This window comes from Arthrobacter sp. NicSoilB4 (genome assembly GCF_019977335.1).
GTDB lineage: Bacteria > Actinomycetota > Actinomycetes > Actinomycetales > Micrococcaceae > Arthrobacter.
This window is the reverse complement of the sequence record NZ_AP024653.1, coordinates 3,040,334-3,152,058: the sequence shown is the minus strand read 5'-3', so window position 1 is coordinate 3,152,058 and position 111,725 is coordinate 3,040,334. Positions and strand designations below refer to the sequence as shown.

Genomic DNA, 111,725 nt, shown 5'->3' with positions numbered 1-111,725 from the left:
GCCATGCCGCCGGGGAAACATGCGCGGCCGGCGGGGCTGCGGTCCGTCGTCGAGGGCTTCCGCTTTCTCGGCACGCGCCCCAACCTACGGATGACCTTCACCATCGACCTCGTCGCGATGATCTTCGCCCAGCCCAGGGCGCTGCTGCCCGCGATCGGCGCCGTCATGATCGGCGGCGGCGAAACGACGGTGGGGATCCTGCTCGCGTCCACTGCCGTCGGCGCGTTCCTGGCCGGCCTCTTCTCCGGGCCACTGGGGGCCGTCCGGCGGCAAGGGGCCGCCGTCGTCTGGTCCGTGATGGGCTGGGGTGCCTCGATCGCCGGGTTCGGCCTCGTCGTCGTCCTGGCGGGCAATTCCGGTGCCGACGGCGTGACGTGGTGGCTGCTGCCCGCCGCCGTGTGCTGCGGGCTGGCCGGAATCGCCGACTCGGTCAGCGCCGTTTTCCGCACCACGATCCTGCAGGCCTCCACGCCCGACCACCTGCGCGGCCGGCTGCAGGGCGTCTTCATCGTGGTGGTGGCCGGCGGCCCACGGGTAGGGGACATGCTGGCCGGCGGTGGGACTAAAATTCTGAGTGAAGGCTGGGTCCTGCTTCTGGGCGGCCTGTTGTGCATCGCGGTCGCCTGGGCCGCGGCGCACTGGCAGTCGGGCTTCCTGAAGTACGACGCGCGGAACCCGGTGCCGTAGCGGAACGTTTTCCGGGTGTGGGTCCACAGCGGGACGACTTGGAGGAACAGTGCATCAGCATCACAACGGACTGAAAACCGCGGCCCTGTTTGGAGTGCTGTGGGCAGTGCTCCTGGGCCTCGGCGCGCTCATGGCCTCCAGCATGGGCAGTTCCGCGCCGATCTGGATCATGGCCCTGGTCGGCGTCGCCACCACCGCCTACGGCTACTGGAACAGTGACAAGATCGCAATCCGGTCCATGCAGGCCTATCCCGTGACGGAGGCCGAGGCGCCCCAGCTCCACCAGATTGTCCGGGAGCTCTCCGCCACGGCGCAGCAGCCGATGCCGCGGATCTACCTGTCGCCCACGATGGCCCCGAATGCCTTCGCCACCGGCCGGAACCCGCAGAACGCCGCCGTCTGCTGCACCGAGGGCATCCTCCGGCTGCTGGACGCGCGGGAACTCCGCGGCGTGCTGGGCCACGAGCTGATGCACGTCTACAACCGGGACATCCTGACCTCCTCCGTCGCTGCCGCCGTCGCCGGCGTCATTACCTCGGTGGCGCAGATGTTCCTGATTTTCGGCGGCGGCGGGGACCGGCGCAACGCCAACCCGATCGCCGCGATCGCCATGGCGCTGCTGGCACCGTTTGCGGCCTCGCTGATCCAGATGGCCATCTCCCGGACCAGGGAGTTCGACGCCGACGAGGACGGTTCGAAACTGACGGGGGACCCGCTTGCGCTCGCCTCCGCCCTGCGGAAGATCGAGCAGGGCGTCCAGCTCGCGCCGCTGCCCCAGGACCAGCGGCTGGTCAACGCCTCGCACCTGATGATCGCGAACCCGTTCCGCGCCGGCGGCGTCGCGAAGATGTTCTCGACGCACCCGCCGATGAGCGAGCGTATCGGCCGGCTGGAACGGATGGCGGGCCGGCCGCTCAGTTAGTCCGCCTGCTGTGGCGCCGCGGAAGCGGGCCAGAGACGCGCAAAAGGGCTGTCGACCCGGGTAAACCCGGTGCGACAGCCCTTTTGTGCAGTGTCGTTCTGCAGCGTCAGGAATTCTGCGCCGCGGACACGTGGCTAGCTGCGGAAATTCACGAACTGCAGGTCGGCCTCGTCGAAGCCCTTCAGCAGGTTCATGGTCTCCTGGAGATCGTCACGGGACTTGGAGGTCACGCGGAGCTCGTCGCCCTGGATCTGCGACTTGACGGACTTCGGGGCCTCGTCGCGGATGAGCTTGTTGATCTTCTTGGCGAGGTCCTGCGCGATGCCCTCCTTGATGGTGGCTTCGAGCCGGAACTCCTTGCCGGAAGCGTAGGGTTCGCCGGTGTCGAGGGACTTCAAGGAGATGCCGCGGCGGATGAGCTTAGACTGCAGTACGTCCAGGACGGCGAGCACGCGCTCCTCGGAGTTTGCCTTCATAAGGATCTTCTCGCCGCTGAAATCGACCTCGGCGCCGACGCCCTTGAAGTCGTAGCGCTGGACCAGTTCCTTCTGCGCCTGGTTCAGCGCGTTGGCGACTTCCTGCTTGTCGACCTTGCTGACGACGTCGAATGTGGATTCGCCTGCCATGACTGTCCTCCTGATGGTTGGGGGTGTGCCCGGTGAAGGGCCATAGTGTCTGCAATCCAGCCTAGTACGGATGCCCCGGTTGTGAAGGTCGGCCGGCGTTGTCCCGTTCACAGTCCGCTCATAGCTGAGTCAGGGCGGAAACGAAGTTTCGCCGGGCAGAGTTGCAGGAGTTGGAAGAGTCGCTTGAAAGGTACCAGCCCATGCAGCACAAAGCCGTCCGCTATGTCATCCGTTCCACCGCAGCCGCCGCAGGCGGGTTCGCGACGGCCGCGACGTCCGTGGCAGCGGCGACGCTGGCGGCTTCGATCATCTTCAGCCCCGCCGCGGACGCCTCCTCCAGGCTGGACGGGGTCCACGCCGATCTGGCGCGCGCCGTGCAGCTGAACCAGATCACCGAGGAGCAAGCCGCGAAGTTCGAGTCCAAACTCGCGGGCCGCATCCTCGGGGAAGCCTGAATTTCCGGGCTTTTTGGCCCATTCTTGAACCGCTAGAGCGCCGATTCGATTCTTCGGCGGAAGTTCTGTAAAGTTGTCTTGCCCGCGGTTACTGGAAGCGAAACGAACTGGAAACAGGCGTTCCGAAGACGGCAGCCGCGAGTGATCTTCTTTTGAAGTTCGGCAGATTACCCGAGCGGCCAAAGGGGGCTGACTGTAAATCAGCTGGCAACGCCTACGGGGGTTCGAATCCCTCATCTGCCACCCTTGGAGAAGCCTCCGGAACCAACAGGTTCCGGAGGCTTTTTCTTTGCCCTCTGGAGGTTTGCGCGTGCAGTTCTTCCGGGCATGTGCCGGGGCGGCCGCGGTCCGGGGGCACTTTGGCACGGACACGCCGCGGACGCAGGACCCAACGGCCGGAATTTTGTCCAAAGGCGCCCCGGACGGCGAGCGGCCGTGTCCGGAGCTTCCTTCGATGCCGGGCGTTAGCCTTCCGTCAGTAGCCGCGCGTAGTTCGCCATCGAACGCTGATACCGGGGCAGATGGGGGATAAGGGCTTCGAGCGCGACGCGGAGGGCCTCGTCGTGCCGGCCGGCGTCCCGGAGGGCCAGGGCCTTCACGGCGCTGGGTGCGCCGCCCAGCGCATGCGGATCGGCGCGGGAGAGAATTTCCAGGGCCTCGCCGGTGTGGCCAAGCGCCCGCTGCGAACTGGCCATCTGCACCTGGGCGCGGGTTCGCCGGATGGGGTCCAGCCCGGCGGCAAGCCCCGCCTCGTAAAACGCGACGGCGTCGGCGGTCCGTCCGGTGGAATCGCGGATGCAGGCGCGTTCGAAATGTGCCCGCCCGTCGGACGCGGGGGAGGCGGCGGCGAGCGCGTCGAGCTCGTCAACAATGTCCGCTCCATCCCGCGGTGATACTTCGAAGGACGTCCAGAAGTCGGCTACCCGGCGTTCCCACTCGTCAATCGTCATGTGCAGATCCTACGCGCGCCGCCACCAGCACCGGGCTAGCGACCCGGCCCGGTCCACGATCACGCGCGGCCCGCCGGGGGACAGTCCTGCAGGACCTTAGGCTGAGGGCATGATGCAGAACCTGGAGGTCGTCCTGGTGCACGGGTTGTGGCACCAGCCGGCGCACTTCGACCGGTTGGCGGACGATCTGCGAGGGCAGGGGGTCCTGGTCCACGTTCCTCGCCTGCACCGCGGCTCCCTGTCGGCAGACACCGCGGCAGTGCAGGCGACGGTGGACGGATGCGGGACAGAGCCCGTTGTCGTGGGACATTCCTACGGGGGGTCCGTCATCACCGGCCTTGAGCGGGTCCGCCACCTCTTCTACATTGCGGCATTTGTGCCGGCAGCCGCTGAAAGCTGCGCGCAACTGGGCGGCCCCGGGGCGCTGGTTAACGACGTCGTGCAGCACCATGAAGACGGGACGAGCAGCATCCGTCAGGATCGGGCCCGGGAGGTCCTGTATGCCGACTGCACCCAGGCGCAGAGCAACTGGGCCACGGCGTTGTTGGTGCCGCAGCAGCCCGGTCACGGGCGTGGAACGCCCGCCCGGATCGCGTGGCAGACCGTCGAGAGTACGTATCTCCTGAGCGAGCAGGACAGGGCGCTCAGTCCGGCCCTCCAGGAACGCATGTCCCGCCGGTGCACCAACACGATCAGCCTTGCTTCGAGCCATTCTCCCTTCGTCAGCCGGTCCCGCCAGCTCGCCGGTCTGATCGTCGGAACCTAGCAGTTGCCAGCCTGCCGGCAGAGTCACGGCCGCCCGCGTGGGCTCACCCGAAAGGGATGATGCGGCGGGCGCTCGTTGGCGGTGTAGTGGTCCCACGGACACCTTGAACTGAGAATCACATGTGCCCGCCATCGGGCAGGGCGCAGGGCGTGCCCGCCGTGGGAATCACCCGACGGGGGTGGTTACCGCCCAGCAGCGCACGTCCAGACTTAGTACGAGCGCGCCGGACAGTGCGCTCGAAACAGAACGGAGGAATGCCAGTGACAACCACACCGGAGACCGAGGCCCACGGGCCGGTCGACTTCGTGCTCCTCGAGTTCCCCATGGCGGGCCTGACGGGCCGGGCGAGTGAGGAACTTATACGGCTCGTCGAGGAGGGTGTGATCAGGCTCTTCGATCTGCTCGTCGTCATGAAGAACGAGGAAGGCGCCGTCGAGGTGCTTGAGCTCACTGATCCAGGCGGTCCTGCGGAGGCGTTCTCGTATTTCGACGGCGCGCATTCAGGGATCCTCGGCGACGAGGAAATCGCGGAAGCGGCAGATGCGATTCTCCCCGGGAGCCTCGCCGCGCTCATCGTTTACGAGAACATCTGGGCGGCGCCTTTTGTGGCGGCCGTTCGCGAGAGCGGGGGCGAGCTCGTCGCGAGCACGCGGATCCCTGCCCCAGACGTGATGGCAGCGCTGGAGGCCCTCGACGCCGAGTCGCCCGTTGCTTGACCCACAAGACGCCACGCGAGAGGAGAAAAGTTATGGGACTGCTTAGAGGTATGGCCCGGACAGCAGTGGTTGCCGGCACGGCATCGGCCGTCAGCGGCCGTGTCCAGCGCCGGCAGGCTTCCAAGTTCGCCGAGAAGGATGCCGCGACCGCGGCCAAGCAGCAGGAGGCCTACGACGCCCAGATGGCCCAGCAGCAACCTGTTTACGAGCAACCGGCCCCGCCCCCGCCCGCCGCCGGCGGAATCTCAAATGACGCCATCCAGCAGCTCAAAGAGCTCGCGGCGCTGAAGGAGCAAGGCATTCTCACGGAACAGGAGTTCGGGGCGCAAAAGGCGAAGATCCTCGCCGGCTAGCCCGCCGGGCCAGCAGTGACCCGGGAAACACCCCCGCACCGGCCCGGGAAGGCAGCTGCGGGGGTGTTTCCTTGCGGGTTCGACATCCGCAACGGGCCAGCGGTGGTCAGCGGACGTTGGACCCGGCGAGGATGGCGTCGATCTGGCCCAGGGCCTGCTTGATCCCTTCTTCCATGCCCATGGCGAGAACCTTCTCCAGCGCGTCTGCGGAGTCAAAGGTCGACACCATGGTCATCCGAGTGCGGTTGCCCACCGCCTCCAGCCTCATCACGGCATGGCTCGTGCCCATCGCGGGGATCGGATCGCCGTTCTCGTCGGCGAAACCGTCGTCGAACTCCAGGCGGTGTGGGGCCTCGATGGCGGTGAACCGCCACCAGCCCCGGCTCCTCTCGCCGTCGGGTCCGGTCATGTAGTAGCTGGCCCTTCCTCCGGACACGAAGTCGTGGCCGTCGAAGGTTGCGGGCCAGGTGGGCGGCCCCCACCAGCGCTCGAGCTGGCGCGGGTCTTCCCAGACCTGCCAGACACGCTCGACGCCGGCGTCGAACTCGGCGACGACGGTGAAGCTCAGGGTCTCGGCGTTCTTCTGCGAACTGATAACGGTCATAACGGAACTTTCCTATCCCTCTGCGAGAATTTCGGCGATCCGGTCAGCCCGCTGGCGCCAGATCGTTTCGTACTCATCGAGCAGCCGCCGAGCTCGTTGTAGGCCATCGTGGTGGGCCCGCACGATCTGCTCCCGTCCGCGCTTCTCCTTCGTGATGAGGGAGGCGCGCTCCAATACCGCCACATGCTTTTGTACGGCGGCGAAACTCATGGCGTAGTGCTCCGCCAGACCTGACACCGAATACTCGGCGGCCGTCACCCGCGTGACGATGTCCCGGCGGGTGGCATCGGCGAACGCCTGGAACAGGCGGTCAATGTCGGCATCCCTCAGCTGATCTACAACCATTTGGTTGTAGAATAATCCGCGAGTTTCGTCGTGTCAACGGGTCTCCGGAAGGGCTATTTGCCCATGCCCGGGTGCACCGCGACGAACTCGATCTTGTTCGCGGGCTGGACCGTCCTTTTCGGCGCCCGGGAGAATCCTTTGGCGTCCAGATGATTCTCTGCCCGGTACACGGCCGTGGCCTCGTCATAGATCGCGTTGAGCTGCCGGCCGGAGAACTCCTCCGAGGAACCGTCGTTAAAGGTGACGGAAATGGTGGTGCTGTCGGGGAAGTGCCTCTTCATGCGGATGAAGCCTTCGGCGTCCTGCTGGAGACTGATCAAGGTGGTCCTGCCTTCGTGGTCGGGGACTTCCAGTCTCCCGCACGTTCGTCGGTTCGCCCGCAGGCAGGAGAGCTGGTCGCGCGGAAGGCCCCTCGGGGAGGGGCCTTCCGTTGGTTTCCGGGCTAAACCCTCTCGCGGGTCCGGCCGGTCTGTGCCGGCTCCTCGACCGTAAATTCCCTGCTGCGGCGGGGGAAGGCCCAGAACTTGAAGCCGGGCGCTTCAACCCGGGGCTCCGGGCGCGCAGTTGTTTCTTTTGGTTCCTTTGCTTCATCCTTCTTGATGTCCCGCCGGAATTCCCTGTTGTACTGATAGCACATCACAGACCTCCTTATCGTGACTGCCATTTAATCCTCCTCCGCATCCCGTCCTGCGTCGAGACCTTGCCTGGTCTTCCGCTTTGGCCGGGCAACCGGTTTACTGAACCCTGGCAGACACCAAAGGAGGGGGAACCATGAAGTCCAAGGGAACGTGGCAGATCGCGGTGGGAAGCGCGGCCCTGGCCGCTACGCTCTTTGTCCTGCCGACGCCGCTGTTTCAGGTGGCGTCCGGCAGGGCGGATGCCGGGGCGACAGGCCTTTTCATCCTCGGGCTGGCGCTGCTCGCCAGCGGACTCGGGTTTCTCGGCTACGGGCTGTTCCGGCGTTCCCGCGAGCTGAACAGGGCGCGGAGCTACGCCACCAGGGAGCCCTCCTCCCTGGACGAGGACCGTCCGGTCAACCCGCACGCACTCCCCAAGTCATTCTGAGCGGTTCCTGCGCTGACGTGACCTGGTCCCGCGCGATCCTTCGGTAGAGTGCGCGTCATGGATGACAAAGCGATTCTGCACAGCTACCTGCGCACGCGGCGCGCCGACCTGCTCGGAAAGCTCGACGGGCTCAGCGAATACGATGTCCGCCGGCCGATGACGCCGACCGGGACCAACCTGCTGGGTCTGGTCAAGCACGTGGCAAGCGTTGAAATCGGCTACTTCGGCGATGTCTTTGGCCGGCCCAGCGGAGTGGAGCTGCCGTGGTTCGCCGACGACGCGGCACCGGATGCCGATCTGTGGGTGGCCGCTGACGAAACGCGGGAACAGATCATCGAACTCCATCGGCTCTCGGCCGCCCACAGCGATGCGACGATCGAGGCACTCCCGCTCGACGCTCCCGGAGAGGTCCCGTGGTGGGCGGGGGAGCGGCGGCACGTGACCCTGCAGCAGATCCTGGTGCACATGTGCGTCGAAACGGCCCACCACCTCGGCCATGCCGATATCCTGCGCGAACTCATTGATCGGACGGCCGGCCAGCGCCCCGGCGACCCCAACCTCTCCCAACGGACCCCGGAAGAGTGGGCCGGGCACTGCGCCACCATCGAAGCGGCGGCCCGGGAGGCTGCGACGGCGGGGGACCGGCCCTAGGTTGGCGTCCTAGTCTCTGGCTGTGTCCACCACGCAGAAGCGGTTGCCCTCGGGGTCGGCCAGGATGACATAGTCCGCATCCGCGGGACGCTTGCTCCATTCGACACGGCTCGCGCCCAGGCGCAGAAGCCGGTCCACTTCCCGGGTCTGCTGGTCCGAATAGAGATCGAGGTGGATCCGGGGCGGGACCTGGACTTTCGCCGGGACACGGTCCAGGGAGACGTTGGGGCCGGGCCCATCCCTTGGCTCGAGGACAACGAAGTCTTCTTCGGGAGGCCGCCGCGGCACGTAGTCCAAAGCAGCCGTCCAGAAGTCCAGTTGGCGCTGGAGGTCATCCACACGGATGACGATGGAGCCAATCCTGATCATGGGGCCAAACTACACTGCGAAAGCCGCCCGAAACACCCGGTTGCAGGCGGCTGATGTCGCCGGATTCCAGCGGGCGGCGCAGTAGGGTGGTGCAGTTCGCCCGTCTAAATATAAGGAACCTTAGTGAAATCGTTTGCCTGTGGTGATGTGGTGCCCGGTTGTGAAGCCAAATGGGTTTGCAGCACGGAAGATGAAATCCTGGTCAATGTTGCTGCCCATGCCGCGTCTGTGCACGGCCTGGTGGAACTGCCGTCCGAAGTGGTCCAGTCGGTCCACAAAGCAATCGTTCCGGTTAGTTGAGCAGTACCGCGGCAGGCGGCTCCGCTCCCGGCGCCGGGGCGCTTCCGGGCCCGGGCTGGGAAGAGCTATTGGCGGCCGCCTGCCGCGGTGACGGCCTGGCTGCGGCCTATCAGCCGATCGTCGACACGGCTCGCGGCACAGTGGTCGGCTACGAGGCGCTGGCCCGCTTCCCCGGCTACGCCGAGAGGAACCCCGAAGTGTGGTTCTCGGCTGCGCGGGCCCATGGGAAATCCGCGGAATTGGAATCGGCAGCCCTGCGGACTGCGCTCGCGGCCCGCTCCACCCTGCCGCCCAACTGCTTCCTGACCCTCAACGTCTCGCCCGAACTGCTGGCCACCGAGGAGATCCGGAGCGTCTGGCGGAACGAAGGGAACCTGGGCGGGATTGTCGTCGAACTCACCGAGCAGACCCCCATCGATTCGTACGTCGGGCTGGAACCGGACCTGAACCAGTTGCGTGCCGCCGGGGCGCTGATCGCCGTCGACGACGCCGGGGCGGGCTATGCGGGATTGCGGCACCTGCTGGCGCTGCGGCCCTCGCTGATCAAGATCGACCGTGAACTGATCCAGGATGTCGACCGCGACGAGGCCAAGCGCGCCCTGATCGAGATGCTCGGCACCTTTGCCGGGCGGGTCGATGCGTGGATCCTCGCCGAGGGTGTGGAGCGCGTGGAGGAGCTCGATGCGCTGGTTTCGCTGGGCGTTCCGCTGGTGCAGGGCTACTACCTGGCCAGGCCCGCGCCATCGTGGGCCGGCATCGACCTTGATCTGGCCCACCGGCTCGCCTCGAGACCGCCGGTGACCCATAAGGCGGTCATCCGAGACGTCCTCGAATCCGCGACGACGGCCACCACCGCGTCGCTCGCCGCGGAAGCATTCGCCGGGAACCCTGCGCTCCAGTCGGTAGTGCTGATCGGCGACCACCTTCGGCCGGTGGCTGTGCTTGATCCGGTGGCCGCGGGCCTGGGCATGGTGAGCCCCGGGATGCGCGTGAACCTGGACACCCCGCTGGTTGAGGCGCTTGCCCGGTCCATGACCCGGGCGGCGTCCGGCCGGTTTGAGCCCCTTTTGGTAACAGACAATGCCGGCCGCTACGCCGGCGTCGCCCGCATGGAACGGATGATTACGGCGCTTGCGGCGCCGACCGGGTAGCCCGGTCAGCCCCGCCCGGCAAGAATCCGGTCCGTGGCAGCATCGGGCAATCCCGCGAAATACTTCTCGAGGACCGCCTGGAACACGCTCTGCCGGGGGTCCGCCCGGAGGAAGAGGGTCATCGAGGAGTGCAACTTCCGTTCGTCGATGCCACCAAAGATCTCGGCCGCGGTCCGGTCCTCGAGCCCTGCCACAACCCCGGCGGATTCGACCAGCCTGGGACCCAGCACCGGGTGCCGCAGGTAGGCGCGCGCTTCATCCATTCCGGTGACGGCATACTTCCGGGCGGTGGGGCTTTGCCCGAGACCGGCGATCTGCGGGAAAACAAACCACATCCAGTGGCTGCGCTTGGTACCGCCCCGGAGTTCGTCCAGGGCGCGGCGGTAGGTTCCGCCCGCGTCCTGGGCCAGGACGAACCGTTCCAGATCGAAGGGATCCTCCACCGGGTCCATCCCGGCACCGGGTGACATCATTCTTCGAACCGGGCCGTCATGTCGGTATCGCCGGCGATGGAGGCCACGACGGCCGCCGCGACGTCGCGGATCTTCAGGTTCCTGTTGTTCGAAGTATTCCGAAGGATCTTGAAGGCGGCTTCCCGCCCGCAACGGTTCTGGGCCATGATCGCCCCGATTGCGATGTCAATGATGGTCCTCGATTGCATGGCGGCGGCGAGGTCGGCCCGGGACTGGCTCAGCTGCGAAATCTCCAGGGCGAGGAGGAGGGCGGCAGAGGCGTCGGCGGCAAATTGATGCGCCCTCTCCGAATCGTCGGAGGAGAAAGGCTGCGTCCGCGGCGCATAGAAGTTGACGACGGCGGAGCCGTCGCCGCCGAGAGCGAGCGGGATCCGAAGCATGCCGCCGGCGCCCTCGCCGGTGCTGCCCGTTTGAATCGGAGCCTGCCTCCGCCGCTCGAAGGTAATCCCGCAGGACACCTCCCGCCCCGGGCGCGACAGTTGCGCCGCGGCGAGACCGGCCAGTTCGGACAGGAAGTCCTCGACGTCGGATCCTTCCCGGGTGCTCTCCAGCAATACATCCAGCAGCGTGCCCGTACTGCTTCTTTGCAGATTGTGCGCCGTGGACGATAAAGCATTGTTGTGTCGCATGACTGCCCCCAATTCCCAGCCGCACGTTGACTAGGCGGCGGCCTTCTCCCATCCTATTGCGCGGGATTCGCCTTAGGTAGGGCGGCGCCCTGCAGGATATCCGCGGCGATGGCGTGGAGTTTCGTGTCGGATGCCCTGGACGCGAGATGGAGTAGTTCCATGGATTGTTCCCTGCTGCACCGGTTCTGAACCATGATGAGGGCTACCGCGGCGTCAATGACGGCGCGGGATTTCAAGGCGGACCGAAGATGCTCAGGGTAGGTTTCCGGAGGGTGCACCCTGAGAGCCAACCGCAGGATCCGCGAGATGGAGGCGGCATGCCGCTCCACCTCCGCAACCGTGGGGCTGTCAAATACGCCGCCAGTGCGGGCGTAGCAGTTCAAGGCCGCGGCTGAACCCGGATCCGTGGCGATCGGCACGGCCAAGACCGACCGGACGCCCTCGCCGGAGACCGCGGAGGCATAATGCTCCCAGCGGTCATCAGCCGTGACATCCTCAACGAGGACCGTCGTGCCGTGCCGCAAAGCAGTCAGGCACGGGCCGTCGTCGAACGCGTATTGCTTCTCGTCCAGCCGTTTCGCGTCCTCGCTGCTACTGGCGACAGTGGCCGGGGAGCCGTCGCGTTCCACCGTGATGGCACACAGCATGGGCTCGGAACCGCCGAGGCGGGTCGCCGAGATGGTGGTCAGGCCCAGGAGAAACTCAGTGAATCCCGGACTTTCCAGCAATAGGTCCTGCAATTGCTCGGGTGTTGGAGATGCGCCACTACCGGAATCCATGCCGGCCTCAATCCTACGAACGCCTGTACGTATGTGACGCGCCGGCTCAGCGGTTGTGGACTCTTGATCGCCCACGACCAAAATAGCGGAAGCCTGGATCCGCCCAAGCCTGATTGCAACTACCGAAGATGTGACTACTTACGACACTACGCCGTGCGGACGACGGTGAATATAGGCGCGTCCGGGCCGCCCGCCGTATGCTTGATCCTGCGGCGAAACGCGCCGGCTGGCGCCCGCCGGTATGGACTTCTGAGGTGACGATGAGCGTGGAACTGCCGCTGGCTGAGGAGATCACCGCTGTTTTCGCCCGGGCCACCAGGCTGCTGCTGACGGAGGAGACCGTGGCCCGCGCCCTCCGGCTGATCACCGACGCCGCGACAGAGGCTATTCCCGGTGCGATTGGCGCCGGAGTGTCGCTGATCAACAGCTCGGGCCTGCGGCAGACGACTGCGGCGTCCGACGCCGTCGTGGCTGCGGCAGACGCACTCCAGTACGATCTGGGGGAAGGCCCGTGCATCACCGCCTGGGCGAGCGGGGAATCAGTTGTGGTCGAGGATTTGGCACTGGACCGGCGCTGGCAGCGCTGGTCTCCTGCCGCGGCGACTCTGGGAATTTCGTCCTCCGTGAGCAGTCCGCTGCTGTCCGGCGGTCTGGCCCTGGGGGCAGTCAAGGTCTACTCGGACGGCGGAGCGTTCGCCGGTAAGGGCACGGTCCGCCTGGTCGAGCTTTTCGCCGAGCAGGCGACGCTTTTTATCATCCACTCGCAGGCCCGCGAGGCTGCCAGGACACTGAGTGACCGCCTGCAGGAATCCCTCGCGCAGAGAGACACCATCAGTATGGCCAAAGGCCTGCTCATGGCCCGGAACGGCACCGACGATGACGCGGCGCTCCGGGATTTGATGGTGCTGTCGCGGCAGGCCGGGAAGCCCCTGGCCCTCGTCGCGGCAGAACTGCTGGCTGCGGCCAGGTCCTTCGAAAACTGAGCGCAGGACGACGGCATGGCCTTGGGTGACGAGGAGAGCGAGCAACGTCGGCGGTTCGCCGAATCGCTTCGCCATGCCGACGTCGGCATTGAAGAGCTCTGGCTGAGGTACTTCACGCTCGGCGGGCAGGCGGGGCAGTTCGAGATCGAGGCCTACATCCACGGCGCCATGGCACTGCCGTCCCTTCAGCGCGACGTTCTCGCCCATGCGCTGAACGAACGGCTGGATGAGCTGTATTCGCAGGCTCCGCGGGCGCCCTACAGCATGCCTGACGCCGACGGCCCGGACGACGACAGCCCGGACACCGGACCGGGAGAAAAGTCCGACGACGACTGACCCCTGCCTTGCTAGAGTCAGCTATAGGGCGGGTTATCCCGGGCCGGTCCGGCACTTGACGGGCCAAGGAAGGCGGGCGGCATGTTCACGTTCTTCACCGACACGAGTCTGGTGGAAGCCGGCCTGCTGCTCGCGACGTTCGTCCTTTGTTCGCTCATCGGCATTGAGCGGCAGGTGCGGCAAAAGAGCGCGGGCTACCGGACCCATGTGCTGGTGGGACTCGGCTCTTGCGCCTTCACGCTCGTGTCCGCCTACGGCTTCGCCTTCGTGATGGAGCCCGGCGCCGTCCTGGACCCTTCCCGCATCGCGGCCCAGATCGTCAGCGGAATCGGGTTCCTGGGCGCCGGCGTCATCTTCAAGGGCCGGGACGTGGTCCGCGGGCTCACCACTGCCGCCACCATCTGGGTCTCCGCGGCTGTTGGTATGGCCTGCGGGGCAGGAATGGTCTCCTTGGGTGTTGTGCTGACGATTTTCCACCTCATCACGCTGTTCGTGATTGCCCCGGCGGTCCGCAGAATCCCCTCCGTGGACAGGAACCGCGTGATGCACATCGACTACGCCGACGGCCAAGGGGTGTTGCGGCAGATCCTTGAAATTGCCACCACCATGGGGTTCAGTTCCTCGATCCTGAATACCCGCCGGACCGGGGATGAGCAGAAGCCGATGGTCTCGATGGAGGTGAGGTTTTTCGGACGCCATCCGCTGCGCAACCTGGTCCTCCCCCTGATGGACCTGAATGGCGTCGCAAGCGTCACTGTCCGCGGTACCGATTCGAGCGAGGACGACGACGATGACGACGATGATGAGTCCTGAGGCGGGGACAGGAGCCGCCGGGGCGGCGTTGACGACGGTGCAAGGATGAGGGCATGTCTTTCTTTGACGACCTTCCAGCGCCGCCGGAGCGGCCGCGGCAGCCCAAATTCGTGGTTCCCCCCTGGGCTGCACCGCCGTCGGACGAACTTCCCGCAGTGGTGCCCCTCGGCCTGTTCCTGCAGCGCAGTCAGCGGATGGTGATGGCTGTGAAGGGCGCGGAGGTCTACTCCACAGGCTGCGTGCTGGACCTTCTCTGGACGATCCGGCGTGGGACCGAGTCCGACGCCGAATGGGGCTCGCTGACCGAACGGTGCTTCAACGGGCCGTCCTTCCGGTATGGCACGCCGGGCGGTGGCAGTGGTGGATTCCGGCTCGGGGTGGCGTACCCCGACGGGCGAAAAGCTGCGGCAGACGAGTGGTCCTACCGGGGGATCGAAGGTGCCGACCCGGGGGAGGGACCGGTGCTGACGACGGCTGGCGGTGGCGGCGGATCGGGCAGCGACGATGAGGTCACGTCGTCCGTGAAGTTCTGGTTGTGGCCCTTGCCAACAGCCGGTGAACTCCGGATCGTGGCGCAGTGGGCCGACGTCGGCATGGATCAGGAGTCCGTCGTGGTCAGCGGGGACGTGTTCGCCTCGGCCGCGGAGCGCGTCCAGCCATACTGGCGCACGCCGGGTTGAGCCGGATCGGAGCTTTCAGATGACCGGTAAGAGCGAGCCGCTGGCCGGAACCGTCCGGATTCGGATATTGCGGGCCTCCGATGCGGAGCTGATGTGCGCCGCCTACGTGCGGAACCGCGAACACCTGGCGCCTTGGGAGCCGCTGCGGGCCGAGGAGTTCTTTACCGTGGACGGCCAAATGGTGAGCGTCCAGTCCAAGCTGGCGCTGTTCATCGCCGGATCAGATGTGCCCTGGGTCCTGACGGACGGTGAGGCCATTGTGGGGCTGATGACCCTCAGCGGCATCGTCCGCGGGCCGTTCCTCAGCGCCCACCTCGGCTACTGGGTGGACAAAGACTACAACGGGCGCGGGATCGGCTCCGCGGCAGTCGCTTTCGCAATCGACACGGCCCGGGAGGAACTGGGCCTGCACCGGCTGCAGGCGGCGACCCTGCCGCACAATGCAGCCTCCCAGAAGATCCTGAGACGCTCGGGGTTCACGGAGATCGGCGTGGCACCGGCCTACCTCAACATTGCCGGCGGCTGGCGGGACCACGTCCTCTTCCAACGCATCCTGTATTGAGGCGCCAAATCCCGGGCTAAGCCAGCGCCCCGCGCCGTGCGAGACTCTCTGGATGACTGATGAATCCCTCGGGGCCTTGCACCACGTTGAACTGTGGGTGCCAAACCTGGGCCGTGCCAAGGACGAATGGGGCTGGCTCCTGGCCCGGCTGGGCTACCAGGAGTACCAGGACTGGCCGGACGGGTGCAGCTGGCGGCGGGGTCCGACGTACATCGTCGTTGAAGAATCCCCGGCACTGAGTGGCCGGACGCACGACCGCACCGCGCCCGGGCTCAATCACCTGGCCTTCAGCGCAGGGACCCGTGCCGGGGTGGACGCCCTGGCGGCCGACGCCGTCGGGCACGGCTGGCGTGAACTGTTCCCGGAAAAGTACCCGCATGCCGGCGGCCCGGACCATTTCGCCGCCTACCTGGTGAATTCGGACGGCTTCGAAGCCGAGCTGATCGCCACGGACTGACACTGCGCCCGCTCCACGGTCCTGCGCACGGTCCAGCGGACGGCTCAGCGCACCATCCGAAGGATCCGGACCGGCGTCCCGGCCAGCTCATGCGACCCTGTGGCGCCGTCGGGGATGAACCGGTTCCGGGTGTAAAAGGCGAAGGCGCGGGGATTGTCTTCCGCAATCCAGAGGTAGGCGCCGCTGCCGCCCACGGCGGCGTCCAGCAGCAGTTGCCCGGCCCCCGAGCCGTAGTGGCTGGCCAGCACGTAGATCCCCTGCAGCTCCCGTGGCCTGGGTCCGTCGTCGTCGCGGCCGGTCCCGGCGCTCGCCCAGCCGACGATGTCCGTCCCGTGGCAGGCCACCCAGATATCCGACGTGGCGGCAGCAATGATCTTGCGCCATCTTGCTTCCCGCGGGCCCTGTTCCAACCCGGCAAGGGACGCCGCCGGCAGCAGGTGGGCGTAGCACTCGCGCCACGCCTGGATGTGCACGCGGGCGATGCCGGGGGCATCGTCCAGCACGGCGGTCCGAACGGTCAGGTCTGTTGTCATCCGGACAGCCTAATATGCCGGTGCCGCAGGAGGCCGCGGCCCGGGTACCTTGGGGCCATGAGCATTTTTCTGGTCGGCGGCGGCCCGGACACCACAACCTCCCCCGTGATCTTCGACCAGTTCGTGGCGGATGTGGTGCGCCGCACCGGGGGCACGAGGCCTCCGCGGATCGCTGTGGTCCTGGTTGACCACGAAGGCAGCGCCGCGTACTTCCTGCCTGCCTATCTTGATCCGCTGCACCGCCGGACACCATGTGAGGTGGTGACCGTCCTGCTCCGACGGCGGGAGCACGTGGACCCCAGCGTGTTCGAGGGCGTCGACGCGATCGTCGTCGGGGGAGGGCCCACCCCTGTCTACGCCGAGGGCCTGCGGCCGGCCGCCGCCGTAATCCGCCACGCAGTGCAGGCGGGCGCCCCGTATCTGGGATTCTCCGCAGGTGCCATGATCGCGCCGGAGCGGGCGATAGCCGGCGGCTACCTGGTCCACGGCGTCGAGGTGTGCCCCGAGGACGCCTCCGAGGGGCTGGGGGAGGTGGAGCTCCGTGAGGGGCTGGGCCTCATGTCCTTTGCCGTCGATGTCCATGCCGCCCAAGCCGGCACGCTGGGCCGTGCCGTTGCCGCCGTCGTGCACGGCTTGGCAGGGAAGGCCGTGGCCGTCGATGAGAACACCGCGTTGGTGCTGCCCCACTCGGATCCGGGGGAGCAGCGCGGGATCGGGGCCGGCCACTGCTGGCTGATCCGTGGTCCGGGACCCAAAACCACGGTTTCAATCCTTGGCAGCGTTGTTACCCGCGGGTAACATAGACACCATGCATCTGCTCCTGCGCACGCTTCTCCTGCTGTTCACGTCCTCGCGCCGCTCTCCGCTGAGCATCTGGGACACGTCCTCGCTGCCGCTGAAGGTCCTGCCGACCGACATCGACATCGCGATGCATGTGAACAACGGCATGTATTTCTCGCTGATGGACCTGGGCCGGTTCGACCTGATGGCGCGCAGCGGAACGTGGAAGGCCATGCGCCGCCGGGGCTGGAGCCCGGTGGCCGCAGGGGAGACCATCGCCTTCCGCCGGTCGCTGCAATTGTGGCAGCGGTACACGATCGAAACGAAGATTATCGGCCTCGACGAGAAGGCCATCTACTTCGAGCAGCGCATGGTGGTGGACGGGGAAATCTACGCCCGCGCCTTCATCGCGACCCGTCTGGTCAGCAAGGGCAAACCGGTCAGCCAGGAAGAAATCCTTCGTGAATTCGGGGCGCCCCCGGCGGACCTTGAACTGCCCGAATGGATTCACGAATGGCGCGAAACCAATGCCCTGCCCGGCGCGCGGCGTCCCGCACCCCACGTCTGGGCCTAAGCCGCGCCTGCGTCCAAGACGGCGCGTGGGGACGTCACATGGGTGTGCCAACAGCGAAATGCAGGGGACATGGCGGGACGGCTCGCGTACCGTTGACACATGGCTACCGTAGACATTACAGGTGAACAGTTCGCATCTACCGTCGAGGATAATGACATTGTCCTCGTCGATTTCTGGGCAGAATGGTGCGGCCCGTGCAAGCAGTTCGGACCCACATATGCCGCAGTCTCCGAGAAGCACCAGGACGTTGTCTTCTCCAAGGTGGACACCGAGGCCGAGCAGCAGCTCGCAGCCGAGGCCGGCATTACATCCATCCCGACGCTGATGGCGTTCCGCGAAAAGGTGCTCGTGTTCTCCCAGCCCGGCGCCCTGAACGCACAGCAGCTGGAGCAGGTGGTTGACGCCGTCAAGGCCCTCGACATGGAGGAGGTTCACGCGCACGTGGCCCGGTCCCAGGCCGAGGCGGCCGCAGCGGCCGGCAAGCAGGACGGCAGCCAGATCCCCGAGGCCTAAGCGCCCGCGCCCGAAAGACAGCAACGCGGGGTCACTCCGCGCCCATGATCCTGTGATCCATGGACGCGGAGTGACCCCGCGTTGTTTCTGTTCCGGGCTTGGTCGGTGCCGTTACTAGAGCTTCACGAGCTGGACCGGCTCGGCCAGCAGGGCGCTGAGGGACTCGTTGAGGTCCTGGACCGCGGTTCCCTTCGAGTGCTTGTCCAGATCCTCCTGCGAAGCCCACTGTTCGGTCAGTACCAGCTTGTCCTCGCTGGCCTCGGTGAGCTCATACCGGATGCAGCCGGGCTCGTTGACCACCTCGTCAATCGCGATCTCCAGCGCGAGCTTCACACGGAAGAACTCGCCGTCGTTGGGGATGAAGATGGCCTGCAGGTCGATGGGTGCGCTCATGGTTTTCACAATACCGGGCTGCGGCTTTTTGTCCCGAAGATTTCGTAGGACATCCAAGCTTTAGTCTTCTTTTGCCGGCCGAGTGTTGGTAGCGTCACACCATGCTTGCATACACAGCCGGGGACACTGACGTCCCGCTGCTCGAGGAAACCATTGGTGACAACTTCGAACGGATCGTGGCCAGGTTCCCCTATCAGGACGCCCTGATCGAGGCAGCGGCGGTGCCGGGTGAGGAAGCCCGCCGCTGGAGCTACACCAAGCTGAACGACGACGTCGACCGGGTGGCGCGCGCGCTGCTGGCCCTCGGCGTGGCCAAGGGCGAACGGATCGGCATCTGGAGCCCCAACTGCGCCGAATGGACCATCCTGCAGTACGCGACCGCCAAGGTCGGCGCGGTCCTGGTCAACGTTAATCCCGCCTACCGCAGCCATGAGCTGGAGTTCGTGGTCAAGCAGAACGGCATGCGCATGCTGGTCGCGGCGCCGTCGGACCGCAACAGCGACTACACGGCCATGGCCCGGCGGGCGCTGGCCGAATGCCCCGAGCTGGGCGGACTCGTGTTCCTGCCCGACGCGGGGCTGCCCGGCCTCACCGCCGGCGACCCCGAAACGGACGCGGAGCGGACCTGGGCGGAACTGCTCAAGCGGGCCGACGACGTCGCCCATTCCGCGCTGAAGGCGCGCATGGCCGAGCTGGACCCCCATGACGCGATCAACCTGCAGTACACCTCCGGCACGACGGGCTTCCCCAAGGGCGCCACACTCTCGCACTACAACATCCTGAACAACGGATACTCGATCGGCGAGCTGCTGGAATACACAGAGCACGACCGGGTGGTGCTGCCAGTGCCGTTCTACCACTGCTTCGGCATGGTGATCGGAAACCTGGCCGCCCTCAGCCACGGCTGCGCCACCATCATTCCGGGCCGGGGCTTCACGCCGGCCGCGGCGCTGGAAGCCGTGCAGGATTTTGGCGGGACGTCACTCTACGGCGTGCCCACGATGTTCATCGCCGAGCTCGCCCTGCCGGATTTCGCTTCCTATGACCTGTCCACGCTGCGCACCGGCGTTATGGCGGGCTCGTTGTGTCCCATCGAGGTGATGAACCGGGTGATCTGGGAGATGAACATGAGGGATGTGGCCATCTGCTACGGCATGACCGAGACCTCTCCGGTGTCCACCATGACCCGCAGCGTGGACACGATGGCCCAGCGCACCGAGAGTGTCGGACGGACGATGCCGCACCTGGAAAGCCAAGTGGTCGACCCGATGACCGGGGAGGTGCTGCAGCGCGGCGAGATCGGCGAACTATGCACCCGCGGGTACGCCGTCATGAAGGGCTACTGGGACCAGCCGGACAAGACCGCCGAGGCGATCGATGCCGACGGCTGGATGCACACCGGGGACCTGGCCCGGATGGACGGGGACGGCTACATCGTGATCGAGGGCCGGATCAAGGACATGGTGATCCGCGGCGGCGAGAACGTCTACCCGCGCGAGATCGAGGAGTTCCTGTACACCCACCCCGACATCCAGGACGTGCAGGTCATCGGGGTGCCGGACGCCAAGTACGGGGAGGAGCTGATGGCCTGCGTCATCCTCAAGCCCGGCGCCGCCCCGCTGGATGCCGGCAGCCTGGCCGAGTTCTGCCGCGGGAAGCTGGCGCACTACAAAATCCCGCGGTACGTGGACGTGCGCGAGAGCTTCCCGATGACGGTTTCCGGCAAGATCCGCAAGGTGGACATGCGGCAGGAAGCCGTGGCCAAGCTGGGGCTTTAACAGCAACGCGCGCCCTAGTGGCTGCGGTGGTCCTGGATGGTCATCCGGGGGCCGAAGGTCGGTTTGCGGAAGCCGCTGAGGCCGATCATCCGGACCACGCGCTGCCGGTGCCCGGCCCACGGTGCCAGCAGCCGGAGCATCCCGGCGTCGTCAGTCCTGCGGCCGGTCAGCGCCGCGCCGACGTACGCCGCCAGGTGGTAGTCGCCCACCGCGATGGAGTCCGGGCAGCCGTGCGTGCGCTGGAGGACCTCGGCAGCGGTCCAGGCGCCGATGCCGGGGATGGTCTGCAGCTTCGCGGAGGCCTCGGCGGCCGGAAGCACGGCGAGCCGTTCCAGGGCGACGGCGGAACGCAGCGCGCGCATGACGGTCGCCGAACGCTGCGGGCCCACTCCGGCCTTGTGCCATTCCCACGAAGGGATCCGCAGCCACTGCTCGGGAGTCGGCTGGACCAACAGGTTCGCCGGCGCGACGGTGCCGGCGCCGGGTGCCGGTGTCCCGTAGCGGTACATCAGGTAGCGGTAGCCGCGCCGGGCCTCGATCACGGTGACCTTCTGCTCCAGGATGGTGGGCACAAGGGAGTCGACCAGGCGGCCCGTGGCCGGCAGCCGCACGGCCGGGTTCCGGCGTCGGGCTTCAACGACCATACGGGGGAGGGTGGCGTGGAACGCGGGCTCGTCAAAGGCGGACCAGTCATCGTCGCGGCCCAGCATCCGCGGCGCGGAACCGGCGGCATCGGCTGCACCGGGCCCCCAGGCCTGGACGTCGACGGCGGGCTCCGCCGGCGGACAGTCCGGAGAATAAGAAACCGCCAGTCGGAGTGTGGCGGGACCCGACGGCGTCGTGAACGCCATCCAGACGCCGCCCGGTGCGGTGCGGATGGCAGGGTCGCCGTGCCCGCGCAGGAGCGTGCCGATGGTCTGCATCAAGTCGAAGGGGCCACCCGGGTGCCACCGCAGCGAGGCATCGGCCGCGGCGGCAAGGCCCGCGGGGACGTCTGCAATGGTCATCCGACCATGATTCCACGAACGCCTGACAGCGGCCTCACGGCCCGCACAGGGGAAGGGGCCGTTGGGCCCTTAACCGCAGGTGACGCCCGGGGCTAGACTCCGGCTGTGGCGTGGAGCGCCCATGCCGCCCTTTAGCCCGGATCCTTGTTCTTAGGAGAGTGTGATGGCTGGTGGAGTAGTACATTTCGAGATCCCCGCGGACGATGAGAGCCGTGCACGGGAGTTCTACAGCTCGGCGTTCGGCTGGAAGATCAGCCCCGTGCCCGAGATGAGTTACGTCATGCTCATGACGACGCCGTCGGACGAAACGGGCATGCCCTCCGTGCCGGGGTCCATCAACGGCGGCATGTTCCGGCGCGAAGGACACCTCACCTCCCCGTTGGTCACGGTGGATGTGGACGACATTGACGCGTCGCTGGAGAAGATCAACGCCCTGGGCGGCAGCACTGTCCAGCCTCGGCAGGAAGTCGGGACCATGGGCTGGGCCGCCTACTTCCGGGACACCGAAGGCAACATCATCGGCCTCTGGCAGACCGCGCCCGGGGGAGACGCAGGTTCCGCGGCCTCTGGAGACGATATCGGCGCCTGAGCGGCTCCCGGACGTCCGGTGGCGCGCAGGCCTCAGGGCATCCCCACGGCGAGCCAGAGGGCCACGACCGCGAGCGGGACGGTGAGGGCGACGGCGACTAGCCCGGCGAGCGCGAAGCCTCCCCACCGGATCTCAACATTGAGCGTGCGGAGCCGTTCGTGCCAGAGCAGCGTGGCCAGCGACGCCCACGGGGTCACCAGCGGGCCGAGGTTCACACCAATCAGCAGGGCCGCGAGCCGCACCGGCGAGTCGCCCACCGGTTCCAGTGCTAGGTAAGCCGGCAGGTTGTTCACCGCATTCGCGGCTCCGGCGCCCAGGCCCGCGAGTTGCAGCAGGGCCGGCAGGCCGTCGCCGGAACCGGCAATTCCGGACAGGGCCTGTGTCAGCCCGTTTGCGTGCAGGGCCTCCACCACCATGAACAGCCCCGCAGTGAGCATGAGCGGCCGCCAGGGAACCATGGACCAGCGCAGCGCCGAGGGGCGGCGCCAGAGGAACAGGCCCAGCAGGACCACCGCCGCGGCCATTGCCGGGATCTGTACGGGCACGCCGGAGACGAGGGCCGGCAGCAGCAGCACCATCACGCCCGACGCCGAATAAAGCAGCACTTTGTCCCGCGCCTTGTGGACCGGCTGCGGCCCGTACCGGCCGGACAGGTCCTTCCGGAAGGCCACCCACAGGAGGCCGATCGGGACCAGGATTCCCACCAGGGCCGGCGCCCACACGAGGCTGGCGAAGCCGGCCGGGCTCAGGTTGAGCCGGTCCTGGGCCAGCAGGTTGGTCAGGTTCGAGACCGGCAACAGCAGGGAGGCGGTGTTGGCCAGCCAGATCGTGGTCAGGGCGAACGGCAAGGGCGGGATCCGGGCGTGGACCGCCAGCAGCACGACGACGGGAGTCACCAGCACCGCCGTCGTATCCAGGGACAGGAACACGGTCGAGACGGTGGCCAGGCCGACCACCAGCAGCCACAGCAGGAACACCCGGCCCCGGCCCAGCGCGGCGAGCCGCTCCGTCACCACCCGGAAGAGCCCGGCGTCGTCCACCATTTCCGTCACCAGGGACATGGCCACCACGAACGCCAGGACGGGTACGGTGCGGCCGGCCAGTTCCTGGAACGCCGGCCAGGGCAGCAGGCCGGTGAGCAGTGCCGTGCACCCTGCCGCCAGCATGCCGGCGGGGAGCAGGTAACTCCTCAGGCTCATCGGCCGGATTCTCGCTTCACGGCATTATCTTCGCACCCGGCACCGCCAGGCGGCCGCCCCGACGTGCCCGAATCCACCCCTGGCGGGCGGAGACGGTAACTTTGTACCTATGAAGTACGCCCAGTCCGTTCTGGACCTCATCGGCAATACGCCGCTCGTCAAGCTCCACCACGTTACCGACGGCATCGGGGCCACAGTCCTGGTGAAGCTGGAATACCTGAACCCCGGCGGTTCCATCAAGGACCGCATCGCGGTGAAGATGATCGAGGAAGCCGAACGCACCGGCAAGCTCCTGCCTGGCGGCACAATCGTGGAGCCCACATCGGGCAACACCGGCGTCGGCCTGGCCCTGGTGGCCCAGCAGAAGGGCTACCGCTGCATCTTCGTGGTGCCGGACAAGGTCGGCGAGGACAAGCGTGCCGTGCTCCAGGCCTACGGTGCCGAGGTTGTGGTGACGCCCACCGCAGTGCCCCCTGAGAGCCCGCAGAGCTACTACGGCGTCTCGGACCGCCTCGTCACCGAGATCCCCGGCGCCTACAAGCCCGACCAGTTCTCCAACCCGGCCGCCCCGGCGAGCCATTACGAATCCACCGGGCCGGAGATCTGGCGCGACACGGACGGCCGCATCACGCACTGCGTGATCGGCGCCGGCACCGGCGGCACCATCACCGGCACCGGCCGGTACCTCAAGGAAGTCTCCGCGGACCGCGCGGAGTCCGACGGCGGCATGGTCAAGATCATCGGCGCCGACCCGGCAGGTTCGGTCTACTCCGGCGGCACCGGCCGGCCGTACTTCGTCGAGGGGGTCGGGGAGGACATGTGGCCCGCCAACTACGACAAGAACGTCCCGGACGACGTCATCGCGGTCAGCGACGCCGACTCCTTCGAAATGACGCGCCGGCTCGCCCGCGAAGAAGGCCTGCTGGTGGGCGGGTCCTCCGGGATGGCAGTCGTCGCCGCCCTGCGGGTCGCCAAGGACCTGCCGGATGATGCCGTCGTCGTGGTGATCCTGCCGGACTCCGGCCGCGGCTACCTGGCCAAGATCTTCAACGACCAGTGGATGCGCTCCTACGGCTTCCTGGCCAGCGGCGACGAAGCCTCCGTGGGGGAAATCCTCAAGGCCAAGACAGGGGAACTGCCGGACCTGGTGCACATCCACCCCAATGAAAGCGTCCGTGATGTCATCAACATCATGAACGAGTACGGCGTCTCGCACATCCCGGTGCTGTCCCAGGAGCCGCCCGTGGTGATGGGCGAGGTCCTCGGCGCCGTCGACGAGCGCACCCTGACCGCGAAGCTGTTCCGCGGCGAGGCCAAACTGTCGGACAAGATCTCCGAGCACATGGAAGCCCGGCTGCCGGTGATCGGCTCGCTCGAATCGATCTCGACGGCCCGCGAACTCCTCTCCGACGCGGACACCCTCATGGTGACGTTCGTCGGCGCCCCGGTGGGGATCCTGACCCGCCACGACCTGCTCGCCTACCTGAGCAACTGACCTGCAACTGACCGCACACTGACCCGGAAACCGGGCCGCCCTCCCGGGGGCGGCCGGCGCCCGGCCGAAAGGAACGCTCATGTCTTTGCCAGAAAGCCCCTCCGCGAAAACCCCCGGATTCAACACCCGCGCCGTGCATGCCGGCCAGGAGTTCGAGCCGCGCACCGGCGCCGTTGTGCCGCCCGTGCACTTCTCCTCCACCTACGCACAGGAAGCGATCGGCGTCCTGCGCGCCGGCTACGAATACGGCCGCGGGACCAACCCCACCCGCGATTCCCTGCAGGAACAGCTGGCCGCCCTGGAAGGCGGGACCGCCGCGTTCTCCTTCAGCTCCGGCCTCGCCGCCGAGGACTCGATGATCCGCGCGCTCACCCGCCCCGGCGACCACATCGTGCTCGGCAACGACGCCTACGGCGGCACGTACCGGCTGATCAGCCGGGTGCTGGGGGAGTGGGGCATCGGCAACACTCCGGTGGACATGTCCAATCTCGACGCCGTCGCGGCGGCGGTAGCGGCCAGCAAGACCCGCCTCGTGTGGGTGGAGACGCCGTCGAACCCGATGATGAAGATCACTGACATCGAGGCCCTCGCCAAGGTGGCGCACGACGCCGGCGCCCTCCTCGTGGTGGACAACACCTTCGCCTCGCCGTACCTGCAGAACCCGCTGGCGCTCGGCGCCGACGTCGTTGTGCATTCCACCACCAAGTACATCGGCGGGCACTCCGACGTCGTCGGCGGTGCGATCATCGTCAATGACGCGGAGCTGGCCGAGAAGATCGGGTTCGTGCAGTTCGCCGTCGGTGCCATCTCCGGCCCGATGGACGCCTTCCTCACCACCCGCGGGCTCAAGACCCTCGGCGTCCGGATGGACCGGCACAGCGACAATGCCCAGGCCGTGGCCGAGTGGCTGCTGCAGCGTCCCGAGGTGGAGGCCGTGCTGTACCCGGGGCTGCCGTCCCACCCCGGGCACGAGCTTGCCAGGAAGCAGATGAAGAAGTTCGGCGGGATGATCTCCGTGCAGTTCAAGGGCGGCGAGGCGGCGGCACGCAAGGTGGCCGAATCGACCTCCGTGTTCACCCTCGCGGAGTCCCTCGGCGGGATCGAATCCCTGATGAACTACCCGTCGGAGATGACTCATGCCTCGGTCAAGGGCACCGAGCTTGCTGTCCCCGTCAACCTGATCCGGCTCTCCTGCGGCATCGAAGACGTCGAGGACCTCATCGCCGACCTCGAGCAGGCTTTTTCGCAGATTGAAGCTGCGGCCGGCGAGCCAGGCAGCTAAGCACCCGTGACCACCACCATCAGGGCCACGCCCTCCACTATGCGCGGCTGGCTCGCGACGGCGGCCGGCGCGCTCGCCGTCGTCGCCGCCCTGGTGGTGCTGTACTCGTCCTACATCCCGCTGATGAACGACTTTGAGGTCTACTTCTACGGCGGCAGCCGGGTGCTGCAGACCGGAGAGGCCGGCGTCAACGAGCTCTATGCGCCGCGGGACGGTCTGCCGTTCACGTATCCGCCTTTCGCCGCACTGCTGTTCGCGGCCATGGCGGCGCTGGGCCAGGGTGGTGGCAGCCTCGTGTTCATCACCACGGCGCTGCTGGGCGCTGGAATTGTGTCCGCCTGGCTCGCACGGCACTACTTCCGGCTTGGGAGCTGGCGGAACGCGTTCGCCGACTGGCGGTTCCGGGCCGTTGCCCTGTCCGGCACGGCAGCCATCCTGCTTCTGGGGCCCTGGCGGGACACCTTTGATTTCGGGCAGATCAACATCATCCTGATGGGCCTGATCCTGGCCGACTTCGCGCTCTACGGGAAAGCCCGGGCCGGGGAGATCCGCTGGCCCGCGGGGCTGCTGATCGGCATCGCCGCCGGCATCAAGCTGACCCCGCTCGCGTTCGGGCTGTATTTCCTGGTGCGCCGCGATTTCAAGGCCCTCGGCTGGATGGCGGCCGGCTTCCTCGGCTCGATCGGCCTGGCCTGGGCCGTGCTGCCCACGGCGTCGCTCACGTTCTGGACCAAGATCCTGCCGGACACCGGACGGATCGGCGGGCCGGCCTACGTGGACAACCTCTCCGTCAAGGGACTGCTGCTGCACCTGGGACTCCCGGACTCCGGCCTGACCAGTCTGATGTGGCTGGTGCTGTCCCTCGCCTTGGCGGCGGTTGCCGCGCTCGTGATCGCCTGGGCGGTGGCCGCGGACGAGAACTTCGTAGCCGTCTCCGCGACCGCCCTGCTGATGCTCCTGATCAGCCCGGTGTCCTGGTCCCACCACTGGGTGTGGATGGCCGTGGCGCTGCCCTGCATGGGTTTCGCGATCCACCGGGTGCCATCCCGGAACGGACGGATGCGCCTCGCCGGGTGGATCATCGTCGCCTTCTCGGCCCTGGCCTTCTACCTGACACCCAAGTACCTGTCCGTCATGGCGGGGGCGGCCGAGTGGGGCAAGGACCCGCAGACCCAGTGGCAGCTGATCGTGGCGAGCCTCGGCGTGCTCTGCGGCATCGCCATGCTGGTCTACTGGGCCCTGGCCTACCGGCCCTCCCGCGCCGCGCTCCGCACCGGGGCGTAGCGGGGCCCGGGTTCCCCGCCCAAACTCGACGAAACATCTAGCTTTCTTGAAGATAGTCAGCTAGGTTTGTCCGCATGGCACTTCGATCCGACTGGTCCCAGCGGAACTGCAGCATGGCCCGCGGCCTGGACATCCTCGGCGATCCGTGGGGCATGCTGGTCCTCCGTGAGGTCTTCTTCGGCAACGGCCGCTTCGACGCGATGAAGTCCCGGCTCGGGGCGGCGGATTCCGTCCTCACCAAACGACTGGCGGCGCTGGTCGACGCCGGTCTGCTCACCCGAAGCCCGTACGACGACGGCGGCCGCACCCGCCAGGAGTACGTCCTCACCGAGATGGGGGAGGACGCGCTGCCGGTGCTCAACGCCGTCGTGATCTGGGCCGAAAAGCACCTGCCGGCCCCCTCGGAGCAAGCCCACATGTTCGTGGTCCACACCGGTTGCGGCGCGCGCACCACCTCCGCGGACAGCTGCACCGAATGCGGGGAACGGCTCACTGCCCGGAACACGAGCTGGCACAGCCTCACCAGAACCCCGGACCCCGTACCGCTCGCCGCGACCTACGCCTCCCCGGGCCCGTCCGCAAAAGCCCCCTCCCAGAACGGACCCGCCCTATGAGCGCCCCCGAAACCACGCTGCTGCCCGCTCCGAAGCGCAGGATCCACCCGGCCTGGATCGTCGCCGTGGTCGCCTTCCTGGCACTGGTCGGGGCCGCGGGGTTCCGGGCCGCGCCGGGCGTGCTGATGGTGCCGCTGCAGAACGAGTTCGGCTGGTCCACCACCGTGCTCTCGGCCGCGGTCAGCATCAACCTGGTGCTCTTCGGCCTCACCGCACCCTTCGCCGCGGCCCTGATGGAACGCTTCGGCATCCGCGCGGTCACCGCCGTGGCGCTCGTGCTGATCGCGGCCGGCAGCGCCCTGACGGTGCTGGTCACGCAGTCCTGGCAGATCCTGCTCACCTGGGGGCTGCTCATCGGGCTCGGCACCGGGTCCATGGCACTGGTCTTCGCCGCGACCATAGCCAACACCTGGTTCGCGAAAAGCCGCGGCCTGGTCATCGGGATCCTCACCGCCGGCAGTGCCGCAGGGCAGTTGGTCTTCCTACCGTTCATTGCAGCCCTCGCCCAGGACCCGGGCTGGCGGCAGGCCTCCATGCTGATCGCTGCCGGCGCCCTCGCCGTCGTTCCGCTTGTCCTGAAGTTCCTGAAGAACTCACCGGCCGACGCCGGGGTGCTTCCCTACGGTGCCGAGGAGGAGTCCACTCCCGGGCCGGACGCCGCAGCAGCCGGCACCGGGGAACCGCGCCAGAATGCTGCCGTCAGGGCGCTGCAGGTGCTCAAGCGGGCAAGCAAGGTGCGGACCTTCTGGGCGCTTGTCGCGGGGTTCGCGATCTGCGGCGCCACCACCAACGGCCTGATCGGCACGCACTTCATCCCTTCCGCCCATGACCACGGCATGGCCCCGACCACCGCGGCGGGCCTGCTGGCCGTCGTCGGGATCTTCGACATCGTCGGGACGATCGCCTCCGGCTGGCTGACTGACCGCTTCAACCCGCGGATCCTGCTCGCGGTCTACTACCAGTTCCGCGGCATTGGCCTGCTGGTGCTGCCGTTGCTGCTCAGCGCCACCGTCCAGCCCAGCATGATCGTGTTCGTGGTGATCTACGGACTGGACTGGGTGGCCACCGTACCGCCCACCGCCGCCATCTGCCGCCAGATCTTCGGCGCGGACGGCAGCGTTGTGTTCGGCTGGGTCTTCGCCGCCCACCAGCTCGGCGCGGCCGCCGCGGCCCTGGCGGCCGGCGCCATCCGGGACGCCACCGGACAGTACACCTACGCCTGGTTCGGTGCCGCCGCGATGTGCACCATCGCCGCCGTCGTGAGTGCGACCATCCGCAAGGACGCCCGCAGGAAGGACGTCGTCGCAGTTTCCGCGTAGGGCTTCTGTAGGATGAGCGGCGAGGCTGGGCGCCTTGATGGCGCCCCGAGTCGGCCTCGAATCGTCAAAATTTGGGGGACCCATGTCACTGCTCGATGCCGAAAACAGGCCCGCGCCTTCACCACCGTCACGGCTTCGGCAGCGACTTCCGGTACCGCAGCTTCGCCGGCTCTCCACCATCCTGGCCCTGGCCGCGGTGCTGTTCCTGGTCTGGACCTGGCTCGGCGTCTGGGCGAAACAGGGCCTTGACTTCAGCGTCTACTGGCACGGCGGCAAGATCCTCAACGGCGCCGGTGCGGCGCCGTCGGACCTGTACCGCGGCAACATGGACTGGGCCGGCGGCCCCCAGCTGCCGTTCACGTATCCGCCGTTTGCCGCGCTGCTCTTCAGCCTGCTGGCGAGGCTGCCGGAACCGCTGGCTCTGACGATTTTCAACGCGGCCGGGACTGTAGTGGCGGGCTGGGTTTCGCTGCGCGCAGTGCGGTACTGGAATGCACGGACGGACTGGAGGGCCACCTTCGGCTCGGTACGCAACCGCTGGGGCGCCGCCGTGCTGGTCCTGGCGGTGCTGAACCTGGGCCCCTGGCGCGAAACCCTGGCCTTCGGGCAGATCAACATCCTGCTCATGGGGGTGATGGCGGCGGACCTGCTTTCCCGGAACCGGCACTGGACCAGCGGCTTCCCCGGCACCGGATTCCTGGTGGGCGTCGCCGCCGGCATCAAACTGACGCCGCTGGTCTTCGGGCTGTACTTCCTGATGCGCAAAGACTGGCGGGGCCTTCTTAACATGGGCGCGGGCTTCGCCGGCACTGTGCTGATCGGCTGGCTGCTCCGGCCGGCCGAGTCCCTGCAGTTCTGGCTGGAGATCCTCCCGGACACGTCCCGGATCGGCGGCGCCGGCTACGTCGACAACCTCTCACTCAAGGGCGCGCTCCTGCACTTCGGCGTCCCGGAAGCTTCAGTCACCGTGCCGTGGCTGCTGCTGAGCCTGCTGGTGGTAGCGGTGGCCGCCGCGGTTATCAGGTCCGCCAGCGCCCAGGGATCGCGCGTGGTGGCCATCTCCGCGACGGCGCTCACCATGCTGCTGATCAGCCCGGTGTCCTGGTCGCACCACTGGGTCTGGGTCGCGGCGGTCCTGCCGGCCTTCGCCTGGACCCTGCGCGAGACCCCGCTGCGGTACCGCCGGCTGCGCGGGCTCATGGGCGGAGTGCTGGGAATCTCGGTCATGGTCTTTCTGTTCTCGCCCAAGACCATTGGCACGGCGCTGGGTGCGGAGAACCTCGACATCCAGACGCCCGGTGCCTGGATCATGGCCTCCAGCGCCGGCGTGTTCTGCGCCCTTGCCATCCTCGCCTGCTGGCTCCTGGTACTCCGGCGCGGCTCGCTGGGCCCGGCCTTCGACGTCCACCCGGACGTTGAACAGGCCAAGAGCTAGAGCTCACCCGGCAGGGGCGGGCGCTATTCTGGTGCCCATGGACGCCACCTCCCCCGGGAACCCGCCGGGCCCGCCCGCAGCGCCGCACCGGAAGACGGCCCTGATTACCGGAGTCGGCCGGCTGGCAGGAATCGGCGCCGGCATCGCCCGCCGCCTTGCGGCCGACGGCTGGGACCTCGTACTGACGTACTGGCAGGACTACGACGCGCGGATGCCCTGGGGCGTCCAGCCCGACGACGTCGGACGCCTCACCGCGGAACTCCAGGCGACCGGCGCCGCCGTCGTGGCACTGCCGGCTGACTTCCAGGACCCGCAGGCCGTGGACAGGCTCATGGAGGCAACCGCGGCGGAGGCCGGGCCCTTGCAGGGACTCGTTCTGAGCCACGCCGAGTCCGTGGACTCAGGCATCCTGGACACTTCTTTGGAGAGCTTCGAGCGGCATTTCGCCGTCAACGCCCGTGCCAGCTGGCAGCTGATCGCGGCATTTGCGCGGCAGGCACCGGCTGGGGGCGGCGCGATAGTGGCCTTGACCAGCGACCACACCGCCTTCAACCTGCCCTACGGCGCGTCCAAGGGCGCACTGGACCGGATCGTGATCGCGGCGGCCCGGGAACTCGGCCCGCAGGGAATCACCGCCAATGCGCTCAACCCGGGTCCGGTGGACACCGGCTGGATGGGCCGGGAGCTGCGCGAGGACCTGGCCCGGCGCCACCCCGGCGGGCGGCTCGGAACCCCGGCGGATGTGGCCGGGACGGTTGCGTTCCTGCTCTCGCCCGAGGGCCGCTGGGTGTCGGGCCAGCTGCTCAAGGCCGACGGCGGCTTCTCCGCCTGACGCGCGGAGGGCGGGGACTAACGGAAGGCGGCCAGCCCGGTGATGTGCTGGCCCAGGATCAGGGTGTGGACCTCGTCGGTGCCCTCGTAGGTGCGGACTGACTCGAGGTTGGCGGCGTGCCGCAGCGGCGAATAGTCCAGCGTGATCCCGTTCCCGCCCAGGATGGTCCGGGCCTCGCGGGCGATCGCGATGGCCTCACGCACGTTGTTTAGCTTGCCCAGCGAGATCTGCTCGGGCCGCAGTTTCCCGGCGTCCTTGAGCCGGCCCAGCTGGAGTGCCAGCAGGGTGCCCTTCTGGATCTCCAGCAGCATGTTCACCAGCTTTTCCTGGGTCAGCTGGTAGCCGGCGAGCGGTTTGCCGAACTGCAGCCGCTCCTGCGCGTATTTCAGCGCGGCCTCGTAGGAGTCCCGCGCCGCGCCCATCGCACCCCAGGCAATCCCGTACCTGGCCTCGTTCAGGCAGCTGAAGGGTCCGCGCAGCCCCTTGGCGGCCGGCAGCAGGGCCTCGGGACCCAGCCGGACGCCGTCGAACGTGACATCACACTGGATCGAGGCGCGCATCGACAGCTTCTGCCCGATCGGCGTGGCCGTGACCCCTGGGGTGCCGGCGGGCACAAGGAAGCCGCGGACACCATCCTCGGTCATCGCCCACACCACCAGCACGTCCGCCACCGAGGCGAGCCCGATCCAGCGTTTGGCGCCGTCCAGGATCCAGCCGGCGTCGTCGCCGGCGCCGTCACGGCGGGCGAAGGTCTTCATCGAGGCGGGGTCCGAGCCGGCGGTGGGCTCGGTCAGCGCGAAACTGCCGATCAGTTCGCCGGCGGCCATCCGGGGGAGCCACTCCTGTTTCTGTTCCTCGGAGCCCCACTTGTGGATCGCCGTCATGGCCAGCGAACCCTGGACGGAGACGAAGGTGCGGATGCCGGAATCGCCGGCTTCCAGCTCCATCGCCGCCAGGCCGTACTCGACGGCGGAACGGCCCGGGCAGCCGTAGCCCTCCAGATGCATGCCAAGGACTCCGAGTTCTCCCAGTTCCGGGGCCAGCTCCAGCGGGAACACGCCGTCGTCGTACCAGCCCGCGATGCCCGGCCGGATCCGCTGCTGCGTGAAATCGCGGACCCGCTCCCGCACGGCCAGTTCCCCGGCGCTCAGCAGGGAATCGATCGCCAGGATGTCGGACACGTCGGATCCTGCAGACCCGGGGAAGCCAGCCTCGTTGCTCATTCCAGCATCCTACGGTCTTGTCCCGGCGTCGGCCCGGCCTTCCTGCCCAGTTACCTCCGGACCCAGGCGCGGATTCCCGCCGACTCGCCGGTGTCGGCGGCCACTTGCGCGGTCTGCGGGAAAGTAACCGGGCAGGAGCGTCGTGCGGGGTTCGGTGGCGCGGGGTTCGGCGGCCTGAGGGGGACATGTCCAGCCGGAGCCCGGTCCGCGGGTCCAGGCCTACACTGGTGCCATGGACACCGCATCTGTTCTCGCCGTCTGCCGCGTACACCAGTTGCTGGACGACCCCGGAAGTGTGGGCGTGACGGCGATCGACAAGCGGTCCGTGGCTGGACCGGTCAGGGTGCACAGGCTCGGCCTGCACGGCGACATCCAGGCCAGCCGGGTCCACCACGGCGGCGAGGACCAGGCGCTCTATGCCTACTCCCAGGACGACGCCGACTACTGGGCAGCGGAGCTCGGGCGCGAGCTGCCGCCGGGGGTCTTCGGCGAAAACCTGCGCGTCGCCGGCATCAGCGCCACCAACGCCGTCATCGGTGAACGCTGGAAGATCGGGCTCGACGTCGAAGTCGAAGTGACCTCGCCCCGCACCCCCTGCGCCACTTTCCAGCGTCGGATGCACGAGCCGCACTGGGTCAAGCGGTTCGGCGACGCAGGGCGCGTGGGAACGTATCTGCGGGTAGTGCGGGTCGGCAGCATCCAGGCGGGCGACCACATCCACCGGATCTTCGTCCCCGCCCACGGCGTCACCATCGGCAAATGGTTCAGTGACCCCACAGTTGAGGACATGGAGGCCCTGCGGGACGCCGACGCCGACGGGCAGATCCGCCTCCAGCCCGAGTACCATCAGGAGTTCGAGAAGCTGCAGCGCCGCCTCGGCGTGTAGCGGGCCGGCCGCCGTGTGCGCAAGCTCACCGCCGCCGTCGGCCTCTCGGTTACCCATGGGCGGGATCAATGCCCTACACTTGAAATATCCCCCACTCCGGAAATCCCTTATTCCTGCCCAATTCTTGAGGCAGGACTGGTAAGTGTTGGGGCCCGCAGATTGTGATGCGGGCATTTTCATAGGGAGAGCCGGCTAAAGAAAACGCTGTACAGACTGCTGGGATAGCAGCCAAGAGATGCAGCGGGAAGTCCTGCCACGGGATTGCGAAAGCGCCGGGCTTCTATGTGACCGGCCGGTCAAAGTACGTCCGGCAATACAGGTCACGCGTACTGCGGCTCCGCTCACCTCGGGTTGTGCCGCTTGGCCCCTATGGATGAGGATATTTCACCTATGCCCGAAAATCAGAACAACTCCGTCGAAACCGAACTCGCCACCGAGAACAGCCCGGTCGACGTCGAGACTTCTGAAACGGCTGCCCCCGCAGCCGGCTCCGCCCCGGAATTCACCGAGGCTCCTGCGAACGTTGAGGCTCCGGCTGCTGCCGAGGCCGCGCCGCAGGCTGACACCAAGAACGAAGCCACGGCTGCCCCGGCTAAGGAAGAAGACGCTGAAGAAGAAGGCGTCAAGTTCGTTGACCTCGGCATCGATGGCCGCGTCCTCGCTGCCCTGCAGGACGTCGGCTACGAGAAGCCGTCCCCGATCCAGGCAGCAACCATCCCGCTGCTGCTCGAAGGCCGCGACGTCGTGGGCCTCGCCCAGACCGGTACCGGTAAGACTGCAGCATTCGCAGTACCGGCACTGTCCCGTCTGGCCGAACTCCACGACCTCAACGGCCCGTCCCGCAAGACCCAGGCCCTGGTGCTTGCCCCGACCCGTGAGCTCGCCCTCCAGGTCGCCGAAGCCTTCACCTCCTACGCCAAGCACATCGACGACTTCACCGTCCTCCCGGTGTACGGCGGCTCCGCCTACGGCCCCCAGCTCGCCGGCCTGCGCCGCGGCGCCCAGGTTGTTGTCGGTACCCCCGGCCGCGTGATCGACCACATCTCCAAGGGTTCCCTCGACCTGTCCGAGCTCCAGTACCTTGTCCTGGATGAGGCCGACGAGATGCTCCGCATGGGCTTCGCCGAAGACGTGGAACAGATCTTCCAGCAGACCCCCGCGGGCCGCCAGGTTGCGCTGTTCTCCGCCACGATGCCGAGCCAGATCCGCCGGATGTCCAAGCAGTACCTGAACAACCCGGCCGAGGTCCAGGTCAAGTCCAAGACCACTACGGGTGCCAACACCCGCCAGCGTTACCTGCAGGTCATGGGCCCGCACAAGCTGGACGCGCTGACCCGCATCCTGGAGGTCGAAGAGTTCGAGGGCGTCATCGCCTTCGTCCGCACCAAGATGGCCACCGAGGACCTCGCCGACAAGCTGCGCTCCCGCGGATTCCAGGCTGCCGCCATCAACGGCGACATCCCGCAGCAGCAGCGTGAGCGGACGGTCGAGGCCCTGCGTGACGGCAAGATCGACATCCTCGTCGCCACCGACGTCGCCGCCCGCGGCCTCGACGTCGAGCGCGTCAGCCACGTGGTCAACTACGACATCCCGCACGACACCGAGTCCTACGTCCACCGCATCGGCCGCACCGGCCGTGCAGGCCGTTCCGGCGACGCGATCCTGTTCATGACGCCGCGGGAGAAGTACTTGCTGCGTTCCATCGAGAAGGCAACCCGCCAGCCGGTGGAGCAGATGCACCTGCCCACGGCCGAGACCGTCAACACACTGCGCCTGGGCAAGTTCGCTGAGCGCATCACGGAGACCCTCGAGTCCGAGGACGTCGCAGCGTTCCGCGACCTCATCTCCTCCTACGAGGAAGAGCACAACGTGCCGGCGTCGGAGATCGCCGCCGCGCTGGCCGTCATGGCCCAGGGTGGACAGCCGCTCCTGGTCAAGGAACTGCCGGCAGCGCCCGAGTTCCAGAAGCGCGAGCGCTCCAAGGACGGCTTCGGCTCACGCGGCCCGACCCGCACCCTGACCGAGGGCAACGCCACCTACCGGATCGCCGTCGGACGCCGCCAGCGCGTCATGCCGGGTTCCATCGTTGGTGCCATTGCAAACGAAGGCGGCATCTCCTCGGCCCAGATCGGCGGAATCGACATCCGCGCGGACCACTCCCTCGTGGAGCTCCCGGCGGACCTGAGCGCCGACCAGCTGAAGGCCCTGTCCCGCACCCGGATCGGCGGCGAGCTGATCCACCTCGAACTGGACAACGGCCGCAAGCCTTCCGGTGACCGTGGCAGCTACCAGGGCGGCAGCCGCGGCGGCGACCGCGGCGGGTACTCCGGCGGCGGCGACCGTGGTGGCAACTTCAAGGGCAATGGCGGCTTCAAGCGCGAGTTCCGCAAGAACGACGGCGAGCGGTCCTCCGCTGACCGCGGCGGACGCTCCTTCAGTGACCGCAACGAGCGTGGCGTCGGCACCGACGCGGCCCGCAAGCCGCGCACCGAAGGCGGCTTCAAGCCCCGCAACAAGTGGTAACCGTCAGCTGCTAAGCACTGATTCACCGTGAGAGCGGGCCGGCTGCAGAGCCGGCCCGTTCTTCGTTAAGTACCCTTGGTCACATCGGGTAGTCAGGCGTTGCCGCGGGGCCGCTTTTTGGGCCGTCTCCTGGTGCCGATAACGCCTGATTTTCGCCGTTTTTGACGCTTTCGGGGCCACCCCGATGCCGATTTGTTGGGAGGGGAATCTTCCGGTAGAGTATTTACTCGTTGCCCCCCTAGCTCAGTGGTAGAGCGCGTTCTTGGTAAGAACGAGGTCACCGGATCGATTCCGGTGGGGGGCTCTGAATGAGGGCCTGTGTCAAGGCGGTTTTTGACCGGCTTAGCGCAGGTTTTCCTCATTTATGGCGGCGTAGCTCAGTTGGTTAGAGCGCACGACTCATAATCGTGAGGTCGGGAGATCGAGCCTCCCCGCCGCTACAGAAAGACCCTGCAGGCAAAGCCTGCAGGGTCCTTTTGTTATGAGCGCACCGCTGCGTGCTCGAGATCCGGCAGCGAATGTCGCCTGCATGTTGAAGGGAATCATGACAATCACGGCCGATCGGCAGGAGCGCAACCTCCCGCGACTTACCAGGCGGAATAGTGCAGGCGGTGCGCGCAAGGGCCACCGGACGGATATCCAGGCGCTGAGGGCACTTGCTGTCGGCTTGGTGGTTCTAAACCATCTTTGGCCTCAACGTCTTCCCGGCGGTTATGTCGGCGTTGACGTGTTCTTTGTGATTTCCGGGTTCCTGATCACCTCGCACCTTGTCAGGGAGCTTCAGGCGAGCGGCCGCATTAGGCTCGGGGCGTTCTATGCCCGGCGAGTCAGGCGCCTTCTGCCGGCCGCGTTCCTGGTCCTTGTTGCCTCCCTGATTCTCGCTGGGCTCACGCTCCCGTGCACCCGGTGGGAATCCACGGTCGAGGAGGTGCTGGGCAGCACCTTCTACTTTGAGAACTGGCTCCTCGCCGCCAAGTCTGTTGACTACTCCGCCATGAATGAATCGGCAACGGTGGCCCAGCATTACTGGTCACTATCCGTCGAGGAGCAGTTCTACTTGCTGTGGCCGCTCGGATTGGTGGCGTTGTTTGCAGTGGCTCGCAGGACGCGCAAGAATTCGACGTCCGTCCTTGTCGCAGGCATCGGGCTGGCTACTCTCGCATCCCTCATATGCAGTGTTTACATCACTGCCGTTGCGCCCAACCAGGCTTACTTCGCGACTCCCGTCCGAATCTGGGAGTTCGGCGTAGGCGCAGGGCTGGCATTCGTGGGCGCCTTGCCGTCAGTGTCGCGCCGCCTGCGGAACGTGGGCGCCGTTGCTGGCTTCACAACGATTCTGGCCACCGCCCTCGCGTTCAACCACGAAACGCCATTTCCAGGCTGGACAGCCATAGTTCCGGTCATGGGCACGGCGCTTGTGATCCTGGCCGGATCGGGCGGGATGCGGATGTGGCACGATCGATTTACAGGGCTCAAGCCGGTGCAGTTCGTAGGCGACATTTCCTACTCGCTGTATCTGTGGCATTGGCCGCTCATTGTTGTCGCACCCTTCGTCGCAGGCGCCGATCTGACGTTCGGCGTTCGGCTCCTCGTTTTGGCGGCGGCAGTGGGGCTCGCTTGGCTGACCAAAACCTTCGTTGAAGACCGGTGGATCAAACAAGGTGGGCCACGGGACCGGCCGCGGAGAGTGTTCATCGGCCTTGTGGCGGGCATGGTGGCCGTTTCCCTGGCCGCCCTCAGCCTGGGCCTCCTCGGTGTCCAACGATCAGACCAGGCCGCCGCCAAAGCCGAAAGGCTCGCCGCTAATCCGTGTCGCGGAGCCGCCGTAGTAGACCGGAATGAAGACTGCGGCGACCCTTGGACAATGCCCGTGGCCCTGCCCCACATGGGCCCTGTGAACTCGTACACCCATTCTCCTGAAGAGTGTCAGACCAACGACAACACGCTCCGGGATGGCCTTGAGGGCCACCCGGCCTCGTGCGATCTTTCGGGGGGCGATCCCAACGCCGAGACCGTGTGGCTGGTCGGTGATTCTCACGCGCAGCAATGGCAGACAGCCATTTTTGAGCTCGCGAAAGAGCGTCACTGGAAGCTGAAATGGAGCTACTTCGGCGGCTGCCCGCTCGTGGACGCACGACTTTCCGGCCACGGGGGGCGGCCCGCTGATCCAGCCACGACCGCCGATTGTCAGCGGTGGGGCCAGACTGTTGCCACGGCCATAGAGCGGGACAGGCCCAGCAGGGTGTTCGTCAGCATGTTCGCCGCAGGTGAGCAAATAGATGACGGAACCGGCCGCTCCCAGACGGCGCAGTATGCCGACGGGCTCGTCAGGCACTGGAAGCGCTGGCTGGCGGTTGGCGCCAAAGTCCAGCCTATTTACGACCCGCCGTTGAACGGCGCAGTGCGAAGCGCTGAGTGCCTGGCCCTCAACCCGGAGAATCCCCAAAGCTGCGCCGTTCCGAGAGACAAGGCGTTGCCGTCAGACCCCATGGCGGCCGCGGTAGAAGAACTGAACCACCCGATGGTCCGGCCCGTGGACTTGAGCCGGTATTTCTGTGACGACACCAGCTGCTACAGCGCCGTAGGGGGCGTTGCCGTCTACTACGACCCGGATCACCTGAACAGGGAATACCTTCGGGGAGTGACGCCGGCATTCGGCCAGCGGGTGGACTGATCGGAAGGAAGCGTCAACCGGCCGGTATCGGACCGACAGCCGCGTGCGGCGACGGGGCGCGTGGGACAGAATGGGTCCATGACGCGAATCGCAATCATTGGCGGCCACGGCAAAGTGGCTCTGGAACTGTCCCGCATCCTGGCCGAGGAAGGACTGGACGTTACGTCATTCATCCGCAACCCGGACCACGGGGCGGACGTCGAGGCCACCGGCGCCATGCCCGTGGTCCTGGATGTTGAACATGCGACGACGGCGGACATCGCCGAGGCGCTGAGGAACCACGACGCCGTCGTCTGGTCGGCCGGTGCCGGCGGTGGAAGCCCGGAGCGCACTTATGCCGTGGACAGGGACGCCGCCATCCGGTCGATGGACGCGGCGGCCGCGGCCGGCGTCGGGCGCTACATCATGGTGTCCTACTTCGGAGCCGGCCCCGATCACGGTGTCCCCGAGGACCACGGGTTCTTCGCGTACGCCGAGGCCAAGGCGGCCGCCGACGCATACCTGCGTGGAACGGACCTAGCTTGGACCATCCTGGGGCCCGGAGCGCTCACCGACGGGCCCGGCAACGGACTGGTCGACGTCGACCCCGCGGACGACTCCGGGAAGCGGGACACGGCCCGCGCCAACGTTGCCCTCGTCGCGGCGGCCGTGCTGGGCCTGCCCTCCACGGCCGGGCGCACCATCGAATTCCGGGACGGGGACCTGCCCATCGCCGCCGCCCTGGAACCGGTAAGCTAACCCCGAGCCAGCTCCAGCTCCAGGGCGTTTGCCTCGACGTAGTCCAACGCGTGCCGGACGGCGCCGACCGTGACAATCGAATCGCCCAGGGGCGAGACCGTCACGCGCGGGGGTGTTGCCGTGTAGCGGGGGAGCAGTGCCGTGATGCCGGGGAGCAGTGCCCCCGCCGATTCAGCAACAGCGCCGCCAATCACCACCAGCTCGGGATTGATGAAACTCGACACGGAGGCGATGACCCGGGCCATCCGGTCAGAAATCCTGTCGAGGATGGCCAGTGCGGCGGGATCCCCGGCGGCGGCGTCCTCAAAGACGCGCCGGGCGCTCGCCTCGCCGCCCCCGGCGGGACCGCCGCCGGCTGCGGACCACTGCCGGGCCAGGCTGGCGATGCCATCGCTGGAGCCGACGCCCTCCACAAGGTCCAGGTAGCCCATTTCACCGGCCGCGCCACCGCGGCCGTGCAGCAGCCGCCCGGACTCCAGCACGCCGGCGCCCAGCCGTTCACCGGCCAAGAGCACCACCAGGTCGTCGACGCCGGCGCCGGAACCCCGCCAGCGTTCGCCCAGGGCGGCAAGGTTGGCATCGTTCTCCAGAAGTACTGTCCAGCCGTGGAGTTCCTGAAGCGCCGCGCGGAGCCCGACGTCGAACAGGCTCCAGAAATGCTGCGTCCCCAGCACCTTGCCGTCGCGGTCCACCGGAGCGGCGATCCCCGCCCCCACGGCCAAGACCGCGCCCGGACCGGTCCCGGCTGCCGCCAGCGCCGAGCGGCACGCACGGTCGACGACGTCGGTCCGCTCCTCGGCGGGGATGTCCGTGGCCCGGAAGCTTTCGCTGGAGCGCCCGACGACGGTGCCGCGGAGGTCCGCGACGGCCGCCGTAGTGGTGGCGGCGCCGATATCGATGCCCAGCACGAAACCTGCCGTCGCATTGAGCGCGAAGCGCCGGGCGGGACGTCCCTTGCGCGGGCCCAGGGGCTGTTCCTCGGTGCGGGCGTCCAGCTCGCGGATCCAGCCGCGCCGGATCAGGTCCTCGCAGACGGCAATGACCGAGGCCCTCGTCAGTCCGGTCCGGGTCATCAGCTCGGTGCCGGTGGCCACCTCCGTGGTCCGGATGACGCCGAGCACGGACTGGGCATTCACCCGGCGCAGCAGCTGGGGGGTGGCGGCGGCTGCCGTCGGCTTCAAATGTTGACCTCTCCCGGATCCGGACCCATAATTGTTCAGGCAATATATTTAGCTTGTATCTAAATTACCAGAACCCCAGTTCCGAGCCCGGAGGATCCCCCTTGTCCAACACCGCCACGCTGGCAACCCTGTCCGGTACCGATCTCGCCGCCGATCCCAACTGGTGGCGGCAGGCCTCCGTGTACCAGATCTACCCGCGCAGCTTCTCCGACTCGAACGGCGACGGCCTCGGCGACATCAAGGGCATCACGGCGAAGGTTCCCTACCTGAAGGAACTCGGGATCGACGCCGTCTGGCTCAGCCCGTTCTACCCCTCGGCCCTCGCCGACGGCGGCTACGACGTCGACGACTACCGCGACGTCGACCCCAAGCTCGGCACGCTGGAGGACTTCGACGAGATGTCCGCAGCCCTGCACGCCGCAGGCATCAAGCTGATCGCGGACATCGTCCCGAACCACTCCTCCAACCGCCACATCTGGTTCCAGGAGGCCTTGGCGTCGCCCCGCGGCTCGGATGCGCGTGAGCGCTACATCTTCCGGGACGGCAAGGGCGAGAACGGCAAGATCCCGCCGTCGGACTGGGAATCCGTCTTCGGCGGCCCGGCCTGGGAGCGCATCACCGAACCGGACGGCACCCCCGGCCAGTGGTACATGCACATCTTCGCCAAGGAACAGCCGGACCTGAACTGGTCCAACCGCGAAATCCGCGACGACTTCCTCAAGACCCTGCGCTTCTGGTCCGACCGCGGCGTGGACGGCTTCCGCGTGGACGTTGCGCACGCCCTCACCAAGGACCTCACCGAGCCGCTGCTGTCCAGGGTCGAACTGAGCGAGGCCAACAGCGGCACTGACGGCTTCGACGACGGCTCGCACCCGTTCTGGGACCGCGACGAGGTCCACGAGATCTACGTCGAATGGCGCCAGGTCTTCAACGAGTACAACCCGCCGCGCACCGCCGTCGCCGAAGCCTGGGTCCACGCCAGCCGCCGCGGCCGCTACGCGAGCCCGGAAGGCCTGGGCCAGGCGTTCAACTTCGACCTCCTGCAGGCCGACTTCGACGCCGAGGAATTCCACGAAATCATCACCCGCAACCTGGCCGAAGCCACCGAGTCCGGCGCGTCCTCCACCTGGGTGTTCTCCAACCACGACGTCGTCCGCCACGCCACGCGCTACGGCCTGCCCAAGGGCGGCGGCAGGCACGCCAAGGGCCAGGACGGCAAGGGCTGGCTCCTGGCCGGCGCCCCGGCCGAGGAGCTCGACGTCGAACTCGGCCTGCGCCGTGCCCGCGCGGCCACCCAGCTGATGCTCGCCTTGCCGGGCTCCGCATACCTCTACCAGGGCGAGGAGCTCGGACTGCAGGAAGTCGCGGACATCCCGGACGCCGAGCGCCAGGACCCGACCTTCTTCCGGAACAAGGGCGTGGAGATCGGCCGGGACGGCTGCCGCGTGCCGCTGCCCTGGGCCGCGGAGGGCACTTCCTTCGGCTTCGGCGACGGCGGCGCGCACCTGCCGCAGCCGGCCTGGTTCGGCCGCTACGCCGTCGCGGCAGAGGACGGGGTCGAGGGGTCCACCCTTGAGTTCTACCGCCGGGCACTGAAGCTGCGCCGCGAGCTGCAGACCTCGGAAGAGCTCGAATGGCACACCGCGGCAAGCCCCGACGTGCTGCACTTCGGCCGCCCCGGCGGCTGGCAGACCGTAACCAACTTCGGTGACATGCCCGTCGAGCTGCCCGCCGGTGAGGTGCTGCTCAGCAGTGGACCCCTGGACGGTAACCTCCTGCCGGGCAGCACCACCGTCTGGCTGCGATGAGCGCCACGGACGAAAAGACGGAAGCCGGCCATCCGGCCCAGGAACTGAGCCCTGCCCAGAAGCTGAACCCTGCCCAGGAACTGATCTACGGCTGCATGGGCCTGGGCGGCAGCTGGTCGCCGGAGCCGTACTCGTCCGCGCACGTGGACGAGGCGGCTGCCGCCGTCGACGCTGCCCTTGATGCGGGCATCACCCTCTTCGACCATGCCGACATCTACCGTGCCGGCAAGTCCGAGGCGGTGTTCGGCGAGGTGCTGGCCAACACCCCGGGACTGCGCGAGCGCATCAGGCTGCAGACCAAGTGCGGCATCCGGGTAAACGAGCAGGGCATGGAGGGGTTCTACGACCTGAGCCGGGACGCCATCCTGGAACGCGTCAACCAGAGCCTCGGCCGGCTCCGCACGGAGTATGTGGACGTGCTGATGCTCCACCGCCCCGACCCGTTGATGGACCCCGCGGAGGTTGCCTCCGCCGTCGGGCAGCTGATGGCGGAAGGCAAGGTCCGGGCGCTGGGCGTGTCCAACATGTCCGGGGCGCAAATCGAGGTCCTGCAGGACCGGCTCGAGACCCCGGTGGTCGCCAACCAGCTGGAAATGAGCCTGCTCAAACGCGCCTGGCTGGAGAGCACGGTGCTGGTCAACCACGCCGAGGGAACTGACTACAGCTTCCCGCACGGCACCGTGGAGCACTGCGTCCGGCACGGGATCACCCTGCAGGCCTACGGCGCCCTGGCCCGGGGCCTCTACACCGGGGCGCCGGCCCCGGCGCCGTCTGCGGCGGAGGAAGCGACCACCGGGCTCGTGGCGCAGCTGGCGGCGGAGAAGAAGACCACCGGGGAAGCGATCCTGCTCGGCTGGCTGATGAAGCACCCGGCCGGCATCGCCCCCGTGATCGGCACCGCCAATCCGGACCGCATCCGCGCCTGCGCCGACGCGGCTGCGGTGGCTGCATCCATGACCCGGACCGAGTGGTACGGGCTCTGGGTGACGGCGCGGGGCAGCAACATCCCGTAACGCTCCGGCACCCACCCAACAGGCTGGCCGGCAGTTGAGGCCCCGATTCTGCGTAATCCGGGGCCTCAATTGTCCGTCCGCTGTCAGTACCCGGCAGGAAAGCATGCGCGAGTAATGCCAAACCTCCATGGCTGCCGCGGGCGCGCTCAGCTGAGCGGGAACGTGATTTTGGTCGTATTGGTCGCTTCCGCGGGCCGGAATACTTCGCGGGAGACACCCCGGAACGGCTAGCGTAGATACATGACCTCCACCACCACCGCCGGGACCGTCCGGCCTCAACGCAACATTCCGGCCGAAATCGCCCGCTCCTGGCTGCTCGTGAACGCAATGAAGACCGAACTCTTCGACCAGTCGGCCATGTCCCGCGCGGACGCCATCATCCTGGACATCGAAGACGCGGTGGACCCCTCCCAGAAGGACGCGGCCCGCGCCAACGTCGTGGACTGGCTGACCGCCGGCGGCAGCGCCTGGGTCCGGATCAACGACGCCACCAGCCCCTTCTGGGCCGACGACCTCGCCGGGCTCCGCGGCACCCCCGGCCTGCTCGGTGTGATGCTCGCCAAGACCGAATCCGCTGACCAGGTCACCGAAAGCTTCCACCGCATGGACGGCAAGACGCCGGTCATCCCGCTCGTCGAGTCCGCCGTCGGCATCGAGGAAGCCAACAACATAGCCAAAGCCCAGGGTGCGTTCCGGCTCGCCTTCGGCTCGGGCGACTTCCGCCGTGACACGGGCATGGCCGCCACCCCGGAGGCCATGTCCTACCCGCGCGCCAAGCTGGTCGTGGCCAGCCGCGTCGGCAACCTGCCCGGCCCCATCGACGGCCCCACGGTCGGCACCAACCACCCCATCCTCCGCGAGCAGACCGGCATTACCGTCATGATGGGCATGACCGGCAAGCTCTGCCTCGCGATCGACCAGACCCACGTCATCAACGAGGTCATCAGCCCCACGCCGTCCGACGTCGCCTGGGCCACTGACTTCATGGCCGACTTCGAGGCCAATGGCCGCGTCATCCGCGACGGCTCGGACCTGCCCCGCCTGGGCCGCGCCGAGAAGATCATGAAGCTCGCGGTAGCCTTTGGGGTGCAGCCGGCCCTCTAGCCGGTCCCTAACCAAGGAGACCCCGTGACCGATACCCGCTATCTGGTCCACGGGGTCTTTTGGGATGCCGAGCCGGGCGCAGCGGCGGAGGCCGGCCCGTCCGGCGGCGGGCACCCGGTGATGCGCCTGCAGGACCCCGACGGCGGCTGGACGGACCTGGCCATCGGTGCCGGCACCCGGCTGGGCTTCCGCCTCGCGGCGGCGGGGAAGCACTGCCTGGGGCACCACAAGGTCCACGGGCCCGCGGACCGGGACCACGTCCTCTGCCCGGCCCGGGCGCAGGCCGTCAGGGGCAGCCAGTGCGAGCGGTGCTTCGTGGTGGATGATTCGCGGCTTATCCACGACTTCCACCGCGGCGGACGCGTGCCGCCCGGGCTGCGCGCCTACCTGATGCAGCCGCACTGGCTGTACGTCGCCACCTTCGCCGGCGGCGCCAGCAAGGTCGGCACCGCCGCGAACCTGCGGAAGTGGAAGAGGCTCGCCGAACAAGGCGCCGTCGTCGCCCGCTACGTCGCCCGAGCCGACGACGGCCGGGTGGTCAGGATCCTCGAGGACATAGTGACCCGCGACGCCGGCCTTCCGCAGCAGGTCCGGTCTGCAGCCAAGGCCGCAGCCCTGACCGGGCCAGCCCCCGCCGTCGAACTGGATGCCCTGAACAGCAGGCTGGCCGCGGGCGCCCGCGAGTTGTTGGCCGGCGTCGGGGGCGGCGGTTTTGGGGTCGTCGACGAGCCCTGGCTGCGGCCGGGGTTCTCTGATGCGGCGTGCGCGCCGGCGGCACGGCACGCCTACCCGCACGAGCTCAGCGCGGGAACCCACGGGTTCCGGATCGACTCGCTGAGCGGCAGCATCGCACTGGCCAGCCTCGACGGCGCCGACCTTGAGTTTGTCGTCAACCTCGGGCAGCTGAAGGCCCGGACCATCGAGCTCGGCGACCACGGCACGGACGTTCCGGCGGTCCAGGAGTCCCTGTTCTGAGCGGCAACCCGCAACCGGCGGCCCGGTAGACTGGCACGGTGCTGAAAGAATTCTGGGACTCCGCGCCAACCACCTACAAGGTGCTGGTTTTCAGCGCCATGGGCCTGCTCGGCGTCGGGATCGTCCTGAACCTGATCGGCAACAGCTCGGGCAACCAGGACCTCGCCGTCGCCTCGCTCGCCGTGATCGGCCTCGGCCTGGTGCTGCACATCGCCGGGATCGTGGTCCGCGGCCAGACGATCCGCAAGAACCTCAAACGCTAGCAGCCGCATTCCGGCGCACGTGGCTGCGGGCATGCTCCACGGCCTCGGGCAGGGACGTAAACAGGTGCTTGTGGTGCCGCAGCGAGCGGATCACCCCGACGTTGGTCACCAGCTCAAGGTGTTGCGGCTGGACGCCCTTGAGCAGGACCGTCACCCCGCGCAGCTCCAGCGCCGAAATGACCTCCACCAGGGTGTGGGCCCCGGTGGCGTCGAGCATCCGCACCTGCGAGAGCCGGATGATGGCCACCTGGATGTCCCTGACTTGGCTGATTTCCTGCAGGACGCGTTCCGCGGCACCGAAGAACATGGCCCCGTCCAGCCGGAAGATCGCGATGTGTTCGTCCCCCTGCAGGCGTGCTCCCGGGATCTCCTCGCGCTTGACCCCGCTGAGCGAGGCGAACTTCCGCAGCGTGAAGAGGGCCGCGGCGACAAGCCCGATCTCGATGGCCACGATCAGGTCAAAGGCCACGGTGATGAGGGCCGTCAGGACGAACACGAAAGCGTCGGCGCGCGTGGAGCGCAGGACGGCGGTCACCGTATGCAGCGAGACCATCCGGGTGGCCGTGACCATCAGGATGCCGGCCAGGACCGCCAGCGGGATCTTCCCGACCAATCCCGCCGCCAGGTAGATGATGGCCAGCAAAACCAGGGCGTGCACAATGGCGGACAGCCTGGTCCTCGCTCCGGAGCGTACGTTGACGGCAGTCCGGGCGATGGCGCCCGTGGCCGGCATCCCGCCAAACAACCCCGCCGCGACGGAGGCGAGGCCCTGCCCGGTGAGCTCCCGGTCCGGGCTGTAGGTCCCGGAGGGCCTGCCGTCGGGGCCGACCATGCCGGCAGCCACCCGTGCGGAGAGCAGGGATTCAATGGCGGCCAGCATCGCGATGGACACCGCAGGCATCAGAAGCCCGCCCAGAGCCGCAGGGTCGAGCGCCGGCACCGACGGTGCGGACAGCGAATGCGGCAGTTCCCCGATCCGGGGGATGTCCAGCTGAAGCAGCTCCGCGGCCACGGTGGCCAGGAGCACCGCAACCAGGCTCGCGGGCAGGGCCTTGTTGAGCTTCGGAAGCAGGAGCATCACCGCCGCGACGACCGCCACGATGCTCAACGTCTGAAGCACGGTTGGCAAGGTTGCCCGGGAGGCGGCCTCGACGGCGGCCAGCACGGTGTTGTGGCCTGGTATCCCCTCGGTTCCGGTGGCCATCGGGACCTGCTGGAGAAAAATGATTGCAGCGATGCCGAGGGTGAAGCCCTCCACCACGGGCCACGGGATGAAGGCCACTGCCCTGCCCAGTCCGCTGATGCCCAGGATGACCACCATGAGCCCAGCCAGCAAGGAGACCAAGGCGATGCTGCCGGCGCCGTGGACGGCGACCACCGGGGCCAGCACCACCACCATGGCGCCGGTGGGACCGGAGACCTGGACGTGCGAGCCGCCCATGGCAGCCGCCACCAGGCCGGCCACCACGGCGGTGATGAGTCCCGCTTCGGCGCCGACGCCGGAACTCACCCCGAAAGCCAGCGCCAGCGGCAACGCCACGATGCCCACGGTGATGCCAGCCAGCAGATCCGTTTTCCAGGAGGAACGGAGCCCGTCGTAGTCACGGCGGGACGGCAGGAACCGGCGGAGGTGCGCCAGGGCGGCGCTCATGACTCGGAAGCGCTGAGATGTTCGCTGGGCAGTCCCTGTGCGAGCTTGAGCTGTTCATTGGAATCGGCCAGGCTGTCGAGGAGGAATGTCCGGGCGATGGCCAGCAGCTCGGCGATCTTCGGATGCGCCAGCCGGTACGTCACGGCGTTGGCGGACCGGGACGAGGTCACCACCCCATGGCGGCGCAGCGTGGCGAGGTGCTGGGAAAGGTGCGACGCTTCGAGACCCGTCTCGGCCAGCAGGTGGCTGACGGGCGCCGAGTGGTCCGGCGCGGCCGACAGCAGCTCAAGGACCCGGATCCGCGCCGGGTGGGCGAGGGCCTTGAACAAGTTGGCCTTGATCTCGTACAAGGGGGTCTGGGCTGCTGAAATCATCACTGCCTGTGCTTTCTCATCGCCGCAACTCCGGGATCGGCACTCCGGGATCGACGGTGAATTGATGAAATGATGTTTTCATCATACCGCAGGTCGTCATTCTGTTCACCCCCGTCATCGTCGCGGGCCGCCCGGCGGCGTGGCGATAGGCTGGATCCATGACTATCAATCCGGACCTGCAGGGGCGCAGCTACCCTGCCGCAGAGGTGTACGACGTCGGCCGAGAGAAGATCCGCGAGTTCGCCCGCGCAGTCAAGGCCACCCACCCCGCCCACTTCGACGTGGAGGCCGCCGCAGCGCTGGGGCACAGCGATGTCGTGGCGCCGCCGACCTTCGCGATCATCGTCGCGCAGCGGGCCGACGCCCAGCTGATCGAGGACCCGGACTCCGGCATCGATTTCTCCCGGGTGGTCCATGCGGACCAGCGGTTCATCCACCACCGGCCGATCGTGGCCGGGGACCGGCTGGTCGCCGAACTCCACGTCGACGGGGTCCGCGCGATGGGCGGCGGCGCCATGATCACCACCCGCTCGGAAATCTTCGCACTCACCGCAGGGGCAGACGCGGGCGCCGGAAACGATTCGCGTGAGGCCGTCGCCACAGCCACCTCATCCATCCTGGTCCGCGGAGAGGGACAGTAGCCATGACACCCACATTCTCGGAACTCACGGTCGGCCAGGACATCGGCAGCCGCAGCATCGACGTCACCCGCACGGACCTCGTCAAGTACGCCGGTGCCTCCGGCGACTTCAACCCCATCCACTGGAACGAGGCTTTCGCCACCAGCGTGGGACTGCCGGGCGTGATTGCCCACGGCATGTTCACCATGGGCTCCGCCGTCCAGCTCGTTACCGACTGGGCCGGCGACCCCGCCGCCGTCGTCGATTTCCAGACCCGCTTCACCAAGCCGGTCCCGGTGGCCGACACCACGGGAACCCCGGACGCCGGCGCCGTGATCGAGATCAGCGGAACCATCGGGGCGCTCGACGCCGAGGCAGGCACCGCCCGCGTTGACCTCACGGTCCTCTCGGGCGGCCAGAAGGTGCTGATGAAGGCACAGGCCGTCGTCAGGCTGGCCTGACCAGCGTGGCGACCCAATGAGCGTCAGCACGGGCCAGGCCGCGGAGGTGACCCACTGGCGTAACGCCGTCGTGGCCGCCTACGCGGTCAGCGGCATCGCCTTCGCCACGTGGGTGTCCCGGCTGCCGGCCATCCGCGACGGGCTGGACCTCACCCCGGGGAACATCGGGCTGCTGCTGCTGTGCATGACACTGGGGTCCTTCATCTCGGTCTCCGCGTCGGGGCTGATCGTGCTCAGGTTCGGCTCGAAGCAGACCATCCGGATCGGCAGCATCATGGTGGGCACCGGACTGGTCCTCGCGGGCCTTGGCACCTCCGTGCTGGTCAACCCGCTCGCCGTCGCGGCGGGACTGGCCGTGATCGGACTCGGCACCGCCAGCTGGAACACGGCCTCCAACGTCGAGGGTGCCGCCGTGGAGCGCGCCGTCAACCGGCACATCATGCCCCGGCTGCACGGCGCCTTCAGCCTCGGCACCGTGGCCGGCGCCGCGGCCGGCGCCTGGGCCGCGGGCGCCGGCGTGCCCGTCGTCTGGCACTTCGGCGCCGTGGGCGTGCTGGTCGCGGTCTCCGTGGCCACCGCCGCCTCCTGGTTCCGCGCCGACATCACCCCGGTGGAGGGCCGCCACAGTTTCAAGCCGGACAGGCCCGATACGTTCGAGGATCCCTCCACCGGGCCGATCCCGGTCATCCGTCCGGCCACGGACCGGCCCGATGAACCGCTGGACAACAAACGCCAGATCGCCCAGGCCTGGCGGGACCGCCGGACACTCCTGCTGGGCGTCCTGGTGCTGGGCCTCGCCCTCGCTGAGGGCGCGGCCGGGGACTGGGTGGCGCTCGCGCTCGCCGACGGCCACGGCCAGTCCGACGCTGCGGGCGCCGCGGGGTACGGGCTTTTCGTCACGTTCATGACCGTGGGGCGCTTCGCCGGCACGGTGGTGCTGGACCGCTTCGGCCGCGTCCCCGTAATGCGCTGGTGCGCGGCCCTGGCCGTAGTGGGCCTGGGCCTGTTCGTCTTCGCGCCGGCGCCCTGGTTGGCCTATGTGGCCCTCGCGGTCTGGGGCCTGGGCGCGTCGCTGGGCTTCCCGGTGGGCATGTCCGCCGCCGCGGACGATCCGGTTAAGGCGGCCGCCCGGGTCTCGGTGGTGTCCACGATCGGCTACGGCGCGTTCCTCTGCGGCCCGCCCCTGCTGGGGCTGCTGGCGGAGCATGTCGGCATCCTGCACTCGCTGCTGGCCGTCATGGTGATGCTGGTGGTCAGCTTCCTGCTCTCCCCGGTGGCCCGGAAACTCACCTGACTGCGCTGGTGCTGCTTAGGGGAGCGCAGCGGAACCGGGCTAGGCTGGACGGGTGACCCAGACTCTGCTTTCCGCCCTGACCACGGCCGCCGTCGGCGGCCCCGCCGGCCGTTTCATCGAGGCCCGCACCGAGGCCGAGATCATCGACGCCGTCCGTTCCGCGGACGCGGCCGGCGAGTCGCTGCTGATCATCGGCGGCGGCTCCAACCTGCTCGTGTCCGACGACGGGTTCCCCGGCGCCGTCCTGAAGATCGCCTCGGAGGGATTCACCGTCAGCGCCGAGGACTCCTGCGGCGGCGTCGCCGTCGTTGTCCAGGCCGGCCACAACTGGGACGCCCTGGTGGAGCACGCCGTGCGGCACGCCTGGTCCGGCATCGAGGCGCTCTCCGGCATCCCCGGCGCCACGGGTGCAACCCCCGTCCAGAACGTCGGCGCCTACGGCTCGGACGTTTCCCAGACCATTGCCGCCGTGCGCACCTGGGACCGGCACCGCAACACTGTGCAGACGTTCACCAACTCGGAGCTGAAGTTCAGCTACCGCGATTCGATCCTCAAACAGACCACCGTGAACGGCTCCCCGCGCTATGTTGTGCTCACGGTCGAGTTCCAGCTGCCCGTGGGGCGGATGAGTGCCCCCGTACGGTACGCCGAGCTCGCCCGGGCGCTAGGCGTCGAGACCGGCCAGCGGGCCTATGCCAACGATGTCCGGCGCGAGGTGCTCCGGCTCAGGGCATCCAAAGGCATGGTGTGGGACGCTGCGGACCGGGACACCTATTCCACCGGTTCCTTCTTCACGAACCCGATCGTGCCGGCAGACGTGGCCGCCGGGCTGCCCGAGGGTGCGCCGCGGTACCCCGGCGGCGCCGACGGGCTGACCAAGCTCTCCGCGGCCTGGCTGATCGACCAGGCCGGCTACGGCAAGGGATTCGGGCTCGAACCGGACAGCGTATCCGGCGGCCGGGCCTCGCTGTCCACCAAACACACCCTGGCCATCACCAACAGGGGATCGGCCAGCGCGGCGGACCTGCTGGCGATCGCGCGTGAGGTGCGCCGCGGCGTCGTCGAACGCTTTGGGATCGAACTGCATCCGGAACCGCTGCTCATCGGCATTGAGCTCTAAGAGGCAACACTTCTGCCGGGACGTCAGTTCCTGCCGCGGTGCCGGGAGACTTTGCTGAACAGCATAAAGGTGAAGCCGGACGCCGCAGCGCCCAGGAAGAACACCTGGCAGAACGCCACGGACTGGGCGCTGGGCCCGCTGCGGAGCACCAGGCCGGCGAGGGCGAAGACGACGGCCCCGGCCAGCAACGCCAGCGAGCCGAGCAGGAAACTCTGCACGGTGTCCGGGAACTCCGAGGAGTCCAGGCGGTCGCGTGCGTCGTGTGCTTCTCCGGAGCCCCTCACGGGCGGACGCGGCTGTACCGAGGCAGCCGTGACGAAGCTTGTCACTGCCACGGCCATGGACGCCACCGCCACGACCTGCAGCGTGCTCATCATGGGCGAGAGGCGCGTGCCGCTGGCAATGGCAATGGCGAGCCCGGCGGTCATGCCGGCCGCGCTGGAAGCCCAGCCCAGCAGGGCCAGCCTCCTGCTCAGCGGCCGCAGCAGCGGCCACATCTCACTCATGGTCATCCAATAAGGGTAGGGAGTCCGGCTGGAAGGCGGCTGGGAACCAACCGTCAGGAGCCCTAGCATGGGTGCATGAGAGCAACGGGGCGTGTCCGGCTCAGCCGGGGGATCCTGGGCCGGCTGCGGCTGGCCTCGCAGGGCCTGGCCGGGTCCGGGTTCCGCAGCGTCGCGGCAGCAGTGCGCTGGATGACTGCCATGCAGGCGCAGGACCTGCAGGCCTCCCTCTGGGCTGTCGGCCAGCGGGTCCCTGGTTCCCGGGTGGCCGATGTCCGCAGCGCCCTTGACCGGGGGGAAATCGTCCGCTCCTGGCCGATGCGCGGAACACTGCACCTGCTGGCTCCCGAAGACCTGAAATGGATGCTGGCCATTACCTCCGACCGGCTGATCCGGGGCATGGCCGGGCGCCACCGGGAGCTCGACATCGATGCCGCGGACGTCGATGCCGCGGCGGACACCGCGCTGCAGCTGGTCTCCGGCGGGGCGGCCGCCAGCCGGGCGGAGCTGTTCCAGGCCTTCGAACAGGCGGGCCAGTCCACGGCCGGCCAGCGCGGCATCCACCTGCTGGGGATGCTGTGCCAGCGGGGCTGGCTGGTGCAGGGCCCGCTGGCCGGCAACCAGCAACTCGTCGTGGCCTTCGACGACTGGATCACCGAGTCGCGCGTCCTGGACCGTGCGGACGGCATCGCCGAGTGGCTGCTGCGCTATCTGCGCAGCCACGGGCCCGCCACGGAACGCGACTTTTCCTGGTGGTCCGGCATCCCCCTGACCGAGGTCCGCACGGCCCTGGCCCGGGTGTCGGACCAGCTGGTGGAGTTGAAATTCGAGGGGACCAGCTACTGGCTCTCCCCGGAGACTGCGGCGCTGCTCGACGACGGAGTCCCGGCCGGCCGGCTGGTGCTGGCATTGCCGGGATTCGACGAGTTCCTGCTCGGCTACACGGACCGGGCGCTCGTGCTGCCGCCGGAGCATGCGGACAAGATCGTGCCGGGCGGCAACGGGGTCTTCCGGAAGACAATCGTTGCCGGCGGCCAGGTCGTCGGCACCTGGGACGTGTCCCGCAGCGGAAAGGCCGCGGTGGTTGTCCCCGAGCCCTTCGACGACGTCAACGGGCTGCGGCCTGCCGCCCAAAGATCGTTCGAGCTGCAGGCCGCAAAGTACCGGAGATTCCTCGGCACCTGACGTGGGTCGTGAATCCCCTAGAGGGCGCCGGTCGCGATGTTGAGCATGCGGCGGAGCGGTTCGGCCGCGCCCCACAGCAGTTGGTCGCCGACCGTGAAGGCGCTGATGTACTGCGGTCCCATCTCCAGCTTGCGGATGCGGCCCACGGGGATGTCGAGGGTGCCCGAGGCGGACACCGGGGTGAGGTCCGCCATGGACGCGTCCTTGGTGTTGGGCACCACCTTGGCCCACTCGTTGTCCGCGTCCAGGAGCTTCTCGATCTCGGCGACGGAGAGGTCTTCGCGGAGTTTGAGCGTAAGCGCCTGCGAGTGCGAGCGCATGGCGCCGATCCGGATGCAGAGACCGTCCATGATGATGTGCTCGTCGCCGGAGGTGCCGAGGATCTTGTTGGTCTCCACCCCGGCTTTCCACTCTTCCTTGGACTGGCCGTTGCCGAGGTCCGCGTCGATCCAGGGGATCAGCGAGCCGGCCAGCGGGACGCCGAACTGCGAGGCATCGATGTCGGTGCGCTGATGGGCCAGGACCTTGCGGTCAATGTCCAGGATGGCCGACGCCGGGTCGTTCAGTTCCGAGCTGACCTCTGCGTTGAGCGTGCCGAACTGGTTCAGCAGTTCGCGCATATGCCGGGCGCCGCCGCCGGAGGCAGCCTGGTACGTCATGGACGTGCCCCACTCGACGAGGCCGTTCTTGAACAGCCCGCCGAGGCCCATGAGCATGCAGGAGACGGTGCAGTTGCCGCCGATGAAGTCCTTGGTGCCGTTGGCGAGACCCTTGTCGATGACGTCGCGGTTGATCGGGTCGAGCACGATGATCGAATCGTCGTTCATCCGCAGCGTGGACGCGGCATCGATCCACAGGCCGTCCCAGCCGCGGCTGCGCAGCTCGCCGTGGACCTGTTTCGTGTAGTCGCCGCCCTGGGCGGTCACGATAATCGGCAGCTTGGCAAGGGTCTCGACGTCGAACGCGTCCTCGAGCTTGCCGGCGTCGCCCCCGGCAGAACCAGCGAAGGCGGGGGCGGCACCTCCCGCGTTCGAGGTGGAGAAAAATACCGGGTTGATGTTGGCGAAGTCGCCCTCTTCCTGCATGCGCTGCATCAGGACGGAGCCGACCATGCCACGCCAACCGACAAGTCCAACGGACGGAGTAGCTGCTGTAGTCATGCGCCCAGTTTAGACTTTGCCGGCCCCGGGGCGCAGTCGGTTACGTCACGGCCCGGTCCAACCGGCGCTGGTCCGGTTGTGGGACTAGCCGACCGGCCGGGGCAGGTTGCGGGCCCTGCGCAGCTTCTCCGCCTTACGTTCCTTGAGGTAGCCAGCCCAGCTCGCGATCAGCGGTATCTGGATCACCAGAAACATCCACCAGGTGCGTCCAAGAATGTCCCACTGACCAGTGATGGCGATTTGCGCCAGACCGTACAGCATCCCGCCGAAGGCGAGCGTGATCAGGATTGCCAGGAAGAGCAGGCCCCACGACGAGTTCACGGGCTTGATGATGCCGCCGCCGTCATCTTTGCGGACGCCGTATTCCTCGTCCGTGTAGGTGACCAGCTCGCCGTCCTCGGAGAGGCGGTGACGTACCCGTTCCTCCGGGGGGCGGCCGGGCTCGTAACCCGGTTCCTGGGGCACGTCGGGGCTACGCCTGGCCACGCGAGTCCTCAATGGCGCGCAACAGTCCTGAGTCGTCCAAGCCTTCGGTTTCAGCGACTTCGTCCGTGGCGAAGTCGGGGATGCCGGTGGCCCACGAGTCCTCGCCGCGGCGGACCAGCAGGTGCTTCTCCGTGTCGAGGGTCTTGAAGACCAGGTACGCCGTGCCCCCGGGATTCTGCTCGACATGCAGGCGGACCACGCGGAGGGTGGCCTCTGCCGAACTGATGGCGGCGTCTTGGGCGAAGACGAACCAGGTCCCCAGCACCCGGGGTTGCAGCATCAAAGCAACCTCCGGCGCTTCGACCAGCACGACGTTATCCATGCTGTCTTTGGTGAGCAGGGAGAGCTCAGTCCAGCGCGTCGCGTGCCCGAGGGCGGTTGCGACGGCCGCCGCCACCCCCTTCACGCCGAGGTCGCCGTCGTCATCGACCGTCGCCAGGTCCCTGGCGATCAAAGATGACGCCCCGGCTGTGGACAGTGTGTCGTCGTCCACGAGTTCCTCCGCGCGGAAAACACTGACCGACCGATCGCGGACCGGACCTTCGAAGACATTCAGCAGGTAGGCGAATTCGCCCACCCCGAAGCCGATGACATCGACCCCGAGCTGGGGCTCCTGGGTCGTCTCGTCCTGCATGGTCATGTGAGTCTCCTAATCCCCGAAGCCAAAGAACTTAGCCACGGACTTGCCGGCATCCTTGATGTTGTCGGCCGTGTCGCTGACAAATTTGCCGGGATCCTTGACGGCGTTGACGATGCCTTCACCGACGTTCTTGCCGACGCTGCTGATCGTGTCCCAGTTCTCGTAAACGGCGATGCCGACACTGGCAACCTGGCAGACCGTACCGGCCGGAGGCGGCAGGAAGCAGCCGACGCCAAGACCGGCCTTGAAGGCGCTGCCGAGGCCCCCTTCGATGTCCCCTTTTGCAAAACTTTGAACTGAGTCATAGGCGCTGAACCCCACCCCGGCCCAGCCGAGGCCACGGGCCAGCCCTGCCTTTCCGAGCCATTCGTACTTCTTGCCTTCGAAAAGCCAGGATTTTTCGGCAGTAAGGCTCGCGACCTTGTTCAGCGGGCCGAGGAATTTATCCAACGGTCCCTTGATGTCTTGCAGGTTCTTCAAAGAAGCGACGTCAGACGCCTGATCGATCAGCTTCATGGTCCTGCTGCTCTTGGCGGACTCCTTGAGTAGTCCGTCGAGGGCCTTGTTGCCCGGGGTGTTCTGCCATAAGTGCCGCGTGTCGAAGGCAGGGCCGCCGAGCCGGTGGCGGCCCTTCGTGAGCATCGACTTCACGAGTTCGGCTCGCCGGTTCTTCAGGACCCAGCCGTACTGGCCAAGATGCTTTGCCAAGGTGAGCGGGGCCTTGATGTTCTTCTGGACTCCCATGAAGTTCCGGAGGATACCGAGCCCGGCAGCCCCTCCCAGGAGTGCCCAGTTCCCCTGCGAGCCCGGCGCGCCCGGAATTCCGGGGCCGCCGCCGGCCGCCGCGGCCGCGTTGCTGGCTTTCTCCTGCTGCTCGGCGTGGGTCATCAGCCGCTTGGACTCCGCCTTGAGAGCGAGCGCGGTCTTCTGGATCAGGGCGCGGTGGCTGCTGTTCCACTCGGACGTGAAGCGGGCGCCGTCGGCACCCTTCCAGGACGTGTTGCCGTTGATGGCCGATGTCAGGGTGGTGGACTGCTGCAGCAGCGTCTCGGACGTCTTGCCGAACTGTTGCGCAAGTGTCCGCAACTGGGCGACGTCGGCGCCCCACAAGTTTCCTGCCATTGCGGCGTCCCCCTTTTACGTGCCTCAGCCTAACCGGCTGGGATCAAGACCTGGTGCATTCCCGTGTGAGTATCTAACCGGCACCAATGTAGCCGGAACCGCGGCGCCGGGCGATGGGTTGATCTCCCCATCACCCGGACCAGGCCGGGCTCACTCGCCGGTGCGCTCCGCGAGCAGCGCGTGCTTGCGCCTTCTGAGCGCGAAGAACGCCCCGAAGGCGAACGCCTGGGTGACCACCACGAGCACGATTGCCCCGACGATCTTGTTGCCGCCGAGGATCATGGTCAGCCCCACGATCGCGGACAGCAGCGCCAGCAGCGGAAGCAGCATGTAGCCAAGGACGAAGAGGGTTTCGGGTTTCTTCAGCATTCCTTAGCCCTCCGTCCGGCGCCACACGTTGATGCGGTAGCGGGTGCCGTTGCCGGCGGTTTCCCAGCCGTCGGCAGGCAGGCTTGCGCCCATGGTCCAGTCGTAGCCGAGTTCCGGGGCGAACGTGTCGCCCTCCGTTGCGGCGTCGATGGTGGTGATGACCGCGACGTTGGCGAGGTCCATGGACTGCGCGTAGATGTTGCCGCCGCCGATGATCCAGACCATGTCGTTCCCCGGTGCGAACTGGGACTCCAGGAGCGCGTCGTCCAGGGACCTGACCGCGGTGGCCCCTTCGGCCGCCGGTGTCTCGCCCCAGCCTTCCTGGCGGGTGATGACGATGTTCGTCCGTCCGGGCAGGGGGCGGTACTTGTCGGGAAAGGACTCCCAGGTCTTGCGGCCCATGATCACCGGGTGGCCGGCGGTGAGCCGGGTGAAGTGCGCCATGTCCTCGGGAAGGCGCCACGGCATGCCGCCGTCCTTGCCGATCACACCGGTGCTGGTTTGGGCCCAGACGACGCCGAGCCCGGTAAGGCCCCTCAGCGTGTCGGCGAAGTCGGCGGGCTGCCCGCCCTGGATCTTGTCGTTGCTCATACGGCTATCGGGGCCTTAATCGTCGGGTGGTGCTGGTAGCCGACCACCTCGAAGTCATCGAGGGTGTAATCGAAGATGGAGTCCGGCTTGCGGGTGATTTTGAGCTGCGGGTACTCGTAGGGGGCGCGGGCGAGCTGCTTGAGGACCTGGTCCATGTGGTTGTCGTAGATGTGGACGTCGCCGCCGGTCCAGACGAATTCGCCCGGTTCCAGTCCGGTCTGCTGGGCAATCATGCAGGTCAGCAAAGCGTAGGAGGCGATGTTGAACGGCACGCCCAGGAAGGTGTCGGCGGACCGCTGGTAGAGCTGGCAGGAGAGCTTCCCGTCGGCCACGTAGAACTGGAAGAACGCGTGGCAGGGCGGGAGGGCCATGTCCTTGAGTTCGGCGACGTTCCAGGCCGAGACGATGTGCCGGCGTGAATCGGGATTCGTCCTGAGGTTCTCGATGAGCTCGGCGATCTGGTCGATGTGGCCGCCGTCGGGAGTCGGCCAGGAGCGCCACTGGACGCCGTAGACCGGGCCGAGTTCACCCACGGCGTCAGCCCATTCGTTCCAGATGGTGACGCCCTGGTCCTGCATCCATTTCACGTTCGTGTCGCCGCGGAGGAACCAGAGCAGCTCTACGGCGACGGACTTGAAGTGCACGCGCTTCGTGGTGACCAGGGGGAAGCTTTTGCTGAGGTCGAAGCGCATCTGGCGGCCGAACACACTCAGGGTTCCCGTCCCGGTACGGTCCGATTTGTGCGTGCCGTGTTCCAGGACATCGCGCAGCAGGTCTTCATAAGGCGTTGGAATGCTCACCGTCCCAGTCTACTGAGAACTGGCATTCCCTCCTTATTTGTCTTGCTGGCTGAGCCTCGTCCGCAGGATTGCCAGCAACGCGGTGTCGTCGAATCCCGCTTGGCGGCCTTCCGCAATGTAGCGGTCGACGGCGGCGGTCACCTCGCCTGCGACAGCCTCCGGTGCCGGGGCTTCGGGCGGGATCCCCGCCGTCGGCGTCCCGGCGACCACCGTGCCGTTGCGGCGCCGGGTTTCGATCAGCCCCGACTGTTCGAGCTCCTTATAGGCCCGGGCGACGGTCCCGGCCGCGATGCCGAGGTCCGCTGCGAGGCTCCGTACCGTCGGCAGCCGGGTGCCCGGCGCCAGAGTTCCGAGCGCGATCAGTGAGGAGATCTGCGCCCGGATCTGTTCGTACGGCGGTGTGGCCGAACCCAGGTCCACTGTGATCCCTGCGCTCACGCGGAGATTTCCTTCCTTGGCAGGGGAGCCGGGGCGGGCCGGGCCAGGGCACGCACCGGGATGACAGCGATGACCGTGGCCGCTACGCCGAGCACCGCACCGGCTGTGATCGCCGGCCACCAGGATGACTCGGCCGGGTCGGTCCACCCGAACGCCGCCCGGCCCAGGACCGCCGCCCAGGCGTTGCTCTGGGTCAGCAGCAGGACAGCAGCCTGGGCGGTGAGGGCGGCCGCGAGGGTCCGCACCACCCGGTGGACGGTGATGGCGCGCAGGGCGGCGTCCAGTCCCGCCGGGGCATCGGGAATGCCCCGGCGGCGTTTGGCCGTGACGAGCGCCGGAAGGGCGGCCGCACAGACTCCGGCGGCGAGCAGTCCGGACGGAACCCAGGCCTGGCCCTCCGCCAGGCGGGCATTGCCCACCGCCGTGACAATCAGGACGATGAGGAAGACGAGCAGCGCCAGGACGGCAGTGGTCAGCAGGGCAGGACTCACCGGCTGCCGCGGCCAGCCGCGCGGGGCGTCCGGAGTGCCGTAATTGTGCTGCAGCAGGAGCTCCCCGGCGGTAATAACGAGCAGCACGGCGGCGGCCATCAAAGCCGCTACGCCGGCTAAACCGAATCCGGCAAAACCGTAGCCGGTGGCAACCGCGAGGGCCTGGGCGAAGAAGGCTCCGGCAAGCAGCGGCACTGCGGCCGCCGGGCCCAGCAGCGCCCCGAGTGAGGAGACGAGTCTGGCTGCCGGGTGCTGCCGCCCGGCGGCGATCCCTGCCTCGGGCCGGTTCCGCACGCCCAGCCCGGCGGCCGCGAGCCGCGGCGGCCGCCACCACCACATGACGAGGAGCACAACGGTTCCCGCGAGGCCGGCCGGATTTGTCCAGGATGTTGCGCCCTGGGCCGGATCGGGCCGGGCCGCGAAGTTGCCTGCGATCACCCCGAGGCCTGCGGCCACCGTGGCGACGGTCCGGAGCAAGCGGTTCATGGCGATGGTCCGCAGCACGGCGTTATCGGCGGCGTCGAGGGTCTCCAGCTGGCGGCGGCTGGCGATCAGCCACAGCACCAGCCACGTCCCGCCCGCCAATATCACCAGGGCGCCTCCGAGCCACCCGGCGACCTCCTGCCCGGGGATGCGGCCGTCACCGCCGCCGCTGAAGTAGCTGTCGCTGTCGGGGCTGTCGCCGGGGACCGTCGTGGTCGCCACGGCCGGGAATCCGGGAAGGGTGGCCGTCCGGGCGATGGCTGCGGCGGCGGTGAGGAAGATGGCTGCTGTGGTGAGGGCCAGCCTGCGGGGCAGGAAGTCCCCGATGTGGCGGACTGACAGGACGGCCTGCCGCCGCAAACGGCGAGGACCGGGGCAGGTGATCTGGCCCAGGGCGTGGACCGTCAGGCAGCCAAGGACGGACCACGTCAGTGCGGGGGCGATGGTCTCCGCGCTGGTCAGGGTGCCGCCGGCAGAATGATCCGCCGGGATGATGCCCAGGTTCATCGCCCCCTGGAGGGAGCTCGCCAGCCAGCCGATGACGCCCACCCACAGCGCGTGTTCCGACACCGAGGACGGCGTGGTCCCCGTGCGCGGTGGCCAGATTACCCAGCGCAGCACCACGTAGACGACCACGGCGGCGAGGAGCGGGCCAAGCAGCAGCAGCGGCGGCAAATTGAACTGGACCGGCATAAAATCCCCCAAAGATTCTGCAGCAATGTATCAAGTACTTGACACAAAGTATGGCCAGCGGGGTGCCGGGTCAAGGACCTCAGTCGTCGAAGGGCCTGAACCGCTCTACCGCGACCACCTTGTGCTTGCTGTGGTGCGCCACGTGGCACACGACAACCTCACCGGGAGCCAGGAAGGGATCGGCATCCGGCAGCAGGGCGCGCAACCGGGAACTCATGTGTTTGCCGAGCTGGGCGAACACCGTGGGAAGGGCGGGGCGGTGTGTGCATAGCGCCACGCCCCGCTGCTTGTCGAAGAGGGCCTCCACGGCGGCCGCCGTCTTGTGCGGATGGCGGCCGTGCCGGTGCTCCGTGAGTGCTTCGTTCAGCTTCACCTTCGCATCGGAGGCTTTGGCATAGGGGGCGATGGTGGCCACACACCGGACCCACGGGCTGGAGACAACGCGCTTGGGTTTCCACGCCTGCAGGAGCCGGCCCACCGCCTGGGCCTGCCGCATTCCGGTGGCGGCCAGGGGGCGGTCCCCTTCGGCTTTGGACCAGGAAGACCGCGGCTTGGCTTTGGCGTGGCGCACAATCACGAGCGGCCACGTTTTCAGTTCGCCGCGGGCGTGGGCGGCCGCCAAATGCTCCAGCGGGCCCACGTCGCTCGGGTTGCTCAAGAGGCGGGCCGCCTTCTCCGGCGAACACCACATGATGCTGTCCACTTCCTTGCCGTCCGGCAGGAGCGCCGCCCCGTCGACGTCGACGGCCCAGTAATGGACCACCTTCAGCCCGGCGGGGACGTGGTATTGGATGGAGGGCAGCGGGATGCCCAGCGGCACCCTCAACCCGATTTCCTCTTCGACCTCGCGGGCGGCGCACTCGGGCACCGTCTCGCCGGGGTCGATCTTGCCCTTGGGCCAGGACCAGTCGTCATACCGCGGGCGGTGGATCAGCAGGACCTCAAGGTCACCGTTGTCGCCCGCGGCGACGCGCCACGGCAGGGCGCCCGCAGCCACCACCGCAATTTCCTCGCCGGGATGGTCTGTCTGGTCGGCGACCAGCGAATCGCTACTCAATGCCAGAGCCCCTACCGCAGCCCGGACGAGCGCTGGCGCGAGCGGGAGTTGAGCAGCCAGGACTGGATGTCCGCGAGATCCTGCCCGTCGTCGGCGAGGTGGTGGCGGGTCCATTCCCCCTGGTTGTCGAGGTGCCAGCTGGCGGTGTCGGGATCCATGTAGCGGCGCAGCAGGTCCATGACGTAACTCGTGTCGTCCCCGCTGGTGAGCTGGACGAGGGCTTCCACGCGGCGGTCAAGGTTGCGGTGCATCATGTCCGCGGAACCGATGTAGACCACCGGGTCCCCGCCATTGGCGAAGGCGAAGACGCGGGAGTGCTCCAGGAAGCGGCCCAGCACGGAGCGGACCGTGATGTTCTCGCTGAGTCCGGGCACCCCCGGGCGCAGCGAGCAGATGCCGCGGACGATCACGTCCACGGGGACGCCGGCCTGCGACGCCCGGTACAGGGAATCGATGATGGCTTCGTCCACCATCGAATTCACCTTGATCTGGACCCGGGCGGCGAGCCCGGCCCTGGCGTTCCGGATTTCGGTTTCAATCCGGTCGATGAGTCCTGAACGCACCGACCGCGGGGCCACCAGGAGCCGCTTGAAAGTCGACTTCGGGGCGTAGCCGGAGAGCTGGTTGAAGAGCCGGGAGAGGTCCTCGCCCACCTGCTCATTGGCCGTGAGGAGGCCGAGGTCCTCGTAGTAGCGGGCCGTGCGCGGGTGGTAGTTACCGGTGCCGATGTGGCAGTAGCGGCGGAGGCCGTCCACTTCCTGGCGCACCACGAGGGAGAGCTTGCAGTGGGTTTTGAGGCCCACGATGCCGTAGACCACATGGACGCCGGCCTGCTCCAGCTTCCGTGCCCAGGAGATGTTGGCCTGCTCATCGAAGCGGGCCTTGATCTCGACGAGGGCCAGGACCTGCTTGCCGGCCTCGGCGGCGTCGATCAGGGCGTCGACGATCGGCGAGTCGCCCGAGGTGCGGTACAGCGTCTGCTTGATGGCCTGGACCTTCGGGTCCGATGCCGCCTGTTCCAGGAACGCCTGCACCGATGTGGAGAAGGAGTCATAGGGGTGGTGCAGCAGGATGTCCCGCCGCCGCATCGCGGCAAAAACGTTGGCCGCCTTGGACGTTTCCGATTCGTTGAGGTGCCGGGAGGTGTGCGGGACATGCTTGGGGTAGTGCAGGTCCGCACGGTCGATTCCGGCGATGACCGAGAGGCCGCGGAGATCCAGCGGGGCCGGGACGGAATAGACCTCGGATTCCTCGACGCCCAGTTCCCGGATCAGCAGCGCCCGGATATTCGGGTTGATGTCGTTCGTGACTTCGAGCCGGACCGGCGGGCCGAAACGGCGGCGCAGCAGTTCCTTCTCGAGAGCCTGCAGCAGGTTTTCGGCGTCGTCCTCTTCGACTTCGACGTCCTCGTTGCGGGTGACGCGGAAGGTGTGGTGCTCCAGCACCTCCATCCCGGCGAAGAGCTGGTCCAGGTGGACTGCGATGACTTCCTCGAGGGCGATGAAGCGAGCCACCCGGCCGGGCACCGAGCCGGCGCGCGGGCCGTCAATCGAGATCAGCCGGGGGAGCTGGTCCGGGACCTTGAGGCGGGCGAAGAGTTCCTTGTCGCTGACCGGGTTGCGGACGACGACGGCGAGGTTCAGTGAAAGACCGGAAATGTACGGGAAGGGGTGGGCCGGGTCCACTGCCAGCGGCGTCAGGATCGGAAAGACCTTCTCGGCGAACATAGCGCTGAGCTGGTCCTTGGCCTGGGAATCGAGTTCCTCCCAGCGCATGAGATGGATGTGCTCGTAGGCCAGCGCCGGACGGATCTGCTCGGCGTAGACGCGGGCGTGGCGCTGCTGCAGGCGGTGGGCCTCCTCGCCGATCTGCTCCAGGACCTGCACCGGGCTGAGGCCGGCAGGGGAGGGGACGGCCAGTCCGGTGGCAATCCGGCGCTTGAGCCCTGCCACGCGGACCATAAAGAACTCGTCCAGGTTGGACGCGAAGATGGACAGGAAGCTGACGCGTTCCAGTAGGTGCAGGTTCGGGTCCTCGGCCAGTTCCAGCACGCGGGCATTAAACGCGAGCCAGCTCAGTTCGCGGTCCAGGAAGCGGTCCGGGCTGAAGTCGCCCTCCGGCTCCAGGTTCGGCGCGAATTCCGGAATGTCGATCCGGTCCTGGGTCGCGCGTGAGGCAGGCACTTCGGAGGAGCCGAACCGGGCACGCGCGGGTCGGACTTTTTTGTTCGACGTGGCGCCCTCAGACGTGGCTGTCCGGGCAGATTCCGGTTGCATGGTCTCTCCTAATGCTGGCGCGATTTAGCTTCAACCTTACAAGCAATCAGCCTGCGAACAGCTTTCGAAGAGTGCAGATTTCCCGCAGTGGACACCAGATGTCTGCCGATTGGATTAACGCCCTTCCAATGGGGCATACATGACGTCGACGTCCCAGCGGGTGAAGCCCAGCCGCCGGTACAGCGACACCGCCGGAATGTTGTCCGCATCGACGTAGAGCATGACCGCGTGCAGGCCCAGATGCTGCAGGTGCCGGATGCCGGCGACGGTCAGTGCTTTCCCCAGGCCCGTGCCCTGGGCCTCGGGGGCTACGCCCACCACGTACACCTCGCCGATCGCCGGGTGGTCGCCGTGCCGGGGGTGCACCTTGGTCCAGTGGAAGCCGAGGATCCGGTCCGAGGCATCGACGGCGAGCAGGAAACCGGCGGGATCGAACCACGGCTCGGCCATCCTGGCGTCCAGGTCGGCGCGGGTCATGTTCCCCTGCTCCGTGTGGTGCGCGAAGGCTGCCTTGTTCGCAGCAAGCCAGGCGTCCTCGTCCCGGCCCGGGGCGAAAGCACGCAGCGCCACGCCGTCCGGCAACGGCACATCAGGCAGTTCCGCCGCCGCGCTGGTGAGCCGCATCTTCCACAGTTCGCGGACGGGGCCGTAGCCGTAGCGCGCGGCGAGGTCGGCGGCGGCCTCGTGGTTGCCGTGGGACCAGGCCTTGAGGCCGGCAAAGCCGCGGGTCTTCTTGAGCTCGCCGACCAGCCGGTCCGCCACGCCCTGGTTGCGGTAGCTGGGATGGACAGCAATTTCGAGCACTCCCGTGCCGTCCGCTTCCTCGATGACGACGGCGACGCCGGCCAGGTCCTCCGCCGTCGCCGGGTCGGATTCCTCATCGGGGCAGTACAGGGCGAGCGTCAGCACGGTAGTTGTCCCGGCGGCCGCGCCGGCGTTTGCGGCGCGCAGCGTCACCAGCGTCTGTTCGGACAACGGCGGATTGCCGTCGGATTCCTCCGCGGCAGCCGCGAGGGCCTTGACGTCCTTCAGGAGCTGCGCGTCGGCAACTCCCTTGGCGGCGAGCACGGGCCAGTTCTCAGGATGCGCAGGACTCATGCTGCAAGGCTATACGGTGCCGCCGGGGCAGGGCCGATTTTGTTGTTCCGGAACAGTTACGTATAGTCGTTAACTCATCCGGCTGTTCGGTGAGGGACTTCGTTTCCCGGACCCGCCAGTTCAGATGTGAGGGGGATCCACCACTGGGGTGGCCTCGATACGTTCGACCCGTATGTCCTCCACTGAATACCGAAAAGCCCCGGACCATGGTCCGGGGCTTTTTCGTGTTCCCGCGGGCTCTGCCCAAAGGCTGAGCTTCCGGACCCGGTGGCTATTGGTCTCACCCTGCGGATGCGGTCCGGGGGCACTTTGACACGGACACGCCGCGGACACCGGAGCCAAGGGACCGGAATCGTGCCCAAAGGCGCCCCGGATGGCGAACGGCGGGGTTCGGAGGGGGCGGGGCAGCCGGCACTTGTTCGCCTAGGCCTCGGTGAGTTCTTCTTCCGGATGCCGGACCAGGGTCAGGCGGTAGCCGACGTTGCGGACCGTGCTGATCAGGTTCTCGTGGTCGGCGCCGAGCTTTGCCCGGAGGCGCCGGACGTGGACGTCCACGGTGCGGGTGCCGCCGTAGTAGTCGTAGCCCCAGACTTCGGTCAGCAGCTGCTGGCGGGTGAAGACCCTGCCCGGGTGCTGAGCCAGGTACTTGAGCAGTTCAAATTCCTTGAAAGTCAGGTTCAACGGTGCGCCGTTGACCCGGGCGGTGTAGCTGGCCTCGTCGATGACGACGCCGGCGGCACGGATCTCGGTCGGCGCATCGTCCTGTTCCGGCACGGCCCGGGCGACACCAAGGCGGATTCGGGCCTCCACCTCGGCCGGCCCGGCGGACTCGAGCAGGATGTCGTCCACGGCCCACGCTGAGGACACCGCGGCCATGCCGCCCTCGGTCAGGATGAGCATGAGGGGAGCGCTCAGGCCCGTGGCCTTGAGCAGTTGGGTCAGGGATCGTGCGCCGACGAGGTCTTTGCGGGCGTCGAGCAGGACGATGTCGCAGGGGTCGGTCTCCAGCAGCGCAGTCGGCTCCGCGGGGAGAATATGGACCCGGTGGTTCAGTAGTTCCAGAGCAGGCAGGACGTCCACCGATGAGCCGGTGCTGTTAGTCAGTAGCAGGATGTGCGACATGTTTCCTCCAAGGGGTGTCCGCGCATCTTTGGGCGTCTGTAGCTGAGACTGAGTATACCTAACGGCCCCTTCCCGGACATGGTTCCGTCACCTCCGGCCAGTCCTTTTGCGACACAAAACGGTCACATAGGGCAGGATTGATCCGTCGGGGCCAGCAGCCCCCCGAGGTTGATCAGGTCGAATGGGGGTCCGCAGTGAGCGAAGGTACGACGATGACCGGTGTACGGATGACGGAAAAGAAGATGTCGGGTAGGTCGGGTAAACAGTGAAGTCTTGGACCATCGGCGTCGTTGGCCTGGCCGCACTCGCCGCGATTGTGGGCGCGTCGTACGCCTCGCCGGAGGCACTCTTGGCGGTGGGGGTCCTCACCGCCGCCGGCGTGGGGATCGGCTGGCCGCACTTCCTGGGCATCCCCGCCAGGAAGACCCTGGCCGTCCTGATTGGCCTGCCCGGCGTGGGCGCCGCGGTTGCTGCCGCCTACCTCCCCGCCCCGGGCTTCCTGGACTGGACGCCGTCGTTCATGGCCGCGGGCGTGATGGCGGTCTTCGTTATGCAGCTGATCCGCGGCACGGGACAGGCGCAACGCCTGGAATCCACCCTCGGCTCCTGCGCCGGCGTTCTGTTGTCCTGCCTGGGCGCCGGCTGGATCGCGTGCTTCCGCTTCAACGGCGTCCGCGAAATGCTCCTGGTCGCGGCGATCAGCGCTGCGATCGCCCTGATGGCGGGCCTGATCCGCTGGCCGGACCGGGTGGTGGCGCCCCTGGGCGTCGTCGGCGCAGGGCTGGCCGGACCGCTCGCGGGCCTTGTATTCTCCGACATCGCCGTGCTGCCCGCCGCGATCGTTGGTGTCGTGGTGGGGGCCGTGCTGGTGAGCTTCCGCCGGCTGGTGATCCTCCGCGGCGAGTCCTTGAGCTTTGCGGCGGCCCTCGGAATGGGGCTGGGCCCGGTCGCCGCCGTCGGTTCGCTGGCTTACTTCATAGACAAACTCCTCATCTACTAAAGCGTTAGGATGGCATCATGTCCGTACTTGCATTTGAAATTTTCTTCCTTGTCCTCCTCGGCGTTGCCAGCCTGGCCATGGCCTGGTTTGCGGGCTTTGTTGTGTACCGGCTCTTCAAAGGCCAGAAGTAACAGCCAAAAGTAAACGCCCCGAAAAGTCCCGTCGTTTCCAGAGGTAGCTGCTGTGCCGATTGAAATACCTACAGACCTGACCCCCGAAATCGTTCCGCTGTCCTGGCTCATTGGTGAGTGGGAGGGCCGAGGCCGGCTGGGGGCCGGGGAAGAGGATTCCGAGCACTTCGTCCAACACGTGTCCTTCACGCACAACGGACTGCCGTACCTGCAGTACCGTGCCGAGAGCTGGCTGACCGATGACGAGGGCACCAGGCTTCGTCCGTTGACCGTCGAAACCGGTTTTTGGGCCTTGGAGCGCAAGCAGCGCGAGGAAGACGGCGGCCCGGGACTTATCCCGGCTGACATCGTTCCCGTGCTCAAGAGTGCCGACGAGGTCGAAGCCCTGCGCAACGAGGACGGCGGCTTCGACATCTCGGTTTCGATCTCCCACCCAGGCGGGATCTCCGAGCTGTACTACGGGCAGATCAAAGGCCCGCAGATCCAGCTCAGCACCGACATGGTGATGCGCGGCAGCCACTCCAAGGAGTACACAGCGGCCACCAGGATCTTCGGGCTGGTGGACGGCAACCTGCTCTGGCGCTGGGACGTGGCCACGGGCAAGGGCACTGCGGGGGGCAGCGGCCTGGAGGCGCACGCGTCTGCGATCCTCCATAAGGCAGGCTGACCAGCGGCTCGCCGCCGGCACCCGCCGGGTTTGAGGTCTCACTGATTTTCCGTTGTCCGTAGCGACCGCAGGGAGCACCAAAGTGAATGCCACACCCGCCATGCCTGACACGTCTGCCGATTTCAGCGACCTCAAGGTCGTCTATTTCAACGGCACCCTCAAGAAGTCCCCGGAGACCTCCAATACGCAGGGGCTGATCGACGTCAGCCGCCGGATCATGGAGAAACACGGTGTCACCACACGGGTCATCCGGACTGTGGACCACGACATCGCCAGCGGCGTCTACCCGGATATGCGCGAGCACGGCTGGGCCACCGATGAATGGCCCGAGCTGTATCCGGCCGTCCGGGACGCGGACATCGTCGTCGTGGCCGGACCCATCTGGCTGGGTGACAACTCCTCGCAGACCAAGAAGCTGATTGAGCGCCTTTACGCGCACTCCGGCGAGCTCAACGACAAGGGCCAATGGGCGTTTTATCCCAAAGTGGGCGGCTGCCTGATCACCGGCAACGAGGACGGGATCAAGCATTGCGCCATGAACGTCCTCTACAGCCTCCAGCACATTGGATTCACCATCCCGCCGCAGGCCGATGCCGGCTGGATCGGCGCCGTGGGCCCGGGTCCCAGCTACCTCGATGAAGGCTCGGGCGGTCCCGAAAGCGACTTCACCAACCGCAACACCACCTTCATGACGTGGAACCTGCTGCATCTGGCCCGGATGCTCAAGGATGCGGGCGGCATTCCCGCCTACGGAAACCTGCCCGCGGCCTGGAAAGCCGGCAACAGGTTTGACTTCGAAAATCCGGAATACCGCTAGCCGCTGAGGACTTCTACTACATATGACTACCAAAAGCCCACTGCTGGCGCGCCCTGGCGCCGTCGAAGCCAGCGGCGCTGACGCCGGCGTCGCGTCCCACTATGGCGAACCGCTGCGCGAACAGCGGGCGCTGGCCGGCGGCACCGCCGTCGTGGACCTATCCCACCGAGGCGTCGTCACCGTAACCGGGCCGGACCGGCTGAGCTGGCTCAACACCCTCTCCTCCCAGCAGCTCACCAACCTGGCGCCCGGGCAGTCGAGCGAACTGCTGCTGCTGAGCGTCCAGGGCCGGATCGAATTCGACGCGCGGGTAGTGGACGACGGCGCGGCGACCTGGCTGATCGTCGAGGCGGCAGAAGCCGGCCCGCTGGCCGAGTGGCTCAACAAGATGAAGTTCATGCTCCGCGTCGAGATTGCGGACGTGTCGGCGGAGTGGGCCGTGCTGGGATCCACCCGCCAGGTGCCGGAATGGGCGTCGCTGCTGGTCTGGGAAGACCCCTGGCCGCATGTCGGCGCCGGCGGCTACTCCTACGCCGTCGTGGGGGAGGACGCCCACCCCGGGCTGGAACGCCCTTGGTTCGAGTATCTCGTCCCGGCTGCCGAGCTGGAAACCACTGTCGGTGAGCGCTCGCTCGCCGGTGTCTGGGCAGCCGAAGCGTTGCGCGTCGCAGCGTGGCGGCCGCGCTGGGGCGCCGAAACCGACGACAAGACCATCCCGCACGAACTCGACCTGCTCCGCACCGCGGTGCACCTGAACAAGGGCTGCTACAAGGGCCAGGAAACCGTGGCCCGGGTCCACAACCTGGGCCACCCGCCGCGCCGGCTGGTGTTCCTGCAGCTCGACGGCTCGCAGCACACCATGCCCGCCGTGGGCAGCGAAGTCCGTTCCGGTGACCGCAAGGTGGGCACGGTGACGTCGGTGGCGCAGCACTACGAAATGGGGCCGGTGGCCCTGGCCGTGGTCAAACGCTCCGTTGCGCCGGAGGAAGTATTGACCGTCCTCGACGGCGAGGAGCCCTACACCGCCGCGCAGGAGGTCATCGTGGCCCCCGACGCCGGCCAGGTTGTGGGGCGCCAGACCGGCTTCCTGAGGGGGACCCGGTGACGGCCGGCAACCCTGGAGCGCCCGACGCGGAAACCCTGGCGCTGGCCCACGCCCTCTTCGACGCGGCCCGGGAAGGCAACACCGCGCTGCTCGCCGGCTACCTGGCCGCCGGTGCTCCGGCGGCCATGACGAACGCGGCCGGGGATTCCCTGCTGATGCTCGCGGCCTATCACGGCCACGTCGATACCGTGCGGCTGATCCTGGCACATGGCGGCGACGCGAACACTGCCAACGACCGCGGCCAGACGCCGCTCGCCGGAGCCGTTTTCAAGGGCTACCCGGATGTTGTGCGGGTGCTGGTCGACGCCGGTGCCGACCCCGACGCCGGCACGCCCTCCGCCCGGGCGGCCGCGCAGATGTTCGAGCGGCAGGACATCCTGGCCCTGCTGGGCTGATTCGCCCTCCCCACCCCCGGCTCCCTTCAGCCTTTAAGGAAATCCATGGAAATCGTCGCCAGGCCGTGGCCGGCACTCTGGTCCCTAGTAATCGGGTTCTTTATGATCCTGATCGACACCACCATCGTCTCGGTGGCCAACCCCAGCATCATGGAGGGCCTCAACGCCGACATCAATTCGGTGATCTGGGTGACCAGCGCCTACCTGCTCGCCTACGCTGTGCCGCTGCTGATCACCGGCCGGCTGGGCGACCGCTTCGGCCCGAAGAAGCTTTACCTTGCGGGGCTGGTCGTGTTCACGCTGGCCTCCCTCTGGTGCGGGCTCTCCGGCGACGTGCAGATGCTGATCGTGGCCCGAGTATTCCAGGGCTTCGGCGCCGCGCTCATGACACCCCAGACCATGGCCGTGATCACGCGGATCTTCGCGCCGGACCGGCGCGGGGCGGCGATGGGGATCTGGGGCGCCACCGCCGGCGTCGCCACCCTGGTGGGACCAATACTCGGCGGCGTCCTCGTCGACGGCCTCGGCTGGGAGTGGATCTTCTTCATCAACGTCCCGGTGGGAATCATCGGGTTCGTCCTGGCGCTTCGGTACGTGCCGGCCCTGAGCACCCACCCGCACAAGTTCGACATCCCCGGCGTGCTGCTCAGCGCCGTCGGGCTGTTCCTGCTGGTGTTCGGCATCCAGGAAGGCGAGACCTACGACTGGGGCACCATCGCCGGGCCCATCACCGTGTGGGGGCTCATCATCTCCGGGATCGCTGTGCTTGTGGTGTTCGTCGTGTGGCAGAAGATGAACAAGGGCGAACCCCTGCTGCCGCTGTCCCTGTTCAAGGACCGCAACTTTTCCCTGGCGAACATCGGCATCACCACCGTCGGGTTCACGGTGACGGCCTTCACCCTGCCACTGATCTTCTACTTCCAGATGGTCCGGGGGCTGACGCCCACCCAGTCGGCGCTGATGATGGTGCCAATGGCGCTGATCTCCGGCGGACTGGCACCGCTGGTGGGCAAAATCATCGACCGGGTCAACCCGAAGTTCATTGCCACAACGGGCCTGGTCCTGATGTCCGTGGCGCTGTTCTGGAATGCCCTCCTCATGCACCCGGACACGCCGATCTGGCTGTTCCTGCTCCCCAGCGCCGTGCTGGGCTTCGCCAACGCCGGCATCTGGGCGCCGCTGAGCTCCACCGTCACGCGCAACCTGCCGCCGCGGCAGGCCGGCGCGGGCTCGGGTGTCTACAACACGACCCGCCAGATCGGGGCCGTCCTGGGCAGCTCCGCGATAGCGGTACTGATCCAGGCCCGCCTCGCAGCCGAACTCCCCGCAGCTCCGGGAGGCTCCGGGGAAGCCGCGCCGATGTCGTTCGCCGGTGCCTTGCCGGACGCCCTGCACGAGGGTTTCTCGACGGCGATGGGCCAGTCCATCCTGCTGCCCGCCGCGGTCATCCTGATTGGCGCGGCGGCGGCGCTGTTCTTCGCCAAACCCCAGCCGGTGCAGGGCTGGGGCACACCCGGCTCCGTGCAGGCAACGTCAGCCGGCGCCAAGGGTGACGAGGTGCGCTCCCGCTGAGGAGCGGGCGTACCCGGCAGGCTCCCGGATCAACCCAGCAGCACGCTGGTCTGGATGCCGCCGGCGGTGAAGCCAAGGCTCCGGGCGATCGCCAGGGAGCCCTGGTTGCTGACATCGGAGCGCCACTGCAGCGTCAGGCCCGAGGCGAGCGCCTCATGGGCAGCAATCGAGGCTGCCAGTGAGCCCAGCCCCCGCCGGCGCCACTCGGGGGCGACCAGCACCCCCATCTGGGCCAGGATCCCTTCCCATTCGGTGTAGGCGCCGCACGCGACGGGGGTCCTGCGGCCCTCCTCCACATGCATGATCGTGAAACGGTGCTCGAGGTCCGAGAGGCCCACCTCGTTCACGTCATCGGGCGGGCACGCGGCTTCCAGTTCGACGGCCTCCGGGTTGCCGTGCGAGACGGTCAGATCCTCCGAGGGCTGCTGCAGCGGCAGGTCGTCCGCGAAGAACAGCGCGGCGGCGCCGAGCCCGTGGCCGCCATGGTCCCGGGTGATGGTCAACAGCGTGACGTGCTGCGCGAGCTCCCCGTCGGACAGCCCGGCGGCGGCGTCCAGCGCCCATTGCGGGCCCACCAGGACGGAGTTGCCGAACAGCCGGATGAACTGCACGGCGCGCGCTTCCTCGTCTGCACGGGTGATGCGTTCGCCCGCAGCGGCCGCGAAAGCGCCGTCGTCGATCCCCAGTCGGCGGGCCCACGCGAGCTGGATGATGTCGACCGAACCGGGCTCAAGTGTCATGGTTCCACCCTACCCACCGGGGTGTCGGGCCCGGTGCCGAGGACCAGAGGCTCAGCCGAAGAGGACGGCAGCCTCGTCATAGCGGTATTTCGGGACGGTCTTGAGGTTGCCGAGCGCGGCGTCGAAGCCCACGTGGACAATGTCCGTGCCGTTCAGGGACACCATGGTGCCCCAGCGCCCTTCGACCACCGAGTCGATGGCGGCCATGCCCAGGCGGGTCGCCAGCACGCGGTCGAACGCGGTGGGAACCCCGCCGCGCTGGATGTGGCCCAGGACGGTGGCCCGGGTTTCGATGCCCGTCATGGCTTCCAGATCCGGGGCCAGCCGCTCGGAGATCCCGCCGAGCCGGGGGCGGCCGAACGTGTCCAGCCCGCGTTCGGAGTGCGGCGTTTCCTGGCCGTCCGGGACGAAGCCCTCCGCGACGACGACCAGCGGCGCGCGTCCGCGGTCGCGGGCCGAGACGACCCACTCGGCGATCTGCTCCATCGAGGCTTTCTGCTCGGGGATCAGGATGGCGTGGGCGCCCGCGGCCATTCCGGCGTGCAGGGCGATCCAGCCCACGTGGCGGCCCATCACCTCGGCGATCATGCAGCGGTGGTGGGACTCACCGGTGGTGCGCAGGCGGTCGATTGCCTCGGTGGCGATCTCGACGGCGGTGTCGAAGCCGAACGTGTAGTCAGTCGCATCGAGGTCGTTGTCGACGGTCTTGGGGACGCCGACGATCTTCAGGCCGGCGTCGGTGAGCCGCTTGGCTGCCGCCAGGGTGCCTTCGCCGCCAATGGCGATGATGGCGTCGATGCCGAGCCGGTCCATATTGGCCTTGATGACCTCGGGCCCGCCGTTGTTCTCGAACGGGTTGGTGCGGGACGTGCCCAGGATGGTCCCGCCCTGCTTTGCGATGCCGCGGACCATGGTGCGGGGGATGTCGATGGTGTCGCCCTCGACGACTCCGCGCCAGCCGTCCAGGAATCCCACGAATTCGTGGCCATGGACGGCGATGCCCTTGAGGACGGCGCCACGGATGACGGCGTTCAGTCCGGGGCAGTCTCCGCCGCTGGTGAGGATTCCAATTTTCATGTCTCGGCTCAAATCCTGGTTCGAAGGTGTACAGGCAGAGCGCCACGCTGAGCTCACCTAGAGTCTAGTGGTGAGTGTGGGGCAGGACACAAAAGGTTACAGGGCGACAGGTTGCAGAAAGTGACGTGCCCCTGCCGGGCGGCAGGGGCACGTCACTTACAGGCGGGAGGGGTTCAGGGCCGGGTTGAGCGCTTCGCCAGGAAGGACTCAAGGACGATGGCGTTCCGCTGGTCCGGAAGGAGCAACCAGGCGATGAGGTAGAGGACGAAAGCAGGTCCGGGAAGCAGCGCGAACAGCAGGAAAGCGATCCGGACGAACGCAACATCCACGTTCAGCTTGGCCGCGATCCCGCCGCAGACGCCGCCCAACCAGCGCTGCGGACCGCGTTTCAGGCCAAGGCCCCTGACGGTGCTAAAGAATTTTTCCATGGTTCAAGACTTCCCTGTCGATGCTTCTTTGTCACGTCCCCGGGCCGAGAGCAGCCCGCCGATCACAAGAGCCGCCCCGGCGCCAATCATCAGGCCGATCGCCACGTATGTCCCGTTGAGGGCCACGATGCCGAGCTGGGAAATGATGATGAGCGCGGCGAGGGCCACCACGATCAGCCCCCAGACGATGGTGCCCACGCGGGCCGGGGAATCCGCCGGCGGCTCCGTTCCTTCGAGCGGCGGGGGAGTGGCCGGGCCGCTGCCTTCCTGGCTGCCCGTCGGTGCGTCGTAGCTGCTCATGTCAGTTCCCTTCCTTGATGGTGACGTTGCTGAAGGTGCCGTTGACAGTCACGATCAGCGTCGCTCCCGGCTTGCCGGTGTTGTAGTTGCTTTGCTGGGTGGTCATGCCGCCGTGGCTCTGGCTGCCCTCGTTGAGGTTTCCCATGGTCATGTCGGCGCGGACTTCCACCGGAACGGTGTCCGGAATGATCACCGTAAGGTTGCTCGCGGTGGCGTCGATGGGGACCACGAGATCGGTGCCCAGCGGCGGGTTGAGCGCAACCCTCGTCAAGTCCACGGTCCCGGTTCCGGCCGTGATGTCGAAACCACCCTGGGCCTGTTCGATGCTCACCGGTGACCAGTCGGCGTTCTGCGGGCGGAAGCGGTCACCGTTGGGGAGAACATTGAAGATTCCGCCGACAATCAGGGCGACCGCGGCGAAGAACCCGAGGATGCCCGAAGTGCGGCCACGGAGGCCGGCAATGAGAATGCCCAGGCCCAGGACCGCCGCGGCACTGGCCCAGACGACGGCGTTGCTGGACGTGCCGAGATCGATAACGTTCGCGACGTCGAGGGCTTTGATGCCGCCGCCCACCAGCAGGGCCAGGCCGGCGGTGACCGCAACGGCGGGGGCGCCGGGGCCGTAGTTTCGTGGTTTGGCCGGCGGGACCGGGCCGCCGCCCGGCACCGGCCGGTAGCCGCTCCCGGGAGGAGGAACAGGACCCGACGGCGGGGGCGTGCCCCAGCCGGGGGCGGGGACTGATGACTCGCCGTAGCGGGGCAGGGCATCCGACGAGCCGTAGCCCGTGGTGGCGAAGGGCGCCGCCGGTGTTGAAAGTGTTGAAGGTGTTGTCGGGCTCGGCGGGTAGGCCGGGCTTGCCGGGCCGCCGGGCTGCGGACTCGAGGACATAAGAGTGGCTCCGTTCCGGGACTTGTTGCGCTGGGTCAGGTAGTAGATGAGGTAGATGACGCCACCCACCCAGAAGACCGTCCAGATGAAGCCGCCGAAGCCGTAGCGGTCCCAGCCCCAGACGCCGGCGCCCAGGCTGGGGAAGCCGATCACCGCGGTGATCAGGGCCCCGGTCATCCCGGACGACCAGCGGCCGGCTGCGGCCTCCTGGACGTGGATACGGCCGTCGGGTTCGGGCAGGAGCGCCCAGGCGACGCCGTAGAGGAGGACGCCGACGCCCGCGAAGACCGTCAGGACGATCAGGATGCCGCGGACAATAAGCGGGTCGACGCCGAAGCGCTCGGCGATGCCGCTGGCGACGCCGCCCACCCAGCGCTCGCGGCCGCGGTGGATGCCCTGGCTGCGGATCCAGTCGAAGAAATTCAGCGGCTCACTCCCCGCCGGCGGGGGCGTCGCGCCAAAGGCCGCGCCGTAGTAGGGCGGGGGCGGCGGAGGCGGCGTCCCGGCGCCATCCCCGGCGCCAGCGCCGGTCGAAAAATCCAGCGGCAGGGTGGCGGAAGCATCAACCGGAGCAGTGGGGGAGCTGTCGGCGGCGGGCAGCTGGTCCGCGCCGGACCGTTCCACCGTCGGCCCCGACGGTTGTCCGGCGGGTTGCCCGGCAGGTTGTCCGGCAGTGCGGCCTGAAGAGTCGTCGCCTTCGGAGTTGTGGCCTCCAGAGTTGTGGCCATCGGCGGGGTGGTCAGTGTGCGGGTTCATACTTCGATCCTTCCGCCTGGCGCCAATCCGCTCTACTGGGGAACACCCTGAACTGTCCCTGAGACACCCCCGGTTAGGGCCGGAAACGGGTCCGGGGAACCCTGATCCGTGCTTGGATTGAGTCATGACAACCGCCGTTTCCCGCCCGCCGCTGGTCCGCGGCAGCGATCGGGTGATTGCCGGCGTCTGCGCCGGCCTCGCCCGTCATCTGGGCTGGCCGCTGCGGATGGTCCGTATCGGCATGGTGGTGGCCGCGCTCGCGGGCGGCGCCGGGGTGGCCTTCTACGCCTGGCTCTGGATCATGGTTCCCACCGCGGACGAAAGCGCCAAACGCAATGCCCGGCAGCCGGCGTCGCCCATTGCCCCGGCCGTAAGCGCACCCTATGTGGCCCCTTACGCCCAACCTTCGACGGCGGACGCGTCCCCGGCGGCGGCTGCCGGCCCGGCGACCGCCGGAGCGCTAGCCGGGCTGGCCAGCGCTGCTCCTGCCGATTCCTGGCGGAGCAGGGTCACCGGCGTGCGCTACGGCAAAGAGATTCTGCTCGGGGCGGGCCTGCTGCTGGCCGCCGGCATCCTGATCGCACGGCTGCTCGGCGTTGATGTTCCCCTCGGGACCCTCATTCCGGTTGCGGCCATCCTCGGCGGCGCGGCCATCGCCTGGATGCAGTTGGATGAGACGCGCCGGGCCGGCCTCGTGGACAAGACCAAGGCGGACCAGGCCGGCGGCTGGGCACGCCTCGCTGCCGGGCTGGCGCTCGTAGTGGCCGGGGTCCTGGTCATGGTGTCGGGCTCCGGGTCCTGGGAACAGACGTGGCTGGCCCTGCTGTCCTCGGTGGCCGTGCTCGGCGGCGTCGCGCTGGTCCTCCTGCCATGGGGGCTGAAGTTCTGGCGGGACCTGGAGGCGGAGCGCGCAGGGCGGGTCCGCGCGACGGAACGGGCCGAGATCGCCGCCCACCTCCATGACTCCGTGCTGCAGACGCTGGCACTGATCCAGCGGCGCGCCGGTAATGAGACCGACGTCGTCCGCCTTGCCCGCGCCCAGGAGCGGGAGCTGAGGGGCTGGCTGTACCGGGATACGGGCAAGGAAGCCGGACAGCTCTCAGAGCGCATCAACGCCGCGGCTGCGGAAGTGGAAGACTCCCTGGGCCACGCCGTCGAGGTGGTCACCGTGGGAGACTGCGCCATGTCCGAACGCCACGAGGCACTCGTCCAGGCCGCCCGCGAGGCCATGCTGAACGCGGCCCGGCACGGCGGCGGCGCCGTGTCGGTGTACCTGGAAGTCACCGACGGCGCGGCGGAGGTCTTCGTGAAGGACCGCGGCCCGGGCTTCGATCCGGACGCCGTCCCGGCAGACCGGCTGGGAGTCCGGGAATCGATTGTCGGCCGGATGAACCGCCACGGCGGCACCGCCGGCATCAACAGCAGCCAGGACGGCACCGAGGTGCGCCTCCGGCTTCCCCTGCCGACGGGAGCATCCGCCGGAGCCGCCACCAACAACAGCAATGGAGAGGCCAGACTGTGAACACTACCGAAGCCGGGAGCCCGGGGATCCGGGTGGTGATCGTGGACGACCATGCCATCTTCCGGTCCGGCCTGAAGGCCGACCTGGACCCGAACATCGTTGTTGCCGGCGAGGCCGGAACGGTGGAAGAGGCAGTCGCCGTGATCGCGGCCGTACGTCCCGACGTCGTGCTCCTCGATGTCCACCTTCCGGGCGGACTCGGCGGCGGCGGGCGCGAAGTGCTGGCCGGCTCCGCGCCCTTGCTGGGCAGCACCCGTTTCCTTGCCCTGAGCGTCTCGGACGCGGCCGAGGACGTCGTCTCGGTGATCCGGGCCGGAGCGCGCGGCTATGTCACCAAAACCATTTCCGGCGCGGAGATCTCCGACGCGGTCCGCCGGGTCGCGGGCGGGGACGCGGTCTTCTCGCCCCGGCTGGCGGGCTTTGTGCTCGATGCCTTCGGCACCGCCCCGGCGGACATCGCCGACGACGAACTGGACCGGCTGTCCGCCCGCGAACTCGAGGTGATGCGGCTGATCGCCCGCGGATACAGCTACAAGGAAGTCGCCAAGGAGCTGTTCATCTCGATCAAGACAGTGGAAACCCACGTCTCTGCGGTACTCCGCAAGCTCCAGCTCTCCAGCCGGCACGAACTCACGCGCTGGGCCGCCGAACGCCGGCTCCTCTAGCCCGCACCGACGCTCCCTCACGTTGGGGGCTGGACTCCGGGCGCTCCCTCACCATGCACCCGGGACATGCCCATTCTTAAACACGAACAGTGGGCAGAATGGCATTCTGCCCACTGTTGGTGTCTGCGGCTGGACATGTCCAGCGGGAAGAGGTGCTGAAGCGTCCTATTTGGCCTTGCCGAGGAAGTCCTGCAGGCGTGCGACACCGGCAGCCAGGTCCTCGTCGCCGAGGGCGTAGGAAAGGCGCAGGTAGCCGGAGGGGCCGAAAGCCTCGCCCGGAACGACTGCCACTTCGACTTCGTCCAGGATCAGGGTGGCCAGTTCCGCCGACGTCGAAGGCCGGACGGGCCCGTTCGCGGACGGGAACTCCTTGCCGAGCAGGGCGCGGACGTCCGCGTAGACGTAGAACGCGCCCTTCGGCGTCGGGCATTCAACACCCTCGATGGCGTTCAACCCGGCAACGATGGCTTTGCGGCGGCGGTCGAAGGCGAGTTTCATCTCGTCGACGGCGGTCAGCGGGCCGGACACTGCTGCGAGGGCGGCCATCTGCGGGATGTTGGAGACGTTCGATGTCGCGTGCGACTGCAGGTTGGTGGCGGCCTTGATGACGTCGGCCGGGCCGATCATCCAGCCCACGCGCCAGCCGGTCATGGCATAGGTCTTCGCAACACCGTTGAGGATGACAACTTTGTCGCCCAGCTCCGGGACGGCCGTGGCGATCGACGTGAAGGGAACGCCGTCGTAGGTCAGGTGCTCGTAGATCTCATCCGTCACTACCCACAGGCCCTTGGAAGCGGCCCACTGGCCGATCTCCCTGACCTGCTCCGGCGAGTAGACGGCCCCCGTGGGGTTGGAGGGGGACACGAAGAGCAGGATCTTGGTGCGGTCCGTGAGCGCGGCCTCGAGCTGCTCCACCGTGACCAGGTACTCCTGCTCCGGTCCCGCGAAGACCTCGACCGGCACACCTCCAGCGAGCCGGATGGCCTCAGGGTAAGTCGTCCAGAACGGTGTGGGGACGATGACCTCGTCGCCCGGATCCAGCAGGGTGGCGAAAGTGTTGTACACGGCCTGCTTGCCGCCGTTGGTGACGAGCACCTGCGATGCCTCGGCCTTGTAGCCGGAATCCCGGAACGTCTTGTCCGCGATGGCCTGCTTGAGCTCCGGCAGGCCGCCGGCCGGAGAATAGCGGTGAAACTTCGGCTGGCCGGCGGCTTCGATGGCTGCCTGCACGATGTAACCGGGGGTCGGGAAGTCCGGTTCGCCGGCGCCAAAACCGATCACGGGGCGGCCGGCCGCCTTCAGTGCCTTCGCCTTGGCATCAACAGCCAACGTGGCAGATTCGGCTATGGCGGAAATACGCTGTGAAATGCGGGCGGCAGGCATCGCGGGTCCATTCTTCGCTTACAGCTTCGGTGGCTGTTTGTGGGATTCGACGAAATCTACTCTATGCTGTTCACCGGACCGTCCGGGGTGCCGGCGTGGAAATGTGACTGCAGTCAGGTTGCGTGATTTTTTCGGCTGGTTTTCGCGCCTGTTTTTCTCAGGTGTTCTCTGAGAGGCGGAGGGTCCGGTGAGGCCGGTTCGACGTAGGCGCAGTTGTTGCGTAGACTGGTTCTCCGGTGTTGAAAACACGATGATGGTCTGCGCCTCAGGAAAGTCTGGGGAACGGCCCGGGAACGGTTTTCGATCCATAGGGTAGTGGCGCAATTGGTAGCGCAGCGGTCTCCAAAACCGCAGGTTGCAGGTTCGAGTCCTGTCTGCCCTGCGCAAGCTGTTCCGGTTTCTCCGGAGCAAGCGCAGCAACCATGGTTCAGTTCAGAGCCGGGTATCCGACATTGCGAGGATGAGTGAGGACCAGGTGACCGAAACGGCTGCAAGCAGCTCCAGTGGCCGCCCCGCCAAGAATGCCCCCAAGGCAGGTTTCTTCGCTCGAATTGCGCTCTTCGTCCGCCAGGTAATTGGCGAACTGAAGAAGGTCGTTGCACCGACCCGCAAGGAACTGATCAATTACACGCTCGTGGTGCTGGTGTTCGTGGTCATCATGATGCTCATCGTCACCCTGCTGGATCTGGCCTTCGGGACCGGAGTGGCCTGGGTCTTCGGCGGCGTTGCGCCCACGGGCCGCTAAGGCGACCGCTCCGCAGACTGCGTGGATTACCACCGGGATTCCGGAGGTTCCGCGGAGTGTGCGGAATTGAGTCATTTAAATAGGCATGTTAGGCAATGAGGAAGCAGGAGACCAAGTGTCTGAGCAGGAGCTCGAGGTAACTGAGACTGAGCTGGATAAGAGCCAGGACGCCGCGGTGGAAGCCGGGGAAGAGTCCGAGGCTGCGTCTGCTGCGCCCGAATCCGACGTCGCTGACGAAACCGCCGACGCCGACGCCGGCGAAGAAGCAGAAGACGAATCAGGCGACGCGCTGGCTGCGGCCGCTGCCGCCGCAGAGGTTGATCCGGCCGATGAGTTCAAGGCCAAGCTGCGCCGCCAGGAGGGCGACTGGTACGTCATCCACTCCTACGCCGGCTACGAAAACCGCGTCAAGGCCAACCTTGAGACCCGCATCCAGACCCTGGACATGGAAGATTACATCTTCGAAATCCAGGTTCCGATGGAGGAAGTCGTTGAGATCAAGAATGCTCAGCGCAAGGTCATCAACCGCGTCCGCATCCCCGGCTACGTCCTGGTCCGCATGGACCTGACAGATGCCTCCTGGGGCGCCGTCCGCCACACCCCGGGCGTCACCGGCTTCGTGGGCAACGCACACAACCCGGTCCCGCTGCGCCTCGACGAGGTCTTCTCCATGCTCGCCCCGGTCTTCGAAGAAGAGCAGGCCGAGAAGGGCAAGCCCGTCAAGCACGCTGCCGCGCAGATCGACGTCGACTTCGAGGTCGGCGAGTCGGTCATCGTCAAGGAAGGCCCCTTCGAGACCCTTCCGGCAACGATCTCCGAAATCAAGGTGGACTCGCAGACCCTGGTGGTCCTGGTGTCCATCTTCGAGCGCGAGACCCCGGTCACGCTGTCCTTCAACCAGGTCAGCAAGATCTAGTTATCCCCACAGAATTCGCCCCGGACTGCCCGCTTTAGCAGCCAGGGGCGGCCGGCCGCCTCGCCATGGCGGCCACCAACCTGAGGCACGCTCCTGTGTCCCAGGAAGTAATTGAGAGAAGGACCCTACATTGGCTCCCAAGAAGAAGGTCACCGGCCTCATCAAGCTGCAGATCCAGGCAGGTGCCGCTAACCCGGCTCCGCCGATCGGTCCTGCGCTTGGCCAGCACGGTGTCAACATCATGGAATTCTGCAAGGCGTACAACGCTGCGACGGAAGCCCAGCGCGGCAACGTTATTCCGGTTGAAATCACGGTCTACGAGGACCGCTCATTCACGTTCATCACCAAGACGCCGCCGGCTGCAGAGCTCATCAAAAAGGCTGCAGGCGTCGCCAAGGGTTCGGCTACCCCGCACACCGTCAAGGTTGCCAAGCTGACCCAGGCCCAGGTCAACGAGATCGCCACCACCAAGATGGAAGACCTCAACGCCACCAGCCTGGAAGGCGCCGCGAAGATCATCGCCGGCACCGCCCGCTCCATGGGTATCACCGTCGAGGGTTAATTCCCCACCGCTGATGCGGCGTCGGGTCCGGGCAACCGACCACGACGCCGGGCAGCACCGCCGGGCGACCGGCACCACCTAAACATTGAAATGTCGGAAATCCGGAAACACCTTCCGGAGTCCCGACTGTGGCAGGGCCCAGCGCGGTCCGCAGACCACAACTGCACAAGGAGAATAAGCAGCATGGCAAAGCGCAGCAAAGCATATGAGGCAGCCGCAGCCAAGATCGACGCGGAGAAGTTCTACGCGCCGTTCGAGGCAGTGACCCTCGCCAAGGACACCAACCCGTCCAAGTTCGACGCCACCGTTGAGGTTGCTTTCCGCCTGGGTGTAGACCCGCGTAAGGCTGACCAGATGGTCCGCGGCACCGTTAACCTGCCGCACGGCACCGGTAAGGTTGCCCGCGTCCTCGTGTTCGCAACGGGCGACAAGGCTGAGGCAGCAATCGCTGCCGGCGCCGACTTCGTTGGTTCCGATGACCTGATCGAAAAGATCGCAGCCGGCTGGACCGACTTCGACGCCGCAGTTGCCACCCCTGACCTCATGGGCAAGGTTGGCCGCCTCGGTAAGGTCCTGGGTCCGCGTAACCTGATGCCGAACCCGAAGACCGGCACCGTGACCGCTGACGTCGCCAAGGCCGTCAACGACATCAAGGGCGGCAAGATCGACTTCCGCGTCGACAAGCACTCGAACCTGCACTTCATCATCGGCAAGGTTTCCTTCGACGCCATCAAGCTGGCCGAGAACTACGCAGCCGCTCTGGAAGAGGTCCTCCGCCTCAAGCCGTCCGCTTCCAAGGGCCGCTACATCCAGAAGGCTACCGTCGCCACCACGTTTGGCCCGGGCATCTCGGTTGACCCCAACGTCACCAAGGTCCTGACCGAGGTCTAATCCTCCACAGGCTTGCCGTAGTAAGCACAGAAAAGACCGTCCCGCATCCGCGGGGCGGTCTTTTCCGCGTTCCGGGAGCCGGTTAGGCTGTGCCGGTGACTGCAGCGACGTACCGCATAGAACCCCTGATCCTGCCCTCTGCCCTGGACTCCGCCGACGCCGGGGACTTCCTGGACTTCAGTGCGCTCAGCGACGCCCTGGTGATGGAGAGTTGGGGGAACCTGGACCGCGCCACACCGGTCGGCGCCCGGCTCCGGTACTGGCGGGACGACGCCTACAGTCGAATGCAGCTCTTCTTCGTCCGGGTGGACGGACAGATGGTCGCAAGGTCCTGGATTAGCTGCGAGCAGCAGGAGAACCTCGGCAGCGCTTTCCTCCACGTGGACGTCCTGAACGGCTTCACCGGCCGCGGGATCGGACGGGTGCTGCTGGCCCATATTGAGGCGGTGGCAGTCGCGGACGGACGCAACGTCCTGATGACCTTCACTGAGCACCCGGCCGACTTTGACGCGGACGGCCCGGACGTCCTGAAGCCTGTCACCGGTACCGGGGCGCTGCCGGCGTCGGCACGGGCGGTCCGGTTCGCGCAACGCGCGGGCTACCAGCTTGAGCAGGTGGAGCGCTTCAGCTCCCTCGCCATGCCGCCGGATCCAAAGTTGCTGGACGCCCTGGAGCGGGACTCGCTGGCCAAGGCGGAGCCGTACGAGCTGATTTCCTGGACGGACCATTGTCCGGATGAGTACGTGGAGCAGCTTGCCGTGCTGATGTCCCGGATGAGCACGGACGCGCCGACTGGCGGACTCAGCTATGAAGAGGAGACCTGGGATACCGCGCGCGTGCGGAACGTCGAGAACACATGGAAGGAGGCCGGCAACGTCTCCCTCGTCACCGCCGCACGGCACCGCGGAGGGGGCGAACTGGCCGCCTACTCCGTGCTCGAACTGGCACCGGGCAAACCGTGGCTGGCAGACCAGGACGACACGCTGGTCGCCGCGAGCCACCGCGGGCACCGTCTGGGCATGCTGGTCAAGATCCGCAACCTCCGCCGCCTGCTGGCAGACTACCCGGCCGTGGAACGCGTTATCACCTTCAACGCCGCGGAAAACGACCACATGCTCGCCATCAACAATGCCCTCGGATTCCGGCCCGCCGGCTGGGACGGCGAATGGCAGCGAGTGGTCACGCCGTAACCCATGGAACGGCAACCAAAACCGGCATATGCTGACGGGTGAAGCCCGGCTGCTGCCGGGTTTCCGGCACCGGTGGTGGACGGCAGAATGGCTGGGATGATGCCCTCTATGGCAAACGACGTACGGATTGAACAGCTCTGGATTCCCGATTCGCTGGACGGGCAGGACGCCGCAGATTTCATTGCCGCCGTCGAAGTCGGGCGCAAGGTGCGAATGCAGACCTGGGGGAGCGATGACCTCGCCTACGCACCCCAGGAAAAACTCCTCGAGATGGCAGACCCGTACGAGCGCCAGGTCATCCTCGTGGCCAAGGTCGACGGAGAGATCGTCGGGACCGTCGACATCGCGCTGCCCCTCGCGGACAACCTTGATCTTGCCGAGTTCGCCCTCGACATCCTGCCGGAGTACCAGGGCCAGGGCGTGGGCCGGCAGCTGCTCGAAGCCGCGGAGCACTTCGCCCGCGACGAGGGCCGCCACACCATCCTGATCGACACGAACCATCCGAGTGCCGAGCTCGGGGACGATTCAGCGGAGCAGCTGGTGCCCGGCACGGGCCTGGGTTTCGTCCCTTTGAACAGCCGGGAGGTCGAGTTCGCCCGCCACAGCGGCTATACCCTGCAGCACATCGAACAATTCAGTGCCTGCACACTTCCCCTCGACAGCGAACTGGTCGAGGAGCTGGAGACCGAGGCGGAGGAAGCCAACGGCGGACGCTACCGCCTGCACCACTGGACGGACCGGTGCCCGGACCAGTGGCTTGAGGCCGTCGCCGCGCTGGAAAACAGCGCGGGCGAGGACGGCGTGCCCGGCGTTGATGACACAGCCATGGTGTTCGACGGCGGCATCCTCCGTGAGGCGGAAGAGGTCGCCGTCGCGCAGGGCCGCCGAACAGTGGTCACCGCCGTCGAGCACATCGCCAGCGGCGGGCTCGTTGGACTCACCACCATCAGCGTCCTCGCGCTGCGCCCCGACGTCGTGTTCCAGGACGACACTGTGGTCCTCCGGGAGCACCGCGGCAACAAGCTTGGCCTGCTGATCAAGGTCGCCAACATGGAGCGGCTCGCCGAGCAGTTCCCGGATGCCCGGGTGATCTACACCTGGAACGCGCCGGAGAACCGCTACCTGCTCAAGGTCAACCAGCAGCTCGGGTTTACCACGGCCGGGGTGACGGGAATCTGGCAAAAGGAACTCCCGGACTTCAGCCCGAGCCTCAGCTGACCTGCCTGCGGGCCGCCGATTTGGAGCACACGGCGGGTCTCGCGTAAGCTGGGAGGACCAAAGACCGTCGGTTGTTGGAAATCCACTCTCCCAAGCAAGACTCACTTCTGCAGTCGCGCCGGGAGAGCCAGTGGATCTCCAGACGAAGGACCCTGAACATAGGGCGGCCGGCGCAGGTGAACGAAGCAAAGCTCCGCAGTCATGGACCGCGTCGAGACAAGCCCCGTGCATCTGCGCGGGGCGTTTTTAGTTTTTAGCTCTTTTGAGCGGGGACCGGGAATCACCGGCACTATCCCCGGAAGGAGGGTTATGGCAACGCCTAGCAAGGTTTCAGCAGTAGCTGAGATCACTAACGATTTCAAGGAATCGAACGCCGCTGTCCTGACCGAATACCGTGGGCTCACCGTTGCACAGCTCAAGCAGCTGCGTGTCTCTCTCGGCCAGGACACCAAGTTCTCGGTCGTCAAGAACACCCTGACCGCTATTGCAGCCAAGGAAGCTGGTGTCGAAGCATTCGACGGTCAGCTCGCCGGCCCCACTGCAATCGCGTTCATCAAGGGTGACGCAGTTGCCGCTGCCAAGAGCCTGACGGATTTTGCCAAGACCAACAAGCAGCTGGTTATCAAGACCGGTTACTTCGAGGGCAAGGCACTGAACGCCAGCGAAGTTGCTGCCCTGGCAGCACTCGAGTCCCGCGAGCTGCAGCTCGCCAAGGTTGCAGGCATCCTCAAGGCTCCTGCTGCCGCCGCTGCACGCATCATCGACGCGCTGCGCCTCAAGCTTGAAGAAGAGAACGGTGCACCGGCCGAAGCCGAAGCGCCCGCCGCTGAAGAAGCCCCGGCCGACGCTCCCGCTGAAGCTCCGGCTGACGCCGCTGCTGAGGCTCCGGCCGACGCTGCAGCCCCCGAAGAGAACTAACTCTCTAAACCAGACTCCGGTGCGAAGGCCAGCCCCCGGGCTGCCGGACACCACTATAGGAAGGACGCCACACCATGGCGAAGCTCACCAACGAAGAGCTCATTGAAGCTTTCAAGGAACTGACCATCATCGAGCTCTCTGAGTTCGTCAAGCTCTTCGAAGAGACCTTCGAAGTTACGGCTGCTGCTGTTGCTGTTGCTGGCCCCGCTGCCGGCGCCGCTGCAGAAGAAGAAGAGAAGACCGCATTCGACGTCGTCCTGGAGCACCCGGGCGACAAGAAGATTGCAGTCATCAAGGAAGTTCGCGCCATCACTTCCCTGGGTCTCAAGGAAGCCAAGGACCTGGTTGACAGCGCTCCGAAGGCTGTTCTCGAAGGTGTCACCAAGGAAGCTGCCGAGAAGGCTGTTGCACAGCTCGAAGAAGCCGGCGCACGCGTTACCCTCAAGTAACTCGCCGCTTCTGGAACCGGCCGGGAACCTCGTGTTCCCGTTCTGCTCCGGGAAACCCCGTCCACTCCGGTGGGCGGGGTTTCCTGCGTTTAGGGGCCTTTACCGTCCGCTGTGCCCGGTGTCGGGAAACAGCAACGCGGGGTCACTTCCGGCCCATCCCTGAGGTCGGGATGGGCCGGAAGTGACCCCGCGTTGTGTTAACCCGGCCGGGTTAGATCGGCCGGCCGGTCAGTTCGGTTCAGAGATGTCCGCCACGACGGCACCGAGGGCGGCGGTCAAGGCATCGGCGTCCACGAACGCGCTGTAGCCGTGCTCGCCGGCACCCATCGAAATCCGGCGGCCGGTGATGCTCGCGTCCGCATAAACGGGCCAGGCCACGGTACTGCCGAGCGGGGTGATGGTGCCGCGCTCGTAGCCCGTGGCGTCCAGGGCGATGTCCGCCGTCGGCAGCGAGAGCTTGTTGACGCCGAGCAAAGCCCGGAGCTTGGGCCAGGAGATCTGCCGGTCGCCCGGGATGAGGGCGAACAGGAAACTCCCGTCCTTGTGCTTGACCACAAGCGACTTCACGATATCCCCGGGCTGGATTCCCAGGATCCGTGCCGCCTCCTCCAGGCTGTTGGCGGCCAGCCGCTCGACGATCCGGACATCGAGGCCCCGCGCGGCGGCGTCGGCCAGGAACCGCTCCCGGCCGACGGCGCTGGCGGCGGCCGCCCCGCTGTTTGGCGCTGCAGGCTCGCTCACGGTGCTCAGTCGCGGAACAGCAGGAGCGCTTCGCCCTGGCCGCCGCCGCCGCACAGGGAGACGGCAGCCTTGCCGGTGCCGCGCCGCTTCAGCTCATGGGCCGCATGCAGGGCGAGCCGGGCGCCGGAAGCGCCGATCGGGTGGCCCAGGGCGATCGCGCCGCCGTGGATGTTGCACTTCTCCAGCGGGTAGTCGAGGTCCTTGAGCGACTGGACGGCCACGGAGCCGAAGGCCTCGTTGATCTCAATGAAATCCAGGTCCGCCGTGGACCAGCCGGCCTTGTGCAAGGCGTTCTGGATCGCGTTGGAGGGCTGGGAGTGCAGCGAGTTGTCCGGTCCGGCCACCTGCCCGGGCTTGCCGACGACGGCGAGGTACTCGAGGCCGTTGTCCTCGGCGAACTTCCGCGAGGAGAGGACGAGCGCGGAGGCGCCGTCGGACAGGGGAGAGGAGTTGCCGGCGGTGATGGTGCCGTCCGTGACGAATGCTGCCCGCAGCCCGGCCAGCGAACCCACGGTGGTGTCCGGCCGGATTCCTTCGTCGGCGGCCAGGATGATCGGGTCGCCCTTGCGCTGCTTGACGCTGATCGGGGCGATTTCGCCGTCGAACACCCCGTCCTTGGAGGCCCGGGCAGCGCGCTGGTGGGACGCTGCCGCCACCTCATCCTGGGACGTGCGGTCAATGCCCAGCGTGAGGTTCTTGCTCTCGGTGGACAGTCCCATGGAATGCCCGTCGAAGGCGTCGGTCAGCCCGTCATGGGCTGCGACGTCGAGCGCCTGGACGGTGCCGTAGGTCCAGCCCTGCCGGGAACCGGGGAGGATGTGCGGCGCGCGGGTCATCGACTCCTGGCCGCCGGCGACGACGACCGTGGCATCGCCGCTGCGGATCATCCGGGCGGCGTCGATCACCGCGGTCAGCCCGGACAGGCAGACCTTGTTGATGGTGACAGTGGGGACGTTCCAGCCGATGCCGGCGCCGATGGCGCTCTGGCGGGCAGGGTTCTGGCCCGCCCCGGCCTGCAGCACCTGGCCCATGATCACCGAGTCCACCTGCTCGGCCTTCACTCCGCTGGCAGCCAGGGCTGCCCGGATGGCGTGGGCGCCAAGCTCCACCGCCGTGAAGCTGGCGAGCTGGCCGTTGAGGCGGCCCTGGGGGGTGCGGGCGGCGGCGAGGATGACAACATCATTGTTGTCTGCAGAGTTGCTCATGGTTATCTCTTCCGATCTTGAACGATGTACTGCAAGGTTATCGTGACCCCCGTCACGGGGCCATTTGGCACCTGCTCGACCCTCGGTTCCGGCGCTCTGTCGTGGCGCTTTATACCCCATCCGGGAGCCGGGCCCACTGCTTGCAATCCCGGGCGAAGTGGGGTAGACAAGTAGGTTGCTTTGCCGTATCGTAGATATTTGCGTCTTCCCTGTTTACCTTCAGCCTTCATATAGCGGTGGGCTTAGCCTGGCTGCTGCGCCATCAATGTGCCGTCAACAACGGCACCATCATGGTCAGCGCGGGTCCCGGGTCATATAGCGGAACCGGACTGGTAGCACTGCGGAGTCACTTTCGCAGGGTGCATAACGGGGGAGATCTGAAAACGCCTGAAGGTCTGTGGAAGGATCCCTCTTGGTCGCCTCGAGCACCTCTAATGTAAACAACGCTACCGCTATCAATGCCGACAGCACCGACGGTGCAACCCGCCGGCTCTCATTCGCAAAGATTCACGAACCGCTTGACGTTCCGAATCTGCTTGCCCTGCAAACCGACAGCTTTGACTGGCTGGTCGGTAACGAACGCTGGCAGGCCCGCGTAGCCAAGGCCGTCGAAGAAGGCGACCTCAGCGTCGCCACCTCCTCGGGTCTGTCCGACATCTTTGAAGAGATCTCCCCGATCGAGGATTTCCAGGGCACCATGTCCCTGAGCTTCTCCGAGCCGGAGTTCGCTGATCCGAAATACACCATGGCTGAGTGCAAGGACCGGGACGCAACGTACTCGGCTCCGCTGTACGTCAAGGCCGAATTCATGAACAACAACACGGGCGAAATCAAGCAGCAGACCGTGTTCATGGGTGACTTCCCGCTGATGACCGAGAAGGGCACCTTCGTCGTCAACGGCACCGAGCGTGTCGTTGTCTCCCAGCTGGTCCGCTCCCCGGGCGCCTACTTTGAGCGCACCGCCGACAAGACCAGCGACAAGGACATCTTCACTGCGAAGATCATCCCGTCCCGCGGCGCCTGGTTCGAACTCGAAATCGACAAGCGCGACCAGGTCGGCGTTCGCCTCGACCGCAAGCGCAAGCAGTCCGTCACGGTGCTGCTGAAGGCCCTCGGCTGGACCGAAGGCCAGATCCTCGAAGAGTTCGGCCAGTACGACTCCATGCGCGCAACGCTGGAGAAGGACGCCACCGAAACCCGCGAGGACGCCTTGCTGGACATCTACCGGAAGCTGCGACCGGGCGAGCCGCCCACGGTCGAGGCTGCCCAGTCCCTGCTGGACAACCTGTACTTCAACTCCAAGCGTTACGATCTGGCCAAGGTTGGCCGCTACAAGATCAACCGCAAGCTCGGCATCGACCGCTCCCTTGGTGACAAGGAAGCGTCTGTCCTGCACGTTGAAGACATCGTCGCCATGATCAAGTTCCTCGTTGCCCTGCACGCCGGTGAGAAGACCCTCACGGGCAAGCGCGACGGCCAGGACCACGAGCTGCGCGTTGAGATCGATGACATCGACCACTTCGGCAACCGCCGCATCCGCGCCGTCGGCGAGCTCATCGAGAACCAGGTCCGCACCGGCCTGTCCCGTATGGAGCGCGTTGTCCGCGAGCGGATGACGACCCAGGACGTCGAGGCCATCACGCCGCAGACGCTGATCAACATCCGCCCCGTCGTGGCAGCCATCAAGGAGTTCTTCGGAACCTCCCAGCTGTCCCAGTTCATGGACCAGAACAACCCGCTGTCGGGTCTGACCCACAAGCGCCGTCTGTCGGCGCTTGGCCCGGGTGGTCTGTCCCGTGACCGTGCAGGCATGGAAGTCCGAGACGTTCACCCGTCCCACTACGGACGTATGTGCCCCATCGAAACTCCTGAAGGCCCGAACATTGGTCTGATCGGTTCGCTGGCATCCTACGGACGCATCAACCCGTTCGGTTTCATCGAGACCCCGTACCGCCTCGTGGCCGAGGGTGTTGTCTCCGATGAGGTCCAGTACCTCACCGCCGACGACGAAGCAGAGGTCCTGATTGCCCAGGCCAACGCTCCGCTCGATGCGAACAAGAAGTTCGCGGAAGAGACCGTCCTGGTCCGTGCCCGTGGTGGTGGAGGCGAGCCCGTGCTGGTTCCCGCCGCCGACGTCGAGTTCATGGACGTTTCCCCGCGCCAGATGGTGTCCGTGGCTACGGCCCTGATCCCGTTCCTCGAGCATGACGATGCAAACCGCGCACTTATGGGTGCCAACATGCAGCGCCAGGCCGTGCCGCTGGTCCGTTCCGAGGCGCCGTTCGTCGGTACCGGCATGGAGCGCGCCGCTGCCGTCGACGCCGGTGACGTTGTCATCGCGAAGAAGGCAGGCGTGGTGACCGAGGTCTCCGCTGAGCTGGTCATCATGCTCAACGACGACGGTACGGAAACCAATTACCGGATCAACAAGTTCGCCCGCTCCAACCAGGGCAACTGCTACAACCACCGCGTTCTGGTGAGCGAAGGCCAGCGCCTGGAAGTCGGCGGCATCATCGCTGACGGCCCGGCAACGGACCAGGGCGAACTGGCCCTCGGCAAGAACCTGCTCGTGGCATTCATGTCATGGGAAGGCCACAACTTCGAGGATGCCATCATCCTGTCCCAGCGCATCGTGGCTGAGGACGTTCTTTCCTCCATCCACATCGAGGAGCACGAGATCGATGCCCGCGACACCAAGCTTGGTGCCGAGGAAATCACCCGTGACATCCCGAACGTGTCGGAGGAAGTCCTGGCAGGCCTGGACGAGCGCGGCATCATCCACATCGGCGCCGAGGTTGAAGCCGGCGACATCCTGGTCGGAAAGGTCACGCCCAAGGGCGAGACCGAGCTGACCCCGGAAGAGCGCCTGCTGCGCGCCATCTTCGGTGAGAAGTCCCGCGAAGTGCGCGACACCTCCCTGAAGGTTCCGCACGGCGAGTCCGGCACCGTCATCGGTGTCCGCGTCTTCGACCGCGACAACGACGACGAACTGCCCCCGGGCGTCAACCAGCTCGTCCGCGTCTACGTTGCTGCCAAGCGCAAGATCACCGACGGCGACAAGCTCGCCGGCCGCCACGGCAACAAGGGCGTCATCTCCAAGATCCTTCCGATCGAGGACATGCCCTTCCTTGCCGACGGTACCCCCGTTGATATCGTCCTGAACCCGCTGGGTGTTCCGGGCCGTATGAACGTCGGCCAGGTGCTGGAAACGCACCTCGGCTGGGTTGCCAAGACCGGCTGGAAGATCGAGGGCGAGCCCGAGTGGGTCAAGCAGCTGCCGAACCTGCCGCGCGAGAGTGGCTCGACCACTGTTGCAACGCCGGTCTTCGACGGTGCGCGTGAAGAGGAAATCACTGGTCTCCTCGACTCCACCAACGTCACCCGCGACGGCGTCCGCCTGATCAACTCCTCAGGCAAGACCCGTCTGTTCGACGGCCGCTCCGGCGAGCCGTTCCCGGATCCGATCTCGGTCGGCTACATGTACATCCTGAAGCTCCACCACCTGGTGGACGACAAGATCCACGCGCGCTCCACCGGCCCGTACTCCATGATCACGCAGCAGCCGCTGGGTGGTAAGGCACAGTTCGGTGGCCAGCGCTTCGGTGAAATGGAAGTGTGGGCGCTCGAAGCTTACGGCGCCGCCTACACCCTCCAGGAACTCCTCACGATCAAGTCGGATGACATCCATGGTCGTGTGAAGGTCTACGAAGCCATCGTCAAGGGCGAGAACATCCCGGAGCCGGGCGTTCCTGAGTCCTTCAAGGTCTTGATCAAGGAAATGCAGTCGCTGTGCCTGAACGTGGAAGTTCTTTCCACGGACGGAACCACAATTGAAATGCGTGACTCTGATGACGCAGTCTTCACGGCTGCGGAAGAACTGGGCATCGATCTGTCTCGTGCAGAGCCCAGTTCCGTAGAAGAGGTTTAGCAGGTGATGTCCGACGGCGGGTCACCACCCGCCGTCGGACACTCCTCCCTCTTCCCGTAACCCAAGACTTCAGAATTTAGAGAACAAGAGAGAACAGGGACCATATGTCCAGCGAATCCTCCTTCGGCCTCATGCAGATCGGCCTCGCCACCGCGGAAGACATCCGTGGCTGGTCTTACGGCGAGGTTAAGAAGCCGGAAACCATCAACTACCGCACGCTCAAGCCTGAGAAGGACGGCCTCTTCTGCGAGAAGATCTTCGGCCCGTCCCGCGACTGGGAATGCTACTGCGGCAAGTACAAGCGCGTGCGCTTCAAGGGCATCATCTGCGAGCGGTGTGGCGTTGAGGTCACCCGTGCAAAGGTCCGCCGTGAGCGCATGGGCCACATCGAGCTGGCCGCACCGGTCACGCACATCTGGTACTTCAAGGGTGTTCCGTCCCGGCTGGGCTACCTCCTCGACCTGGCGCCGAAGGACCTCGAAAAGGTCATCTACTTCGCCGCCTACATGATCACGAGCGTCGACGCCGACAGCCGCCACGAAGAACTGCCCAACCTCCAGGTTGAGCACGACATCGAGAAGAAGCAGCTGATCGACAACCGCGACTCGGACATCGCCACGATCGCCCGCGACCTCGAGAACGAGCTTGCCCGTCTCGAAGGCGAAGGCGCCAAGGCTGCCGACAAGAAGAAGGCCCGCGACTCCGCTGACCGCCAGATGGCCAACGTCCGCAAGCGCGCGGATGCTGAGATCGAGCGCCTCGAGCAGGTCTGGGACCGCTTCAAGAACCTCAAGGTCGCCGACCTCGAAGGTGACGAAGGCCTGTACCGCGAACTGCGCGACCGCTACGGCATGTACTTCGAAGGCTCCATGGGTGCCGAAGCCATCAAGAAGCGTCTTGAGAACTTCGACATGCAGGCCGAGTCGGACATGCTCCGCGACATCATCGCCAACGGCAAGGGCCAGCGCAAGACCCGCGCCCTGAAGCGGCTCAAGGTGGTCAACGCGTTCCTGACCACCAACAACAGCCCGCTCGGCATGGTGCTGGACGCCGTCCCGGTGATCCCGCCGGAACTGCGCCCGATGGTCCAGCTGGACGGTGGCCGCTTCGCGACCTCCGACCTCAACGACCTCTACCGCCGCGTGATCAACCGCAACAACCGCCTCAAGCGCCTGCTTGATCTCGGTGCTCCGGAGATCATCGTCAACAACGAGAAGCGCATGCTTCAGGAAGCTGTTGACAGCCTCTTCGACAACGGCCGCCGCGGCCGTCCGGTCACCGGACCGGGCAACCGTCCGCTGAAGTCCCTGAGTGACATGCTCAAGGGCAAGCAGGGTCGTTTCCGCCAGAACCTCCTGGGTAAGCGCGTTGACTACTCCGGCCGTTCCGTGATCGTCGTCGGCCCGCAGCTGAAGCTGCACCAGTGTGGTCTGCCGAAGCAGATGGCGCTGGAGCTCTTCAAGCCGTTCGTGATGAAGCGCCTGGTTGACCTCAACCACGCCCAGAACATCAAGTCGGCCAAGCGTATGGTCGAGCGCTACCGCCCGCAGGTCTGGGATGTTCTCGAAGAGATCATCACCGAACACCCCGTGCTGCTGAACCGTGCACCTACCCTGCACCGTCTCGGCATCCAGGCGTTCGAACCGCAGCTTGTTGAAGGCAAGGCAATCCAGCTTCACCCGCTGGTTTGTGGCGCCTTCAACGCCGACTTCGACGGCGACCAGATGGCAGTCCACCTGCCGCTGAGCCCCGAGGCGCAGGCTGAGGCCCGCATCCTGATGCTGTCCTCGAACAACATCCTGAAGCCGTCTGACGGACGCCCGGTGACGCTGCCTTCGCAGGATATGATCATCGGCCTCTACCACCTGACCACCAAGCGTGTCGGTTCAGCTGGCGAGGGCCGGATCTTCTCCTCCGTGTCGGAAGCCATCATGGCGTACGACCTGCACGAGCTGCACCTGAACTCCCAGGTCAAGATCCGTCTTGAGGGCTTTGTCCCTTACGCCGGCTGGGAAGCTCCGGAAGGCTGGGAGCCGGGTCAGACCGTGCTCGTCCAGACCTCCCTGGGCCAGGTCCTCTTCAACGAGACCCTGCCCGAGGATTACCCGTGGGTCGAGGATGTTGCTGACAAGGGCGAACTGTCCCGGATCGTCAACGACCTTGCCGAGCGCTACCCGAAGGTGGTCACGGCGGCAACGCTGGACAACCTGAAGGATGCCGGTTTCTACTGGGCCACCCGGTCCGGCGTCACCGTCGCCATCTCCGACATCGAGGTGCCCCAGGACAAGCCGCGGATCCTCGCCGGCTACGAGACCATGGCTGCCAAGATCCAGGGCCAGTACGACAAGGGCCTGATCGACGACGACGAGCGTCGCCAGGAACTGATCGAAATCTGGAACAAGGCTACGAACGAGATCGCCCAGGCGATGCGTGACAGCCTGTCCCCGATGAACACCATCAACCGCATGGTGTCCTCCGGTGCCCGTGGTAACTGGATGCAGGTCCGCCAGATTGCGGGTATCCGTGGCCTGGTGGCCAACCCTAAGGGCGAGATCATCCCGCGTCCGATCAAGTCCTCCTACCGCGAGGGCCTGTCGGTGCTGGAATACTTCATCGCCACGCACGGTGCCCGTAAGGGTCTGGCTGACACCGCCCTGCGTACCGCCAACTCGGGTTACCTGACCCGTCGTCTGGTGGACGTGTCGCAGGACGTCATCGTCCGCGAAGAGGATTGCGGCACGGAGCGTGGTCTTATGACCGCCATCGCCGTCGCAGACTCGAACGGCGAGCTGGTCCTGGACGAGAACGTCGAGAACAGCGCGTACGCCCGTACCCTGGCCGTGGATGTCGTTGACTCCAAGGGCAAGGTCCTGGCAGCAGGCGGCACCGACTGCGGCGACGTCGTCATTGCCGAACTGTTCGCGGCCGGCATTACCGAGGTCAAGGTCCGCTCCGTACTCACCTGTGAGTCCAGCGTCGGCACTTGCGCCCTGTGCTACGGCCGTTCGCTGGCCACGGGTAAGACCGTCGACATCGGTGAGGCAGTCGGCATCATCGCCGCACAGTCCATCGGTGAGCCGGGTACCCAGCTGACCATGCGTACGTTCCACACCGGTGGTGCTGTTTCCTCCAGCGGTGGCGACGACATCACCCAGGGTCTGCCCCGTATCCAGGAGCTCTTCGAAGCCCGTACTCCGAAGGGTGTCGCGCCGATTGCTGAAGCAGCCGGCCGCATCACCATCGAAGAGTCCGAGCGCCAGATGCGCCTGGTCATCACCCCGGATGACGGATCCGAAGAGATCGCTTACCCGGTCCTGCGCCGTTCACGTCTTCTCATCGAAGACGGCGAGCACGTCAGCGTCGGCCAGAAGCTCATCAACGGTCCGGTCGACCCCAAGCAGGTTCTGCGCATCATGGGCCCCCGTGCCGCGCAGAAGTTCCTGGTGGACGAGGTCCAGGGCGTGTACCGCAGCCAGGGCATCGGTATCCACGACAAGCACGTCGAGGTTATCGTCCGCCAGATGCTGCGCCGCGTCACGGTCATCGAGTCCGGCGAATCGGATCTGCTGCCCGGCGAGCTCGCCGAGCGCAGCCGCTTCGAAGATGCCAACCGCCGTGTTGTGTCCGAGGGCAAGACGCCGGCCTCCGGCCGTCCCGAGCTCATGGGCATCACCAAGGCGTCCCTGGCGACCGAGTCCTGGCTGTCCGCAGCTTCCTTCCAGGAGACCACCCGCGTCCTGACGCAGGCGGCCATGGAAGGCAAGAGCGATCCGCTGCTCGGCCTCAAGGAAAACGTCATCATCGGTAAGCTCATCCCGGCCGGCACGGGTCTCCCGCGCTACACCGAGGTCACCGTGGAGCCCACTGAGGAAGCAAAGGCCAACCTGTTCACCGGCCCCAGCGCGTTCAGTGACTTCTCCTACGATTCCCTGGGCGGCGACGGAGCTCCTGAGTTCCACGCCATCCCGCTGGATGACTACGACCTGGGCAGCGACTTCCGCTAACCGCGGGCGTTATAGCGTTTCCCAAGGATGGTCCCGCACCGCAAGGTGGGGGACCATCCCCGTTTAACCCGTCGACTGTTCCGATACTGCCCTTATGGGGCTCCAAAAGGGCAGCAACGGAGCAGTCGTCGCCGGGGAGGGGCCGACGTCGGGAGGCCGGATTCCCCGCCGATTAAGGGCTGGGACCCGTCCGTGTTAGACTTGAGACTAATTGTTATTGTGGCAGTGGATGAGTGCGCCGGTTTTAGTCAGACAGCTTGAAGCTGAACGGCTGGACCAGGACGACGTTTCCGGTTTGCAGGGTTCTTGTGCAACGTATGCCACATTTTCGCATGCCTAGGGACAGTTCAGGACGCAAGTCCGTGGATCCCGGCGTGCGGTCCGACTATTAAGGCTTCGCCTCAGCTGCTCTGGAGAGAACTTCAAAGCTCGAGCGGCGGGGCGCAGCGACAAGAGAGCGGCTGCCAACGGCCGCTCCGGATAAAACGGAGAACACGAGAGTGCCTACGATTAACCAGCTGGTCCGCAAGGGCCGCACGCCTAAGGTCAAGAAGACCAAGGCTCCCGCGCTTAACGGCAGCCCGATGCGCCGCGGTGTTTGCACCCGCGTGTACACGACGACCCCGAAGAAGCCGAACTCGGCTCTGCGTAAGGTTGCGCGTGTGCGCCTCAACGGCGGCGTTGAAGTTACCGCATACATCCCCGGTGTAGGCCACAACCTGCAGGAGCACTCCATTGTGCTCGTCCGTGGCGGCCGCGTTAAGGACCTTCCGGGTGTCCGCTACAAGATCGTCCGTGGCGCCCTCGATACCCAGGGTGTCAAGAACCGTAAGCAGGCTCGTAGCCGCTACGGCGCAAAGATGGAGAAGAAGTAATATGCCTCGCAAGGGTCCGGCCCCCAAGCGGCCGCTAGTTCTAGATCCCGTTTACGGCTCCCCGCTGGTCACCCAGCTGATCAACAAGGTGCTCGTTGACGGCAAGAAGTCCACCGCCGAGCGCATTGTTTACGGTGCACTCGAAGGTGCTCGCGCCAAGTCCGGCGGCGACCCGGTTGCAGCCCTCAAGAAGGCCATGGAGAACGTCAAGCCTTCCCTCGAGGTCCGCTCCCGCCGCGTCGGTGGCGCCACCTACCAGGTTCCGGTTGAGGTCAAGCCGGGTCGCTCCACCGCCCTCGCTCTGCGCTGGCTGGTCGGCTACTCGAAGGCCCGCCGCGAGAAGACCATGACCGAGCGCCTCCAGAACGAGATTCTGGATGCCTCCAACGGTCTCGGTGCCGCTGTGAAGCGTCGCGAAGACACCCACAAGATGGCCGAGTCCAACAAGGCCTTCGCACACTACCGCTGGTAATACTTCCCGGACGCCGCCGGCTCAACAGAGCCGGCGGCGAACGTGCAGTCCATCCGAAAGGGAGACACCGTGGCACAGGACGTGCTTACCGACCTTAGCAAGGTCCGCAATATCGGCATCATGGCCCACATTGATGCCGGCAAGACCACTACTACCGAGCGCATCCTGTTCTACACGGGTGTGAACCACAAGATCGGCGAAACGCACGACGGCGCTTCGACGACTGACTGGATGGAACAGGAAAAGGAACGCGGCATCACCATCACGTCTGCCGCCGTGACCTGCTTCTGGGAAAACAACCAGATCAACATCATTGACACCCCCGGCCACGTGGACTTCACGGTTGAGGTTGAGCGCTCCCTGCGCGTCCTCGACGGTGCGGTTGCTGTGTTCGACGGCAAGGAAGGCGTGGAGCCGCAGTCTGAGACTGTTTGGCGCCAGGCCGACAAGTACAACGTCCCGCGCATCTGCTTCGTCAACAAGATGGACAAGCTCGGCGCTGACTTCTACTTCACCGTCGACACCATCATCAGCCGCCTCGGTGCCAAGCCGCTCGTTATGCAGCTGCCGATTGGTGCCGAGAACGACTTCATCGGCGTCGTCGACCTGCTCTACATGCGTGCACTGGTCTGGCCCGGCGACTCCAAGGGTGACGTCACCATGGGTGCCAAGTACGAGATCCAGGAGATCCCGGCTGACCTCAAGGAAAAGGCTGAAGAGTACCGCGCAACGCTCGTTGAGACCGTTGCAGAGTCCTCGGAAGAACTCATGGAGAAGTACCTCGAAGGCGAAGAAATCTCCGAGGCCGAGCTCAAGGCCGGCATCCGCAAGATGACGATCAACTCCGAGCTCTACCCGGTCTTCTGTGGCTCCGCGTTCAAGAACCGCGGCGTCCAGCCGATGCTTGACGCCGTCGTGGACTACCTGCCGAACCCGCTCGACGTCCCGCCGATGATCGGTCACGATCCCCGCGACGAAGAGAAGGAACTGACGCGCAAGCCGTCTTCCGAAGAGCCGTTCTCGGCTCTGGCGTTCAAGATTGCCACGCACCCGTTCTTCGGTCAGCTCACCTTCATCCGCGTGTACTCCGGTCACGTGGAAGCAGGCGCCCAGGTGGTCAACTCCACCAAGGGCAAGAAGGAGCGCATCGGCAAGCTGTTCCAGATGCACGCCAACAAGGAAATGCCGGTTGACGGCGCTACCGCCGGCCACATCTACGCAGCGATCGGCCTCAAGGACACCACCACGGGCGACACCCTGTGCGACTCCAGCAACCAGATCGTCCTCGAGTCCATGAGCTTCCCGGAGCCCGTGATCTCTGTTGCGATCGAGCCGAACACCAAGGGTGACCAGGAGAAGCTCTCCACGGCCATCCAGAAGCTCTCCGCTGAGGACCCGACCTTCCAGGTCTCCCTCAACGAAGACACCGGCCAGACCATCATCGCCGGCATGGGCGAGCTCCACCTGGACATCCTGGTGGACCGCATGCGCCGCGAATTCAAGGTCGAGGCAAACGTGGGCAAGCCCCAGGTTGCGTACCGCGAAACCATCAAGCGTGCTGTAGAGCGTCACGACTACACGCACAAGAAGCAGACCGGTGGTTCCGGCCAGTTCGCAAAGATCCAGATCGCGATCGAGCCGCTGGACACGTCCGAGGGCGAGATGTACGAGTTCTCGAACAAGGTCACCGGTGGACGTATTCCGCGCGAATACATCCCCTCGGTTGACGCCGGCATCCAGGATGCGCTGAACGACGGCGTCCTGGCTGGCTACCCGGTTGTTGGCATCAAGGCCACGCTGATTGACGGCGCGTACCACGATGTTGACTCCTCGGAAATGGCGTTCAAGATCGCCGGCCGTATGGCTTTCAAGGAAGCCGCACGCAAGGCGAACCCTGTCCTGCTCGAACCGCTGATGGATGTCGAGGTCCGCACCCCTGAGGAATACATGGGTGAAGTTATCGGTGACCTCAACTCCCGCCGTGGCCAGATGCAGTCCATGGAAGATGCCCAGGGCGTCAAGGTCATCCGCGCGCACGTCCCGCTGTCCGGCATGTTCGGCTACATCGGTGACCTGCGCTCGAAGACCCAGGGCCGCGCTGTGTACTCCATGACGTTCCACAGCTACGCCGAGGTCCCGAAGGCATACGCCGACGAGATCATCCAGAAGAACCGCGGCGAGTAGTCTCCACGGCTCCCGCAGCAACAAACTCGGGTGCGTTTCCGTTTCCGGAAATTCACCCGGTGCAGGTGGCCGGTTTCGGCCTGCGCTTTCCGGCTAGCCGGGACCGGCCATCTGCACCGACAGGCTCGAGGGACTAGTATTAGTTCCTGAATCTGCAATTTCATCAATCCAAAGCCCCCCAAGTAGACTTACTGAAGTTTCGCCGCGACAAGCGCGGTCGAAGGGTAAGTCATTTGAAAACGTTCTAGGAGGAACCTGTGGCAAAGGCAAAGTTCGAGCGGACTAAGCCGCACGTTAACATCGGCACCATTGGTCACGTTGACCACGGTAAGACGACGTTGACGGCCGCGATTTCCAAGGTGCTGTACGACAAGTACCCGACACTCAACGAGCAGCGCGACTTCGCGTCCATTGACTCTGCTCCCGAAGAGCGTCAGCGCGGCATTACCATCAACATCTCCCACGTTGAGTACCAGACCGAGAAGCGCCACTACGCACACGTAGACGCCCCGGGTCACGCTGACTACATCAAGAACATGATCACCGGTGCTGCACAGATGGACGGTGCAATCCTCGTGGTTGCCGCCACTGACGGCCCGATGGCTCAGACCCGCGAGCACGTTCTGCTCGCCCGCCAGGTTGGTGTCCCCTACCTGCTGGTCGCACTGAACAAGTCGGACATGGTCGATGACGAAGAGCTCCTCGACCTCGTCGAAATGGAAGTTCGCGAGCTGCTTTCGGCTCAGGGCTTCGATGGCGATGAAGCTCCGGTTGTCCGCGTATCCGGTCTGAAGGCTCTCGAAGGCGACCCGGTTTGGGTCAAGTCCGTCGAGGACCTCATGGAAGCTGTCGACGAGTCCGTTCCGGACCCCGTACGTGACCGTGACAAGCCGTTCCTGATGCCGATCGAAGATGTCTTCACGATCACCGGCCGTGGCACCGTTGTTACGGGCCGCGCCGAGCGTGGAACCCTCGCCATCAACTCCGAGGTCGAGATCGTCGGCATCCGCCCGGTCCAGAAGACCACGGTTACCGGTATCGAGATGTTCCACAAGCAGCTCGACGAAGCATGGGCCGGCGAGAACTGTGGCCTCCTGCTCCGCGGTCTGAAGCGCGACGATGTCGAGCGTGGCCAGGTTGTCGTCAAGCCGGGTTCCATCACCCCGCACACCGACTTCGAGGCTAACGTCTACATCCTCTCCAAGGACGAAGGCGGACGTCACAACCCGTTCTACTCCAACTACCGCCCGCAGTTCTACTTCCGCACCACGGACGTAACCGGCGTTATCACCCTGCCGGAAGGCACGGAAATGGTTATGCCTGGCGACAACACTGAGATGACCGTTGCGCTCATCCAGCCCATCGCCATGGAAGAGGGCCTCGGCTTCGCTATCCGCGAAGGCGGCCGCACCGTTGGTTCGGGACGCGTTACCAAGATCATCAAGTAACACTTGCTGATCTGTGTTTGATCTCTGATCGGGTTGGCCGTCTGACGGCCCCCGTGACGTAGGAACAGCCCCGCTGCACTCGCAGCGGGGCTGTTCCTTTTTGTCTGTGTATCACCCCCAGCGCATCACCCCCAGCCTCAGGACCAACGCCCCTTACCGGCCCCGGCTACGGGTTCCATGCTGGTGTGATGAACGTGTTGGTCACGACGGCCCGCGGGGAACTGCGGGGCAGTTTCGCCGACGGTGTGTACACCTTCCTCGGGGTCCCCTATGCAGCGCCGCCGGTCGGCGCGAACCGTCTCCGGCCGCCACAGCCTGCCTTGCAGTGGTCCGGTATCCGGAACGCCACGAGGCTCGGGCCGGAGCCTCCGCAGGTGGCGCCGCCCTCCATGGGCGGTCCGGCCACTGGGGCATCAGAGGACTGGTCGGAAGTAGTCAACGCTTTTGCGGAAGTGGAACGTGCCGTGCCTTCCGAGGAATGCCTGAACCTGAACATCTGGACGCCGGCGCCCGGCGGGCCAAGTTTGCCGGTGATGGTCTGGATCCAGGGCGGAATGTTCGAGATCAGCTCGACGGCGGCTTACGACGGGAGCCGCTTCGCCCGGGACGGCGTGGTCTGCGTCGTCATCAACTGGCGTCCGGGCGCGGAGGGGTTCCTCTATCTCGGTGACGGCATCGCCAACCTCGGCCTGCTCGACCAGCTCGCCGCCCTCGAATGGGTGCGGGAAAACATTTCAGCCTTCGGCGGGGACCCCGGCAACGTCACCGTCTTTGGCGAGTCCGCAGGCGCGATGAGCATCGGCATGCTGCTTTCCATGCCCCGCGCCGAGGGGCTGTTTCGGCGTGCGATCCTGCAGAGCGGCGCAGCCCACCAGGTCACGCCCGCCGCGGATGCCTTGCGCATCGCCGGATACCTGGCCGGGAAGCTGGGGGTGCCCGCCACGCGTGAGGCGATCGCCGGAGCCGGGGTCCAGCGCCTGCTGGCGGCGCAGGCGGAGCTGAAGGACGAACTGCTCGCCGACCCGGACCCGGAACGATGGGGCAACGCCGTGGTGGCAAGCGTAATGCCGTGGCAGCCCGTGCTCGACGGCGACGTCCTGCCCGGCCCGCCGATCGAGCGGATCGCGGCCGGATCCGGCAGGCAGGTGGATGTCATCGTCGGCACGAATACCGACGACTGGCGGCTGTTTCTGGTCGCCAGCGGCGCGCTGGCCGGCATCACAGTCGAGATGATCACCGGGCCGGTCCGCGCCTACGGTTACCAGTCCCTGGCGGCCTACGGGCTACCGGTCGAGGAGGCGCTGTCCGCCTACCGGGCGAGGTACCCGGAGGCGGGTCCCGGCGATCTGCTCGCGGCGGTCCAGACAGACTGGTGGATGCGGATCCCCGCGATTCGCCTGGCCGACGCGCACGCCAACGCCAACACCACGTCGGGAACCTATATGTACGAGTTCGCCTGGGCATCGCCGGGCCTCGGCGCGGTGCACGCTCTCGAGGTTCCTTTTGTCTTCGACACGGCTGCCACGGATGCGCCGCTCTTCGGTCCGCTGCTGGGAAGCGCCCCGCCCCAGGAGCTTGCGCACAAAATGCACGCAGCGTGGCTCGCTTTCGCGGCCACGGGCGACCCCGGCTGGCCGAAGTATGACCTCGAGCGGAGGGCCACGATGCGGTTCGACGCCGACTGCAGGATTGTCGATGATCCCCGGCCCTGGGAGCGGGCCCTGTGGAAAACCCTTCGCTGAGCCCCCGCTGGTGCTATGTTTCATCTAGTCATTGGAGTTAATGGGGGCTGGTCGGGTCCGGACAGCCGGTGTCACGAAGGATGTCCATGTCGGCTGCTGTCCACCCACTGCTGGTAATACTCCTGGTCGCGGGAGCCCTCCTGCTGGGCCTCCGCTGGGGGAGGGCACGGGAACGCAGTCGTGCCGGTGACACGAACAGCCAGGCGTTCGCGGCGGGTTTCCGTGCGGGACACGTGCAGGGCTGGCGGGACGGCGAGGCTGCCCCGAAGCCGGTGGCGGCGACCAACCCGCCGGCGCCGGCCGATGCTCCGCCAGCGGCCCGGCCAGACCGGCCAACCCTGCCGGTCCAGGCTGTCGGGCCGCTCCAGCACAGGCCCCTCCCGCCCGCACGGCAAGAACAGCATTGGCCCCTGCCCCTGCCCCTGCCCCTGCCCGTGCAGAGCTCCGCTCCGCCGCCCCCTGATTCGGGCCCGCCGGTGCCGCGGGAGTCCGCCGCGCACCGGGCTGCCCGCAAGGAGAAGCGGGACCGGCAGAACATCAACATCACCCTCTACGTCGCCAGCCTCCTGCTGGTGGCCGCCGGTGCCCTGTTCGTCGGCACCTCCCTGCCCGAGGTCCTCCGCTTCGCCGGCGTCGTCGCCATCACGGTGCTGTTCTATGCCGGGGGTCTGGTCCTGCACAGGAGGGCCCCGCGGCTCAGGCCTGCCGCCGTCGCGTTCGCCGGAACCGGGCTGGCCCTGATCCCGGTCGCCGGCCTGGCGCTGTACAGCTTCCTCCTCCACGACGCCCCGGGCGCCTGGCTGGTCACGTCGATCATCGGGACCGCGGCCTACGTTGCCGCCGCCGTCCGGATGGACAGCAAGGTCCTTGCCTACCTGTCGCTGACGTTCGTCGTGTCGACGGGGTCGTCCGGGATTTCGGTCCTCGGCGGAGCCCTGGCCTGGTACTTCGCCGCCCTGATCGGCTTCGCGGTCCTTCTGGCGCTGCTGGCCCTGACACGTCCGCGCTGGCTGCCGTCTGTGTTCCTCAAACCGGTGCTGTACCTGCACCCCTTCGTGGTCCCCTCCGTCGCGGTGTTCTTGACGTTCGTGCCGCTCCTGCTCGGCATGGGCGAGTACGCACTCATCATGTTCCTCTGCGGCGCCTACTTCGGGTTGATGGCCGCCGTTCCGCAGAGCCGGTTCCGTGTGGCCCAGTACTACGGCTGCCGGGCGAGTCTCACCATGGCGGCCGCCGCCGGAACTTGGGCCGCCAGTGACAGCCTGCCGTGGGCGTTGCTGACCGGCGTCGCGCTGGCAGCCCTCCAGTCCGTGCTGCTGGCGTCCGGACCGAATATGGTTCCGGCCGCGCTGCTGGGGTCAGCCGTCCGACAGCGGGCGGACGCCCTCGGCACCTTCGGGCTGCAGCTGCTCCTGACCCTGCTGTGGGGTGCGGCGACGTCGTTCCCTGCCGCCGTCAATCAAACTGGCGACGTGCCCGCGTGGGTGCCCCTGCTGCTGGCGGTGCTCACCGGCGTGGCCCTGGCCGTGGGACTGGGCGGGGTGGCGGAAGGGGCTCCGGTTCCTGCCCTGATGCTCGCTGCTGCCTTCGGCGGCCGCGCCGGCAACTGGACCCCGGCGGGGTTCCTGCTGCTCGTCGCGCTGTTCTGGGCCGTGCGCGCCCTGCCTCCGTCGGAGCCCCTGCGCCGGCACTTCGTTCTCGCCGCCCGCATTGCAATCACGCTGGCCGTGCCCGCCGCGGCAACGGCCGTGACCGGTGATGGCTACGACTCCGTCCCGGTGCTCTTGGCCTTCCTGCTGGCTCTTCTGCTGCAGCAGCTCGCCACGGCGGCCCTTGTCCGGGCGGGTGTGCCGTCGCTGGCCCCGGACGCGAGCCTGGCGGGGTTCTCCCTCGCGGCGCTCCCCGTCCTCGCCGCATTGGCCGTCGCGGACGACGCTCCGCAGCGATCGCTGGCCGGCGGCGCCGTGGTGCTCCAGCTCCTCGCGTGCCTTGGCATCGGCTGGGCACTCTCGGGGAAAGCCGCACCAGGGACGCCCTGGCGGTCGGATCTGCGTGAACTGCTGCCGCTGGGCATGGCGGCAGCGCTGGCCGGCCTGGCTTTTAGCGCAGTCTCGCTCCGTAGCGGCATTATCAGCCTCACCGTGACGGTGCTCTACCTCGCGGCCACGGCGCTGCGCCGCGGAGCGCTGCAGCAGCGGTGGAGCTACTGGCTGATGGCCCGGGGGACCGGCACTGTTTTGATCCTTGCCGGTTTCCAGCAACTCCGGCAGGATTCCGGTCCGTTGCTGCTCGGCGGGGAGGAACTGGCGGGCGCTTCGCTGGCCGTGCTGGTGCTGGGGCTGCAGCTGGCTTTCCCCCTGCGGGCCGAGGCCCGGCGCCGGGCACCCGACGGCGTGGTCGCCGACGCCGCCGCAGTGCTGGTGCTGCAGGCCGCCGCCCTGGCCGTCCTCACGGCGTCCGGCCCCCAGTACCAGTCCACAGGGAGCTGGCAGCTGACCGCTGCAGTCGTCGTGATGGCACTCAGCGCGGCGGCGGCGGGCTTCATGCTCCGGGCCCGTCCACGGGCGGTGGTGTTTGCCCCGGCGGCGCTGGCAGTGCTCCTGCTGGCCCGTGCGGGCACCGCGCTCGACGTCGAACTGGTCCTGGGCATCTTTGCCGCCTTCTGCGCCGTGATGGTGGCTGCCGCTACCTCGCGCACTGCCAAGGGCGGCTACTTCGCATCCGCCCGGGTGCTGACCCTGGCCCTGGCGCTCGTCCTCAGCTACGACTTGACGGTCTCGGCCACCGCCGTCTGGGCAACGTTCGGCCTGGTCCTCGCCGCACAGCACGTGGTCCGCTGGCTCATACGGCACCGGCTGACGGAAATCCCGTTCCAGCGGGCCGCGGTGTGGATCACGCTCGCCGCCCAAACGGCGCTTCCACTCGGCTATCTGGCAGCGGAACCGGCCGACGGCGTCCGCTGGGTCATCCTCCTGCACTCGGCCCTGCTGCTGGCTTCCGCAGCGGTGGCCAGCCAGCTGTTTGCGGCCCGCGGGGCGGCCTACCTGGCGGTCTATGCCGCCGTGCTGGGTACCGTGGCGCTGGGGCCGCTCGTGCAGTTCACCGGTGGCCCGTCCGCTGGCGGCTTCCTGGACCAGCCGGTGCTGAGCCACGACGGCGTCGTGGCGGTGTTGCTGGTGATGTCGCTGGCCGCCACCGCCGCCGGCCTGCTGTTCCGGCGGAAGGCGCGCGCCGACGTCGAACGCTGGCTCTGGCCGGCCGCGTCCGCCGCCTCCGTCGTGACCGCCCTGCTGCTGGCACCGTTCGCCAGCGACGGGCTGACCGGGGCTTCGGTCCTGGTGCTGGGAGTGGCCTGTTTCGCGGCATCGCACCTTGGGCGATGGCCGGTGCTCTACGTGCCCGCCGTGGCGGCGGTGCTGGCCGGCGCCACGCTGGGGGCTTCCGAACTGCTGGAAGCTGTTCCGGGTGCCGGGGGCAGCTACCTGCCGTGGCTGGCGGGTTGCGCCCCGGCCGCGGCAGCGCTGTATGCCGTCCGATGGCTGCGCCGGGACGGGCTGGAAGGCGATCCGATCCGGCGCTGGTCGCTGGCAGTTGCAGCGATCCTGGGCCTTGGCCTGGCCGCGGCCGCCGGGCTGCGGTGGGACGCAACAGCCTGGGCCGGGGCTGCGCTCGTGGCGGCAACCGCCGCCGTGTGCTGCGCCGAAGCGCCCGCGGCAGCCCGCCGGGCCGGTGCGGAACTGGGACTGTTTGCCACGGCGGCTGCGGTGCAGCACGCGGTGCTGTTCACCGGACCCGATTCGGATGCCGGCTGGGCCGGGTCGTTTTGGCCCCTGCAGTGGTATGTGGTTCTGGCCGGCGTGCTGGGCGCCCTGCGCTTGGCGTCCGGGAACCGCAGGGCCGGGCGGGTGCTGTTGTCCGGTGGCGCCGGGCTGCTGACGGTGTCCGGGCTGGCGATCATCTTCGGCGGTGATGCGGGGCAGCAACTGTGGATCCTGGCGTCGATGGCCGTCGTGCTCATGGCCGGGCTGGCCTTCGGCGATCGGCTGTTTGTCTGGTGGGGCGCGGCGGGAGTGGCACTGTGCGTCATGTGGGCCATGCGCCAGTACACCTTCGCGCTGCTCGCCCTCATTGCCGCGGCCCTGATAGCACTGGCGGTCTGGCGGCTGAACCGCAGCAAGCCTGCTGCCGACGAGCCTGCACCGATCCGTGAGCCGGCGGATCGTCATTGACGGGCGCGGACAAGGTCCGGCCGTGCCCTTCGGGGGTGCGGAGAGCGGCTCGGGTATCGTGCACCCTATGGTCGAAGGACGAAGTGCCGAAGCAGTGAGGGACACCCCGGCAGGACCTGCCGTCGGGCGCCTGGCGCCCACAAAATATTGGCTCTTCGCCTGGCTGGCCTTCCTGCCAATTGCGCTGGCGCGTGCAGAAAATTTCAGTGAATCAGACACGTTCTGGCAGATACGGACGGGCATACTAACCCTCGAGGCGGGGAGGATCCCTGCAGTCGATCCATTTTCCTGGACGGCTGCCGGCGAGCCGTGGACCTTGAACTCGTGGGGCTTCAACGTCCTGCTTGCCGCGGTGTACAACGTCAGCGGGCTCCCCGGGGTGGCCCTCGGCTGTGCCGCGATCGCGGCGGCCATCATCGGCCTGGTCCTCTTCCTGGCCCGGGCGAGAGGAGCTTCCCCGGCCGTGGCCGGATGGTTGCTGCTGCCGACTTCCCTGCTGCTCATCATCTGGTTGTCCGCGCGCCCGCACCTGGTGGACTATTTGGCCGTGCTGCTCCTGGTCATTATCCTCGGGCGGATGCTTGACGCGCCGTCGCTGCGGCAGCTGTGCGCCCTGGCTTTGCTCGTCACAGTCTGGGTCAACTTGCATGCGGCGTCCCTGCTTGGGGTGGCAATCGTCGGTGGGACATTGGTCCTCGCCGGCGTACAGAAGAATACGCGGCGTCGGGTCGGCTGGTTTGCCGGTGCCCTGGCGGTCGCGCTGCTCTGCAGCCTGGCCAACCCCTACGGCATCGGTATCTTCTCCCAAACAACGCAGGTGAAGGCGGCCTCAACGGTCATCACGGAGTGGCAACCTTTGAACGTTGCGGATCCGGTGCAATTCGTCCCGGTGGCCCTGGGGCTTGTCGCGCTGGTCGTTGCCGTGCGCCGGCGCGAAATCGTATTCTCCGCAGCCCTGCTGGTCACCCTGGCGGGGTCGGTGGCCGCCATGCGGATCATCCCCATCCTCCTCTTGATTTCCATGCCCGTTCTGATGTCCGCAGCCTCGCGCCCTGTCGTTCTGCGGTACTTCGAGAGCAGGCGGAGGATGCTGGCCCAGTGCGGCACTTTGGCCGTGGCAGCAGTAACCGTTCTGGTCGCTGTCAACCTCCCCGCGGTCGGCCGTCCCGACCCGGCCAGCTATCCGTCCGACGCGATTGGAGCCATTCCAGCAGGGTGCACCCTCTTCAATGACTACATGGTCGGGGGCCTTGTCATCCTGCAGCGCCCGGACGCGCGGGTGTCGCTTGATTCCCGCAACGACCTGTACGGAGCGGATCGCGTCAACAACTTCATGCGGTTTATTGAGCAAGGCGACGGAGACCTGGACCAGCGACTATCGGGCGCGGACTGTGTTCTGGTTCCGCCCTCCAGCGGTTTGGCGCGGGCCCTGCAGGCGAACCCTGAGTGGCAGTTGAAAACGACCGAACCGGCATCGGTCCTGTTCGTCCGCGTGCCGGGCAGCTGAGAAGCTGCCTGAAAACTCGCAGGTGGCTTTGTCGCGGCAATAGTGGCGGCAACAGCCGGCGGACCATGGTTGACCCGGGCCGGGCGCTGATATCGTTGCCTGCAACGAAGGGAGCTCACAATGGGCTTGTTGATTTTCCTGTTGGTGGCCGTTGCCGTCGTCGTCGCTGTCGTTTGGGCGAAGAAGCACTTCCGCCACGAAATTGAACGCGCCAAACGCATTTCCCGGGCCAACAAGAACAAATAGCCCGCCGGCTCAGCCTTTTCGTGCCCTGCTGAGCGCCTGGTACCAGTAGTACGAATCCTTGGGTGTGCGTTCCTGCGTGTCGAAATCCACGTGGACGAGGCCGAAGCGCTGGGAGTACCCGGCGGCCCACTCGAAGTTGTCCATCAGGGTCCAGACGTAGTACCCCAGCAGGTCGACGTCCTCGGCGATCCCCCCGGGCGCTGTAGCGTCCACGGCATGACCCAGGTGGGACGCGATGTAGCTGATCCGCTCCACGTCGGCGATGGGGCCGGTCACGTGGTCGGGCTCGGGGAAACTGGCCCCGCTTTCGGTGATGTACAGCGGCGGGAGAGCGTCCCCATACCTGTCCTTCAACTCCCGGAGCAGGGGTCCCAAATGGTCCGGAGCCACCGGCCAGCCGAATCCCGTCTTCGTGTATTCCGGGAACGCCGCGAGATGGAACGGCATCTTCAGCATCGCGTCCGTGTGTCCCGCCGGGCTTTCACCCGCACCCCGTCCGGTGGCGACCTTCACGGGGTAGTAATAGTTCAGCCCGTAGAAGTCCAGAGGCTGCTGGATGGTCCGCAGATCGGCGTCGGAGATCTTCCCCAATGAACGGAACCAGGGCTTGGCGATGAGCGGAATCTTCGGGTACCGGCCCAGCAGGATCGGGTCCGCGTACACCCGGTTAAGCACCAGGTCGAAGATGTTGGCAAGGAACCTGTCCGTCACCGAGCGGGAGGCCGGCCGCACAGGGGAATGCAGGTTGGTGACGCCCACGGTGCCCGAGACGGACTCCGCCCGCAGCGCCTGCACGGCGAGGCCGTGGCCGAGGAGCTGATGGTGGACTGCGGGCAAGGCGTCGAAGAGCAGGTCATGGCCCGGGGCATGGACCCCGAGGGCATAGCCGTTAAGGGTGACGGATACCGGTTCGTTGAGCGTGACCCACTGGGCGACGCGGTCGCCGAACCGGCTGCCCGCCGCCGCGCTGTACTCGGCGAAGCGTTCAGCAGTGGACCGGTTCAACCAGCCGCCCCGGTGCTCCAGCGGAAGGGGGGTGTCCCAGTGGTACAGGGTCGCCATCGGGGAGATGCCGGCCTCGAGCAGCCGGTCGATGAGCCGGTCGTAGAAGTCGAGCCCCTGGCTGTTGAACGGTCCGGTGCCGTCCGGCTGGATCCGCGGCCAGGAAATGGAGAAGCGGTAGGAGTCGATGCCGAGGGTGCGCATCAGTTCGACGTCCTCGGGCGTGCGGTTGTAGTGGTCGCAGGCGACGGCGGGGGAGTGCCCGTCCAGGATGCTGCCCGGCTTTTCGACGAAGGCGTCCCAGCCGGAGGGTCCGCGGCCGCCGGCCGCAAGAGAGCCTTCAATTTGGAACGCGGCCGAGGCAACCCCCAGCTGGAAATCCGGGCGCAGGCGCGCGGCCAATGCCTGGACTGCTACGGAATCCTGCACAGTCATGCCCCCATCATCCCCACGGGGCGCGCCTAAGGCAATGAGCGGAAGCCACGGCCCGACGTCGTCCGTGTCCCGTCTGCGCCCCGACGGTGGCGTCGGCCGGGCGTCAGGACCGGCGGCCACATCGTCCCCGCACAGCCGCTGATTCGCTTCTGCCCGTTAATTCCGGCATACTAGATGAGTTGTTCAAGCGCTCTTTCGCGTCCCGATCCGGATAATGCCGGGTGCCAGGGTCCAAGTAAGAGCCCAAACATAACCCACTTCCCAAGGAATTGCGGACGAGTACGCGTGCAAACCGCGACACGCCCGACCGCGGGGGTCGGTTGCGCCGGCAGGTTGAGGAACCCGGATTCATCCGGATTCAGCTTGTGCGGCGGGCGGTAGTTACGACTTCAAATGCTTCGGCAGCCGCACAACAGGTAAGTAAACAGAGCAGCATTTACTGAAAGAGAGTCAGGCGACATGGCGGGACAAAAAATCCGCATCCGGCTGAAGTCATACGACCACGAGGTCATTGACGTTTCAGCACGGAAGATCGTTGAGACGGTCACGCGCGCAGGCGCCACGGTAGTAGGCCCTGTGCCGCTGCCGACGGAGAAGAACATTTACTGCGTAATCCGCTCTCCGCACAAGTACAAAGACAGCCGCGAGCACTTTGAAATGCGCACGCACAAGCGTCTTATCGACATCATCGATCCCACGCCCAAGGCTGTCGATTCGCTCATGCGTCTCGACCTGCCGGCCGACGTGAACATCGAAATCAAGCTGTAGGGAGGTGCTGAGAGACTATGACCGCAACCCGTAACGTAAAGGGCCTGCTGGGCACGAAGCTCGGCATGACCCAGGTCTGGGACGAGAACAACAAGCTCATCCCCGTCACTGTGGTCCAGGCTGACTCGAACGTCATCACGCAGCTGCGCAACGCAGATACTGATGGCTATGTCGCCGTTCAGATCGGCTACGGCCAGATCGATCCCCGCAAGGTCACCAAGCCGCTGGCTGGTCACTTTGAAAAGGCAGGCGTCACGCCTCGCCGCCACGTCGTAGAACTGCGCACTGCAGATGCTGACTCTTACGAGCTGGGCCAGGAGCTCTCCGTAGAGCTCTTCGAAGCCGGCCAGAAGATCGACGTCGTTGGCACCACCAAGGGTAAGGGCTTCGCCGGTGTTATGAAGCGTCACGGCTTCCACGGCGTTGGAGCTTCCCACGGTGCCCACAAGAACCACCGTAAGCCCGGTTCAATCGGTGGCGCATCCACCCCGAGCCGCGTCTTCAAGGGCATGAAAATGGCCGGCCGCATGGGCGCCGTTCGTCACACCACGCTGAACCTCACGGTCCACGCGGTTGACGTCGAGAAGTCGCTGCTCCTGATCAAGGGTGCCGTCCCCGGCGCCCGCGGCCAGGTCGTACTCGTACGCACCGCCGTGAAGGGAGCCTAGTTCAATGACTAGCACTGTCAAGGTTGACCTGCCTGCAGAGATCTTCGACGTACAGACCAACGTGCCGCTGCTGCACCAGGTCGTCGTTGCCCAGCTCGCTGCTGCTCGCCAGGGTACCCACAAGACCAAGACCCGCGCCGAGGTTTCCGGTGCAGGTCGCAAGCCGTTCAAGCAGAAGGGCACCGGCCGCGCCCGTCAGGGTTCAATCCGTGCT

The 111,725-nt window shown here is 66.8% G+C and carries 112 protein-coding genes and 4 tRNA genes (2 of these 116 running past the window's edge); 75 read left to right on the top strand and 41 right to left on the bottom strand.

Features of this window, described 5'->3' with window-relative positions; genetic code table 11:
* Both LDO13_RS14380 and htpX read left to right on the top strand, forming a co-directional pair.
* On the top strand, positions 1–687 hold the 3' portion of the coding sequence (locus LDO13_RS14380; protein WP_224047367.1) for an MFS transporter. It extends 585 nt beyond the left edge of the window; only the last 687 of its 1,272 coding nucleotides appear in the window; its start codon lies beyond the left edge, outside the window; the stop codon is at positions 685–687.
* A gap of 49 nt (positions 688–736) precedes the next feature.
* Entirely contained in the window at positions 737–1,609 is an 873-nt protein-coding gene (gene htpX, locus LDO13_RS14375; RefSeq protein ID WP_224047366.1) for a zinc metalloprotease HtpX, read from the top strand.
* A 134-nt stretch (positions 1,610–1,743) separates the two neighbouring features.
* On the opposite strand, the gene LDO13_RS14370 is transcribed toward htpX, so the two are convergent.
* The gene (locus LDO13_RS14370) at positions 1,744–2,235 is read right to left on the bottom strand and encodes a YajQ family cyclic di-GMP-binding protein (RefSeq protein WP_224047365.1); all 492 of its coding nucleotides are present in this window, start codon (positions 2,233–2,235) and stop codon (positions 1,744–1,746) included.
* A 200-nt stretch (positions 2,236–2,435) separates the two neighbouring features.
* Between LDO13_RS14370 and LDO13_RS14365 the strand changes: the two genes are divergently transcribed.
* Both LDO13_RS14365 and LDO13_RS14360 read left to right on the top strand, forming a co-directional pair.
* On the top strand, positions 2,436–2,690 hold the full coding sequence (locus LDO13_RS14365) for a hypothetical protein (RefSeq protein WP_224047364.1): 255 nt from the start codon (positions 2,436–2,438) through the stop codon (positions 2,688–2,690).
* A gap of 161 nt (positions 2,691–2,851) precedes the next feature.
* Positions 2,852–2,933 (top strand) — tRNA-Tyr (locus LDO13_RS14360).
* A gap of 221 nt (positions 2,934–3,154) precedes the next feature.
* Here LDO13_RS14360 and LDO13_RS14355 read toward each other — a convergent pair.
* A complete protein-coding gene (locus LDO13_RS14355; protein ID WP_224047363.1) occupies positions 3,155–3,640 on the bottom strand; it encodes a tetratricopeptide repeat protein in 486 nt (161 codons plus the stop codon).
* Positions 3,641–3,749: 109 nt separating this feature from the next.
* Between LDO13_RS14355 and LDO13_RS14350 the strand changes: the two genes are divergently transcribed.
* The 3 genes from LDO13_RS14350 to LDO13_RS14340 all read left to right on the top strand — a co-directional run bounded on the left by LDO13_RS14350 (position 3,750) and on the right by LDO13_RS14340 (position 5,475).
* Entirely contained in the window at positions 3,750–4,406 is a 657-nt protein-coding gene (locus tag LDO13_RS14350; RefSeq protein ID WP_224047362.1) for an alpha/beta hydrolase, read from the top strand.
* A gap of 260 nt (positions 4,407–4,666) precedes the next feature.
* Positions 4,667–5,122 carry a DUF6325 family protein gene (locus tag LDO13_RS14345; RefSeq protein WP_224047361.1) on the top strand — a complete coding sequence of 152 codons (456 nt, stop codon included), beginning with the start codon at positions 4,667–4,669 and terminating at the stop codon, positions 5,120–5,122.
* A gap of 32 nt (positions 5,123–5,154) precedes the next feature.
* Positions 5,155–5,475, top strand: a complete 321-nt coding sequence (locus LDO13_RS14340) for an SHOCT domain-containing protein (protein ID WP_224047360.1) — start codon at positions 5,155–5,157, stop codon at positions 5,473–5,475.
* Positions 5,476–5,581: 106 nt separating this feature from the next.
* Here the strand turns inward: LDO13_RS14340 and LDO13_RS14335 are convergent, their stop codons facing one another.
* The 4 genes from LDO13_RS14335 to LDO13_RS14320 form a co-directional block, all read right to left on the bottom strand.
* On the bottom strand, positions 5,582–6,079 hold the full coding sequence (locus tag LDO13_RS14335; RefSeq protein WP_224047359.1) for an SRPBCC domain-containing protein: 498 nt from the start codon (positions 6,077–6,079) through the stop codon (positions 5,582–5,584).
* Between the two features lie 12 nt (positions 6,080–6,091).
* A complete protein-coding gene (locus LDO13_RS14330; RefSeq protein WP_224047358.1) occupies positions 6,092–6,424 on the bottom strand; it encodes a metalloregulator ArsR/SmtB family transcription factor in 333 nt (110 codons plus the stop codon).
* A 53-nt stretch (positions 6,425–6,477) separates the two neighbouring features.
* Complete coding sequence (locus LDO13_RS14325) at positions 6,478–6,744, bottom strand: hypothetical protein (protein WP_224047357.1); 267 nt, start codon at positions 6,742–6,744, stop codon at positions 6,478–6,480.
* Between the two features lie 122 nt (positions 6,745–6,866).
* Entirely contained in the window at positions 6,867–7,088 is a 222-nt protein-coding gene (locus LDO13_RS14320; RefSeq protein WP_224047356.1) for a hypothetical protein, read from the bottom strand.
* A 107-nt stretch (positions 7,089–7,195) separates the two neighbouring features.
* On the opposite strand from LDO13_RS14320, the gene LDO13_RS14315 reads away from it, so the two are divergent.
* Complete coding sequence (locus LDO13_RS14315; RefSeq protein WP_224047355.1) at positions 7,196–7,489, top strand: hypothetical protein; 294 nt, start codon at positions 7,196–7,198, stop codon at positions 7,487–7,489.
* 57 nt (positions 7,490–7,546) lie between these two features.
* Complete coding sequence (locus tag LDO13_RS14310) at positions 7,547–8,140, top strand: DinB family protein (RefSeq protein WP_224047354.1); 594 nt, start codon at positions 7,547–7,549, stop codon at positions 8,138–8,140.
* A gap of 9 nt (positions 8,141–8,149) precedes the next feature.
* On the opposite strand, the gene LDO13_RS14305 is transcribed toward LDO13_RS14310, so the two are convergent.
* Complete coding sequence (locus LDO13_RS14305; protein ID WP_224047353.1) at positions 8,150–8,509, bottom strand: VOC family protein; 360 nt, start codon at positions 8,507–8,509, stop codon at positions 8,150–8,152.
* A gap of 123 nt (positions 8,510–8,632) precedes the next feature.
* Between LDO13_RS14305 and LDO13_RS14300 the strand changes: the two genes are divergently transcribed.
* Both LDO13_RS14300 and LDO13_RS14295 read left to right on the top strand, forming a co-directional pair.
* Complete coding sequence (locus LDO13_RS14300) at positions 8,633–8,809, top strand: DUF1059 domain-containing protein (protein WP_224047352.1); 177 nt, start codon at positions 8,633–8,635, stop codon at positions 8,807–8,809.
* Entirely contained in the window at positions 8,806–9,960 is a 1,155-nt protein-coding gene (locus LDO13_RS14295; RefSeq protein ID WP_224047351.1) for an EAL domain-containing protein, read from the top strand. Before LDO13_RS14300 ends, LDO13_RS14295 begins: the two co-directional genes overlap by 4 nt.
* A gap of 5 nt (positions 9,961–9,965) precedes the next feature.
* Here LDO13_RS14295 and LDO13_RS14290 read toward each other — a convergent pair whose 3' ends face one another.
* The 3 genes from LDO13_RS14290 to LDO13_RS14280 are packed head-to-tail and all read right to left on the bottom strand — an operon-like array spanning position 9,966 to position 11,841.
* Positions 9,966–10,433, bottom strand: coding sequence for a DUF1810 domain-containing protein (locus LDO13_RS14290; protein ID WP_224047350.1), 468 nt, complete (start codon positions 10,431–10,433; stop codon positions 9,966–9,968).
* Positions 10,430–11,062, bottom strand: coding sequence for an ANTAR domain-containing protein (locus LDO13_RS14285; RefSeq protein WP_224047349.1), 633 nt, complete (start codon positions 11,060–11,062; stop codon positions 10,430–10,432). Before LDO13_RS14285 ends, LDO13_RS14290 begins: the two co-directional genes overlap by 4 nt.
* A 53-nt stretch (positions 11,063–11,115) precedes the next feature.
* Positions 11,116–11,841: a GAF and ANTAR domain-containing protein gene (locus tag LDO13_RS14280; RefSeq protein ID WP_224047348.1), complete on the bottom strand. Its 726-nt coding sequence runs from the start codon at positions 11,839–11,841 to the stop codon at positions 11,116–11,118.
* Between the two features lie 260 nt (positions 11,842–12,101).
* On the opposite strand from LDO13_RS14280, the gene LDO13_RS14275 reads away from it, so the two are divergent.
* The 6 genes from LDO13_RS14275 (at position 12,102) to LDO13_RS14250 (ending at position 15,672) form a co-directional block, all read left to right on the top strand.
* Complete coding sequence (locus LDO13_RS14275) at positions 12,102–12,824, top strand: GAF and ANTAR domain-containing protein (RefSeq protein ID WP_224049795.1); 723 nt, start codon at positions 12,102–12,104, stop codon at positions 12,822–12,824.
* Positions 12,825–12,839: 15 nt separating this feature from the next.
* Positions 12,840–13,160 (top strand): hypothetical protein, encoded by a 321-nt coding sequence (locus LDO13_RS14270; RefSeq protein ID WP_224047347.1) that lies wholly within the window; start codon positions 12,840–12,842, stop codon positions 13,158–13,160.
* Positions 13,161–13,241: 81 nt separating this feature from the next.
* Positions 13,242–13,973 carry an MgtC/SapB family protein gene (locus LDO13_RS14265; protein ID WP_224047346.1) on the top strand — a complete coding sequence of 244 codons (732 nt, stop codon included), beginning with the start codon at positions 13,242–13,244 and terminating at the stop codon, positions 13,971–13,973.
* Positions 13,974–14,026: 53 nt separating this feature from the next.
* On the top strand, positions 14,027–14,653 hold the full coding sequence (locus LDO13_RS14260; protein WP_224047345.1) for a hypothetical protein: 627 nt from the start codon (positions 14,027–14,029) through the stop codon (positions 14,651–14,653).
* Positions 14,654–14,672: 19 nt separating this feature from the next.
* Positions 14,673–15,215: a GNAT family N-acetyltransferase gene (locus tag LDO13_RS14255; RefSeq protein WP_224047344.1), complete on the top strand. Its 543-nt coding sequence runs from the start codon at positions 14,673–14,675 to the stop codon at positions 15,213–15,215.
* A gap of 52 nt (positions 15,216–15,267) precedes the next feature.
* Positions 15,268–15,672, top strand: a complete 405-nt coding sequence (locus LDO13_RS14250) for a VOC family protein (RefSeq protein ID WP_224047343.1) — start codon at positions 15,268–15,270, stop codon at positions 15,670–15,672.
* A gap of 44 nt (positions 15,673–15,716) precedes the next feature.
* On the opposite strand, the gene LDO13_RS14245 is transcribed toward LDO13_RS14250, so the two are convergent.
* Positions 15,717–16,205, bottom strand: a complete 489-nt coding sequence (locus LDO13_RS14245; RefSeq protein WP_224047342.1) for a GNAT family N-acetyltransferase — start codon at positions 16,203–16,205, stop codon at positions 15,717–15,719.
* Positions 16,206–16,262: 57 nt separating this feature from the next.
* Here LDO13_RS14245 and LDO13_RS14240 point away from each other — a divergent pair, with 57 nt between their 5' ends.
* From LDO13_RS14240 to trxA, 3 genes are all read left to right on the top strand, one after another.
* The gene (locus tag LDO13_RS14240) at positions 16,263–17,003 is read left to right on the top strand and encodes a Type 1 glutamine amidotransferase-like domain-containing protein (RefSeq protein WP_224047341.1); all 741 of its coding nucleotides are present in this window, start codon (positions 16,263–16,265) and stop codon (positions 17,001–17,003) included.
* 10 nt (positions 17,004–17,013) lie between these two features.
* Positions 17,014–17,559 (top strand): acyl-CoA thioesterase, encoded by a 546-nt coding sequence (locus tag LDO13_RS14235; protein WP_224047340.1) that lies wholly within the window; start codon positions 17,014–17,016, stop codon positions 17,557–17,559.
* Positions 17,560–17,658: 99 nt separating this feature from the next.
* Positions 17,659–18,072: a thioredoxin gene (gene trxA / locus LDO13_RS14230; protein ID WP_224047339.1), complete on the top strand. Its 414-nt coding sequence runs from the start codon at positions 17,659–17,661 to the stop codon at positions 18,070–18,072.
* A 114-nt stretch (positions 18,073–18,186) separates the two neighbouring features.
* Here the strand turns inward: trxA and LDO13_RS14225 are convergent, their stop codons facing one another.
* The gene (locus LDO13_RS14225; RefSeq protein WP_224047338.1) at positions 18,187–18,465 is read right to left on the bottom strand and encodes an antibiotic biosynthesis monooxygenase; all 279 of its coding nucleotides are present in this window, start codon (positions 18,463–18,465) and stop codon (positions 18,187–18,189) included.
* A 101-nt stretch (positions 18,466–18,566) separates the two neighbouring features.
* Between LDO13_RS14225 and LDO13_RS14220 the strand changes: the two genes are divergently transcribed.
* Positions 18,567–20,243, top strand: a complete 1,677-nt coding sequence (locus tag LDO13_RS14220; RefSeq protein ID WP_224047337.1) for an AMP-binding protein — start codon at positions 18,567–18,569, stop codon at positions 20,241–20,243.
* Positions 20,244–20,257: 14 nt separating this feature from the next.
* Here LDO13_RS14220 and LDO13_RS14215 read toward each other — a convergent pair whose 3' ends face one another.
* Positions 20,258–21,250: a 3-methyladenine DNA glycosylase gene (locus LDO13_RS14215; protein ID WP_224047336.1), complete on the bottom strand. Its 993-nt coding sequence runs from the start codon at positions 21,248–21,250 to the stop codon at positions 20,258–20,260.
* 163 nt (positions 21,251–21,413) lie between these two features.
* On the opposite strand from LDO13_RS14215, the gene LDO13_RS14210 reads away from it, so the two are divergent.
* The gene (locus tag LDO13_RS14210; RefSeq protein ID WP_224047335.1) at positions 21,414–21,839 is read left to right on the top strand and encodes a VOC family protein; all 426 of its coding nucleotides are present in this window, start codon (positions 21,414–21,416) and stop codon (positions 21,837–21,839) included.
* A 32-nt stretch (positions 21,840–21,871) separates the two neighbouring features.
* Here LDO13_RS14210 and LDO13_RS14205 read toward each other — a convergent pair whose 3' ends face one another.
* Complete coding sequence (locus LDO13_RS14205) at positions 21,872–23,038, bottom strand: SLC13 family permease (protein WP_224047334.1); 1,167 nt, start codon at positions 23,036–23,038, stop codon at positions 21,872–21,874.
* Positions 23,039–23,147: 109 nt separating this feature from the next.
* On the opposite strand from LDO13_RS14205, the gene LDO13_RS14200 reads away from it, so the two are divergent.
* The 7 genes from LDO13_RS14200 (at position 23,148) to LDO13_RS14170 (ending at position 31,299) form a co-directional block, all read left to right on the top strand.
* Entirely contained in the window at positions 23,148–24,533 is a 1,386-nt protein-coding gene (locus tag LDO13_RS14200) for a cystathionine beta-synthase (RefSeq protein WP_224047333.1), read from the top strand.
* A 79-nt stretch (positions 24,534–24,612) separates the two neighbouring features.
* The gene (locus LDO13_RS14195; RefSeq protein WP_224047332.1) at positions 24,613–25,815 is read left to right on the top strand and encodes a cystathionine gamma-synthase; all 1,203 of its coding nucleotides are present in this window, start codon (positions 24,613–24,615) and stop codon (positions 25,813–25,815) included.
* A 6-nt stretch (positions 25,816–25,821) separates the two neighbouring features.
* Entirely contained in the window at positions 25,822–27,099 is a 1,278-nt protein-coding gene (locus tag LDO13_RS14190) for a glycosyltransferase 87 family protein (RefSeq protein WP_224047331.1), read from the top strand.
* A gap of 74 nt (positions 27,100–27,173) precedes the next feature.
* A complete protein-coding gene (locus LDO13_RS14185) occupies positions 27,174–27,713 on the top strand; it encodes a helix-turn-helix domain-containing protein (RefSeq protein ID WP_224047330.1) in 540 nt (179 codons plus the stop codon).
* A complete protein-coding gene (locus LDO13_RS14180; RefSeq protein WP_224047329.1) occupies positions 27,710–29,032 on the top strand; it encodes an MFS transporter in 1,323 nt (440 codons plus the stop codon). Before LDO13_RS14185 ends, LDO13_RS14180 begins: the two co-directional genes overlap by 4 nt.
* A gap of 82 nt (positions 29,033–29,114) precedes the next feature.
* The gene (locus tag LDO13_RS14175) at positions 29,115–30,467 is read left to right on the top strand and encodes a glycosyltransferase 87 family protein (protein ID WP_224047328.1); all 1,353 of its coding nucleotides are present in this window, start codon (positions 29,115–29,117) and stop codon (positions 30,465–30,467) included.
* A 37-nt stretch (positions 30,468–30,504) separates the two neighbouring features.
* Positions 30,505–31,299 (top strand): SDR family oxidoreductase, encoded by a 795-nt coding sequence (locus LDO13_RS14170; protein WP_224047327.1) that lies wholly within the window; start codon positions 30,505–30,507, stop codon positions 31,297–31,299.
* Between the two features lie 17 nt (positions 31,300–31,316).
* On the opposite strand, the gene LDO13_RS14165 is transcribed toward LDO13_RS14170, so the two are convergent.
* Entirely contained in the window at positions 31,317–32,522 is a 1,206-nt protein-coding gene (locus LDO13_RS14165; protein ID WP_224047326.1) for an acyl-CoA dehydrogenase family protein, read from the bottom strand.
* 232 nt (positions 32,523–32,754) lie between these two features.
* Between LDO13_RS14165 and LDO13_RS14160 the strand changes: the two genes are divergently transcribed.
* The 6 genes from LDO13_RS14160 (at position 32,755) to LDO13_RS14135 (ending at position 39,343) form a co-directional block, all read left to right on the top strand.
* Positions 32,755–33,408: an MOSC domain-containing protein gene (locus tag LDO13_RS14160; RefSeq protein ID WP_224047325.1), complete on the top strand. Its 654-nt coding sequence runs from the start codon at positions 32,755–32,757 to the stop codon at positions 33,406–33,408.
* A 390-nt stretch (positions 33,409–33,798) separates the two neighbouring features.
* Entirely contained in the window at positions 33,799–35,931 is a 2,133-nt protein-coding gene (locus LDO13_RS14155; RefSeq protein WP_224047324.1) for a DEAD/DEAH box helicase, read from the top strand.
* Between the two features lie 232 nt (positions 35,932–36,163).
* Positions 36,164–36,235: transfer RNA gene (locus tag LDO13_RS14150), tRNA-Thr, on the top strand.
* A 62-nt stretch (positions 36,236–36,297) separates the two neighbouring features.
* Positions 36,298–36,371: transfer RNA gene (locus tag LDO13_RS14145), tRNA-Met, on the top strand.
* Between the two features lie 41 nt (positions 36,372–36,412).
* Complete coding sequence (locus LDO13_RS14140) at positions 36,413–38,605, top strand: acyltransferase family protein (protein ID WP_224047323.1); 2,193 nt, start codon at positions 36,413–36,415, stop codon at positions 38,603–38,605.
* 78 nt (positions 38,606–38,683) lie between these two features.
* Positions 38,684–39,343: an NAD(P)H-binding protein gene (locus LDO13_RS14135; protein WP_224047322.1), complete on the top strand. Its 660-nt coding sequence runs from the start codon at positions 38,684–38,686 to the stop codon at positions 39,341–39,343.
* Here the strand turns inward: LDO13_RS14135 and LDO13_RS14130 are convergent.
* Positions 39,340–40,524, bottom strand: coding sequence for an ROK family protein (locus LDO13_RS14130; RefSeq protein ID WP_224047321.1), 1,185 nt, complete (start codon positions 40,522–40,524; stop codon positions 39,340–39,342). The genes LDO13_RS14135 and LDO13_RS14130 overlap by 4 nt on opposite strands.
* A gap of 101 nt (positions 40,525–40,625) precedes the next feature.
* Here LDO13_RS14130 and LDO13_RS14125 point away from each other — a divergent pair, with 101 nt between their 5' ends.
* The 5 genes from LDO13_RS14125 to LDO13_RS14105 all read left to right on the top strand — a co-directional run bounded on the left by LDO13_RS14125 (position 40,626) and on the right by LDO13_RS14105 (position 45,687).
* Entirely contained in the window at positions 40,626–42,332 is a 1,707-nt protein-coding gene (locus LDO13_RS14125; protein ID WP_224047320.1) for a glycoside hydrolase family 13 protein, read from the top strand.
* Positions 42,333–42,427: 95 nt separating this feature from the next.
* On the top strand, positions 42,428–43,345 hold the full coding sequence (locus LDO13_RS14120) for an aldo/keto reductase (RefSeq protein WP_263422173.1): 918 nt from the start codon (positions 42,428–42,430) through the stop codon (positions 43,343–43,345).
* A gap of 240 nt (positions 43,346–43,585) precedes the next feature.
* Complete coding sequence (locus LDO13_RS14115; RefSeq protein ID WP_224047318.1) at positions 43,586–44,449, top strand: CoA ester lyase; 864 nt, start codon at positions 43,586–43,588, stop codon at positions 44,447–44,449.
* A 24-nt stretch (positions 44,450–44,473) separates the two neighbouring features.
* Positions 44,474–45,424 (top strand): DUF2797 domain-containing protein, encoded by a 951-nt coding sequence (locus LDO13_RS14110; protein WP_224047317.1) that lies wholly within the window; start codon positions 44,474–44,476, stop codon positions 45,422–45,424.
* A gap of 38 nt (positions 45,425–45,462) precedes the next feature.
* Positions 45,463–45,687 carry a DUF3188 domain-containing protein gene (locus tag LDO13_RS14105; RefSeq protein ID WP_224047316.1) on the top strand — a complete coding sequence of 75 codons (225 nt, stop codon included), beginning with the start codon at positions 45,463–45,465 and terminating at the stop codon, positions 45,685–45,687.
* Here the strand turns inward: LDO13_RS14105 and LDO13_RS14100 are convergent.
* Entirely contained in the window at positions 45,677–47,338 is a 1,662-nt protein-coding gene (locus tag LDO13_RS14100) for a SulP family inorganic anion transporter (protein WP_224047315.1), read from the bottom strand. The genes LDO13_RS14105 and LDO13_RS14100 overlap by 11 nt on opposite strands.
* Positions 47,335–47,712, bottom strand: a complete 378-nt coding sequence (locus LDO13_RS14095; protein ID WP_224049794.1) for a metalloregulator ArsR/SmtB family transcription factor — start codon at positions 47,710–47,712, stop codon at positions 47,335–47,337. The genes LDO13_RS14100 and LDO13_RS14095 overlap by 4 nt, the downstream gene beginning before the upstream one ends.
* Before the next feature lie 158 nt (positions 47,713–47,870).
* Here LDO13_RS14095 and LDO13_RS14090 point away from each other — a divergent pair, with 158 nt between their 5' ends.
* From LDO13_RS14090 to LDO13_RS14075, 4 genes are read left to right on the top strand one after another with little or no spacing between them, the layout of a single operon-like run.
* A complete protein-coding gene (locus LDO13_RS14090) occupies positions 47,871–48,353 on the top strand; it encodes a MaoC family dehydratase N-terminal domain-containing protein (RefSeq protein WP_224047314.1) in 483 nt (160 codons plus the stop codon).
* 2 nt (positions 48,354–48,355) lie between these two features.
* Positions 48,356–48,793, top strand: a complete 438-nt coding sequence (locus LDO13_RS14085) for a MaoC family dehydratase (protein ID WP_224047313.1) — start codon at positions 48,356–48,358, stop codon at positions 48,791–48,793.
* A gap of 16 nt (positions 48,794–48,809) precedes the next feature.
* Positions 48,810–50,087 carry an MFS transporter gene (locus LDO13_RS14080; protein ID WP_224047312.1) on the top strand — a complete coding sequence of 426 codons (1,278 nt, stop codon included), beginning with the start codon at positions 48,810–48,812 and terminating at the stop codon, positions 50,085–50,087.
* A gap of 52 nt (positions 50,088–50,139) precedes the next feature.
* On the top strand, positions 50,140–51,207 hold the full coding sequence (locus LDO13_RS14075) for a UDP-N-acetylmuramate dehydrogenase (RefSeq protein WP_224047311.1): 1,068 nt from the start codon (positions 50,140–50,142) through the stop codon (positions 51,205–51,207).
* 23 nt (positions 51,208–51,230) lie between these two features.
* On the opposite strand, the gene LDO13_RS14070 is transcribed toward LDO13_RS14075, so the two are convergent.
* Positions 51,231–51,719, bottom strand: a complete 489-nt coding sequence (locus tag LDO13_RS14070) for a hypothetical protein (RefSeq protein WP_224047310.1) — start codon at positions 51,717–51,719, stop codon at positions 51,231–51,233.
* 69 nt (positions 51,720–51,788) lie between these two features.
* On the opposite strand from LDO13_RS14070, the gene LDO13_RS14065 reads away from it, so the two are divergent.
* On the top strand, positions 51,789–52,895 hold the full coding sequence (locus LDO13_RS14065) for a winged helix DNA-binding domain-containing protein (RefSeq protein ID WP_224047309.1): 1,107 nt from the start codon (positions 51,789–51,791) through the stop codon (positions 52,893–52,895).
* Between the two features lie 17 nt (positions 52,896–52,912).
* Here the strand turns inward: LDO13_RS14065 and asd are convergent, their stop codons facing one another.
* The 13 genes from asd to LDO13_RS14000 all read right to left on the bottom strand — a co-directional run bounded on the left by asd (position 52,913) and on the right by LDO13_RS14000 (position 65,721).
* Positions 52,913–54,055: an aspartate-semialdehyde dehydrogenase gene (gene asd / locus LDO13_RS14060; protein ID WP_224047308.1), complete on the bottom strand. Its 1,143-nt coding sequence runs from the start codon at positions 54,053–54,055 to the stop codon at positions 52,913–52,915.
* Positions 54,056–54,139: 84 nt separating this feature from the next.
* On the bottom strand, positions 54,140–54,541 hold the full coding sequence (locus LDO13_RS14055; protein WP_224047307.1) for a hypothetical protein: 402 nt from the start codon (positions 54,539–54,541) through the stop codon (positions 54,140–54,142).
* Positions 54,528–55,181 carry a hypothetical protein gene (locus LDO13_RS14050; RefSeq protein ID WP_224047306.1) on the bottom strand — a complete coding sequence of 218 codons (654 nt, stop codon included), beginning with the start codon at positions 55,179–55,181 and terminating at the stop codon, positions 54,528–54,530. The genes LDO13_RS14055 and LDO13_RS14050 overlap by 14 nt, the downstream gene beginning before the upstream one ends.
* A gap of 9 nt (positions 55,182–55,190) precedes the next feature.
* Entirely contained in the window at positions 55,191–56,303 is a 1,113-nt protein-coding gene (locus LDO13_RS14045; RefSeq protein WP_224047305.1) for a WXG100 family type VII secretion target, read from the bottom strand.
* 150 nt (positions 56,304–56,453) lie between these two features.
* Entirely contained in the window at positions 56,454–56,672 is a 219-nt protein-coding gene (locus tag LDO13_RS14040) for an NF038396 family protein (RefSeq protein ID WP_224047304.1), read from the bottom strand.
* A 3-nt stretch (positions 56,673–56,675) separates the two neighbouring features.
* Positions 56,676–57,263 carry a dihydrofolate reductase gene (locus LDO13_RS14035; RefSeq protein WP_224047303.1) on the bottom strand — a complete coding sequence of 196 codons (588 nt, stop codon included), beginning with the start codon at positions 57,261–57,263 and terminating at the stop codon, positions 56,676–56,678.
* Positions 57,260–58,063, bottom strand: coding sequence for a thymidylate synthase (locus LDO13_RS14030; protein WP_224047302.1), 804 nt, complete (start codon positions 58,061–58,063; stop codon positions 57,260–57,262). The genes LDO13_RS14035 and LDO13_RS14030 overlap by 4 nt, the downstream gene beginning before the upstream one ends.
* Before the next feature lie 33 nt (positions 58,064–58,096).
* On the bottom strand, positions 58,097–58,501 hold the full coding sequence (locus tag LDO13_RS14025) for a GntR family transcriptional regulator (protein WP_224047301.1): 405 nt from the start codon (positions 58,499–58,501) through the stop codon (positions 58,097–58,099).
* Entirely contained in the window at positions 58,498–60,168 is a 1,671-nt protein-coding gene (locus LDO13_RS14020; protein WP_224047300.1) for a hypothetical protein, read from the bottom strand. Before LDO13_RS14020 ends, LDO13_RS14025 begins: the two co-directional genes overlap by 4 nt.
* A gap of 79 nt (positions 60,169–60,247) precedes the next feature.
* Positions 60,248–61,225 (bottom strand): NUDIX hydrolase, encoded by a 978-nt coding sequence (locus LDO13_RS14015; RefSeq protein ID WP_224047299.1) that lies wholly within the window; start codon positions 61,223–61,225, stop codon positions 60,248–60,250.
* A gap of 11 nt (positions 61,226–61,236) precedes the next feature.
* Positions 61,237–63,501 carry an RNA degradosome polyphosphate kinase gene (locus tag LDO13_RS14010; protein ID WP_224047298.1) on the bottom strand — a complete coding sequence of 755 codons (2,265 nt, stop codon included), beginning with the start codon at positions 63,499–63,501 and terminating at the stop codon, positions 61,237–61,239.
* A 114-nt stretch (positions 63,502–63,615) separates the two neighbouring features.
* Positions 63,616–64,599 carry a mycothiol synthase gene (gene mshD / locus LDO13_RS14005; protein WP_224047297.1) on the bottom strand — a complete coding sequence of 328 codons (984 nt, stop codon included), beginning with the start codon at positions 64,597–64,599 and terminating at the stop codon, positions 63,616–63,618.
* Between the two features lie 423 nt (positions 64,600–65,022).
* Positions 65,023–65,721 carry a response regulator transcription factor gene (locus tag LDO13_RS14000; RefSeq protein WP_056425141.1) on the bottom strand — a complete coding sequence of 233 codons (699 nt, stop codon included), beginning with the start codon at positions 65,719–65,721 and terminating at the stop codon, positions 65,023–65,025.
* 265 nt (positions 65,722–65,986) lie between these two features.
* Here LDO13_RS14000 and LDO13_RS13995 point away from each other — a divergent pair, with 265 nt between their 5' ends.
* The 6 genes from LDO13_RS13995 to LDO13_RS13970 all read left to right on the top strand — a co-directional run bounded on the left by LDO13_RS13995 (position 65,987) and on the right by LDO13_RS13970 (position 71,408).
* Positions 65,987–66,721, top strand: a complete 735-nt coding sequence (locus tag LDO13_RS13995; RefSeq protein ID WP_224047296.1) for a permease — start codon at positions 65,987–65,989, stop codon at positions 66,719–66,721.
* Positions 66,722–66,904: 183 nt separating this feature from the next.
* Positions 66,905–67,519 carry an FABP family protein gene (locus LDO13_RS13990; RefSeq protein ID WP_224047295.1) on the top strand — a complete coding sequence of 205 codons (615 nt, stop codon included), beginning with the start codon at positions 66,905–66,907 and terminating at the stop codon, positions 67,517–67,519.
* 100 nt (positions 67,520–67,619) lie between these two features.
* Positions 67,620–68,336, top strand: a complete 717-nt coding sequence (locus LDO13_RS13985) for a flavodoxin family protein (RefSeq protein WP_224049793.1) — start codon at positions 67,620–67,622, stop codon at positions 68,334–68,336.
* Between the two features lie 22 nt (positions 68,337–68,358).
* A complete protein-coding gene (locus LDO13_RS13980) occupies positions 68,359–69,441 on the top strand; it encodes a folate-binding protein (RefSeq protein ID WP_224047294.1) in 1,083 nt (360 codons plus the stop codon).
* Positions 69,438–69,836, top strand: a complete 399-nt coding sequence (locus tag LDO13_RS13975; RefSeq protein ID WP_224047293.1) for an ankyrin repeat domain-containing protein — start codon at positions 69,438–69,440, stop codon at positions 69,834–69,836. Before LDO13_RS13980 ends, LDO13_RS13975 begins: the two co-directional genes overlap by 4 nt.
* Positions 69,837–69,881: 45 nt before the next feature.
* Positions 69,882–71,408: a DHA2 family efflux MFS transporter permease subunit gene (locus LDO13_RS13970; protein ID WP_224047292.1), complete on the top strand. Its 1,527-nt coding sequence runs from the start codon at positions 69,882–69,884 to the stop codon at positions 71,406–71,408.
* A 29-nt stretch (positions 71,409–71,437) separates the two neighbouring features.
* Here LDO13_RS13970 and LDO13_RS13965 read toward each other — a convergent pair whose 3' ends face one another.
* The 5 genes from LDO13_RS13965 to LDO13_RS13945 form a co-directional block, all read right to left on the bottom strand.
* Positions 71,438–72,148 carry a GNAT family N-acetyltransferase gene (locus tag LDO13_RS13965; RefSeq protein WP_224047291.1) on the bottom strand — a complete coding sequence of 237 codons (711 nt, stop codon included), beginning with the start codon at positions 72,146–72,148 and terminating at the stop codon, positions 71,438–71,440.
* 51 nt (positions 72,149–72,199) lie between these two features.
* Positions 72,200–73,225, bottom strand: a complete 1,026-nt coding sequence (locus LDO13_RS13960; RefSeq protein WP_224047290.1) for an ATP-dependent 6-phosphofructokinase — start codon at positions 73,223–73,225, stop codon at positions 72,200–72,202.
* 173 nt (positions 73,226–73,398) lie between these two features.
* Positions 73,399–73,653, bottom strand: a complete 255-nt coding sequence (locus LDO13_RS13955) for a PspC domain-containing protein (protein WP_224047289.1) — start codon at positions 73,651–73,653, stop codon at positions 73,399–73,401.
* Positions 73,654–73,656: 3 nt separating this feature from the next.
* Complete coding sequence (locus tag LDO13_RS13950) at positions 73,657–73,953, bottom strand: hypothetical protein (protein ID WP_224047288.1); 297 nt, start codon at positions 73,951–73,953, stop codon at positions 73,657–73,659.
* A 1-nt stretch (position 73,954) separates the two neighbouring features.
* Positions 73,955–75,598, bottom strand: coding sequence for a PspC domain-containing protein (locus tag LDO13_RS13945; protein WP_224047287.1), 1,644 nt, complete (start codon positions 75,596–75,598; stop codon positions 73,955–73,957).
* Positions 75,599–75,722: 124 nt separating this feature from the next.
* On the opposite strand from LDO13_RS13945, the gene LDO13_RS13940 reads away from it, so the two are divergent.
* Together LDO13_RS13940 and LDO13_RS13935 are read left to right on the top strand one after the other, a co-directional pair.
* Positions 75,723–77,120: an ATP-binding protein gene (locus tag LDO13_RS13940; RefSeq protein ID WP_224047286.1), complete on the top strand. Its 1,398-nt coding sequence runs from the start codon at positions 75,723–75,725 to the stop codon at positions 77,118–77,120.
* Positions 77,117–77,785 carry a response regulator transcription factor gene (locus LDO13_RS13935; protein WP_224047285.1) on the top strand — a complete coding sequence of 223 codons (669 nt, stop codon included), beginning with the start codon at positions 77,117–77,119 and terminating at the stop codon, positions 77,783–77,785. The genes LDO13_RS13940 and LDO13_RS13935 overlap by 4 nt, the downstream gene beginning before the upstream one ends.
* 165 nt (positions 77,786–77,950) lie before the next feature.
* Here the strand turns inward: LDO13_RS13935 and LDO13_RS13930 are convergent, their stop codons facing one another.
* A complete protein-coding gene (locus LDO13_RS13930) occupies positions 77,951–79,168 on the bottom strand; it encodes a pyridoxal phosphate-dependent aminotransferase (protein WP_224047284.1) in 1,218 nt (405 codons plus the stop codon).
* A gap of 309 nt (positions 79,169–79,477) precedes the next feature.
* Between LDO13_RS13930 and LDO13_RS13925 the strand changes: the two genes are divergently transcribed.
* From LDO13_RS13925 to rplL, 9 genes are all read left to right on the top strand, one after another.
* Positions 79,478–79,550 (top strand) — tRNA-Trp (locus tag LDO13_RS13925).
* A 78-nt stretch (positions 79,551–79,628) separates the two neighbouring features.
* Positions 79,629–79,913, top strand: a complete 285-nt coding sequence (gene secE, locus LDO13_RS13920; protein ID WP_224047283.1) for a preprotein translocase subunit SecE — start codon at positions 79,629–79,631, stop codon at positions 79,911–79,913.
* Between the two features lie 115 nt (positions 79,914–80,028).
* Positions 80,029–80,829 (top strand): transcription termination/antitermination protein NusG, encoded by an 801-nt coding sequence (gene nusG / locus LDO13_RS13915; protein WP_224047282.1) that lies wholly within the window; start codon positions 80,029–80,031, stop codon positions 80,827–80,829.
* Between the two features lie 130 nt (positions 80,830–80,959).
* Positions 80,960–81,391: a 50S ribosomal protein L11 gene (rplK, locus tag LDO13_RS13910; protein WP_018773647.1), complete on the top strand. Its 432-nt coding sequence runs from the start codon at positions 80,960–80,962 to the stop codon at positions 81,389–81,391.
* Positions 81,392–81,574: 183 nt separating this feature from the next.
* The gene (rplA, locus tag LDO13_RS13905) at positions 81,575–82,282 is read left to right on the top strand and encodes a 50S ribosomal protein L1 (protein WP_091251962.1); all 708 of its coding nucleotides are present in this window, start codon (positions 81,575–81,577) and stop codon (positions 82,280–82,282) included.
* 95 nt (positions 82,283–82,377) lie between these two features.
* Positions 82,378–83,472, top strand: coding sequence for a GNAT family N-acetyltransferase (locus LDO13_RS13900; protein ID WP_224047281.1), 1,095 nt, complete (start codon positions 82,378–82,380; stop codon positions 83,470–83,472).
* Between the two features lie 108 nt (positions 83,473–83,580).
* Positions 83,581–84,690, top strand: a complete 1,110-nt coding sequence (locus LDO13_RS13895) for a GNAT family N-acetyltransferase (protein ID WP_224047280.1) — start codon at positions 83,581–83,583, stop codon at positions 84,688–84,690.
* Positions 84,691–84,999: 309 nt separating this feature from the next.
* Positions 85,000–85,608, top strand: coding sequence for a 50S ribosomal protein L10 (gene rplJ, locus LDO13_RS13890; RefSeq protein ID WP_224047279.1), 609 nt, complete (start codon positions 85,000–85,002; stop codon positions 85,606–85,608).
* 74 nt (positions 85,609–85,682) lie between these two features.
* Positions 85,683–86,057 carry a 50S ribosomal protein L7/L12 gene (gene rplL / locus LDO13_RS13885; RefSeq protein ID WP_224047278.1) on the top strand — a complete coding sequence of 125 codons (375 nt, stop codon included), beginning with the start codon at positions 85,683–85,685 and terminating at the stop codon, positions 86,055–86,057.
* 228 nt (positions 86,058–86,285) lie between these two features.
* Here the strand turns inward: rplL and LDO13_RS13880 are convergent, their stop codons facing one another.
* Together LDO13_RS13880 and LDO13_RS13875 are read right to left on the bottom strand one after the other, a co-directional pair.
* Complete coding sequence (locus LDO13_RS13880) at positions 86,286–86,798, bottom strand: YbaK/EbsC family protein (protein ID WP_224047277.1); 513 nt, start codon at positions 86,796–86,798, stop codon at positions 86,286–86,288.
* A gap of 5 nt (positions 86,799–86,803) precedes the next feature.
* A complete protein-coding gene (locus LDO13_RS13875) occupies positions 86,804–88,003 on the bottom strand; it encodes an acetyl-CoA C-acetyltransferase (RefSeq protein ID WP_224047276.1) in 1,200 nt (399 codons plus the stop codon).
* A gap of 412 nt (positions 88,004–88,415) precedes the next feature.
* Here LDO13_RS13875 and rpoB point away from each other — a divergent pair, with 412 nt between their 5' ends.
* From rpoB to LDO13_RS18610, 10 genes are all read left to right on the top strand, one after another.
* Positions 88,416–91,931 (top strand): DNA-directed RNA polymerase subunit beta, encoded by a 3,516-nt coding sequence (gene rpoB / locus LDO13_RS13870; protein WP_224047275.1) that lies wholly within the window; start codon positions 88,416–88,418, stop codon positions 91,929–91,931.
* A 104-nt stretch (positions 91,932–92,035) separates the two neighbouring features.
* On the top strand, positions 92,036–95,935 hold the full coding sequence (locus LDO13_RS13865) for a DNA-directed RNA polymerase subunit beta' (RefSeq protein WP_224047274.1): 3,900 nt from the start codon (positions 92,036–92,038) through the stop codon (positions 95,933–95,935).
* A gap of 500 nt (positions 95,936–96,435) precedes the next feature.
* Positions 96,436–96,810: a 30S ribosomal protein S12 gene (gene rpsL / locus LDO13_RS13860; protein ID WP_011692814.1), complete on the top strand. Its 375-nt coding sequence runs from the start codon at positions 96,436–96,438 to the stop codon at positions 96,808–96,810.
* 1 nt (position 96,811) lies between these two features.
* Positions 96,812–97,282 carry a 30S ribosomal protein S7 gene (gene rpsG / locus LDO13_RS13855; RefSeq protein WP_011692813.1) on the top strand — a complete coding sequence of 157 codons (471 nt, stop codon included), beginning with the start codon at positions 96,812–96,814 and terminating at the stop codon, positions 97,280–97,282.
* Between the two features lie 69 nt (positions 97,283–97,351).
* Complete coding sequence (gene fusA, locus LDO13_RS13850; RefSeq protein WP_224047273.1) at positions 97,352–99,466, top strand: elongation factor G; 2,115 nt, start codon at positions 97,352–97,354, stop codon at positions 99,464–99,466.
* 257 nt (positions 99,467–99,723) lie between these two features.
* Positions 99,724–100,914, top strand: a complete 1,191-nt coding sequence (gene tuf / locus LDO13_RS13845; protein ID WP_055797147.1) for an elongation factor Tu — start codon at positions 99,724–99,726, stop codon at positions 100,912–100,914.
* 188 nt (positions 100,915–101,102) lie between these two features.
* The gene (locus tag LDO13_RS13840) at positions 101,103–102,656 is read left to right on the top strand and encodes a carboxylesterase family protein (RefSeq protein ID WP_224047272.1); all 1,554 of its coding nucleotides are present in this window, start codon (positions 101,103–101,105) and stop codon (positions 102,654–102,656) included.
* Between the two features lie 86 nt (positions 102,657–102,742).
* Positions 102,743–106,885 carry a hypothetical protein gene (locus LDO13_RS13835; RefSeq protein WP_224047271.1) on the top strand — a complete coding sequence of 1,381 codons (4,143 nt, stop codon included), beginning with the start codon at positions 102,743–102,745 and terminating at the stop codon, positions 106,883–106,885.
* 67 nt (positions 106,886–106,952) lie between these two features.
* Positions 106,953–108,392: a hypothetical protein gene (locus LDO13_RS13830; RefSeq protein ID WP_224047270.1), complete on the top strand. Its 1,440-nt coding sequence runs from the start codon at positions 106,953–106,955 to the stop codon at positions 108,390–108,392.
* Positions 108,393–108,512: 120 nt separating this feature from the next.
* Positions 108,513–108,638, top strand: a complete 126-nt coding sequence (locus LDO13_RS18610; protein WP_263422135.1) for a hypothetical protein — start codon at positions 108,513–108,515, stop codon at positions 108,636–108,638.
* Positions 108,639–108,647: 9 nt separating this feature from the next.
* On the opposite strand, the gene LDO13_RS13825 is transcribed toward LDO13_RS18610, so the two are convergent.
* Complete coding sequence (locus tag LDO13_RS13825; protein WP_224047269.1) at positions 108,648–110,075, bottom strand: GH1 family beta-glucosidase; 1,428 nt, start codon at positions 110,073–110,075, stop codon at positions 108,648–108,650.
* Between the two features lie 459 nt (positions 110,076–110,534).
* Between LDO13_RS13825 and rpsJ the strand changes: the two genes are divergently transcribed.
* The 3 genes in view from rpsJ to rplD are tightly spaced (at most 17 nt apart) and all read left to right on the top strand, a layout consistent with a single transcriptional unit that may run on beyond the window.
* Positions 110,535–110,843, top strand: coding sequence for a 30S ribosomal protein S10 (gene rpsJ, locus LDO13_RS13820; protein WP_038464699.1), 309 nt, complete (start codon positions 110,535–110,537; stop codon positions 110,841–110,843).
* 17 nt (positions 110,844–110,860) lie between these two features.
* Positions 110,861–111,511 (top strand): 50S ribosomal protein L3, encoded by a 651-nt coding sequence (gene rplC, locus LDO13_RS13815; RefSeq protein WP_024366134.1) that lies wholly within the window; start codon positions 110,861–110,863, stop codon positions 111,509–111,511.
* 4 nt (positions 111,512–111,515) lie between these two features.
* Positions 111,516–111,725, top strand: the 5' end (the start) of a protein-coding gene (rplD, locus tag LDO13_RS13810) for a 50S ribosomal protein L4 (RefSeq protein WP_056425230.1). It continues 414 nt past the right edge of the window; only the first 210 of its 624 coding nucleotides appear in the window; its start codon is at positions 111,516–111,518; its stop codon lies off the right edge, out of view.

Coding starts and splice junctions, on each gene's coding strand:
- LDO13_RS14370 (WP_224047365.1), bottom strand. CDS start 2,235: ATGGCAGGCGAATCCACATTCGACGTCGTCAGCAAGGTCGACAAGCAG.
- LDO13_RS14365 (WP_224047364.1), top strand. CDS start 2,436: ATGCAGCACAAAGCCGTCCGCTATGTCATCCGTTCCACCGCAGCCGCC.
- LDO13_RS14355 (WP_224047363.1), bottom strand. CDS start 3,640: ATGACGATTGACGAGTGGGAACGCCGGGTAGCCGACTTCTGGACGTCC.
- LDO13_RS14350 (WP_224047362.1), top strand. CDS start 3,750: ATGATGCAGAACCTGGAGGTCGTCCTGGTGCACGGGTTGTGGCACCAG.
- LDO13_RS14340 (WP_224047360.1), top strand. CDS start 5,155: ATGGGACTGCTTAGAGGTATGGCCCGGACAGCAGTGGTTGCCGGCACG.
- LDO13_RS14335 (WP_224047359.1), bottom strand. CDS start 6,079: ATGACCGTTATCAGTTCGCAGAAGAACGCCGAGACCCTGAGCTTCACC.
- LDO13_RS14330 (WP_224047358.1), bottom strand. CDS start 6,424: ATGGTTGTAGATCAGCTGAGGGATGCCGACATTGACCGCCTGTTCCAG.
- LDO13_RS14320 (WP_224047356.1), bottom strand. CDS start 7,088: ATGGCAGTCACGATAAGGAGGTCTGTGATGTGCTATCAGTACAACAGG.
- LDO13_RS14315 (WP_224047355.1), top strand. CDS start 7,196: ATGAAGTCCAAGGGAACGTGGCAGATCGCGGTGGGAAGCGCGGCCCTG.
- LDO13_RS14310 (WP_224047354.1), top strand. CDS start 7,547: ATGGATGACAAAGCGATTCTGCACAGCTACCTGCGCACGCGGCGCGCC.
- LDO13_RS14305 (WP_224047353.1), bottom strand. CDS start 8,509: ATGATCAGGATTGGCTCCATCGTCATCCGTGTGGATGACCTCCAGCGC.
- LDO13_RS14290 (WP_224047350.1), bottom strand. CDS start 10,433: ATGATGTCACCCGGTGCCGGGATGGACCCGGTGGAGGATCCCTTCGAT.
- LDO13_RS14285 (WP_224047349.1), bottom strand. CDS start 11,062: ATGCGACACAACAATGCTTTATCGTCCACGGCGCACAATCTGCAAAGA.
- LDO13_RS14280 (WP_224047348.1), bottom strand. CDS start 11,841: ATGGATTCCGGTAGTGGCGCATCTCCAACACCCGAGCAATTGCAGGAC.
- LDO13_RS14275 (WP_224049795.1), top strand. CDS start 12,102: ATGAGCGTGGAACTGCCGCTGGCTGAGGAGATCACCGCTGTTTTCGCC.
- LDO13_RS14270 (WP_224047347.1), top strand. CDS start 12,840: ATGGCCTTGGGTGACGAGGAGAGCGAGCAACGTCGGCGGTTCGCCGAA.
- LDO13_RS14265 (WP_224047346.1), top strand. CDS start 13,242: ATGTTCACGTTCTTCACCGACACGAGTCTGGTGGAAGCCGGCCTGCTG.
- LDO13_RS14260 (WP_224047345.1), top strand. CDS start 14,027: ATGTCTTTCTTTGACGACCTTCCAGCGCCGCCGGAGCGGCCGCGGCAG.
- LDO13_RS14255 (WP_224047344.1), top strand. CDS start 14,673: ATGACCGGTAAGAGCGAGCCGCTGGCCGGAACCGTCCGGATTCGGATA.
- LDO13_RS14250 (WP_224047343.1), top strand. CDS start 15,268: ATGACTGATGAATCCCTCGGGGCCTTGCACCACGTTGAACTGTGGGTG.
- LDO13_RS14245 (WP_224047342.1), bottom strand. CDS start 16,205: ATGACAACAGACCTGACCGTTCGGACCGCCGTGCTGGACGATGCCCCC.
- LDO13_RS14240 (WP_224047341.1), top strand. CDS start 16,263: ATGAGCATTTTTCTGGTCGGCGGCGGCCCGGACACCACAACCTCCCCC.
- LDO13_RS14235 (WP_224047340.1), top strand. CDS start 17,014: ATGCATCTGCTCCTGCGCACGCTTCTCCTGCTGTTCACGTCCTCGCGC.
- trxA (WP_224047339.1), top strand. CDS start 17,659: ATGGCTACCGTAGACATTACAGGTGAACAGTTCGCATCTACCGTCGAG.
- LDO13_RS14225 (WP_224047338.1), bottom strand. CDS start 18,465: ATGAGCGCACCCATCGACCTGCAGGCCATCTTCATCCCCAACGACGGC.
- LDO13_RS14220 (WP_224047337.1), top strand. CDS start 18,567: ATGCTTGCATACACAGCCGGGGACACTGACGTCCCGCTGCTCGAGGAA.
- LDO13_RS14215 (WP_224047336.1), bottom strand. CDS start 21,250: ATGACCATTGCAGACGTCCCCGCGGGCCTTGCCGCCGCGGCCGATGCC.
- LDO13_RS14210 (WP_224047335.1), top strand. CDS start 21,414: ATGGCTGGTGGAGTAGTACATTTCGAGATCCCCGCGGACGATGAGAGC.
- LDO13_RS14205 (WP_224047334.1), bottom strand. CDS start 23,038: ATGAGCCTGAGGAGTTACCTGCTCCCCGCCGGCATGCTGGCGGCAGGG.
- LDO13_RS14200 (WP_224047333.1), top strand. CDS start 23,148: ATGAAGTACGCCCAGTCCGTTCTGGACCTCATCGGCAATACGCCGCTC.
- LDO13_RS14195 (WP_224047332.1), top strand. CDS start 24,613: ATGTCTTTGCCAGAAAGCCCCTCCGCGAAAACCCCCGGATTCAACACC.
- LDO13_RS14185 (WP_224047330.1), top strand. CDS start 27,174: ATGGCACTTCGATCCGACTGGTCCCAGCGGAACTGCAGCATGGCCCGC.
- LDO13_RS14180 (WP_224047329.1), top strand. CDS start 27,710: ATGAGCGCCCCCGAAACCACGCTGCTGCCCGCTCCGAAGCGCAGGATC.
- LDO13_RS14175 (WP_224047328.1), top strand. CDS start 29,115: ATGTCACTGCTCGATGCCGAAAACAGGCCCGCGCCTTCACCACCGTCA.
- LDO13_RS14170 (WP_224047327.1), top strand. CDS start 30,505: ATGGACGCCACCTCCCCCGGGAACCCGCCGGGCCCGCCCGCAGCGCCG.
- LDO13_RS14165 (WP_224047326.1), bottom strand. CDS start 32,522: ATGAGCAACGAGGCTGGCTTCCCCGGGTCTGCAGGATCCGACGTGTCC.
- LDO13_RS14160 (WP_224047325.1), top strand. CDS start 32,755: ATGGACACCGCATCTGTTCTCGCCGTCTGCCGCGTACACCAGTTGCTG.
- LDO13_RS14155 (WP_224047324.1), top strand. CDS start 33,799: ATGCCCGAAAATCAGAACAACTCCGTCGAAACCGAACTCGCCACCGAG.
- LDO13_RS14140 (WP_224047323.1), top strand. CDS start 36,413: ATGAGCGCACCGCTGCGTGCTCGAGATCCGGCAGCGAATGTCGCCTGC.
- LDO13_RS14135 (WP_224047322.1), top strand. CDS start 38,684: ATGACGCGAATCGCAATCATTGGCGGCCACGGCAAAGTGGCTCTGGAA.
- LDO13_RS14120 (WP_263422173.1), top strand. CDS start 42,428: ATGGGCCTGGGCGGCAGCTGGTCGCCGGAGCCGTACTCGTCCGCGCAC.
- LDO13_RS14115 (WP_224047318.1), top strand. CDS start 43,586: ATGACCTCCACCACCACCGCCGGGACCGTCCGGCCTCAACGCAACATT.
- LDO13_RS14100 (WP_224047315.1), bottom strand. CDS start 47,338: ATGAGCGCCGCCCTGGCGCACCTCCGCCGGTTCCTGCCGTCCCGCCGT.
- LDO13_RS14095 (WP_224049794.1), bottom strand. CDS start 47,712: ATGATTTCAGCAGCCCAGACCCCCTTGTACGAGATCAAGGCCAACTTG.
- LDO13_RS14090 (WP_224047314.1), top strand. CDS start 47,871: ATGACTATCAATCCGGACCTGCAGGGGCGCAGCTACCCTGCCGCAGAG.
- LDO13_RS14085 (WP_224047313.1), top strand. CDS start 48,356: ATGACACCCACATTCTCGGAACTCACGGTCGGCCAGGACATCGGCAGC.
- LDO13_RS14080 (WP_224047312.1), top strand. CDS start 48,810: ATGAGCGTCAGCACGGGCCAGGCCGCGGAGGTGACCCACTGGCGTAAC.
- LDO13_RS14070 (WP_224047310.1), bottom strand. CDS start 51,719: ATGACCATGAGTGAGATGTGGCCGCTGCTGCGGCCGCTGAGCAGGAGG.
- LDO13_RS14065 (WP_224047309.1), top strand. CDS start 51,789: ATGAGAGCAACGGGGCGTGTCCGGCTCAGCCGGGGGATCCTGGGCCGG.
- asd (WP_224047308.1), bottom strand. CDS start 54,055: ATGACTACAGCAGCTACTCCGTCCGTTGGACTTGTCGGTTGGCGTGGC.
- LDO13_RS14050 (WP_224047306.1), bottom strand. CDS start 55,181: ATGACCATGCAGGACGAGACGACCCAGGAGCCCCAGCTCGGGGTCGAT.
- LDO13_RS14045 (WP_224047305.1), bottom strand. CDS start 56,303: ATGGCAGGAAACTTGTGGGGCGCCGACGTCGCCCAGTTGCGGACACTT.
- LDO13_RS14040 (WP_224047304.1), bottom strand. CDS start 56,672: ATGCTGAAGAAACCCGAAACCCTCTTCGTCCTTGGCTACATGCTGCTT.
- LDO13_RS14035 (WP_224047303.1), bottom strand. CDS start 57,263: ATGAGCAACGACAAGATCCAGGGCGGGCAGCCCGCCGACTTCGCCGAC.
- LDO13_RS14020 (WP_224047300.1), bottom strand. CDS start 60,168: ATGCCGGTCCAGTTCAATTTGCCGCCGCTGCTGCTGCTTGGCCCGCTC.
- LDO13_RS14010 (WP_224047298.1), bottom strand. CDS start 63,501: ATGCAACCGGAATCTGCCCGGACAGCCACGTCTGAGGGCGCCACGTCG.
- mshD (WP_224047297.1), bottom strand. CDS start 64,599: ATGAGTCCTGCGCATCCTGAGAACTGGCCCGTGCTCGCCGCCAAGGGA.
- LDO13_RS14000 (WP_056425141.1), bottom strand. CDS start 65,721: ATGTCGCACATCCTGCTACTGACTAACAGCACCGGCTCATCGGTGGAC.
- LDO13_RS13985 (WP_224049793.1), top strand. CDS start 67,620: ATGCCTGACACGTCTGCCGATTTCAGCGACCTCAAGGTCGTCTATTTC.
- LDO13_RS13980 (WP_224047294.1), top strand. CDS start 68,359: ATGACTACCAAAAGCCCACTGCTGGCGCGCCCTGGCGCCGTCGAAGCC.
- LDO13_RS13970 (WP_224047292.1), top strand. CDS start 69,882: ATGGAAATCGTCGCCAGGCCGTGGCCGGCACTCTGGTCCCTAGTAATC.
- LDO13_RS13965 (WP_224047291.1), bottom strand. CDS start 72,148: ATGACACTTGAGCCCGGTTCGGTCGACATCATCCAGCTCGCGTGGGCC.
- LDO13_RS13960 (WP_224047290.1), bottom strand. CDS start 73,225: ATGAAAATTGGAATCCTCACCAGCGGCGGAGACTGCCCCGGACTGAAC.
- LDO13_RS13955 (WP_224047289.1), bottom strand. CDS start 73,653: ATGGAAAAATTCTTTAGCACCGTCAGGGGCCTTGGCCTGAAACGCGGT.
- LDO13_RS13950 (WP_224047288.1), bottom strand. CDS start 73,953: ATGAGCAGCTACGACGCACCGACGGGCAGCCAGGAAGGCAGCGGCCCG.
- LDO13_RS13945 (WP_224047287.1), bottom strand. CDS start 75,598: ATGAACCCGCACACTGACCACCCCGCCGATGGCCACAACTCTGGAGGC.
- LDO13_RS13940 (WP_224047286.1), top strand. CDS start 75,723: ATGACAACCGCCGTTTCCCGCCCGCCGCTGGTCCGCGGCAGCGATCGG.
- LDO13_RS13930 (WP_224047284.1), bottom strand. CDS start 79,168: ATGCCTGCCGCCCGCATTTCACAGCGTATTTCCGCCATAGCCGAATCT.
- secE (WP_224047283.1), top strand. CDS start 79,629: ATGAGTGAGGACCAGGTGACCGAAACGGCTGCAAGCAGCTCCAGTGGC.
- rplA (WP_091251962.1), top strand. CDS start 81,575: ATGGCAAAGCGCAGCAAAGCATATGAGGCAGCCGCAGCCAAGATCGAC.
- LDO13_RS13895 (WP_224047280.1), top strand. CDS start 83,581: ATGGCAAACGACGTACGGATTGAACAGCTCTGGATTCCCGATTCGCTG.
- rplJ (WP_224047279.1), top strand. CDS start 85,000: ATGGCAACGCCTAGCAAGGTTTCAGCAGTAGCTGAGATCACTAACGAT.
- rplL (WP_224047278.1), top strand. CDS start 85,683: ATGGCGAAGCTCACCAACGAAGAGCTCATTGAAGCTTTCAAGGAACTG.
- LDO13_RS13875 (WP_224047276.1), bottom strand. CDS start 88,003: ATGAGCAACTCTGCAGACAACAATGATGTTGTCATCCTCGCCGCCGCC.
- LDO13_RS13865 (WP_224047274.1), top strand. CDS start 92,036: ATGTCCAGCGAATCCTCCTTCGGCCTCATGCAGATCGGCCTCGCCACC.
- rpsG (WP_011692813.1), top strand. CDS start 96,812: ATGCCTCGCAAGGGTCCGGCCCCCAAGCGGCCGCTAGTTCTAGATCCC.
- LDO13_RS13840 (WP_224047272.1), top strand. CDS start 101,103: ATGAACGTGTTGGTCACGACGGCCCGCGGGGAACTGCGGGGCAGTTTC.
- LDO13_RS13835 (WP_224047271.1), top strand. CDS start 102,743: ATGTCGGCTGCTGTCCACCCACTGCTGGTAATACTCCTGGTCGCGGGA.
- LDO13_RS13830 (WP_224047270.1), top strand. CDS start 106,953: ATGGTCGAAGGACGAAGTGCCGAAGCAGTGAGGGACACCCCGGCAGGA.
- LDO13_RS18610 (WP_263422135.1), top strand. CDS start 108,513: ATGGGCTTGTTGATTTTCCTGTTGGTGGCCGTTGCCGTCGTCGTCGCT.
- LDO13_RS13825 (WP_224047269.1), bottom strand. CDS start 110,075: ATGACTGTGCAGGATTCCGTAGCAGTCCAGGCATTGGCCGCGCGCCTG.
- rpsJ (WP_038464699.1), top strand. CDS start 110,535: ATGGCGGGACAAAAAATCCGCATCCGGCTGAAGTCATACGACCACGAG.
- rplC (WP_024366134.1), top strand. CDS start 110,861: ATGACCGCAACCCGTAACGTAAAGGGCCTGCTGGGCACGAAGCTCGGC.